Consider the following 111,534-nt stretch of genomic DNA (forward strand, 5'->3'; position numbering starts at 1 on the left):
GTTCCAGGCGTCACGGACCTCATCAAAGGACCATTGGGGCTCTGCCGGAACCAGCGGGTCTGCTTGACCGACAAAAACCCATTGCCCCGAAAGGGACAGCCGCCTCTCATCCGCGCGCGCAAGTCGGCTGAGCCAGTGGGGCACGGTTGTGTCATCATCATTTGTCAGGTGATTGAAGAGGGAATTGCCCCAGACATATGCGTTCACCCGATCCGCGCTCTGCGCATGTGCAACTGTCAATTGGAGCCCGAAAACAAGAGCTGCCACCATCAGGAAAAGAGATTTCACAGGTCTCGTCCTCACTTGGAAACACACGCGATACGCAATGCCAAGAGTATGGGGCAAAACTTTGGCCTTTGCACCCTGCCGCACGCATGTGCCGTCGCAATATGTGTAAATGAATTGCATTTTTTCAGACGGACCCCATTTTCTTAACAGGGGAGACACTTCAATGCAGTCAAAACGCACAGCATCCGAGACCGGACAGGGACAAAGCGACCAAGAGCAGGCAGGCTCGCAAGACGCAGCATCTCCGGCGCGCGCCTATTGCCCCGTCGAGCAAGAATGGGTCGCTGTTCACGACACTGCTCCGCAGAATTCCGAATTGAGCTTGCGCGCCTGGCGGTTGTCCGACGCGCCCGTTTTGCGCAGATTGCTGGATGATCCGGAGATGTGGCGCTTCTTGCCTGAACGGTTCCATGGCGTCATGAGTGATGCGGATGCCCGGGATCTGATCCGGCTGAAACACGCTACGGCGCATCATATCGTTCAGGCGATCAGTTCGGGCGACGAGATCGTCGGGCAGGTGCGGCTTGAGTTCGAACCCGGGCGTCCACAGCGCATAGGCGAGCTGTCCTATTGGATTGGCAAACGCTATTGGGGCAAAGGTCTGGCCAGTACGATACTGCCACGTTTTACCAGCGCGCTTTTCACGGATCTGCCGCATCTTCTGCAGATCGAAGCGCGGGTTCACCCCGACAATACAGCGTCAGCCCATGTGCTCCGAAAATCCGGCTTCGCCTATCAGGAGAAACGGGAGGACGCAGATGGCAGGCATGTCTACGCGCGCCGGAGGTAGCTAGCGGCAGGTCCCCCAGCCGCGCGCTTGCAAGTGGAAATGATCGGCATGCAGGGCGTTGTACTCCGGGCCCAGGGTCGTCTTGAACCAAATGCAAGCCGCGTCCCGGACCTGACGCAGGAAGATGCCCTCCGCGCCGTCCGATGACCAGTCAGACAAAAGCCGCAGGCGGCGCCCATCCACAAGGTCGAACCCACTGATATCAATGGCCTGCGCGGTCGCATGGGTGGACCAGCGCGTTGTGCTGCCGCGGATCGACCGGCAGTTGTAGCTTCCGATATGCCGGATCACTGACACCTCAGCCCCTAAAAGCGCCCGAGCCGCAGGTTGAATGCCGTGCCGCTCCCACATGGCTGTTCTCAGCGCTGTTGCGCATGTTGTCTCAACCGGATCGAGACGCGCGGTACCAAGCGCCGAGACGCGCACGCGGGGTGCGATCCCGCAGGTCTCGCTCGCCGTCAGATCAGGCAGGGTCTCGATCTGACCGGCTTCGGCCAAAACGGACAAACACAGCGCATCCTCCTGCGCCGCCCAATCAAGTTTCCATTGGGTCAGCGGCGTCACCGGCGCATCGATGTCCAAGGGTTCAAAGACGTTCCATTGCGGCGGCAGCGGTGATTGTGGATGTCGCAGTAAAGCCGTGGCGATCAACACGGCCGCGGCCAAAACGGCAAACGCCGCAAGCCTCTTGAAGGGCCTGCGGCGTTTGGGGGATTCATTCATGGGATCAGGACAAACCTGCGCGCCCGCGCCTTAGTAGCGGTAGTGCTCAGGCTTGAACGGGCCTTCGGGTTTCACACCGATGTAGGAGGCCTGATCGTCATTGAGTTTTGACAGCTTCACGCCGATGCGATCAAGGTGCAACCGCGCGACTTTTTCGTCCAGATGCTTGGGCAGGATATAGACCTCGTTCTTGTACTCATCCCCACGCTGCCACAGCTCCATCTGCGCCAGAACCTGGTTTGTAAACGAGGCAGACATCACGAAAGAGGGATGCCCCGTCGCGTTGCCGAGGTTCAGAAGACGGCCCTCAGAGAGCAGGATGATCCGGTTGCCCGAAGGCATCTCGATCATGTCCACCTGATCCTTGATGTTGGTCCATTTGTGGTTCTTGAGGTTGGCGACCTGGATTTCGTTGTCGAAGTGACCGATGTTACCGACAATCGCCATATCCTTCATCGCGCGCATGTGCTCGATGCGGATCACATCCTTGTTGCCTGTCGTGGTGATGAAGACATCTGCTGTCTCCACAGCATCCTCAAGCGTCACCACTTCAAAGCCGTCCATCGCGGCTTGCAACGCACAGATCGGGTCCACTTCCGTGACTTTGACCCGCGCACCGGCGCCAGCGAGAGACGCCGCAGAGCCCTTGCCCACATCGCCGTACCCACAGACAACCGCGACCTTGCCTGCCATCATCGTATCGGTCGCGCGGCGGATGCCGTCCACGAGGCTCTCTTTGCAGCCGTATTTGTTGTCGAACTTCGATTTCGTGACGGAATCGTTCACGTTGATGGCCGGGAAAGGCAGCTGACCGCTCTTGTGCAGTTCATAGAGACGGTGCACGCCGGTTGTCGTTTCCTCGGAAACGCCAATGATCTGATCACGCGTTTTGGTGAACCAGCCCGGCGATGCAGCCATGCGTTTCTTGATCTGCGCCTTGATCACCTCTTCCTCTTCAGAGGCGGGCACGGGAATGATGTCTTCACCCGCTTCCGCGCGGGCGCCCAGCAAGACGTAAAGCGTTGCGTCGCCGCCATCGTCGAGGATCAGGTTTGGTCCATCGTCAAACATGAAGGATTTGTCGAGGTAGTCCCAATGCTCTTCGAGCGACTGCCCCTTGATCGCAAAGACGGGAACGCCCGCTTCAGCAATCGCAGCCGCCGCATGATCTTGCGTGGAGAAGATGTTGCACGAGGCCCAGCGGACATCGGCGCCCAGTGACGTCAGGGTCTCGATCAATACAGCTGTCTGGATCGTCATGTGCAGCGACCCCACAATGCGCGCGCCCTTGAGCGGCTGGCTCTCGCCATATTCCTCGCGCAGCGACATCAGGCCCGGCATTTCTGTCTCAGCAATATCGAGCTCTTTGCGGCCAAATTCCGCAAGCGCGATGTCTTTCACGATATAGTCTTTTGCCATGGCATCCGGCCTTTCAAATGATATCTCTTTGCCAGCCAGATAGCATTGGCATGGCTGCGGAACAATGCGAGATTGCCGCACCTGCCAAGAGCCGCTACACCGGCTATTCCAGTGGAGAAGAGCCATGCCCGCAAAACCGACCCGCGCCTGGCAGCGTATGTTGTCCGGCAGACGTCTGGACCTGCTTGATCCAACTCCCATGGATATCGAAATCGAGGATATCGCCCACGGCCTGGCCTTTGTCGCGCGGTGGAACGGGCAGACCAAAGGCGATTATGCCTATTCGGTCGCGGAGCATTCCCTCCTCGTTGAACAGATCTACAGCAGGCTTGTCGCCAAACCGGAGCCGCGCTGGCAATTGGCCGCCCTGCTGCACGACGCGCCGGAATACGTCATTGGCGACATGATCAGCCCGGTCAAAGCCTCGGTGGGCGACGGCTACGGCGCGCTGGATGATCGTTTGACGGCAGCCATTCACCTGCGGTTTGGCCTGCCCGCCGCCATTCCCAAGCCGGTCAAAACCATGATCAAGAAAGCCGACAAGATCAGCGCGTGGATGGAGGCCACCCAAATCGCCGGGTTTGATCCGCGCGAAGCCGACAAATTTTTCGGAAAACCCGATGGCGCTGTCACTGATGGGCTCTCGATAACTCTGCGCGCGCCCAAAGACGTGCGGGATGATTTCACACGGCGCCATGCGGCGCTGTTGGAGCTGTGCTGATGTCCGCAACGATCCGACGCGGCTCCCGATTGGACATGCGCGACACGGCCGCGCTGCTCAATGAGATTATCTCCGTGGGCGGGACAACCGCCTTGACCGAGCCGCTGACAGAACAGGCTTTGTCGGACTGGCTGAGTGCTGACGCGGATCGTTCGGCCTGGCATGTGGCTGAAGCTGGAGGTCGCGTTGTGGGCTTTCAGTGGATCGGCCCCTTTCCCAACCTCCCGCCTGAGGCCTGCGAGATCGGGACGTTCGTGAAGACAGGTCAGACGGGCCTTGGCATCGGCTCCCGGCTTTTTGATGCGACGCGCAAAGAGGCGCGACGTCTGGGCTATTCCTGGATCAACGCAAATATCCGCGCGGACAATGAAGGCGGTTTGATATTTTACCAAAGTCGCGGCTTTCGCGATTATGGGCGCCTCGAGGATGTTGCGCTGGAAAGCGGCGCCCTCGTTGACAAGATACTCAAGCGCTTTGATCTGGACTGACGCAGCGTTGCGTCGATCAATCATGCTGACTTTTGCAACATCACCCGTTAGCCCTGTATCCGACAGACGCAACGGAGGGTGCCATGGCTGATGATATCGTAATTCTTGGAGGTGCACGCACCGCGATCGGGACTTTCGGCGGCGCTTTGGCCCAAACAGCTCCCATCGATCTCGGCACCGTCGCGTCAAAAGCTGCGCTGGAGCGCGCAGGTGTTGACGGTGCTCAGATTGGACACGTGGCCTTTGGGCATATCATCAACACAGAGCCACGTGACATGTACTTGTCCCGCGTCGCATCCATGGATGCGGGCGTGCCCGATTCGGTGCCTGCGATGAACGTGAACCGTCTGTGCGGCTCTGGCGTGCAGGCGATCATATCGGTGGCGCAATCGCTCATGCTCGGGGATGCGGACTTCGGCCTGGCTGGCGGTGCGGAATGCATGAGCCGTTCGCCCTACATCATTCCCGGCCAGCGCTGGGGCACCAAGATGGGCGACACCAACACCCAGGACATGATGCTCGGCGCGTTGAATTGCCCCTTTGGCACAGGACATATGGGCGTCACGGCTGAGAACGTCGCCGCTGAGCATGGCGTGGATCGCGCCGCACAAGACGCTTTCGCCCTGCAAAGCCAGGAGCGCGCGGCCCATGCCATCGCTGAGGGGCGCTTTGCTGAACAGATCGTGCCTGTCATGGTGCGCAAACGCCGCGAGGAAGTTGCCTTCGAGGTTGACGAACACCCCAAGGCCACGACCATGGACGCGTTGGGCAGCCTGCGCACCGTCTTTCAAAAAGACGGCACCGTGACCGCTGGGAACGCCTCAGGCATCAACGATGGCGCAGCGGCACTTGTGCTGGCGCGTGCGTCGGCGGCTGAAGCTGCGGGGCTGACGCCGCGCGCCCGCATCCTCGGCTATGCCCACGCCGGCGTGCGCCCCGAAGTGATGGGGATCGGCCCGGTCCCGGCCGTTGAAGCCCTTCTGGAACGGACCGGACTTTCGGTCGGTGATTTCGACGTCATCGAGTCCAATGAAGCCTTTGCCGCACAAGCTCTCGCTGTCACGCATGCTCTGGGTTTTGATCCCGCGCGGGTGAACCCGAATGGCGGGGCGATTGCCCTTGGTCACCCTGTCGGTGCAACTGGTGCCATCATAACCGTGAAAGCCCTCTATGAGTTGGAGCGGATTGGCGGGCGAAAGGCTCTGATCACGATGTGCATCGGCGGCGGGCAAGGCATCGCATTGGCTATTGAACGCATCTGATACGCACGTTGTGCCTGCTGAAAAGTCGTTCATACCTGTTCTCAGGGTATCGTTTTGGGCGAATTCAGCCCGGCTTTAAGGTCTTTTTCACACTGCTTTGCGACACACTGCCTGATCCATTGGGTTGTCTCGGAGCGGCATATGAACCTGGCCAGCAAATTGCGAGAAGAACGACGCGCGCGCCTCGCAGCGGAACGCTTGCTTGAGCTCAAACAGGCGGAACTGGTCGCAGCCAACCGGAAACTCGGGCGCCACGCGCAGGCGCTCACATCTGAAATCGAAGAAACGCGCGAGGAAGTCTTAAGCGTCAAATCCGAGAACGAGCGGGTTCTGCTGGATTTGAATGTGGCCACTGAGCAGGCTGCTGTCGCTGAGCGACGCTTATGGCGATCGGTCCAGGCGCTGCCGGATGGGTTTGCAATCTTCGATGCTGACAATTGTCTGCTGGCCGCGAATGACGCTTACATGGCTGTGTTTGAAGGCCTGGCCGAGGTCCAGCCTGGCATCACCTATGTCCGTATTCTTCAGCTTTTGACGGAAGAGGGCATCGTTGACATTGGCCATGAAACGCCTGCGGACTGGCGCGCGTCCATGCTGCGCCGCTGGCAAAGCGCAACACCTGATCCCAAAGTGGTCAAGCTGTGGAACGGCGCATCCATCAAACTTCTGGATCAGCGCGGCCCGGATGGAGACGTTGTCAGCCTCGCACTGAATATCACAGAAACTGTCGCCTACGAACGCAGACTGAAGATCGCCAAGCGCAAGGCAGAAGCGGCCAACCGCGCCAAATCAGCCTTCCTCGCCAATATGAGCCACGAGATCAGAACACCCATGAACGGTGTCATCGGTATGGCGGATCTGCTCACGGACACGGAACTCACCGAAGAACAGCAGCTCTACGTCAGCACGATGAAAAACTCTGGCGAAGCGTTGCTGGTAATCATCAATGATGTTCTGGATTACTCCAAGATCGAAGCCGACAAGCTCGAACTGCATCCGGAGGCCTTTGATCTGGAGCGCGCGATCCATGAGATCGTCATGCTTTTGCAACCAACGGCCCGGGACAAAGGGATTGACCTGCTTGTCGACTACGACATGTTCCTGCCCACGGAATTCGTTGGCGATCCCGGGCGTATTCGCCAGGTTCTGACCAACATCATTGGCAATGCGGTGAAATTCACACTGGAAGGCCATGTTTTGGTACGCATCGTCGGCGTGCCTCGTGAAGACGGCTCGTCTACGGTTCACGTCACCGTCGAAGACACCGGAATCGGGATCCCTGAGGACAAGGTCAAACACGTATTTGGCGAATTCAATCAGGTTGAAGATGATCGCAATCGCAAATTTGAAGGCACGGGCCTCGGGCTCGCCATCTCCAAACGTCTGATCGAAATGATGGGCGGCCGGATTTGGGTCGACAGTGAGATCGGACGTGGGTCTTCCTTCGGGTTCCAGATGACGCTCCCCTCGCCAAGTGGAGAATTCGCAGCCCCTCCGAAATTGCCAAGTTTCCTCAAGCGTGTCCTCATCGTGGATGATCAACCGGTCAATGCCCTAATCCTCGAGAAACAGCTATCGGTTCTCAATATCAAGACGGAGACGTGCAAAAACGGTTTGGAAGCTCTTGAGTTGCTGAAACAAGGGAGCGTTTTCGATCTCGTACTGACCGACCACAACATGCCGGAGATGGACGGTCTGGAGCTAGTTGGCGAAATGCATCAAGCAGGGATCCAAACACCCACGATCATGCTGAGTTCGAACACAGCCTTCGTCGAGAGCGACCCATCGTCCAAGCTATTGAGCGCCGTATTGCAAAAACCGATTCCGCGGCGGTTCCTTTTTGAGAAGCTCATGGCGCTTGATCCATCAAGGGCCTCAGCTGATATCGATAGCGTAGCCGTTCTGCCGCAACCCGAAGAAGAGGACGAAGACCCCAACCGCGGCCCCGCCATCCGCGTTCTGACCGCAGAAGACAACAAAACGAACCAACTCGTGTTCAAGAAAATGACAAAGTCCATGAACATCGAACTGGAGTTTGCGGACAATGGTCTCGACGCGGTGGAACTGCATCAGAGCTTTCAGCCGGATATCATCTTTATGGACATTTCCATGCCCAAACTTGACGGCAAGGCCGCTACAGCCAAAATCCGCCAAGCCGAACGTGGATCAGGAAAACACACGCCAATCATTGCCTGTACAGCACATGCGATGGCCGGCGACAAAGACAGTATTCTGGACGCAGGACTTGATGACTATTTGACCAAGCCGCTCAAACGCGCGGATATCGAAAGGATGATCAGCCTGTATTCAACCGCAGCGTCTGAGGACGTCCCTGCGTTCCGGTCAGCGAAGGGCTGACACGAAAGGCAACAGCCTGCGGACCGACATTCGAAATCACATGGATCGCGCAATCAAAGCACTTCGCGAAAACCCTGGATCACCAAAACACTGCCAAGCAACTGCTTTCTGGTGATTTTCGTGATGCGCGATGTATCAGATTTCCATCAAAGTACTTTCGTCGGTCAGGCGCAATTAAGCTTGTGCTTCGCGCAAAAAGACGGGCTTTTCTGGGCTCGAAAGGGCTTCATCGAACACGTAGCCGTCACGATCAAATGACAAGATGTCCTTCGGTTCTGTCAATTTGTTTTCAACAAGGAAGCGCGCCATCGCACCGCGTGCGCGTTTCGCAAAGAAACTCACGATTTTTGGGGTCCCGCCTTTGAGTTCCATGAATTGTGGCGTGATAACGTCGAGGTCGAGCCTCTCCAAATCAACCGCACCGAAATACTCTTGGCTCGCACAATTCACGAGTGTCGAGGTTCCCATGTCGCGCGCCTGAGCATTCAGCGCTTTTGACAAAGCATCTCCCCAATACTGATAGAGATTCGTGCCACGACGCGTCTTGAGACGGCTGCCCATTTCCAGCCGATAGGGCTGGATACCGTCCATCGGCGTCAAAACACCGTACAGCCCAGACAAAATGCGCAAGCGATCCTGCGCCCATGCCAGCGCCTCGGCATCCATCGTCCGGGCATCCAACCCCTGATATGTGTCTCCGGCAAACGCGAATATGGCCGGACGCGTTGTGTTGAGGTCCGGCTCTGCTTCAAAGCTGCGGAAGCGATCTCGGTTCAGGCGAGCCAGATCATCGGATAAATCCATCAAGCCTTTCAAATCACGCAAGGTAAGGTTGCGCGCCGTCTTTGACAGACGCACCGCGTCGGCCTGCATCGCTGGTTGCGATGGTGTATGATCGACCGGATCCCAATCCAGTCGCTTGGCCGGAGAAATAACGACAAGCATTCCGCATCCCTTTACTGATTTAGCCTGATCTAGGACGCCTCACGCAGCACGTCCAGAAAAGCAGCCCCAAATCTCTCGGCGCGCCGATCACCCAAAATGCGTGTCATGCGCCCCAAGTCATCCGGACGCGCCTCAGCGAGCTTTGCAAGTTGCGATGCAGAGCAGGACATGGGCTTTTGCGTGCCGCAATCCCCGCGCGACAATTGCGTTTGCACCTCTAGCAAACGATCATACAGCCCGCCCGCATCCTTGCCTGCAAGTTTGCGGCGCGCCGGATGAACCTCTGCAACCTCACCCGAAATAACGGCAAGGAAGTCGCGCCCATAGCGCTCAAGTTTTTTGGCTCCAACGCCGCTGATGCCCGCCATGTCATCAAGCGTTGAAGGGCGCGCTTCCGCCATTTCGCCCAACGTCCGATCGTTAAAAATGATGTAGGCTGGCACAGCCGCCGCCTCCGCCAATGCCCGGCGCTTGGCCTTCAGAGCCGACAAGAGCGGCGCATCTTCTTCGGACACCAGAGTTTTGACAGTGGGTCTGCGCGTGGCTGATGCCTTCGAGATCGTGTCGCGCCGCAATTTGATGGTGGTCTCATCACGCAAAAGCGGTCGTGCGGCCTCTGTCATCCGCAGCGCGCCATGACGTTCGGGATCCGGGCGCAAAAGATCATGGCCCATCATCTGCCGAAACACCGCCTGCCAAGCCCGGCGATCAAACTCGCGCCCCACCCCAAACGTCGGCAAGTCATCATGCCCGCGCGCGCGCACCTTCTCCGTCGCACTACCGAGCAGAATGTCGATCAGATGACCGGCTCCAAACCACTCTCCAGTGCGCAGGGCCGCCGAAAGCGCCTTGCGAACGGCTTGTGTGCCATCAAAAGTCTCGACCGGAGCATCGCAGAGATCGCAATACCCACATGGCGAGCCGCTCTCGCCGAAATAGCTCAGCAAGGTTTGCCGCCGACACGTCAGCGCCTCGGCCAGGCCAAGCAGCGCATTCAGCCTGCCATGATCGGCATCCCGTCGCTCCGCCGGGGCCAGGCTTTCATCAATCTGTGAACGGCGCAGGCGAATATCATCGGGGCCAAACAACGTCATGGTCTCAGCAGGCGCACCATCCCGGCCGGCGCGACCGATCTCCTGATAGTAGGCCTCAATGCTCTTGGGCAGATCCGCATGTGCCACCCAGCGAATGTCCGGCTTGTCGACACCCATCCCGAAGGCCACTGTCGCAACAACAATCAGGCCATCTTCTCGCGCGAACCGGCTTTCGACACTACGGCGATCATCGGCCTCCATACCCCCGTGGTAATGGCAGGCGTTGTGCCCTTCCTCGCGCAGCGCCGATGCGAGGCTCTCCGTCTTGGCCCGTGTGCCGCAATAGACAATGCCGGATTGGCCCTTTCTGGCGGCCGCAAAGCTCAAAATCTGAGCCCGCGGGCGATCTTTCGGCTGAAACGCCAAATGGATATTGGGGCGATCAAAACCGCGCAGAAACGTCTCAGGCGGATTGCCATCAAAAAGCCGGTCCACGATTTCCTGACGGGTCTCGGAATCCGCCGTTGCCGTGAACGCGGCCACCGGAACGCCCAATGCGCGGCGCAACTCACCTATGCGCAGGTAATCCGGCCTGAAATCATGGCCCCACTGGCTGACGCAATGGGCCTCGTCCACAGCGATAAACGAAACACCTGCGCGCCGCAGGGTTTGTATGATGCCCCCGCTCGCCAATCGCTCTGGCGCAAGATAGAGGAGCTTGAGCCGACCCTCATCCAGCGCCGACCAGACTGCATCCGTCTCCTCCGGCGTATTGCCTGAGGTCAGCGCGCCCGCTTCGACGCCCGCCTCGCGCAAGCCACGGACTTGATCTCGCATCAGCGCGATCAGCGGAGATATGACGATGGTGAGCCCCGGTCGCATCAGGGCAGGCAATTGGAAACAAAGCGATTTGCCGCCGCCCGTGGGCATGATGGCCAAGACATTCTTGCCATCGTGCACGGCTTCTACAATCTCTCCCTGACCTGGGCGAAATCCGTCGAAGCCAAAAATATCCCGCAAAAGCGTGGCAGCGCTGTCCATGGGTCCTGTCGCGTTTTTGTGATCTGCTCTTTTGAGAAGTGTCTCATATCAAGACTGCGCGAACAAGTCCGCGACAGGCGGATCACGCGCGGATTTAGCTCACGAAAAGCCCGACGTTGTTGGCCAGAATGATACGCGCGGCATAGACCGCGATGAGGGCCACCAGAGGCGCGAGATCCAGCCCTCCCATATTCGGCAAAAACCGCCGAATGGGCCCGTAGATCGGTTCCACCAGCCGGTTCAGCCCATACCAAATCTGCGCCACCACTTGCTGGTGCAGATTGAGCACCTGAAAGTTGATCAACCACGACATGATCACATGGGCAATAATGAAGAACCACACCACATCCAGAAGCAGCATGAGGATTTGGAAAAGCGATTGCACGGCGAGGCCTCCTTGTTTGCCCTTACCTATGGTGGCAGGCGCGCGGCGGCAAGTGCCGCAAGGTCGTCCTTGATGCGGATTGGGGCAAATGCTGATTGGGCGAAAAGGAGCAATGCGCCATGTACCCATTTATCCGCATGACGAAAGAGCTGATCAAGGCTCGGTCCCAACCGCCGCTCGATGTCTGGGACACCCACGTCTCGCATCACATCTGCTGGCCATGGGATATCGATCTCTGGATGGAGCTCAACAATGGGCGCACGCTGACCATTTATGACCTGGGACGGATCCCCTTGGCCCATCGCACGGGTTTGATCGGGCTGCTCAAAAAAGAACGGTGGAGCCTGACCATGGCGGGCGCGTCTGTGCGCTGGCGTCGTCGGGTGCGGCCGTTCGAGAAGGTCGAGATGCGCTCGCGCGCCCTGGGCTTTGATCACCGGTTTTTCTACCTTGAACAAAGCATGTGGAACACATCGGGCGAGTGCGCCAATCATGCGCTCTATCGCTCTGCCGTCACAGATCGCAATGGCATCGTTTCGCCGGACCGCATTGTGGAAGCCTTTGGTGCACAAATCGTCTCGCCGGCCCTGCCCGATTGGGTTGTCGCCTGGACAGACGCGGATGCAAAGCGCCCATGGCCGCCGATGCAGACACCCTAGGTTCCTCTTGCTCCGCCCTGCGTCTCGGGCTTAGCTGGATCAAACGGGGGAGAGCATGACAGACAAGCGCAAACGAATTTGGGGCTGGTTCTTCTTCGACTGGGCCAGCCAGCCTTACAACACGCTCCTCGTGACGTTCATTTTTGCCCCCTACATCAAGGAATTGATGGAAGATGGCGCCGCCGCGCAGGCCGCATGGGGGTTCGGCATTGGGCTTGCGGGGCTTGTCATGGCCATCTTGGCGCCTGTTCTGGGCGCATTGGCGGACACATCAGGCCATCGGATGCGCTACATCTGGATATTCTCGATCATGTATGTGATCGGATCCGCCGCGCTCTGGATAGCCGCTCCGGGAGATTTCAACCTGATCCTCGTTCTGTTCTTTTTTGCCGTTGGTATGATCGGCATGGAATTTGCAACGATTTTTACCAATTCGATGTTGCCCGATCTGGGCACAAAAGAAGAGATCGGCCGCATCTCCGGGAATGGCTGGGCCTTTGGCTATGTGGGCGGGCTGGTGACCCTTGTCATCATGCTGGTGTTTTTTGCAGAGAGTGCGGATACCGGGAAGACTTTCGTGGGCCTGGCGCCGCCCTTTGGTCTGGACAGCGCGGCGCGTGAGGGCACACGGTTCGTCGGGCCGCTGACGGCGCTCTGGTTCATCGTCTTCATGATCCCCTTTTTCCTCTGGGTTCGCGATCCTCGTCCACCCGCACGGCAGCCGGATGCGCTCAAGCGCGCCCTCAAAGGTCTGGGTCAGACCCTGCGTCGCCTGCCTGAAACACCTTCACTTCTGGCTTATCTGACCTCGTCAATGTTCTACCGTGATGCGTTGAACGGGATGTATACGTTTGGCGGGATTTACGCCGCCGGTGTCCTCGGGTGGTCTGTGGTCAATGTCGGGATTTTTGGCATTCTCGCAATCATCACGGGCGCGATTTTCGCCTGGCTGGGAGGGCGCGCTGACAGTCGGTTCGGGCCGCGGCCCGTCATCACGGCCTCGATCCTTGCGCTCACACTTGCCGCGATCAGCACTGTGCTCGTGTCCCGCGACACTGTCTTTGGCATGGCGGTCGGCGAAGGCTCCAGCCTGCCCGACATTGTGTTCTACGTTATCGGAGCGGTGATCGGGGCCGCTGGCGGCACGCTGCAATCTGCATCGCGGACCATGATGGTCCGGCAGGCAGATCCCGGTCGGATGACCGAAGCCTTTGGTCTTTATGCCTTAGCGGGCAAGGCCACATCCTTCATTGCGCCTCTGCTCATCGGCACGGTCACGGCGCTAACCGGCTCACAACAGCTTGGGGTTTCCCCTCTCATCGGTCTTTTCTTGATCGGCCTGATCCTGTTACGTTGGGTCAAGGACGAGGGAGATCAGAAAGCATGAAGAGCAGTCTCAAAATCGCACTTGCGGGCCTGGTTTGTCTGAGCCTCGCCAGTTGCCGCGACACCTCGCAGCCAAACGCCTCCCTTAACGCGCAACCGACCATTGGCGACAGTATGGGCGTCCTCTCGACCAAAGAAGCCAAGCAACTCTTCGGCGCGAAAGAGACGCCCTCGACACAACAGGCCGCAGCCTTCGGCAGCTATGCCAAGGGCTGTATGTCCGGCGCGGTCGAATTGCCGGAATCGGGCCCGACATGGCAAGCGATGCGGCTCTCGCGCAACCGCAACTGGGGCCACCCCGAATTGATCGATTTCGTCAAGGATCTCTCGCGAAAAGCAGCGGCGCAGCCGGGCTGGTCCGGGATCTACGTGGGCGATCTCAGCCAACCGCGCGGCGGGCCGATGCTGACCGGGCACCGGAGCCATCAGATCGGCCTTGATGCTGATATCTGGATGCGCCCGGCCAATGATCTGCGCCTGACACGCTCGGATCGCGAAGCAATCTCATCGGTCTCCATGTGGCGCAATCGGGGAGCATTCGTGAATGAGAAATGGACGCCCGCGCATCACGCTGTTCTGAAAGCCGCCGCGAAGGACCCGCGCGTTGCCAGGATATTCGTCTTCCCCGGCGCCAAGGTCCAGATGTGCAAGGATGAGACGGGAAATCGCGATTACTTGCGTAAAATCCGCCCCTGGTGGGGGCATCACTATCATTTCCATGTGCGTCTGAACTGCCCGGCGGGATCGACCGGCTGCGTCAATCAGGCCCCGCCTCCCAGCGGCGATGGATGTGCAGACGCCCAAAGCTGGGTCAACAACATTCTCAACCCCCCGCCGCCTGATCCCAACGCGCCCAAAGCCAAACCGCGCCGGGAACTACAGATGGCTGATTTACCCGCTCAATGCGCCACTGTCTTGCAATCGCCCTGAGCCTTTGGGCGCAATCCGCGCTCTGTGATCAAGCCAAATTCCTGCAAAGTCTGACATGGTCAGAGCCCGGTGCCCACTTTGGCGGCTGGTCCGCGATCGACTTTCTCGACGAAGGACAGCACTTTGTCGCCATCACGGACCGGCGGCATATGGTCGACGTTGACGTTGCGCGGGACGCGCAAGGCAGGATCGTCGGCCTCCAATCAACAGAGCCGCGAGCCCTCCGATTTGGGCGACACCCGGAGACTGGCAAGCAATTGCGCGACACCGAGGGCCTCGCCATTGGCGCCGATGGCATGCGATTCGTCTCTCTGGAGCAAATCAATCGGGTTTTCGATGCCACAACGCAGGATCTTGATACGTCGCTGCCGATGCATTCTGATTTTGCGCAGTTTCATTCGAACGGCGGTTTGGAAGCGCTGGCTATCGATCAAGAGGGCAGACTTTTCACGTTGCCAGAGCGGTCCGGCACGATCACAACCGACTTCCCGCTCTATGGCCTGTTTGACGGTGCGTGGCGTCATATCGCGGATGTCCCCCGCTCATCCGGCTTTCAACCCGTGGGCGCAGATTTCGGCCCCGATGGCCGATTTTACCTTTTGGAACGGGCCTTTTCGGGCTTTGGCTTCCAAACCCGATTGAGCCGCTTCCGGGTTGCGGACGGCGGGATTGAAGACCGCGAGGTCTTGCTCGTCAGCGCCACAGGCCGTCACGGCAACCTCGAAGGGTTAGCCATCTGGCAATCCGATGACGGGATACGGGCCACGATGATTGCCGATGATAATTTCAGCAGGTTCCAAGAAACCGAGATCGTTGAGTATTTGCTGCCGGATTGACAAATTGCCGCAGATCAGGCTTGTCTATGGCGTGGGCAGCCATTAAAGGCGGGGCTGCTTGCCGGGTCGGGAGCCCCGGGGAGCCAAGTCGCCGAAACCTTGTCAAAACGGGCACCACAAATGCAACGTGAACATATCCCCGGCATTATCGCCATGGCCGCCATCGTGGTGGCTTCCAATATTCTGGTCCAGCATCTGTTCGGCCAATGGCTGACATGGGGGGCCTTCACCTACCCGCTTGCTTTCCTTGTGACCGACCTCATGAACCGCCTGTATGGCGCAGGCCCGGCGCGGCAAGTCGTGTTCGCGGGATTTGTCGTAGGCGTTTTCTGTTCGCTTGTCGGAACGAATATCCAGGGCGAATTCGGCCCGCTGGTCACCTTCCGGATCGCGCTTGGTTCCGGCCTCGCCTTCCTGACGGCGCAGCTCATGGATGTGGCTGTGTTCAACAGGTTCCGCGAAGGCGTCTGGTGGAAAGCGCCCTTGGCCTCGACGATTGTGGGCTCATCTGTCGACACTGCCATTTTCTTTACCATTGCCTTCTCCGGGGCACTGACAATGCTCGAACCGGGCAATGACGTAAGCTGGGCAAACGAACCCGTCCCGGTTCTGGGTGTTGGACCGCTTGCGCCCTTGTGGGTCTCGCTCGCGATCGCGGACTGGTTCGTCAAATTGAGCTTGGCGCTTATCGCGCTTGCTCCTTTTCGCGCCATTGTTGCGCGGCATGCGCAAGATCGATCACTCGTTTGAAAAAACCTTTTGGCGATTGCGGCAACTCGTGCCAATCTGATGGGAGTTGAAACAATCGAAAGGAGGTGATCCAGTGTCTAGAGAGATATTGGAGAAAGGTGTCGGGACAGATCGGGAGGCGCGCCTCTGAGGCAACCCTTTGGGCGCTCGCGCCCCTGATTTGGCGATAGGCCTAGACCGGCCCCGCCTCCGAAAATTCTCGAAGGGTCGCTCGCAGAGCGGCCCTTTTCGCTTATCCATCTGCTTTCCCAGGTGTTGCACATGAGCCTACGCATTACAGAAGATATCATTCTCGCGGATTGGGAGCTCAGCGAGAGCTTCATGCGCGCGTCAGGGCCCGGGGGGCAGAATGTCAACAAGGTCGCGACAGCGGTAGAGCTTCGGTTCGAAGCCGCCAGATCACCCGCACTAAGCCCGGCCGTCAAAGCTCGACTGAAACGTTTGGCGGGCCGACGGTGGACGCAAGACGGAGCACTCGTCTTGCAAGTCGACACCACGCGTTCGCAAGCCCGCAATCGCGAGATTGCCCGCGAGCGTTTGGCCGCCCTCATTACTCAGGCGCTCAAAGCCCCGAAACGTCGCATCGCAACCAAACCAACACGGGCCTCGCAACGGCGTCGTGTTGAAGGAAAAAAAGCGCGTGGCGCGGTCAAGGCCATGCGTGGGCGTGTGTCCGACACCGACTAGACCTGCAGGTCAATCCGTTCTTGATGTCCGACTTGAAAAACCCGTTTGTATCGCTCGATCTGCTGCGCGGGACCCATTGCTTTATTGGGATTATCCGACAGCTTAACCGTTGGCCGCCCGTTCGCCTTGATGGCCTTGCACACGAGAGAAAACGCATCCAGCGATCCATCCTGTGTCAAACCCCTGAAATCATTTGTCAGGTTTGTGCCCCAACCAAACGAGACCCGCACCCGTCCGCGGAATTGCGATTGCAACTGCTGGATTGTGTCGACATCCAGGCCGTCTGAGAAAATGATGAGCTTCTCCGCCGGATCTTCACCGCGGGAGCGCCACCATGCTATCGCGGCCTCCGCACCGTTGGCTGGATCACCACTGTCGATGCGTATGCCTGTCCACTTGGCGAGCCAGTCCGGGGCATGCGCGAGGAAACCCTCGGTGCCATAGGTGTCTGGAAGAATAATCCTCAGATTGCCGTCGTGCTCGTCATGCCAATCCGCCAACACATCATAGGGCGCGCGGGCCAAAGCTTCGTCTGTCTCGGCCAAGGCGGCGTATACCATGGGCAACTCGTGTGCGTTGGTGCCAATCGCTTCAAGATCCCGGTTTTTGGCGATCAGGCAATTGGACGTACCGACAAATTTGTCGCCCAGACCTTCCAACATCGCCTGAACACACCAATCCTGCCACAGGAACCCATGGCGGCGGCGGGTTCCGAAATCTGCGATGCGCAAATCGTCGACAGTCCGCAGTTTCTCGACTTTTTCCCAAAGTTTGGTCATCGCGCGGGCATAGAGGACTTGAAGTTCAAACCGCCCCATGTGTTTGAGTACGGCGCGGCTGCGCAATTCCATGAGCACCGCCAGCGCAGGAATTTCCCAAAGCATGACTTCCGGCCATGATCCCTTAAAGGTCAGTTCGTATTGGCCGTCTCTCTTTTCAAGATGATAATCCGGCAGGCGCAGCGCTTCGAACCACTCCATGAAATCGGACCGGAACATCTGGCGTTTGCCGTAAAAGGTATTGCCGCGCAGCCAGGTACTCTCTCCACGAGACAGCTTGAGTGAACGGATATGATCAAGTTGTTCACGCAACTCGCCCTCATCGATCAGATCAGCCAGCCGGATGGAGGTACTACGGTTGATGAGGGAAAATGTAACATCCGTGTCACGCCGGTTGCGAAAGACCGATTGGCACATCAATAGCTTGTAAAAATCCGTATCAATCAATGATCTCACGATCGGATCGATACGCCATTTATGGTTCCAAACGCGCGTCGCGATGTCCAAGGACTGTCCTCCAAGCATGCAGTGTCTTTGGAGTGATACGCCTATGAGATCATCATAAAAACCAGAAATTATCCAAACTTGCGCGTGACAGGTTGCTCGTCCAATCGTTTGCGCGCCCGCAACAAAGCAGAAACCAGTTCTGCGCGGCGCACGGGTTTGCTGAGAAAGTCATCCATTCCAGCTGCCAGGCAAGCCGCTTTGTCTGAGGAAAACGCATTCGCGGTGAGCGCGACGATTTGTGGGCCCTGTCCGAATTGCTCTCGGATCTTGCGCGTTGCGGCGATGCCATCCATTCGTGGCATCGACATGTCCATCAGCACGACGTCAAATTCCCGTCGACCCACTGCTTGGACCGCATCGACGCCGTTGGACACTGCCTCCAACTCGATCTGATATTTCGCCAATAACCGCTCAACAAGCATGCGGTTGGTCGCATTGTCTTCCGCCAGCAAGACCCGTAATCCAAGCAGGTTTTCCGGCGTTTCAATAGCTTCATCGTCTTTCGCGACAGGGACGTGTTCCTGAGCCGCCTCCATTTCCACGATTAGCGTAAATGTCGATCCTTCGCCCTCAACGGAGTGCACTTTGATTTCGCCCCCCATTTGTCGCGCCAGCAATCGAGAAATGGACAGCCCCAGACCCGTGCCGCCAAACTCACGGGTCGTGGCCGCATCCGCCTGTGAAAAGTGATCGAAGACATGACCGAGCTGGTCTTTTGCTATGCCAATCCCCGTATCCCGAACATCTATGGAAAGTTTGAACTTCCTTCCCGTTTTTTGATGGCTGACATCGACGGTGACACCGCCCGTCTTCGTGAATTTGATCGCATTGCCGATCAGATTGATCAGGATTTGACGCAGCCTGCCGTCGTCCCCACGGAGCCAAGCGGGAAGACGCGTGTTGAAGTTTGTATCCAGATAGAGATCCTTCGCGGACGCCTTTTGGCGCAGAAGATCGATGACATCGAGGATGCAGGGCCCGGGCGCAAAATCAACCGGGTCAATCTCAAGCTTTCCTGCATCCAGTTTTGAGAAATCGAGAATGTCATCAATGATCTTGAGCAACGAATCTGCAGAATTTCGGATCGTTTTCACGTATTGGCTTTGCTCGGCATTCAACGCGCTCTCACCGATCAATTCCGCCATGCCGATGACGCCATTCATGGGCGTGCGTATTTCATGGCTCATCGTCGCAAGAAACGCCGACTTCGTCCTGCTACCTTCTTCTGCCTTTTGCCGCGCGATTGCCAATTCTTCAGCGTGCTTCTTCGTTGCCGTGATGTCGCGCTCAATGGCCACAAACATCTCGATATCGCCATCATCAGAATGCACGGGAACGATGTTTGTCTCGATCCAGATTTCTCGCCCATCCTTGGTCACATTGAGAATTTCCCCTCGCGCCGCTTCAAAGGCCTCAATCCTCGCCTGGATCGCCTCGATGGTCCGCACATCTGTATTCGGAGAATTGAACAACTCCGCTGGCGTACGGCCCATTGCCTCTTCCAGCGTATAGCCTGTGATGCGTGTAAAGCTGTCATTGACCCAAAAGATGCGCCTGTCCTTGTCGGACAGGAAAATGGAGTCATTTGCATGGCGCGCCACCATCGACAGCATTCTGAGCTCTTTTTGTTGCTCTCGCAAAGCGATGCCGCGACGTTCAATCAGGCTTTGACGACGCAACAGATCACGAGCCGCCTGCCTATGGCGCCGAAAATTGACCGTCCCCGCTTTGATAAAGACAAAAACCACATAAGCCATCAGCAAAGCGCCGATGGCCTCGAAGGTTCTTTGGGTGATGTCACCCCGCGCAAAAAGAAAATCCCCGATCATGCATGTCGCACCAGTCACTGCCATCATGTTGATGCGTACCAATGCTGCGGAACGGTGATATTCCTTGCTCAGGCCAGCATTCATGGCAACCGAGACAAGGAATGCAACACAGCAAAAGGTCGTTTGGCCGGGCTCCGCGCCGTACCATGCAATTACACAACCAATGGCAAGACCGAGGGCATGAAAAAAAGCGGATCGCGTCGTCCATGCGAGAACTCGTTTGATGTCTTCGCCTGCGTCCAAGCGCTTGAGGCAATAGCGCAGGAAAGCGACATCGAGCGCATCCGAGAGACTAAAAAGCACACCTACGCAGGCCCCAAGCGCTGGCGTTGTAAGAAAAGCGATCGTTATTGCGGCAAAGGTACTGAGCACCAGGCGTTCTGGCATTCCTTTGCTCCGACCGCGCGCATACCTGCGGAACAGACCAGCAGATTGAAAACTCGTCTGGAGCCGCGCAATCGCGTTGTCGGAATGGAGCAAACTGTTTTCCATGGGTCACTTAAGCCGCTTTGGTTCGGTGTATCGACCAGCCCTTAAGAAACCGAAAACGGCCCTCAGCTCAGCTGCACACCGGCCTTTGCCATCTCTTCCAGTGCTGCGCCCAACGAACCATCAAGGTCAATGGCACGGCATAGATCCTGCACGACGGCTGCCCGAAAGCCCAGTCGCGCAGCGTCCTGCGCGGAATAAGCGACGCAAAAATCCGTGGCCAACCCGACAAGTTCTACCTCGTTGACACCGCGCGTACGCAAATACCCTTCCAGACCCGTTGGTGTTTTTCGATCATTCTCAAAAAACGCCGAATAGCTGTCTATCTCCCGCCGGAAACCCTTGCGAATGATCATGTCCGCGTGGTCAGTGCGGAGCTTGGGGTGGAACGCGGCGCCCGGAGATCCTTGCTGACAGTGATCTGGCCAGAGCACCTGAGGGCCATAGGGCATCTCGGTCAGGTCAAAGGGCGCTTTACCCTCGTGTTGCGAGGCGAATGACAGATGATCGGCCGGGTGCCAATCCTGCGTCAGGACGACAACATCGGCCGCCGCCATGCGATGATTGATCCCCTCGACAATGGCATCTCCCTCCGCGACAGCCAGCGCGCCGCCGGGGCAAAAGTCATTCTGGACGTCAATCACGAGAAGCGCTTTGGTCATGGTCATCCCTTCCTTTGGATCCGATCTTGCGCCGCCAGTCGCCCGCGTCAACCCGGCACTTGCCAGCCAGAGGCCAATCGTCCTAAAGCGCGCGCATGTACATTGTTGCCGCACTCTATCACTTCACGCCTTTCCCGGATCCCGCAGAACTTAAGGCTCCGTTGGCAAAACTGTGCTGTTCCAAAGGTGTAACAGGCACCTTGCTCCTCGCACAGGAAGGGATCAACGGGACCATTGCCGGAGAGCGGGCGGCCATCGACGCAGTACTCGCACATATTCGCGCCCTGCCCGGTTGCTCTGATCTTGAACACAAAGAAAGCAGCGCGGCAGATCAACCGTTCGCACATATGAAAGTCCGTCTCAAGAAAGAGATCGTGACCATGGGCCAGCCGAATGTCGAGCCGCGCGTCAGCGTCGGGGATTACATTGCTCCGGAAGACTGGAACGCGCTGATCCAAAGCCCTGATGTCGCCGTCATTGACACCCGGAATGACTACGAAGTGGCAATCGGGACGTTTGAAGGCGCCATCGATCCCCAGACCGCTTCTTTTCGGGAGTTCCCGGCTTGGTGGGAGGCCAACAAGGAGCGGTTTCACAATAAGCGCATCGCCATGTTTTGCACGGGCGGTATTCGCTGCGAGAAGTCGACAAATTGGTTAAAACAACAAGGTGTTGAGGAAGTCTATCACCTCAAGGGAGGTATTCTGAAGTATCTCGAAGAGGTGCCCGAAGAAGACAGCACGTGGCAGGGAGATTGCTTCGTGTTTGATGGGCGTGTTTCCGTGGGGCACGGGCTGGTGGAAGGGCCGCATGTCCTGTGTCACGCATGCCGCCGCCCGATCCTGCCGGAGGATCGAGAGCGTCCGGAATATGAACATGGCGTGGCCTGTCATCTCTGCGTCGAGGAAACGAGCGCGGATGACAAGATGCGTTTCCGGGAGCGGCAAAAGCAGATCGAACTGGCCCGCGCACGCGGCGAACGCCATATGGGCGGTCATCGCAACGTTTGACGGGACGGCTTGTCAGACCCAATGCTCTCTGTCATATTCAAATAATGTAATTTGATGGGAGGTGGGGTTTTGACGATTTCACGACGCAGCGCATTGGCAGGTCTCGGCGCGAGTATGCTGACCAGCCTCGGACAGCCTCTTTGGTCCGGAACGACGCTGGGCACCATGCAAATCGATACGCTCAGCGATGGCACCTTGACGCTGCCCGGCGATTTCATCTTTGGCCCCATGCCCCAAGACGAGCTGGCGCCCATCCTGAAAGACTATGGCCAGGATCGCGACGCGCTGACGCCTGAGTGCAACCTCACTTTGGTCCGGCAGGAGGACAGGGTCATTCTGTTTGATGTTGGCTCTGGCGCGGATTTCATGCCGACGGCCGGCAAGCTGCTGGACGCGCTCGATGCAAAAGGCCTCGCTCCCGAAGATATCACACATGTTGTGTTCACGCATGGCCACCCAGACCACATATGGGGCTTGCTCGATGAATTCGATGATCCAATGTTCTACGAAGCCGAGGTACTGATCGGGCAAACAGAATTCGACTATTGGATGAATGACGATACCGTCACTACGATCGGCGAGGCGCGCGCGGCTTTCGCAGTGGGGGCCAAAAGACGGCTCGAAGCCATCGCTGACCAAGTCACTCTGATCCAGCCGGATCGCGAGATTTTGCCCGGCATTTATGCCCATGCCTCTCCCGGTCACACGCCGGGGCATATGGCCTATGAGCTGCGCGACAGCGGAAAATCCCTGATGGTTGTGGGGGATGCAATTGGCAATCACCACATTGCCTTTGCGCGGCCCGGCTGGGAAAGCGGGTCGGATCAAGATCCTGCTATGGCTGCTCAAACGCGCCAACGGCTTTTCGATCAAATCACCACTGATGATATGGGCCTGATCGGTTTTCACCTGCCCAATGGCGGTATGGGGCAGGTCGTTACGGCTTCTGGCGCCTACCGGTTCGAGGAGTGGGACAGATGAAGCACTCCTATCTGACGCTCCTGTTGCTGCCCGGCGCCCTTTGGGCGAGCGAAGATATCGCGGATCAATATCCGCAAAGCCCGCTCTATCAAAAGCCCGTTGAAGTGATCCCGCACGTGTGGTCCGCCATCGGCGCCACGGCCCCGCCAACTTACGAAAATACCGGCCATAACAATAACTTGAGCTTCATCGTGACGGGGGAAGGTGTTGTCGTGGTCAACGGCGGAGCGGCCTATGTTCTGGCCGAAGCCCTGCATGGCGAGATCAAACAGATCACCGATCAGCCCGTTGTCGCCGTCTTCAATGAAAACGGTCAAGGCCACGCGATGCTCGGCAACACGTACTGGGCCGAACAGGGCGTTCCCATACTGGCCCATGAAGACGCCGCGGCGGAATTCACGGAATACGGAGCGCAGATTCTCGCGGGCATGCAGCGCTACAACAGGGACAAATCAGAGCGCACTGAGATTACTCCCCCGACAGAGACCTTCTCGGACGAATATATCCTCGAACTCGGTGATTTTCGCATTGAAGCCAAGTACTTGGGCCCGGCCCACTCACCCGGAGATATCTCGATCTGGTTGCCAAACCAAAGCCTTGTGATCGCGGGTGACATGGCCTTTCACGAGCGGATGCTGCCCCTTTTCGAGGATACCATAACACTGGATTGGCTCGAAACCTGGGACACCGCCTTTGAGCCGCTCGGAGCGACATATGTCATCCCCGGCCATGGCCATCCCACGAATATGGCGCAGGTCCGGCGGTATACAAAAGGCTATCTGGAATATCTGCGCGGCCAAATCGGCGCGCATATCGAGAACGGCGGGGATCTGTCTGACGCCTACTACGTCGATCAATCGCCCTATGCCCATCTCGATACATTCGAAGAGCTCGCGACGCGCAATGCCGGCCGTGTCTTTGAGCAAATGGAATGGGAATAAGCCTGATCGCGTAGGGGGGAATTTGTGCGATTTACCCCTCAAATCGTACAAATTCCCCCCCAGCGCACAGTGCGGAGCGCGCGCTGCATTAAGCCAAGCTCAAGGCCTGCCTGTATCGGCGCATCCCCAACTCCGTCGCGACCGCGCCGACCCACATCGCAAAGACCGCGACCCAGGCGGTTATCGCGAAAATAGCACCGCCTGTGACGCCCGCGCCGACCGCGCATCCCCCGGCCAGCATCGAGCCAAAGCCCATCAAGGCCGCGCCCAGCAGGTAGCGCTCCATGGGCGTATCCGAGCCAAACCGCTCAATCCGAAACTCGCCTTTCGGGACAGACATCAGGAATGACCCCAAGAACACGCCGGGGATCAAACCGAGCCCGAAGGACAGAGGCAATTCCGTTGTATTGACGAGCCCCATCAAAGTATCCGTCGATGGGCCGGTGAAGGTGACCGATGAGATGGCAATGACCTCAAAGGAGGTCTGCGCGAGCGCAAAGGTCAACACCCAGCCCGCCGCAACTGCAAGACCCACGAAACACGCCGCGACCAGCTGGCTCGCGCGCAGACCTTCCCTCGCCGCCAGCCATAATCCGACAGCCAAACCCAAGCCCGCCAGGACAGCCGCGGGCCCGTGTCCAAGCCCCAACTGGGTCAGCAAAGACCGCGCCTCACCGCCCGGCACAACCCACATCGCGCCCAACGCCTCCCGCACGGGGGACAACACCCCCCGCAACGACGCCTGCGCAACCAGAGTTAAAACGAGGCCTGTCACGATCGCGCGCAGATTCCCTGTTGCCGACAAAACCAGCAATCGCGACGCACAGCCGCGCGCCAGGATCATTCCGGAGCCGAACATCAATCCACCAAGGATTGCGCCAGACATGGAGCCCGTTGCAGCCAACTGCCGCGCCTCGACGGGGTCAAACACCTCCGCCAGAATGGCCAATTGGACCGCGCAGACCGCTGCACAAAAGGCGATAAGCCAGATGCCCAGCTTTGGCCCGGCCCGAAGGTCCGCGACCTCCACGGTCGCTGCGCGCAAACAAAAGCGCGAATGCTGAGCCGAGGCTCCAAACAAGAGCCCAACCAACGCTCCGATCAGAACCAGAACGCCGCTATCCCCGAATGTGTCAATTGCCCATTCCATAGAGTCTCAGTAGCCCGGAAGGCGCGCCTACGCCTTGATACAGCGCAAAAACCTCTGTTTTCAAAGTGTGCTCGAAGGGATCAGAGCCGAGCGCGCCACAAGACAGAACGCCTTTCGAGACTTCGCGTCAGAGCGCAACACGGAACGCATCACGCGCATTAATACCGGTCAAAACGCCAGAGCGTCCTGAACCAAAACTTCCAGAAACGCCTCTACCTTGTCCATTGGGCCGGGGGGATAGGTGCGATAGCCTATTTCAACGAGGCCAGTGCGATCGGTGATGAAGATCGAATAGGGGCAGAACGCCACAAGCGCTGGATCCTCTTCCATCACCTCCCGGGACAACTGCGCCGAACAGAACAGGAAGACGTCAGCCCCTGCAAACAATGTCTCACCGCCCATATCCGCGCGCGTACGCTCCAGCATGTCGCCGGTATGCGCGTGGTGATCGATCACCAGACCGGCATCCAGAATGGCGTTCTCTACCGAGAAGACCGCATCCTCAAAAGTACCATCATAGGGATGGGTGATTGCGAAATCCTCAGCCGCAAGGGACGTCGCACTGAGCAAGGCGCAGGCCAGAAAAATAGGTTTCATCGGCCTGCGCCCTTTGCGTTAGCTGAACATGTCAGCCGTGATGCCGTCGTACCAGCCGAGGCTTTCGACATAGGTTGCCTCGCGGACATCCGGGGTTTCGCCCGTTGCGGAGATAAACCCGTCGACCTTGGCAATCTTCTCCTCGGTTGCCTCATAGGTCGCGCCCACCTTGACGCCGTCCTTGGCATCAATGAGAGACCAGCATGTATTGGCAAACTTGGCCGGGAACACACGGCTGCCCGTCAGCGCCCCGCGCACGGCATTGGCGCAGACCTTGGCCTGGCTGTTGGCTGAGAACCCGGATTTTGGCATATCGCCCTGCTGGCTTGCATCGCCCAGCACATACACGTCCGGATCGGCTTTCGTTGACATGTCGGCGGCGTTGACCGGCGCCCAATTGCCATCTGTCACACCGGCAAGCTCGGCAATCCGGCCTGCTTTCATCGCAGGGATCACATTGGCGGCGTCAACCTTGGTGACCTCACCGTCGATTGTGACGGTCATGGCGGCGGGATCAACGCTGACATTGTCGCCCCCGAAATCGCTCCCGATCCAGTCGATCATGCCCGCGTAATGCTTGTTCCAGCCTTCTTCGAAGAGCCCCTGCTTGGAGAACTTGCCCTTGGGATCCGCCACGATGATTTTCGCCGTGGGATTGGTGTTCTTCAGCAGATGCGCCACCATGGAAATCCGCTCATAGGGCCCGGGAGGGCAGCGGTAAGGGTTCGGGGGCGCGACCATGGCAAAGGTCCCGCCTTCGGGCATTGCCATGATCTGGGCTTTGAGCAATTCCGCCTGCGTCCCGCCCTTGTAGGCGTGGGGCATGACATCCTGATCGGCCACAGACCAACCCTCCACCGCGCCATCGACGAAATCGATACCCGGCGACAGGATCAGCTTGTCGTAAGGCAGTGTGTGTCCGCCAGCGGTCGTGACTGTCTTTGCGCCGCGATCCACGCCGACGGCCCAATCGTGCAAGACATTGACGCCGTGGTTTGTCGCCAAACCGGCATAGCCGTGTCCCAGGCTGTCCATCTCGCGGAAACCGCCGATATAGAGATTGGAGAAGAAGCATGTGTAGTATTGGCGCGAGGGCTCGATGAGTGTGACATCCACCTCGCCCTTACTGTCTTTCGCGATGTAGCGGGCAGCCGTTGCGCCACCGGCTCCGCCGCCCACGACAATGACCCTTGGCTTGCCATGTCCAGCCGCGCGCACCATGGGCGCGCTGAGTGTTGCGGCCGTGGCCGCCAGGAATGTTCTTCGCTTCATTTGCATTGGCAGTTCCTCCCTGAACTCCTGCGTAGCGGCGCCAGACCTTTACGGTTCGAGTGCGCCAAAATATGCGGCGAGGGCCGCGATTTCCTCTGCATTCAACCGTCCGGCAATCATTTGCATGACGGGATGCGGTCGGACCTTGTCTTTGTAGGCGTGCATTGCGATTACAAAATCTTCCTGCGCCCACAACGTGATTGACGGAATGCCATTTGCCGCGCCCGAGGCCTGGTGGCAGGTTGTGCATTCCGAACTCAGATATTCACCGTATTCAGAATCGCCCACCAAAGCGAGGATTTCCGGATCAACCGCGTGATCCGTGCCCCGTGCGGTCGGGTCGGCTTCCGGAATGTCGGCGGGATTGTCGGAATAGACGCGCAGATACGCCAGAAGATCAGCCCGCGCCTGCGGATCTTTCAAACCGCGAAAGGACATCCGGGTCCCCGAGACAAGCGCGCGCGGGTTCTCGATATAGGCGTCCAGCGTGTCGGCATGCCATTCCAGCCCGTTGGTCGCCGCGCGCTGCATGCCTTTGGAATAACGATACTTCTCATGGGCGGCGGCTTTGCGCCCGAAGAGGCCGTTCAGATGGGGCCCGATGCGATCCCGCGAGCCCTGCCCCACCATGTGACAGCCCTTGCACTGGTCAAAGACCACTCTCCCGGCATCGGGGTCTCCCAAAGGCTCCGCGAGCGCGGCGCCCGAAAGGAGCACCGCGCTCAAAGCCGCAATCGCACTACGCATCCGCATCATTGAGAGGCAGCTTTCAGATATTCCACGATCGCGTCAAGGTCGCCGTCCTTTCGCAGGCCGGCGAACGACATCTTCGTGCCGCGCATGTAGTCCTTGGGTTTGGCGAGAAAGGCCTTCAGCTCCTCTTCGGACCAGACCAAGCCCTCCTCTCCCGCCGCAGCCATGACCTTGGAATAGCGGAAGTTCTCTGCGGCCCCGGCGGGCGCACCGACGATCCCCGTCAGAACGGGGCCCGACTTGTTCTTCGCGCCGTCACCGATCTGGTGGCAGGATTTACACTTGCGGAAAACCTTCTCTCCCACGGCGGCCAATTCGGCATCAATGGCGGGCGCTTCGGGCTCTGCCGCCTCAGCCGCCACTTCGACCACGTCAGGCGCTGCGGCTTGCATCGCGGCCTCTTTCGCCTCTTTCGAATGGTCCTGCCCAGGCGTCACATTCAGATCAGTTGCGCGTTTGGTGATCTGCACAGCGCCGGATTTGCAGTTCTCCATGCAGGGCTCGCCGCGCCAGATCGTGTATTCCGTCTCGGCGCGATCATCGATGATGAAACCGTCGGCGTTGTACATCTCAACATCCGCGAAGGTCTCGTGGCTGAGCACGAAATCCTCGTCTACCAACTGGTTGGAATAGAGAATGTAGGCCACGATGGCATAGGTCTCATCGGCGGTCAGCGTGCCTGCGGCGCCAAAGGGCATCGAGCGATGCACGTAGTCCCACACGGTCGAGAGATAGGGCCAATAAGAGCCCACGGTCTTGACCGGGTCCTCATCGGCCAGCGTATCCCAGCCGCCCGCAAGCACGGGCCAATTGCCCACGCCTTCAGCAAAATCGCCATGACACACGGCACAATACTCGCCAAAGACTTCGTCCCCCGTCCAGACATCGCCAGAGCCTTCCGGCAAGCCGCGCCCATCTGGCAGGACATCCACATCCCAAGCGGCGATCTCTTCGGGCAGCGCCTCACGGCCCAACCCATATCCTTCGGCAAAGGCGGGGCCGCTTACCAGAAGTATCGCGAGTGAGGTTTTAAGAAACTTCGACATTTTCAGTCACTCCTTCCGGGGTCACATGCCAGGTCTGGATGCAATTGTTGTGGTAGATCGAGTTGAGCCCGCGCACCTCGCGCAGCTGCTCTTTCGTGGGCTGGATATAGCCCGTCTCATCCATGGCGCGGGATTGCAGGAGCATCTCTTCGCCCTGCCAATCGATGTCGAGATAGAAGCGCGTGAGCGCCTTGTCGGTGCCCGGTGCGGCAAGCCGCGCGGTCTCCCACGTCACACCGCCATCGCGGGAGACGTCCACCCGCGTGATCTTACCTTGGCCCGACCATGCCAGCCCGGTGATCACGAGCGGCCCGTGGCCATGGGTGATGGGTGCCTGCGGGGAGGGCGAGGTGATGACGGATTTGGCATCCATCACCCAGGTCCATTTCCGCGCCGTGCCGTCTTCGAGCACATCGGTGTATTTCGAGGTCTCTTCGCGGCTCTGCACAGCCATGTCCGTCACCTCAATGCGGCGGAGCCATTTGACCCACATGTTGCCTTCCCAACCGGGCACGACCAAACGGACGGGATAGCCATGCTCCATCCGCAGCGCTTCGCCGTTGGCCTTGAAGGCGACGAGCACATCGTCGAGCGCCTTTTCCATCGGGATCGAACGGCCGTTGGAGGAGGCATCCGCCCCTTCGACATAGACCCATTTATCGCCAAGGTCTCCGGCGGCATCGAGCCCGGCCTCCTCAAGGAGAGTGCGCAGCGACACGCCGGTATATTCCATATTGTGGATCATGCCGTGGGTGTATTGCGCGCCATTGAGCTGCGCGCCGGCCCACTCCATGCCGGTATTGGCGGCACATTCGCAGAAATAGACATGTTGTTCGCGCGGAAAGCGCTCCAGATCAGCGTAGGAGAAGACAAGCGGGCGATCCACGAGGCCGTTGATCATCAGCCGATAATCTTCCTTGCGCAGCTCGATGGCGCCAGAATGGTGCCGCTCAAAGGCGCAGCCCTGGGGCGTGATCGTGCCATCGAGCGCATGGATCGGCGTGAAGTTGATCGACGAGATCGGATCGGCGGTCAACCACGGGACGGTGCGGCGCACGACGTCTTTCTCGAATTCAATCGGCATGCCGTAGGGCGTGGCGTCCACGCCGTCACCCAGACCAGAGGTCCAGTCCTGCAACTCGGTGATGAGCGGATCGGGCGTGCCCGCGCTTGCGGCGGCACCCAGCGTACCGGCGGCTGCGGCGGCAGAGCCCCGCAGAAACGCGCGGCGGGAGGGTTTTTGGAGGTCAGACATGAGGACTCCTTTGATTGGAATGGACAAGCCGGGCAAAACCAGCCCCTGGGATTGCGATTGGTGCGTTGGGTCCATGGCGCTTTATGTCGGCCACTGGCGCGCTTCGGAAACCTGGCATCGTGTGGTCAGACAAAAATCCATCCCCGGACAGGGGCTGGCTTTGCCCGGCGCCTGCGGCGCTGTTTCGGGCAGAATGCACTGCATGCGCCAAGATCATATCCCCACGATCTCGACGCTGTTGTTCTCGGACAGGCTCACGGTGCCCTGTTTGCGAATGTGGTTTTCCACCACGTCCCAGATCTGCGGGCCTTCGGTGCCTTCATTCACGCTGGCCCATCCGGCCACGACATAGGAGCGCGATGGATCAATGGGCTCGCCTGTGGACAGAAGCGTCATCTCGGAGATGCGCTCGCCCTGAGGCTTGGAGACGTCAACGCGGTAGCCAAGCCCCCCGGTGCGGACCATATCGCCGCCTTGCTGGTAATAGGGATCGGGGTTGAAGATATTGTCGGCCACGTCTTCGAGCACGACCTTGAGGAACTCGCCCGTCATTTCCGTCCGATAGGCCTCGCCATAGGTCATGGAGGTGACGTTCCAGATGTCCTCGCGGGTGATGTCCTGTCCGGGCAGGACCGATGGGCCCCAGCGCACACCGGGCGAGAGCGCGATTTCGGCCTCGCGTTCGGAGAGCAGCGCGTCGCAAATCAGATCGTCCCACGTGCCGTTGAAATTGCCGCGGCGGTAGAGGAGCGTATCGGTCTGGCCGATGACTTCTTCGAGCTGGGCCTTGTAGGGCGCGCGCTCGGCCTCGATGGCGGCGGCAACCTCGGGATCAGGCGCGATCACATCGGAGAAGACCGGGATCAGCTTGGTGCGGTAGCCCATCATCCGCCCGTCGCGCACATCGAGATCGACGCGGGAGACAAATTTGCCGTTGGAGCCGGACGCGATCAGAAGCGTCTCGCCCACGAGCACCGGTTCGGGCAGGGCATCGTGGGTATGGCCTGTGAGGATCACGTCGATGCCTTTGACCTTGGAGGCCATGCTCTTGTCCACATCAAAGCCGTTGTGGCTGAGGCAGACCACCAGCTCGGCGCCCGCCGCGCGGACCTCATCGACCATCTCCTGCATCCGCCTGTCGCGGATACCGAAGGAGTATTCGGGGAACATCCAGCCCGGGTTGGCGATGGGCATATAGGGGAAGGCCTGACCGATTACGGCGATCTTGGTGCCGCCGCGCTCGAAGAATTTATAGGGCGGAAAGAGCTCGGTGGGCTCATCCCATTCGGCATCAAAGATATTTTGGCCGAGAGCGGCGAAGGGGAGGTCTTCAACAATCTCGGCCACGCGGTCAGAGCCCAGCGTGAATTCCCAGTGGAAGGTCATCGCGTCGGGCTTCAGCGCGTTCATCACATTGACCATGTCCTGGCCTTGCGTGTGATAGCAGGTGTAGGAGCCATGCCAGGTATCGCCGCCATCGAGCAGGAGCGCATCGGGGCGGTCAGCGCGGATGGCGTTGATGATCGTCGCGACACGGTCCAGCCCGCCGACACGGCCATAAGACTGCGCCAGCGCGGCAAAATCGCCCGACGAGAGCGCGTAATGGGCCGGGCTGCCATCGGCAATGCCGTAGAGCTTGCGAAAATCCGCCCCGGTCACATGGGGGACAGCGCCCTTGTTGTTGCCGACACCCAGGTTGATCGAAGGCTCGCGGAAGTAGATGGGCACCATCTGGGCGTGAATATCGGTGATGTGGATCAGGGAGACATTGCCAAAAGTATCAAATTCCAGAAGCTGATCCTGCGTCAGCGCCTGCTGCGCGCCAAGCCGCGCCCAATTGCCAAACCCCGACGCGCCCGTCAGAGCGGCGGCGGCCATGGAGACCTGAAGGAAATCCCGGCGGGACATCATGGGAGAGATCATCGGGCGGATCCTTTACTCGAAGTGCACACATGCGCATGTGTGAATTTAATTTCTGCGAAAAGCCCCGCCCGAATGAACGGGCGGGGTCCAGAAAGCTTAGTTGCGAACCGAGGGTCCTTCGACACTCAGACCATTGCCACGCGAGGCAACGTAAAGCTCAAGCGCGATGAACTCTGCGGAGCCCGGGCTATACGTTTCGGCACGGGTGTCGCGGACACAGCCTTTGAAACGGGCATGCACGGTATTGAGCTTGGCGTTCTTCAAACGGTAGGTCGGAAATCCGTTGATCTGGCCCTGGCTCAGGTGGTCCGCGCGGATATAGTTGCCGTAGTTCTCTTCATGGCAGGACGCGCAAGACAGCTCAAGCTGACCCGTGCGGGTGTAGTAGAGTTCCTTGCCCTGCTCCCAAACAGACTGCACCGGACCATCAATGGCCACATTGACAGGCATGCCACGGGATTGCACCGAAATCAGCGCTTCCATATTGGCCATCGCACCGGACGTGTATTTGTAAGGCTCGGCCCCCATATTCTCCGTGCGGCAGTGGTTGACCTGCATCGCAAGCGTACGGACTTCACCGGCCTCTTCATTGAACTTCGGATAAACCGCGCGCACGCCTTTCATCGACGTTTCGACGTTTTCATGGCAGGTGGCGCAGGATTTGTTCTCAGTGCCTTCGACGGCGTTCCACTGATCCATGCCCTGATCGACGAAGATCATGCCAGGATTGTCGAAATCATCCAGCTGGAGCGATTGCGTCTCGTCGGAGCGGAAGTGCCACCCCGAAATCAGCTCGCTGACACCGGTATCGGCCATGTGATCCGGCACAGCAGCCTTCGTCACCATTTCAAGTTCGTCATTGATGACCATTTTGTCGTCATCTGCGCCGCCGGCGAACGCCGCGCCCGCCAGGCCAATGGCTGTGACGATGGCTGTTGTTGTCTTTTTCATAATTTACGGTCCCTCCCTGATTGGCTTTGTATGCCAAGCCTCGCCCGGGAGATTACGTCCCGGGCGAGGACTTTATTCAGCCGATAGCCACTTTTTTCGCTGTCTCGTAGACAGAGCCATCGTCATCGTACCACGTGAATTTGAACTCACCGGCCTCTGGAACCATGGCTTCAAACTCGAAATACGGGTTGGTCGAAATCGCAGGCTCGAGCGTGACATCGATGACATTGGTGCCATTGAAATCAGCAGTGAAGCGATTGATGATCGAGCGCGGGATTACGTTTCCGTCTCCGTCCTTGCGCTGCCCGGACTCCATTTTATGGGAGATCAAGGTCTTGATTGTGATGGCCTCACCGGCGGCTGCCGTTTTAGGGACCTTCACGCGTGGTTTTACACCTTTTGCCATTGTAGTGGTCTCCTCTTGCTTAGCCGCCGCAGCCGCCGATTGTGACTTTCACGGTATTGGCCGCGCGCGCGAAGCTGCCGTCTGCCAATTGCGCAATCGCAACGACATCCTGCGTTCCGGCAAGGCGAATCCGCGTCGAGGCGGTCTGGCTGGCTGCCAGCTCACCAAACTTGAACGTGGCCACCGGGGGCGTCGGATTGCCCGCAGCGTAAACCGCGATGGCGACAGCACCGGGTGCAGACACCTCGATCGGAACGGTGTTGCCGTTTTCCGCGATTTCAGGTGTGGTGAGCTCGATACCGGCATCGCCAATATCCGCACCACCGGTGAATTCGGCGATCAGGTCGTCCAGCGCGGCATGCGCGCGCATCGGAAGGACCGTCATCAGCGCAGCACCGGCACCCAGTGCCAGCGTTTCGCGACGCGTGAATTCCATTTGGGTTCTCCTCGTCTCTGATTGAGTTACTTTAGCCGTCCTTGAGCGTCAGCAGATACGCGACGACATCTTCGACTTCCTGCGCTGTCAGAATTGGCGTCAGGTCTTCTTCTTTTGCGGCTTTGCCCGTGTAACCATTGCCGGGGCGAATAAACCCGCTGGTTTTGTAGAAACCGGGCATCACGGTACCATCGAACATCATCTTTGCGTTCACGACGATCCCGCGCAGCTCTTCCGCAGTGCGATACTCGCCCACGCCATCGAGTGACGGGCCCACTTCCCCATGGAAGGGGGCATGTTTGAGCGCTGTGACTTCATGGCAGGCGATGCAGTTGCCCTTGCCACGAATGGTCATGATCTCGGCGCCGTTCGCGGCATCACCCGGCGCACCGGTCAACGAGGCTGCAATCGTGCCATCTTCCGTAAATTCCACGTCGTTTGGCTTCATGGCTTCCGCCGACGCAAGCCCGGCCGCGCAAGCCATAATCGCAAAAATAGTGAGCGTTTTCTTCATTGTCCCTCCCGCAGCCACCTTGGCTCAGCCGCTTGGCTATCGTGGCTTATCGCATACCGTAGTGCACGAATATGGAATGACGCAACAACAAATTCACTTTTGTGAATTTTATCGCTTTGGAAGGGGTCTCAATCCGTCGATCCGTTGTCGCGCTCCTGGATCATCCGCGCGTGGTAGCGCTGAAAATCTTCATCCCCATCAAGGGCATAGCGCTTCTCAAACACCCAGGTGAACATATCCAACGTCGTGCCTGCCCCAAAGGCGCCAGGCATTTGCGCGACGGCAGCCTGCGGCGCAGTCAGGCCTTCTGCGACCTCTTCGTCAATGAACATCAACGTCGGCGTAAACAGAATCCCCCACTTGCGGGCCATGTCCTTTTCGCTGCGCGTATCGCCGTCAAAATCCGTGACCTCCACATCTCCGTGCAGGTTCAGTTGCACGACAAAGTAATTCTCCTCGATCATTGCGGTGATGTCTTCGCGTGGAAACACGTCCTCATGCATTTTGGTGCAGTAGATGCAGCCGCGTTGTTCGAAAAAGAGCACGAGGCGTTTGCCCTCGGATTTGGCCTCCTCGAGGTCTTCGCGCAGATCTTTGAACGTGTCGCGCATCCAAGCTGTTTTGTGCAGGCCATCGTCGCCGAGCTCTGCGGCGGCGAGGGGCAAAGCCATCATTGCGGCAAACAGAATTGCGATGAAACGGGTCATGTCTTTCTCCTGTGCTAGCCAATGGTCATGAAGATCGGAAAGGTCTCCAGGAGCCATTGCGCGATAATGCTGATGGAATTCGTCGCGATGAGTAGTCCGAATGTGATGAGCAAGAGGCCCATGAGTTTCTCGATCATCGGCAAATGGCGGCGGAAGCGGGCCATCCAGCGCATGAACGGGCCGATGAACATCGCAGCGACCACGAAAGGCGCCGTCATGCCGACACCGTAGACAAAGAGCAGCGAGGCACCACGCAACGCAGTGTCTTGCCCCGCAGCCGTAAACAGGATCGCCGCCAATACGGGACCCACACAAGGGGTCCAGCCGAAGGCGAACGCGAGACCAATCAGGTAAGCGCCCGCAAGGCTGAGATTGGATGTCTCGCCGGTATCTGCACGAAACTGTCGATACAAAAAGCCGATTTTGATCACGCCCAGAAAGTGCAGGCCCATGGCAATGATCAGCGCCGCCGCGGCCCAGCGCAGGATGTCGAAATACTCTCTGACCATCTGGCCAAAGATCGAAGCCGTCGCGCCCAGCGCCATAAAGACAGTGATCACGCCAAGCGCAAAAGCCATCGCGGCCAGAATCGCCCGGCGGCGGACACGCGGCGAGATCTCGGCATTGGCGCTGATCTGGTTCATGCCGACCCCACCGAGATAGCTCAGGTAAAACGGCACGATGGGCAGAATACAGGGGGACAAAAAGGACAAGAGCCCCGCCACGAGTGCGCCAAAGATGGTCACATCAAACATATCTGCCCCCCACGCGATGTGATCCGCGTTGTATAATTCACATATTCATATTACGTTGGATGAAACGGGGGCACCCCGTCAAGGAACCTGTCATGTTGAGATACCTAGCCCTCTTCGCAATGCTATCGGCACCGGTTGCGGCAGAGATGTCGCTTGTGATGGTGGAGCAGAACGGGTGTGTCTGGTGCGAGCGATGGGACGAGGAGATCGCGCCGATCTATCCAAAAACGGACGTTGGTGCTGAAGCGCCCCTCTCCCGGCTGGATATTTCAGAGGCCAACGCACAGCCGGATGTGTTTTCCGGGCGCGTCAGTTTCACGCCAACCTTCGTGCTTCTGCGCGATGGCGTCGAAGTAGATCGCCTGCAAGGCTATCCCGGAGAAGACTTTTTCTGGCCCGTGCTGGAGCAAATGGTGGAACGCGCGGCACGTTCGGAGGAACAGGGATGAAAGATACGGCCCTACCGGTCTTCGACGCACATACATGCGAAGAAGATCTCGAAAAGATGATGAACAGCGCGACGCGCGCTGCAAACTTTCTCAAGGCGCTTGGCCATGAAGGGCGGCTGATGATCTTGTGCCATCTGGCGACGGGTGAAAAATCCGTGACCGAGTTGGAAGATCTCCTGAGCGCGCGCCAGGCGGCTGTGTCGCAGCAATTGTCTCGTCTGCGCCTCGAAGGCCTCGTGACGCCGCGACGGGACGGCAAGACGATCTATTATTCATTGGCCGATGACAGGCCCAGGCAAATCATGGAAGTTGTCTACGACATGTTCTGTAAGCCTGACTGAGGCGCGGAAGGTCAGGCGCATCGGAGGGTCAGGGAGGGCACGCCGTATGCTGGAGTTGCTGGGAGAACACTGGACCGTTGCGTTTTTTGGCGCTTTGGGCGGAATGGCGCTCGGCTTGGCGGCGCGCTTGGGGCGCTTCTGCACGCTGGGCGCGATCGAAGACGTGATGTATTCCAGCTCATCTCTCAGATTGCGGATGTGGGGGCTGTCCATAGGCACTGCCATTCTCGCAAGTTTCTCCGCCATGGCCCTCGGCCTGTTTGACCCACAGGGTTCAATCTATCTCAGCCAGACATGGAATCCTCTCTCGACAATTATTGGGGGGCTTTTGTTTGGCTACGGTATGGCCATCGCCGGAAACTGCGGTTTTGGCGCACTGGCGCGGCTGGGGGGCGGCGATATCAGGGCCTTCGTGATTGTCCTTATCATCGGGGTGGCGGCCTACGTCATGTCGTCCGGTCCTCTCGCCTCGGCGCGCGTGTTTCTCTTTCCACCCATGGAAGCAGAGCAATCGCAAAGTCTGGTCTTCGCCCTATCTCGGTGGCTCCAGCTGGACGTTGCCCTGATTGGCATCGTGATCGGATTGATCCTGTGTCTGTCCTCATTATCCTCCAGCATCCTGCGCAGCTCGTGGAATGCCGTGCTCTGGAGTATCGTTGTCGGCCTGACGATCGCAGGCGGATGGATTGGCACACATTGGGTCGCCACCCATGGGTTTGAAGCAACGCCCATCGTTTCGCACACCTTCTCGACCCCTGTCGGGGACACGCTGATCTATGCAATGCTCTCGTCAGGTTTGACCGTCAGCTTTGGCATCGGATCTGTGTTTGGCGTCGTATTGGGGGCAGCGTTTGGATCCTTTGGCAAAGGACAGTTTCGCTGGGAAGCCTGTGATGACCCGCGCGAGTTGCGCCGCCAAATGACCGGCGCTTGGCTCATGGGATTCGGGGCGGTCCTGTCGCTGGGTTGCTCCGTCGGACAGGGCCTGTCTGCGATGTCTTTGCTGGCCTATTCCGCGCCGGTGGCCTTGTTGGCCATCTTTGCAGGAGCTTGGTTGGGCCTCAGACAAATGGTCGAAGGTTTCTCCCTGGGCAGCGCCCGCTAGAAATAGCTTCGCACGAGGCTTTCTGACAACAGGCTCCAGCCATCCGCGACAACGAAAAACGCGAGCTTGAAGGGCAGGGAAACGATTGCGGGGGGTACCATCATCATCCCCATCGACATCAAAACCGCCGCAACCACGAGATCAATAATCAAAAACGGCATGAAGATCAGGAAACCGATCTGAAAGGCCCGCGCGATCTCCGACAGCATGAAGCTTGGAACAAGAATACTGAGGGGGGCTTCTGGCGACAACGTCGGAGGATCTTCCGGAAACCGCAAGCTTGCCATGGATTGGAACGTGGTGTCATCCAAACGTCCCGCCATGAAACCCCTAAAAGGCTCCAAAGCCAGCTGGAAGCCCTCTTCAATCGGCAGAGTTTCGTTCAAAACCGGCGCAATACCAGCCTGCCATGCCTCGACAAAAACCGGCTCCATAATGAAGTACGTCAGAAACAGAGCGAGAGAGACAAGCAGCATATTGGGCGGCGATTGTTGCAGGCCCAAAGCCTGTCTCAGGATCGCAAAAACGGTGATCAAGAACGGGAAACAGGTGATCATGATGGCGATCCCTGGCGCAAGGCTCAGGACCGTGATCAACAAAAGAAGTTGAATTGACGTCGTCGTGAGCGACCCGTTTTCGCCCAACGACAGTGATAGCTCCTGCGCCGCGGCAGGCCCGGCCGCAACACATATGGCCGTCAGGAAAACAAGGAGCCTCAAGATCACGCAAGACCCCCGCGCAGCTCAACCACATCTGTAAGCCGAACCACGAGTTGACCATCCGGGCCGCCTTCAGATTCCTCGAGAACGCCACGCGCAATCAGCTTGTCACCCACATACAGTGAAACTGGGTCGTCAACCTGTGCATCCAGCGTCAAGACGGATTGGGGGCCCAGTGCCAAAAGCTCTGCAACTGTCGGGCGCGCCTTCCCCACGCTCACGGTTATTTCAATTGGAACGCCCGTGAACGGGTTGTTTTCGGTTGCAAGACCAGCGCCTTCAGACATGTCTCTGCTCCTTTTGTGGGGAATGGTTAAAGGCCTCAATGGCGTCGCGCAGCTCTTCCAGCAGGGCATCAAAATCAAGCGCCATCTCGCCATCGGCAAAACTGATTTGCACCTGTCCCGCCGTCAGAGACCTGTCTTCGACAACACTGACTTCAATGTCCTTAAGGCGGTCAGCCAAACGCTTCATGATTGCGATATTGTCCGGTGCGACCGAAAGGACGACCCGCATATCGTCCGCATTCAGCGGCAGCTTTTGGAGCTCCTCGGCAACCTTTGGCGCAATGGCGATGCGCGAGAGTTCTGGCAGAAACTGCGCAAACATTGCATCAAACACATTAGTCAACGAGCCGATTACGTGCGTGCAAGCCTCTTGATAGGTAAACGACATGTCGCGCAGATTTTGTGCGAGATCTGCTGCCACCTGCATCTGCTCGGCCTGATTGGCTCCGACAGCATCGTCCCAGCCAGCTTTGTATCCATCTTCATAGGCCTCTAGCCTCAAGACTTCGGTCGCTTCCTCAGAGGCTATCGGCGCGCTGACACTCGCCAGCTCAATGACATCTCCAAAGTCTTCCAACAAATGCGCTATACTCATCAGACCTTCTCCCCTTTCTCATCAAGCCACCCGCGAAGCACCTCGACAGTCTCTTCCTGGCGTTCGCTAATGAGTGTTCGCAGGCGTTCGACTGGATCCTCCGGTGGCGCGACGTCTTCTTCAAAGAGTGATGGCGACGCGACCGGCGCGAAACCGCCCGACCCGTCATCGATTTCCCCATCCAAGGCGAGGGTGTTTGCGCCCAGCGCTTCCGGCGCACCGTTCACATCAGACACAGGCCCGGCCAGTGCCGGCACGCTATCTGTATTTGCACCGCTTGTCAGAATTGGGCGCACCACGAAGAGCCCAAGGATAAGCGCAACCAAACCAGCAACCGCCATCTGGATCAAAGACATGATATCCAGCGACATCCCGTCCATCAGCCCTGTGCCTGCCGGCGTGCCCTCGGTTCCAATTGGTGTGAATGGCATGGACTTGATCGTCAGCGTATCACCACGTTCCGCATCAAGGCCAACGGCAGAAGATACGAGTTCCCGGAGGGCCTCTATTTCTGCGTCAGGCAATGGTTCGATAGTTGTTTGCCCTTGTGCGTCGGTCACTGGCGTACCGTTAACCAAAACAGCCACGCTGAGCTTGCGAACAGCACCCGGCGCCCGCACGATCTCGCGCTCCGTTTGCGAGACTTCGTAATTCACTCTCTCGCGTGTTTCGCTGTTTTGCGAATTGCTTCCACCGCCCGCAGCATCTCCATCCGGGAGGTTGGAGGCCACGGTGACATCTCCACCGCCAGCGTCTGAACTCGTATTGCTGCGTTCCTCGGTATCTGTACTGATGGCGACTCGACTTTCCGGATCAACAAGTCGCTCCCGGATCGACTCGGTTTCCGTGACCGTATCGACAGCCACCTCAACGACAGCGTTTCCATAGCCAACGCGCGCTTCAAGCAAACGCAGAACTTGCTCACGCAACTTTTGCGCGCGATCAGCACCGGCCAGCACTGGTGCATCGTCTGCTGCGGAAGTGACGAGCCCGCCGTTCCCATCAATCACTGCGACATCGTTGGGATCCAGCCCGGCAACAGCGGACGCCACCAGGAATTTGAACGCCTTTGCTTGACCCGCCCCAAGTTCAGCACCGCCAACGGTTGTCACGGAGATTGACGCGGACGGACGCAGGTCTCTTTGGAACGGATTGGAGGAGGCATTCGCGATGTGCACGCGAGCACTCCGAATCTGTGGGTTAGCGAGTATCGTTCTGGCCAGCTCGCCTTCTTTCGCACGCCAATAGGCAGCGTCAAACATTTGCGATGTCGTGCCAAAACCCGTCAATGAGTCGAGCAATTCATAGCCCTTGGACCCGTTGGCAGGCATGCCTTCGCTCGCCAGTGTCATGCGCAGTTCATCGCGCTGTTGGTGCGGGACGAAAATCGAACCGCCACGTACGTCAAAAGCAACGCCCCGCTGTTCCAGCGCCTGCACAACGTCTCCCGCCGGACCGCTTTCTAGCCCGGAATACAAAAGCGCCATGGATGGCTGCGACGCCATACGAAAAACTACAAATACCGCTGTGAGCATCGCAACAGCCGCCGCAACGACGGCGACTTGCTTGCTGGGAGACAAAGCGATCCAATTCTTGGCAATTTGCTGCACGTCCAACCTCCGATTCACCAAACGTTCTGCTTGGATATTCCGATCAATGGGCCATCAGGCTTAATAATCGGTTAGTCCCCACGCGATAAAACCGAAGCAGGCCAACTAAGGGTGATGAAATGACGGACGCCGTTGCCGAAGAAGAGCTTGAACCAAAAAAAACGTCGAAACTTCCGATGCTTATCGGACTCATTCTCGCTCTATTGGGCGGTGGAGGTGGTTTCTTCGCAGTGTATTCGGGAATGATTTTGGGTAGCGAATCGTCTGGCGACACGATGTCAGAGGAGACAGTGACGGTCGCGCCGTTGCCGGATCTGGCGTTTGTCGAAATCGAGCCTCTGATTATATCGATCGGGGCGCCAGCGCTGCGTCAGCATTTGCGTTTCCGCGCGCATCTTGAAGTCAACGAAGCCTACAAGAGTGATGTCGAGAAGCTTTTGCCCCGAGTCGTTGATGTCATGAACAGCTACTTGCGTGCTCTGGACATCGACGACCTCGAGGACTCGCTGGCACTCCATCGGCTTAGATCTCAATTGCTGAGGCGTGTGGAACTTGTGACCGGCGAAGGTCGCGTGAACGACATCCTGATTATGGAATTCGTGCTGAATTAAAGGAATGATCCATGGATCTGATAGCTGATATCTTACTGGTCTCTGGCGCACTGGGTGCTGGTCTGTATTGTTTCGTCCTGTCGCGCAAACTCGCCAAATTCAATGACTTGGAAAAAGGCGTTGGCGGCGCTGTCGCTGTGTTATCCGGCCAGGTCGATGATCTAACAAAAGCCCTCGAAAAAGCGAAGGGCAGCGCAACGGTAGAAACCCAGCGTTTAGAAGAGCTTACGAAACGAGCAGAAAACGCATCAAAGCATCTAGAGCTCATGATGGCCTCTATGCACGATCTGCCTGAACACCCCAAGCAACCGCAAGCGCCCAAAGTTAACGAAAAAGGCGATCCTGTATTTTCGAGTTTTGCACGGAGGACAGGGTAGTGGGACAGGCAAAGCAGTTAAAAAAACGCGGGAAAGGTACTTTGGCCGCCGTCGCAGCTCTATTGATCCTTTCTGCGCTCGTAAGGCTGGGAGATAGCGCGGGCCAGGCATTTGCGAGAGAAGGCGAGGTATCAACCTCCGAGGCTTCACAGTCCACTACTCCAGAACGCACGCTCGATGACATTTCTGCCGTTCTCGAAGCACTCAAAGAGCGCGAAGAGCGAGTCTTGGCCTCTGAGAAGAAAATCGATCGTAGGATGGCCGTTCTCGCGCAGGCCGATGCAGAGATCCAAGCAAGGCTAGAAGCTCTGGCTGCCGCGGAAGCATCACTCAAAGAGACTCTCGCCCTTGCGGATCAAGCGGCAGAGAAAGATCTCACACGTCTGACGGCAGTTTATGAAAACATGAAGCCGAAAGAGGCAGCGGCATTATTCGAGACAATGGATCCTAGCTTTGCTGCAGGCTTCTTGGGCCGGATGAAACCCACGGCCGCAGCCGGCATCATGGCAGGCTTGCAACCTGAAACAGCCTACTCAATATCAGTCGTACTTGCGGGGCGTAATTCTGAGGTCCCAACGCAATAGATTCACGAAGATCACTCCGGAACAACTCACACAATCTTAACTCGCATAGTTCACACATAGACTAAAGATTTGGGGATCGATATGATTGGTTTTGCTGGGATAGCTTGCGTATTTATCATGGTATTCGGTGGCTACATTCTAGCCGGCGGAAAAATGGGAATTATCATCAAGGCTCTGCCATTTGAGATGATAATGATTGGGGGCGCCGCCGTTGGTGCTTTTCTAATTTCGAACGATATGGCAGCCGTTAAGCATACAGTTAAGGACATCGGGAAGGTATTCAAAGGGCCCAAATGGAAGCCAAGTGATTACCAAGATTTGCTATGTTTGTTATTCGAATTAATCAGGCTTTCCAAGTCAAATCCAATTGGACTCGAAGAACACATTGAAGGCCCGAGCGATAGCGAAATCTTTGGGAGATATCCGAAAATCCAATCTGACAAAGAGGTCGTAAATCTCATTTGTGACACATTGAGATCGGCATCAATGAACTATGACGATCCGCATCAAGTTGAAGAGGTACTTGAAAAACGGATTGAGGCATCTCACCATCACGCGATGCATTCCAGTCATGCCTTGCAAACAGTAGCAGACGGCCTTCCGGCTCTTGGAATTGTTGCAGCTGTTTTGGGGATTATCAAGACAATGGGTAGCATTGATCAGCCACCAGAGATATTGGGGAAGATGATCGGTGGGGCTTTGGTTGGTACATTCCTAGGGGTCTTCTTGGCCTATGGATTTTTCGGACCATTCGCCGCGCGCGTTAAAGCTGTTACGGAAGAAGATGCACACTTCCCTAAACTTGTGAGAGAAGTTCTGATTGCCAATCTGCACTCTCATCCTACAAACATTTGCATTGAAGTTGGGCGTCAGAACACGCCAACACACATACGGCCAAATTTTGATGATCTTGAAGAAGCTATGAAATCCTTAAAACAGGACGCGGCATGAAAACGTTCATGGTCAGTTTTCTTTTTATTGCCTGGAGCACTATAGCAGCCAGCGACGTAAATGTTCGTTCGGGTGAGCATGAAGATTTCACTCGCCTGGTTTTTCAGATGCCTGAAACAAGGCAGTGGAAAGTCATTAATGACCAAGCCGGCCGATCGGCCCGAGTATTGGTCGCTCGATCCAAAATAGACTATAGCAGCGTTTTCGAGAGAGTGCCGAGAACCAGACTTTCTAGTATCTCAACGGTAGGCCCTGGCGAAATAATTCTTGAATTCGCCTGTAACTGCGAAGCAGAGTCCTTTACCTTTGGAGCAACAAGCTTCGTGATCGACATCAAGGAAAACGAAACCACTTCCACGCGAATTTCAGGGATTTTACCGCTAATCTCCGAAAACCGGCGCAAAACAAGTTTGATGCAATCAATAGACTTCAATCCACTCACAAATAAAGGCGACGCCAGAACGGTGGCAGAAAATTCGACTGAGATGGCTGATGCCAGAAAAAGCCTGCTTTCCGAACTCGGCCGTGCCGCCACGCAAGGCACTGTCTCTATTTCCTCTAATCGAAGTGTAGCGGATAGTTTCAGCGAACAACCAAATTTACCGAGTCAAGAGGCACGGGATGTTAAATCAGGAAACATCGGCATTTCTCCCACTACCGATAGAGTTAACTTTCGAATTGAATCAAGCATTGATGATGCATTGGCCTCAACGCTACGCGGTCAAACCTCGTCGTTGGCGGAGGCATGTTCTGTTGATCAATATTTGGATGCTTGGAATTGGTCTCCAGAAGGTGAATATATTGCTGATTTAGGTGTAATTCGTCGATCTTTGGTAAATGAAATGGGAGAGCTCGATCCTGAAGAATTGGTTAACTTAGCAAAGCTAAAGATCCACTATGGATTGGGTCACGAAGCCGTTGAGATTTTGAATGAATTTCCAATTCCTAGTGAACGCGACCGTACCTTGCAAGCTCTTGGAAGAATCATTGCTGATCAAGAAACCGTGAGCTATTTTAATGATTTAAAAGGGTGCAGTCCTGGAACTCTTTTCTGGGCGATTTTGTCTGGCGATGGTGGGATCTCCCCGTCTAGCTTAGATCAAAAATCACTTCTTTTGTATTTTGAAAAGCTACCAAAGACACTCAAGGTGGCCGTTGGTCCAAGGCTGGCAAACCGTTTGGAGACGGTCGGGCATGCTGAGACCGCTCAGCTCGCTCGATCAATTGCAAATAGAGGAACAGATTCTCTAGCATTACGAGTTCCTGGATTTCGCCAAGAGGCAGATGTCGTTTTAGAAGATTTAGAAGGTAGAATTGCGTCACTAAGAGAAATTGTTAATTCAAATTCAGAATATAGTACGAGCGCTTTAATAGAGATCATTGAAATTTCAGTGAAGAATGATCTTGAAGTTTTACAGCCCGATTTGGAATTGGCTAACTCGTTTGTCTTTGAACTTCAAGGATCTGATATTGAGCAACAGCTGATTGATGCTATTATTCTGGGATATTCTCATGGAAAGCTTTTTGACAAAGCCGCCGATGCGCTTTTGAATTTCGCGAAGCGCAATGCAATACCACACGCAACTGCTGATACATTTGCAGAAATGCTCACGAACACGTCTGATGACGCGGTCTTTTTGAGCTTGGTGTTCCGAATGGAAAACATATTCCGCTCCTTGGTAAGCCCATCAACAAAGGAAAAGATGGCAAATCGATTAGAAGAGCTTGGGCTATCGGGCGCTTCTAGTCGTATTTTTGGAGATTCGATTTCAGATCAATTGGCAAGCGTTACTTTGGTTGATCCAAGTGTAGAAGACTCCATTACTCCAGAAGAGCTTGCTGTCAGACCAGCGCCCTCGCTTATTGGCGCGCAAGGCGAGATTTCGATGTCAGAAGGTCGCTTTAACGAAATCACATCTGGGAGTGACAGTATGACTAGCGCCTCTGACTCTACCGATGGATCTAATAATGTCATTGATAGGCTCAAATCCCGCCGCGCTGGACTGTCGGAAGTTGATGGCTCTTTGGCGCAAGCAAATGAATTACTAGAGGAGGCTTCAGACGCTAGAATGTCGATATCTTCTCTTTTGAATTCAACAGATGTACTCTCACAATAATACTGAAGCTACCTTTTCCTTTGCATCCACACTCTTTTTCAATTGTTGAGTCTCTCTCTCTTAGGTTCGTTTGAAGTGCTTTCTCTTAGCCATTTGCTGGCGCACCATAGACCCGTCGAGAGAAAGACAGATACGAACTCTAAGCAGCGGTGGGCAGTCTAACTCAGTTCTTGAAATACGCCTACTAGAATAATCCAAACCTGCTGTGATGCTATGGAGACTAAATTGAATGAGCCGCCTAGACTACTCTACCTGACTGTTATCGATGCTACAACTCAACGACGGCTTACAGGGATACTGCTAAACAGGCATGTTGCGTTCTAGGTTTCCGATGAACAGTGCTGCGTTGCAATTTTCAACTGGTGGCAACCACACAAAGAAGCCAACACCGTGGTACCCTGCATCATAGGTTACATCGAAGCGAAATGCATAGTTACAGCTCGGGTTTTGCGCTCAAGGCCCAGTGCTCGAGTTGCGCTACCAAATGAATTTCTCTCCGATATCGAGGATGAGCCCATTTGATGACGTTGCTGATACAGTGTGTTGCGGTGACAATGGCATGCAATTCATGCCGGAAGACAATCCGTCGTTTCTCATGTCCACGATCCCTGTGTACCGTCGCGCAGCGCATCTATCAGCTACAGGTCCGGTTCAAATGCCACATAAATAAAACTCTTTGGTGGCTTCAATTTCGCTGCATCCAAGGACGACAGGTTTTTCCGCGCTTACCACAGACGCTTCGTGCGCCGTCGCTTTTGAGTAGTGGCAAAATTGTAGTGAAAATCTATGGCCGCAAGACGAAAGCTCAGTGTCGATGTTACGAAATGGAAGATGTCAAAGACGCTCAAACCTACCCTGTTTGACTAAGTACTTAAGGAAGCGCATGACTACTAACCATGACCGTTTGGCGGTCCATGCCAAAGGCAATGGCCCTCTACACGACATAAACTCAACTCAAGATCTCAACCTACGGCAACAGCACACCGATCCTGACGTCTTGAGAGCTCCAAGTGAATCTTTGACAAGAAGTTAATTCCCATCTTTGAATGCGGGACAGGTGCATCAATCGTAGGTCGCAGCCTGTCGCCAGAAAGTCGGAACAATCAGCGCAGAGCATCATCCTGCGCCGCAATATGTCTTGGATGCGCGCGCTCCCGTTCGGGCCATTGGCGCTTTAACCGTTTAGGGGCGACGCATAGCTCTGTCTTGGACAGATGCCGCCGCAGAATGGCACAACGATCTCCTAGCCCCGGCCTACCCCAGCTCCGGCACCGCGCTTGGTGGTATCCACCAGGATGCGATTGGTGTGGTACCAGGCATACCCCGACGCATCATGGGCACGCCGCCAAGCTGTCGTCGGGGCCGGATGACAACCAGTTGCTATCACCTTCCAGATTTGCTCCAAGGCAGGCGGATCGCGCCTAGCGCCTCATCCAAACAAAGTTCAGTCCGTCATGAACGATTGCCGACTCTGAACACCCTTTAAGAACCAAGGGACCACCAAAGCCACCGCAACAGGAGCATAACTCCGGAGCTCCATGTTTGCATCTGTTACACGCCTCTCTTTCACGACTTCCCATAGCAACCCCCGCCCAATGCAGCTTCGAAAGCGATGGGCGAATAGTCCAAGACAAGTGTTGACCTTCCAGTTACTGGATACTGCAAACTCTCATCGTGCAGGCCCGTGATCCACGTGTCTCGCGGATGCAGCCTGGGCGAGCGCATCTGCGAAAACTGGTACGCGCAATGCGATAAAACAAAAAAAGGACGCTTCCAGATGAACCATGGCCTGCTCGCATGTGCGCTTTTTCTGTGCCTGAATGGGGCAGCCCTGGCTCATTCCCAAAAGCAAGGTACCACGCCAGTGCACGGCGCACAGCTGTCCGAGGCACCAGAAATGATCCACATGGTATTCGATGATCCAATGCGCATAACGTTTGTGCGGCTGGTCAGCGCGGATGGTGCCGAAATTCCGATGCAGCGCGGGACCGGTCTGGAACTGTCGCTGGAATTCCATGCGGAACCGGGACCGTTGGCCCCCGGCAGCTATACCGTGGAGTGGCGAGGTCTCGCCTCCGACGGGCATGCCCTGCAAGGCAGTTTCTCGTTCGAGTTAATTGATTAGGACCTCATGCTGAGCACATTCCCTTCTGCTGATGCGATCACCTGGCTTTCGATCCTTGTGAAAGCGATAGCCTACGCCACCACGCTCCTTGCCATCGGTAGTGTGCTGGTGCTGTGCTTGTTGAAGGACCTGAGCGACAGTGGGCGCATCGCAGTGCAGCGCACAGCAGGCCTGTTTGCGCTGGCCGCAGCGATCTTCTCTCTGCTGAGACTGCCAATCCGCGCAAGCTTTCTGATGGGCGGCACCTGGGATGGAGCGTTGGACGCGTTGATCCTAGGCCTCGTTGCCGACAGCCCGCTGGGCACAAGCGTCGCAGTGCGGGTCGCCGGTCTGACGCTGATAGTGTTCGTACTCTGGAACCGGGCCGCAGGGCTGTGGCTCGCGCTCACGGGTGCGGTACTGGCCTCCACCTCCTTCGCGCTCAGGGGTCATGCGCTCGGGGATCTGCAGGTTTTGCTCGGCGGGCTGATCACGCTACACATTTTATGCCTTGGATTTTGGGTCGGCGCGTTTGGGCCGTTGATGCGCGCGGTGCGATCTGAAGAGCCCGCACACGCGGGCTGCTTGGCACAATCCTTTGGCGCGCAGGCGCTTTGGGCCATTGCTCTGCTGCTGGCAGCTGGCGGGGTCACGCTCATACTCTTTGGTGCGGCAAACCCCTCCTTTTTATCCAGCCCGTACGGTCAGATGTTTGCGATCAAACTCGGCCTTTTTGCCGGGGTGATGGCGCTTGCCGCCACAAACAAGCTCTCCTTGACACCTGCGCTGCTGGCCTCCAAGCCCGGGGCCGCCTCCCGTCTGCGCACCTCAATTGGGCTGGAGGCGACATTGGTGGCCGGCATCCTGATCACGACCGCAGCGCTCACAACGCTTTCTTCGCCTCCCTCGGGAACGGCGACAGACCAAATTTCCTTGCATGCGTTCCCCAAGGGGCGCACGCCAAACTACGTCGGAGACGCGTCATGACACGCCTGTCACGCAGGCACTTTCAACAATCACTTCTGGCGACCGCCGCAGCCACGATCCTACCCAGCGCCACGAAGGGGCAGTCTGCCCCGGTCCTTCACGCAAGGCAGGGCGCCGCGCGACTTGCCCCTTCTGACTATCCGGAAACCCAGATCTGGGGATATGACGGCTCCGTTCCGGGCCCCGTCTTGCGGGCGCGCCAGGGGGAGCGGTTCACGCGGCTCTTCCGCAACGATCTCCCGCAGGCCTCGTCGGTTCATTGGCACGGCATTCGCATCGAAAACGCCATGGATGGCGTCGTGGGGATGACGCAACCCGCTGTCGAGCCAGGCGCAGAGTTTCTCTACGACTTCGCGCTGCCAGACGCCGGCACCTACTGGTATCATCCGCACAATCGCACCTACGAACAAATGGCGCGCGGCCTTTACGGGGCTTTGATCGTCGAAGAGGCCGACGGCGCGCCGGTCGTCGATCTGGACGAAGTGCTTCTGATCGACGACTGGCGCCTCACGGACGACGCGCAGATCGCCGAGGGTTTTGGCAATATGCACGACTGGGCACATGGCGGGCGGATCGGCAATTGGATCACCGTGAACGGCGCGGGCAATTGGGCGCGTTCGGTCCCGCGTCATGCCCGGATGCGGTTGCGCCTCGTAAACACCGCAAATGCGCGGATCTTCCAACTCGAGGCACGCGGGTTGGAGGGCTGGGTCGTTGCGCTGGACGGTATGCCACTGGACGAGCCGCAGCCTTTGCGTGAGCTGACCCTTGCGCCGGCGCAAAGGGCTGACGTGTTCGTTGATGTCACTGGCGAGACCGGCATGGAGGCCTTGCTGGTCAGCATAGAGCGCGACGGTGGCTACGCCATTGCGGCCTTCTCCATTGGAGAAGCTAGGCGGCCAACCCGGTTGGGCGTCCCAGATGCACTACCACCGAATCCTGTGCCAGCCCTGGGACCGCTGGACACGGCCCATCGGGCGGAGCTCTTGATGGAGGGCGGCGCGATGGGGGGCATGCGCAGCGCCATGATGGGCGGAGAGATGAAGAGCATCCGCGACATGGCCGCCGAGGGAAAGGTTTGGGCCTTCAATGGCATGGCGGATATGAGTGATGCCCCACTGGTAGATGCGGCGTTGGGCGAAACCGTGCGAATTGCCATGACGAACGACACTGCATGGCCACACGGCATGCACCTGCACGGACACCACTTCCGACAGATCGGCTCGGATGGGACACTTGGCCCCCTGCGGGACACCGTCCTGATGAACCGAGGCGAAACGGTTGAGATCGCGTTTGTCGCCGACAATCCCGGCGACTGGCTTTTGCATTGCCACATGCTCGAACACGCGGCCGGTGGCATGATGACCTGGGTGCGTGTATCCTGAAGCGCAGCAATACATGAAACGTCGACAATTTAGCCTGACCGGCATCGCATCTGGCCTTGGCGCGACATCCCTTTCGCACCCGGCGCGCTCAACGCAGCCCATGCTGGAGGTTTACAAATCGCCAACCTGCGGCTGCTGCACCGCCTGAATCGACACAGGTGTTTGAGTGACACGCGTGAATGAGCGACTGTCCTCACATGAGGCGACGTCGCTGACATGTGGCGTGAAGCGCTGGGAACGGTCATCTGCTGGATTGGTGGGTAAGCAGTCGCTATGCGATCCTACCAAATGTCTCGGCGGCCTGCCCAGCGAGGATGGGATCAACGCCTTCGCTTTACGCATCTCAACCACCTGAGATACGCGGCAGCGGGTTATTGTTCAGCGGCATGAGAAAATCTGATGGTGCCCAGAAGAGGACTCGAACCTCCACGTCCATACGGACACTAGCACCTGAAGCTAGCGCGTCTACCAATTCCGCCATCTGGGCACGGTTTGGTGAGGACGGCTGATATAAGTGCGTTAGTGTGGTGTCAACGCCGAATCATTCAACTTAATCCAACGCGGCAACGTTACGCCTTGTTTGCCTCCCAGCCCGGGGATATGCACGAGGCGCACTTCGGCTATGGAGAGACTTACGATGTCCAAACTGGTCACCATCTACGGCGGTTCAGGATTTGTCGGACGCTATATTGCGCGGCGCATGGCGAAAGCCGGGTGGCGCGTGCGCGTTGCGGTGCGCAGACCCAATGAAGCGATGTTTGTGCGTCCCTACGGCGCTGTGGGCCAGGTTGAGCCTGTGTTGTGCAACATCCGGGATGACGCGAGCGTGCGCGAGGTGATGTCGGGTGCGGATGCGGTTGTAAACTGCGTGGGCGTGCTCAACGAAGTGGGCAAGAATACGTTCGGTGCCGTTCAGGCCGAGGGGGCAGAGCGCATTGCGAGGATCGCGGCCGAGACGGGCGTGAGCCGTATGGTGCAGATCTCAGCCATTGGAGCGGATGCCAATTCCGCGAGCGCCTATGCGCAAACCAAAGCCAAGGGTGAAGCTGCGGTTCTGGCACATATGCCGGATGCGATGATTCTCCGACCGTCCATCATTTTCGGACCGGAGGATCAGTTCTTCAACCGGTTCGCTGCAATGACCAAGTTTGGTCCGACCTTGCCGATTGTTGGCGCGGCAACACGGTTTCAGCCGGTATATGTGGACGACGTGGCGCAGGCGGCTGTGGAAGGTATTATCGGCGATGCGTCGGGCATCTACGAGCTTGGCGGGCCCGACGTGGAATCATTCCGCGCGCTGATGAAGCGCATGCTGGGCGTCATCCGTAAAAAACGGTTGATCGTGAACGTGCCCTTTTTTGCAGCGCGGATCATGGGCTGGTCCTTTGATATGCTGCAAACTGTCAGCCTTGGGCTCTTTACCAACGGTATGATTACCCGTGATCAGGTACGCAATCTGGCCAAAGACAACGTGGTCAGTGATGGTGCGAAAACACTGGCGGATCTTGGCATCACGCCGACGTCCATGGACGCTATTCTACCGGACTATCTGTGGCGTTTCCGGCCCGCCGGGCAATATGACGCCATCAAGGAATCAGCCCGTAACCTGCGGTCTGATCTGTGATTACTGCAATCTGAGCTGCCTAAGCTGTAAACGGTTTGGGCATTGCTCGGGCGGGGACGCGAGATTGGTGTTTTGCGCCATGATGTCTTGGCAGGACGAGGCATGGGGGCAGCCCCGGCACCTTGTGACCATGTTGGCGTAATCCGCAGGTTTCAGGCGCCCGTCGCGCAGCGCATCCCCAAGGTTCACGCCGATCATTCGAGCCATGCCGCGCGTCATGTAAAAGTGCAATGTTGGATCACCAAGCTGGGCCATGTCAGGACTCCTCGCATTCTGTTTGCGGCAATTGCGCGAAGGTCCGTTTGTTCAAGCAATAGTCCGGCGCGCTACGGTGTTCCGCCTCAAGCGCGGAGAGCCACTTCTTGCATTTTCCGACGTCTTGGCAGGTCCGGCAGGTTGCAACGATCTCGGACCATTGCGCATTATCGAGCGCACCTGCATCAAAAGCCGAGACAGCGTCTGCGCCGGTTTCATGCAACATGCGCTGCACGAGCCAGTAATGCGTATTGGGATCACCGAGATGTTGCGGATCACGCGCCATCTTGAAGCGTCTCGAACAACTTGGTGTTTCGGCAATAGCCCGGTGTGGTCGCTTGCAGGCCACGGCGTTCTGCCAGGTGCTGTGCGCAGGCCTCTGGATTGGTGCAATTCGTGCAGGACAGAACGGCATCCACCAATTCTGCCGGATCCAAATCGCCGCGCAGGACTTTTTCCTCGAGATCCACACCCATGGATTGCGCCATGTGGTCCACCAAAGCGGCATGCTTCTTGAACTGGTTTGTCGTCGCCATGAGATACTCTCCTCGATGTTGATCAAGGACAGGATGTCGCAATGTCGCTCAGGCTGCTTTGATCTGCGTCAACAGCTTCAATTCAGCTCGGAGGCCACCCGCGCGACAATCGCTTTGCGCGCGGCATTGGGCGGGTGCGTCCCCAGGAAGGCATTCCCGGGATCCGGGAGTTGGGTGAAGAATTGCGAACCGCGCACGGGGTCGTAGCCTGCGCGATGAGTGATGACGGTTCCCAGCGCATCGGCCTCAAGTTCGAATTCCTTGGAATAGCTGCGAGACCCCACCGCAGCGCCGATCTCTTGCCCCGCGCGAACAGCGCCGGCATCGCCCCCTGTGATCGCACCAATGACACCGCCAAAGACAGCCGCGCCAACTGTGGCGCTCTGCTGGCGGCGCTCCAGGTGATTGGCGATGTGATGGGCCGCTTCATGGCCGACCACAAAAGCCAACTCATCGGCATTTCTGACAGAGGTAATCAAAGCGAGATTGAAGGCCAGCACAGGGCGGCCGCGGCGGTCCACGGTTTGAAAGGCATTCGGAGGCAGCCCGACCCGATTGTCCACGACGATCTGAAAATCACAATTACCGGGTCGCTCTTCGCGACACATCTGCTCGGCAATCGGTTCCATCCGTTGAATAACAGAGACAAACTGATTGGCAGCCCGATCAGCTCGCGCGCGAATACTGGCGCGCTCCGATGCGCTTGGGCTGTTGGCCACTCGTTTTTCCTGGGGATGCGGGCGCGTTGGCCGCTCTTCCTGCACCTCGACGCTGCATCCCGCCAAGGCCAATGCCGCCACGATGATCCAAACCCGCATGCCGCCGACTCCACTTCAACTTGCTATGACATAACCGCGCAGACGCGGGCTTTCCAGAGTATAGCCCCTGTCCGGATGGCGCGCATTCACTAGGTGGTGAAGTGAAAGGAAGTCCGATGTCTGATCATGATCCGCTCGAAGTTGTCTATAATGATACATGCCCGATCTGTTCGCGGGAGGTGTCTATGTATAAATCTGCAACCGATGATGACGTCGTGTATCACGGGCTGTCCTCATGTGATCTTCAGCGATTTGGACTGAGCCCGGAGCAAGCGGCGCGCGAATTTCATGTGCTTCACAAAGGTGAATTGATCTCGGGCCTTGCGGCCTTTGCCTTGCTCTGGGAGCGCATGCCCCGAATGAAATGGCTGGCGCGTCTGGTGCGTATTCCGGTCCTCAGCATCGTGCTGGAGTGGATCTACACGCACATTCTGGCGCGCGCGCTTTTCGCAATGCATCAACGGCGCCAGGCACGGTTGCAATAGGATCAGGAGCGGGTAATCTCTCGATATGTTCAGCATAGAGCACGAGTTTGACGCCACAGTTGTGACCCTCGTCGATGAGGGCAGCGCGCCCTTGCAAGAGGATATCGTTGTTCATTCTTTCGAGGATTGCATCACTGTGGAGCAATACGATCCCCGCACGGACAGGACAAACAAGATCACCTTGTCCATGAGCCAGATGAAAGACCTCGCGGCAGCCATTTCGCTGCCTGAAGGCGTCTACTCCAGAAAAACCGACTAAAGCAAAACGACCAACTGCTTTTGGACAGATGGTCGTTTTGCTTGAAGATTATGGCGCGCGGTTAATTCAGCGCGGACTGCGCTTTGCGAGGATGCGCTGCAATGTGCGACGGTGCATGTTGAGCCTGCGGGCTGTCTCGGAGACATTACGATCACACAGCTCGTAAACGCGCTGGATATGCTCCCAGCGTACGCGGTCTGCACTCATCGGGTTTTCCGGAGGGGGCGGCAGATCATCGCCACGTGTCAACAACGCGTTCATGATGTCCGTGGCATCCGCCGGTTTCGACAGGTAGTCGGTCGCACCGATTTTGACCGCCGCAACGGCCGTTGCGATCGCGCCGTAGCCGGTCAGTACAACAACACGGCTCTCGGGCCGTTTGTCGCGAAGCACTTCCACGACATCAAGGCCGTTGCCGTCCTCCAGCCGCAGGTCGATGACCGCAAAGGCGGGCGGGCGGGCAGTTGCGATTGCCTTGCCTGCTGTCACGGACCCAGCCGTTTCAACAGAGAAGCCCCGCTTCTCCATTGCTTTTGCCAATCGTCTCAGAAAGGGTTCGTCGTCATCTACAAGAAGCAGCGATTTGTCTTCTATGTGATCGAGCGCATTATTTTCCGTCATGCATCCCTCCTCCGGCGCAAGACTTATAATTATCGCTCCGTTATCCCCGTTCAACTCGCCCCTGTCAAATAAGCGTTTCAAAAAGCGGTTATGCGTTCTCCACAAAGCATTGCACGGTATTGGCCATGGCTTCGGCGCTGGTATCGCGTCGGAAGAACTCCAAAAACCCGTGCTCGGGCGTCACAAAGTAGGTGAATGTCGAGTGATCCACGAGGTAATACTCATCGTCTGACGGCTGCACCTTGTAGTAGGTCCGGTATGCCTTGGACGCCGCGGCGACCTGCTCTTCCGTCCCGGTCAAGCCAATCATCTTTTCATGCACATTGTACGCGAAGTCTCCGACGGCTTCCGGGGTATCGCGCGCGGGATCAACAGAGATGAAGACCGGGGTCGCTGAAATGCCACGTTCCGCGAGGATGTCCACGGCCTCGGCGTTGCGGACTGTATCCAGCGGGCAGACATCGGGGCAAAAGGTGTAGCCGAAATAGACCAGTGTCGGCTCCGTGATCACATCGGTGTCGGTTACAACCTCTCCCGATGCATCAAGCAGCGAAAACGGCCCGCCGATGCTCCCGGCGCCGCCCGCAACATTGCTCGCGCGGCATTGCGCAAACGCGTCAGACGGGCCCGTTGCAAGATAGGTATATCCTCCGACGCCGCCGACGATGGCAACGAGCGCAGCAGCGGCGGCGATGGCAAAGTTCCGTTCCATGATCCTCTCCGGTCTCCGGTTTCTAGATTGATCGCATTGTTGTGCACACGTATCTATTCACAATCGCTCGACAAGGGACGAAAGCGCGCACATGTCAGACTCGCCCAGCGAATTCACGATGAACCGGCAACGCGGCAATTGGATTCGCCTGCGCACAATGATCTTGCTGAGGTGGGTCGCCATCGTCGGCCAGATGACCGCGCTCATCGTGGCCCAACGCTATTTCTCGCTGCAGCTTGAACTGGGGCTTTGCTACCTTGCGATTGGCGTCTCGGTTGTTGGCAATCTGATCGCCATCGCTGTCTTCCCGGAAAACAAGCGGTTGTCGGAGACGGAAAACACGCTCATGGCGCTGTTCGATCTTCTGCAATTGTCGTTTCTGATCTATTTGACAGGCGGGCTGAACAATCCTTTTTCCTTGCTGATCCTCGGGCCCGTCCTTGTCTCTGCGGCGGTCTTGACGACGGGGCCCACTGTGTTCCTCGCAGGCATCGCACTCATTCTGGTCACTCTTCTTACGCAGTTTCACCTGCCATTGCGGACCGAACAAGGTTTCATCCTGCGCATCCCGGACGTTTTCATCTTCGGCAAATGGATCGCGATTGTGATCGCGGTCGTGTTTCTCACGGCCTACAGCCGCAGGATCACCATCGAGATGCACTCTATGTCGGACGCGCTGAGTGCGACCCAAATGGCGCTGTCACGAGAACAGAAGCTTACCGATCTTGGCGGTGTCGTGGCTGCGGCCGCCCATGAGCTGGGCACGCCCCTCGCAACCATCAAGCTCACCTCATCAGAGCTGATCGACGATCTGTCTGACAGGCCCGAGCTGCGCGAGGATGTGGAGTTGATCCGCGATCAGGCGGATCGCTGCCGCGATATTCTCCAGTCGATGGGCCGTGCGGGCAAGGCAGACAAGCACGTGCAATCCGCCCCTCTGTCAGAGATCATTCAAATCGCCGCCGAGCCTCATGAAGGACGTGGCAAAATGCTCGTTTTCGACGGTCAGAGCGGCCATGACATCCCCACGATTGCCCGGGCGCCCGAGCTCATTCATGGCATCCGCAATCTGATCCAGAACGCCGTGGATTTCGCCCGTGCAAATGTCTGGATCGAAACCCGCTGGACGGAAGACACAATCTCGGTACGTATCCTCGATGATGGCATGGGATACCCGCCCCATCTCATCGGGCGAATTGGAGAACCCTTCGTGCGCAAGCGTCGGTCAGAAGCCGATCGCAAGGCCCGACCCGAGTACGAAGGCATGGGTTTGGGGTTGTTTATTGCCAAAACCTTGCTGGAGCGCTCAGGTGCCGAGCTCAGCTTTGCAAATGGATCCGACCCCTATGACAATGCGCATTCCCGGCCTGAGAAATGCGGGGCCATCGTTGAAGTCATCTGGCCGCGCGCCAGCATCGAGATGACGACTCCAGTCACTGGCGAGAACCAACAGATCACCATCTAGGCTTTAACAACCCTTAACGGTTTGTTAACCTCCAAATGCAACCATGCGTTGCGTCTCGGAGAAAGCCATGGGGAACATAGACCTAGACCCGATTCTTGTTCTTCTCGGTGCCCTCTTGGCAATCGGGTTTATCGCGTGCGCCTACATCACATCCACGACCCGCAAAGCCCCGAAAAACAGTCTGCCCGAGGCAGTGTCCGAGAGTGTTACGTTCCTCTTTGACGGAGATACGCTCGTCGATGTGAGCAAAGCGGCGCAAAGGCTGGCCGGTGGGTCCGGCGATTTTCGCGATATCGCGGAGAAGCTGGCGCATCGTTTTCCCGACCTGCCCCAATCCTTGAGCAACATCGCAAAGGACGTGCAAATCCTCTCACATTTGCCGGGGGATTCCGGGTACCTGCACATCAAAAGAAGCGCCAACCGCACAGCTCTAACCCTCCATGACCCGGACACCAATGCCTCGGATCGCCATAGCCTGCTGAGTGCAAGCTCACGGCTCGATCTTCTGGACAGCGTTGTGAAAGACGCCCCGGTAGCCATTTGGACAACCTCTGATCAAGGCCATGTCGTCGAACGAAATGCCTACTTCGGCACACTCGAAGAGCTCGCCGAAGGTCCGCCGTTTGATCTGGGTGAAAGCCCCTTTGATCTCGACAAGGGCCCGCGGCGCCTTTGGATCGAAGACAGCGAGAACAACACGCGCAAATGGTATGACATTACAACGCGCAAAACGGGCCCGGCCTCCTACACACACTACGCCATTAACGCTGATGCCATCGTCAACGCTGAAGTGGCCCAGCGCAATTTCGTCCAGACGCTGACCAAAACATTCGCCCAGCTCTCCATCGGTCTCGCCATCTTTGACCGGAAAAGGCAATTGGCGCTGTTCAATCCGGCTCTGATCGACCTGACAACTGTTCCCGCGGATTTCCTGAGCGCACGTCCTTCGCTCAACAGTTTCTTCGACCAATTGCGTGATCGGCAAATCATGCCGGAGCCGAGGAATTACAGAAACTGGCGCGATCAATTGTCGGACATGATAGCCGCCGCACAAGACGGGATCTATTGCGAGACATGGACCCTGCCCTCCGGTCTGACCTATCGGATCAGTGGCAAACCGCATCCCGACGGTGCTGTGGCCTTTCTGTTTGAAGACATCAGCGCGGAGATTTCCCTGACGCGGCGCTTCAGGGCCGAACTTGAGCTCAGTCAAAGCGTGATCGATTCACTGGACACGGCGCTGGCTGTTTTCTCGCGCAACGGCACGCTGACATTCTGCAACACGCGTTTTCGCGAACTTTGGAAATGCAGCCCGGACGAGAGTTTTATCGAGATGACGGTCTTTGATGCCTCGCGCATCTGGCAGGAACTTTGTGAAGCCAGCCCGGTTTGGGGAGAGCTTCGCAACTTTGTGACAACAGTGGATGAGCGAGCTGAGTGGGTCGATCAGGTGGTGCATATCCACGAAGGGCCTTTGTCGGTGGAAGCGGCCCCCCTGTCAGGTGGATCTTCCGTGGTGCGCTTCACCCTTCTGACCCCTTCAGCCAAGTCAAAAGCGCAGCAGAGTACTGTTCCGGATGACTCCTGAGCGATAGCGCTTTGCAAGCCTCTCGGCGCTTGGCTAGTGTCGGCCCATGCCAAGCACTGCGCCAACCTCCTTTCACTTAAATTCCCCTGAGGAGACCGAAGCCTTCGCCCGCCGCGTTGCGGCACTTGTCGACGGGCCAACGGTCCTTTTGCTGGAAGGGGAGATCGGCGCCGGGAAAAGCCATTTCTCCCGCGCCTTCATCCGGGCATGTGGTGCAACCGACCGAGACATTCCCTCGCCAACCTTCACTTTGGTGCAAACCTATGAAACGCCCTTGGGCGAAATCTGGCATTGCGACCTCTACCGCCTGACATCGCTGGATGAGATCGATGAGCTTGGCTTGTTCGCAGCCTTTGACACGGCGATTTGCCTTGTCGAATGGCCGGACCGTCTGGGCTCGGAAAGGCCGACCGATGCCTTGATCTTACAGTTCAAACATGGCGCAGCCGTCGAGGCGCGCGAGGTCACGCTGCGGTCGCAAGACGCACGCTGGGCGCCTTTGAGAGACGCGGTGACGTCATGAACCGCGGCCAGGACATCACCGTGTTTCTGGAGCAATCCGGTTGGCAGGATGCGGCGCAACTTCCGCTGGCCGGTGATGCATCATCGCGCCGATATCTGCGCCTCAAGCGAGGGTCACAGAGCCGCATAATGATGGATGCGCCGCCTCAGAGCTGTGGCAGTTCGCAAATGTTCATCACCATCGCGACACATCTGCGCAGCGCGGGTTTCAATGCACCCGAGATTTTCGACACGGATGTCCGTCAGGGCTTGATCCTGATGGAGGATTTCGGTGATGCCCTGATCGCAAATGTCCTTGCCGCCGATCCTGCCCGCGAACACGAGCTCTATGCTGCGGTCATTGACGTGCTGGCGCGCCTCAATACCTGCCCGTGGCCCGACCGCCTGACGCCAAAGTCGCCAGCCAAACTCGCGGAGATGGCCAGTCTCATCTTCGCGCATTATGCCCCGGATGTGCACGCCGAGGATCAACGCGCGGCGCTGGCGCTTCTCGAAAAGCACTTGAATGCAACGATGGATCTGCCGCCGGCCTTGGCGCTTAGGGATTTTCATGCCGAAAACCTGATCTGGTTGCCCGGTCAAACCCCTCGCATGCGGATTGGGCTGCTCGACTTTCAGGATGCAATCGTAACCCATCCCGCGTATGATCTCGTCTCCCTGCTCAAAGACGCGCGGCGCGATGTCAGCTCTGATGTTGAAGAGGCGATGATCACCCGTTTCATAGATCAGACAGGTCTGGATGAGGCGCGTCTGCGCCATGGCTATGCGGTCATGGGGTTGCAGCGGAACCTGCGCATTCTGGGTGTGTTTTGCAGGCTCGCCAGCGCGCGCGCCAAACCACACTACCTCAGCCTACTGCCGCGCGTTTGGGGCCATGTGCAAGACGCCCTCTCAACTCCGGCATTGATTGATCTCAAAGCGGCCTTTGCCTGCCTGCCCACACCGGAGGATCGCTGATGCCCGAGGCCGCGCTTTTCTTTGCTGCGGGGTTTGGCACGCGTATGCGCCCCTTGACGGATACCTGCCCCAAACCATTGATCCGCGTTGCAGGGCAAACCCTTCTGGATCACGCACTTGCCCTGGGCGAAGCGATCCCGCTCAAGCGGCGCGTCGTGAACACGCATTACCGCCATGAGCAGATTGAAGCGCATCTGGCAGGCCGCGACATCCTTCTGTCTCACGAGACGCCGGACATTCTGGAAACCGGCGGCGGTTTGAGACAGGCCTTGCCCCTCCTAGGAGAGGGTGCTGTCTTCACGTGCAACACCGATGCGATCTGGTCTGATGCAGCGGCCATGGCCCAATTGCGCGCCGCATGGGAGCCTGCGCAGATGGACGCGCTCTTGCTCTGCGTTCCTGCTGCTCGCGCCATTGGTCATGGCGGCGACGGGGATTTCAGCCTGTCGCCCGATGGGCAACTCACGCGCGGCGGGTCACTGATCTACACGGGCGTTCAGATCATCGACCCCAAAGGTCTCTCCGCCATCTCCGAGACCTCCTTTTCGCTCAATCTGCTCTGGACCGAGATGGCAGCCAAAGGGCGTCTGCACGGTATCGTCTATGGCGGGGCGTGGTGTGATGTTGGACAACCCGAGAGCATCCAGCTGGCAGAGGATATGCTGCGCCATGTTTGAGCCAACCGAGATACCACGTTTATTTGCCCTGCCCTGCGGCGTCGATTTCGGCGCCGAGGTCGTGCGCGGGCTGCAAGATCGCATGCGCCTGAGCCAACCGGAAGACATGGCCCGTGTGGAGCTGATTGTGAACACGTTGCGGATGCAGCGACGGATCACGGCGGCTTTTGACGCAAGCCCCGCAAGCTTCTTGCCCAAAATCCGGTTGATCACATCACTCGTTCCCGAGGAAGCTTCCGCGCAAGAACAGCCCTCGGCTCTCGCGCATCGTCTCGGATTGGTGGCGCTGGTGCGCCCGTTCCTCGAGGCCCAAAGGGATTTTGCGCCCTCCTCTTCGGCTTTTGATCTCGCCGATTCCGTTGCAGGGCTCATGGCGGAAATGGAGGAAGAGGGCGTCTCACTTGAAGCGCTCAGCAATCTGACTGTCTCTGAGCAATCCAAACATTGGGATCGCGCCTTGAGCTTCTTGCAAATCGTCTTGCAATACGCCGAGCAAAACAGCACCGGACCCACGGCCCGCGATACGATCGACACGCTCCTGCGCGATTGGGAAACCTCGCCGCCGCAGCATCCCATTATCATCGCAGGCTCCACCGGGTCCCGCAGCCCGGCCCACAGGTTGATGCAAGCTGTGGCCAGGCTTCCGCAAGGCGCTGTCATTCTGCCGGGTGTCGATACGGAAATGCCAAGACATGGATGGCGAGCGCTGGCGTCCTCCAAAATACAGGAGGATCACCCGCAGCATCGCATCCTCGCGCTTTCCCGGGATTTGGGTCTTGAGGTGACCGACTTGCCAACCTGGACCCACACCGCGGCACCGAGCCCTGCCCGCAATGCGCTCGCGTCCCTTGCGCTCAGGCCGGCCCCCGTCACGCACGCGTGGCTCAAGGAAGGGCCGCATCTGCAAGCTTTGGATCAAGCGCTCGAGGACGTTACACTTGTCGAAGCCCAGACATTGCGCGACGAAGCTCTGGCCATTGCATTGCGCCTACGCAAAGCCGCAGACGAGGGCACATCTACGGCGCTGATCTCCCCTGATCGGACGCTCACGCGGCTTGTAACGGCGATGCTGGATCAATGGGGTATCCTGCCCGACGACTCTGCTGGGATACCGCTGCACCTCACAGCGCCGGGGCGTTTCCTGCGCCATGTCGCTGATTTGCGTAGCGACAGGATCACCGCCGAAAAGCTGCTCATCGTTTTGAAACATCCGCTGTGTCATAGTGTTGCCGGGCGCAATGAGCATTTGCGTCATACCCGCGATCTGGAGCTGCACCTGCGCGCCGAAGGGCCGCCCTTCCCAGATGCGCGGATGATTCTTGAATTTTCCCAAGCCATCGGCGCGCCGGATTGGGGGGAGTGGCTGGTCGCCTGTCTCTTCGCCGATGCACCTGAAGACGGCGCACGTCCCCTCGCCCAGCAGCTGTTGGGACATCGCGGCGCAGCGGAGCGCCTGGCGGCCGGGATCGCGGCTGAAGGCACGGGCGGGCTCTGGGAGCAATTGCCCGGCATGGCCGCGCGCCGCGCCATGGATGGCTTTGCCGAGGCGGCTCCAAAAGGCCCGGACGTAACTGCGCAGGAGTATCTCGCGCTCTTTCAGGCCATTCTCTCTCGTGAGCAGCAGCGCGACAGAGATGCCGGCCATCCCCACATCCGCATTTGGGGCACCTTGGAAGCGCGGGTCATGGATGCCGAGCTTCTTATTTTGGGCGGGTTGAACGAAGGCAGTTGGCCGGAGGCCCCCGCGCCTGATCCTTGGCTCAACCGCGCCATGCGCAAGGAGGCGGGGCTGCTTTTGCCGGAACGCCGCATCGGCCTGTCGGCCCATGATTTCCAGCAAGCACTGGGCGCCAAGACCGTCTGGCTCACCCGGGCCTTGCGCAGCGATGGTGCAGAAACCGTGCCGTCACGCTGGCTCAACCGTCTGACCAATCTGTTGGGCGGACTGCCGGAAACAGGCGCGCCCGCTCTCAAAGCCGCGCGGCGGCGTGGCGCATACTGGATGGCTTTGGGCCAGCAATTTGAAGCGGTGGCGCGCATTGCGCCTGCCTATCGCCCCTCGCCGCGCCCACCGCTCGACGCTCGCCCCAAAAAGCTCAGTGTCACGCAGATCAAGACGTTGGTGCGCGATCCTTACGCGATTTACGCCCGCCAGACGCTTGGTTTGCGCCCGCTGGAGCCGCTCGCCAAAACGGCAGATGCGGCGATGCGCGGGATCACCGTTCACCGGGCGCTGGAGGCGTTCATTGAGGATGGGGAGATCAGCCAAGAGGCTTTCCTGCGGACCACCGCGGCGACGCTCGCGGAAGATGTTCCGTGGCCGGAAATGCGCGTTCTCTGGCAAGCGCGTCTGAAGCGGATCTCGGAGCAATTCATCGCCGATGAACGGCTTCGGCAGAGCGAAGGACACCCCGTTGAATTCGAGCCCGCAGGACGCTCCACGATCCCGCATCTCGATTTCACGCTCACGGCCAAAGCCGACCGAATTGACCTTCAAAGCGATGGGCGCATCGCGCTCTACGACTACAAAACCGGGCATGTGCCGACGCACGCCGAACAGAGGCGTTTTGACAAACAGCTGCAGCTGATGGCGGCGATGGCGGAAGCCGGAGCGTTTGAAAAGCTGCCTGCAACGCCTGTCGCCAAAGCAGAGTATCTTGGGCTGGGCCTGTCACCGAAGATTGTTTCCGCGCCTTTTGGTGATGGCGGGCCCGCGCAGACTTGGGCCGAACTCATGGATTTGATCGAAGCAATGCAATCGCCGGGGTTTGGCTTTACCTCGCGGCGCGCGATGCAGCGCGACAATGATCCCGGCACGTACGACCATCTGGCCCGCTTTGGCGAATGGGACACGACCCGCAACGTCACACCGGAAGATCTGACATGACCGGCCGCGACGAAGCCACCAGCGCACAGGTGCGCGCGGCCCGGCCCGATGCCTCGACCTGGCTCGCGGCCAATGCAGGTTCGGGCAAGACGCGCGTACTTACAGACCGTGTTGCGCGGTTGTTGCTCGATGGTGTGCCGCCGGAGCATATTCTCTGTCTGACCTATACCAAGGCGGCAGCCTCCGAGATGCAGAACAGGTTGTTCCAGCGTCTTGGTGAATGGGCCATGCTCGAAGATGTATCCTTGCGGTCCGCTCTGGGGGAACTGGGGCTGACCTCTACGATAGATGCCGACACGCTGGCCAATGCCCGCAGCCTCTTTGCCCGCGCCATCGAGACACCGGGCGGGCTGAAGATCCAGACGATCCACGCCTTTTGCTCCTCGATCCTCCGCCGCTTTCCTCTGGAAGCCGGCGTGTCTCCGCAGTTTCAGGAAATGGAGGACCGGTCCGGCCAGCTTCTGCGCGCGCGTATCCTGCAAGACATGGCCGATGGCCCGGAAGTGGATCTCGTGCACCGTTTGGCACAGCATCTCTCGGATGCGGACTTTGACACGATCACATCCGCCGTATCCCGCGCGCGCGAGCATTTTGAGGAGCCTTTGTCTGAAGCCGCGCTCTACGAGGCCTTTGGCGTGCCCGAGGGCGCAAGTGATACGTGGGTTTGGCAGGACGCCTTGGGTCCCAGCGACCGTGCGTTAATCGGACGCTTGGCAGAGGAGGCGGAGCAACAATCCGCAACCATGGTCACCATGGCGCAGTCTTTGCGCGTCGCCTTGAAGGCGCCCGATGACGCCTCTTGCGCGGCACATCTCGCGAAGGAGCTTCTGACCAAGGCGGGCACGCCCAACCAAAAGAAGCCCACAAAGAAAACCTGGGAGGCAATGGGCGGCGAAAAGCTTGCGCTGCGCGCCTTGATCGACAGGTTGTCCGATGCTTTTGATCGACCCCGACGACTGGCCGCCCTGGAACGCACCCGCGATTTGCATGCCTTCGCGCAGGCTTTTCTGCCGCGCTTTGCCGAGGCCAAAACCTTGCGGGGCTGGCTCGATTTTGACGATCTGATACTCAAGACGCGGGACTTGCTGTCCAACGACGAGGTCGCGCCTTGGGTGCTTTTTCGGCTTGATGGTGGCATCGACCATATCCTCGTCGATGAGGCGCAGGACACCAGCCCGGTGCAATGGGACGTGATTGATCGGCTGGCACAGGAGTTCACCTCCGGGCTCGGCGCGCGCGATGATGTGAACCGGACGATCTTTGTCGTCGGAGACAAAAAGCAATCGATCTATTCCTTTCAGGGCGCGGATCCGACCGGGTTTGACAGGATGCGGGAGCGGTTTCGGGACAAGTTGCGATCCATCGAAGCGGTCTTTCAGGATGCTGTGCTCGAATATTCCTTCCGGTCTGCGGAGGCGATCCTGTCGCTTGTGGATTGTACGTTCGAGAACCGGGAGGCGTCGGGCTTTCCAAAAGGTGCGCGGCACCGCGCCTTCAAGGCCGAGATGCCGGGCCGAGTCGATCTTTGGCCCGTGGTCGCTCCAACCGAGAAGCCTGCGGAGCGCGTCTGGACGGACACGGTCGACCGGGTCGATGATACCCATGAGACGGTTCGTCTGGCCCAGCATGTCGCCCACCAGATCGGCGAGATGCTGAGCGGCAACCATGTGCTGCCCGTGTTCGATGAAGACGCAAAACAATGGCGCGGACGCCGGATCGAGCCGCGCGATGTGCTGATCCTTGTGCAGCGACGCTCCGGCCTCTTCGAAGAGATCATCCGGGCTTGCAAGAACGCTGAGCTTCCCATTGCGGGCGCGGATCGCCTGAAGGTCGGTGCCGAGCTGGCAGTGCGCGATCTGGCGGCGCTTTTGTCCTGGCTGGCCCTGCCTGAGGATGATCTCTCGCTTGCCACAGCCCTCAAATCGCCTCTGTTTGGCTGGAGCGAGCAAGACCTGTTCACTCTCGCCCATGGGCGCGACAAGCAATTCCTCTGGCGCGTTCTTGAAGCGCGCAAGGAGACCCATGCCGAGACGTGGGCCATGCTGCAAGACCTGCGCGATGCCGCGGATTTTCTGCGCCCCTATGATCTGATCGAACGCATTCTCATTCGCCACAAGGGACGCTCGCGCCTGCTGGCGCGCCTCGGGCCGGAGGCGGAAGACGGCATCAATGCGCTTCTGGAGCAATCCATTGCCTATGAAAGCAGCGAGACACCGAGCCTGACGGGTTTTCTGATCTGGTTGGAAACGGACGATCTGGAAATAAAACGCCAGCCCGATGCCGCCTCAAACCAGATCCGCGTGATGACCGTACACGGCGCGAAGGGTCTCGAAGCGCCAATCGTCATTCTGCCCGATTGCGGCGCGCGTCAGAACAGCGTCAAGGACGACATCCTCACCGAACCCGGAACAGCTGTCTGGAAAACCAACGCCGATGCCATGCCCCAGCCCATGACGCCATGGATTGACGCTGTCAAACAGCGGCAGGCAGAGGAGCGCGACAGGCTGCTCTACGTTGCCATGACCCGCGCGGAGAATTGGCTGATCGTGGCGGCAGCCGGTAAACTCGAAGGCGAGCCCGAACCCTGGCACACGACTGTGGCCCGCGCCATGGATATGCAGGGCGCTGCGGAGCATGGATTTGAGGGCTTGGGTGGGGGCTTGAGATTGACCAATGGTGCCTGGCCCGAAGCCGCCGTAGAGGCCGCCTCTGCCGTGGACAGAACGCCCCTTGCCCCGCCCGACTGGATCACGCAGACCGCCCCGGAGCCAAACGTGCCGCTGCCTGTGTTGTCACCCTCCAACCTTGGCGGAGCGAAAGCCCTGGCGGGACAGGACGGCATGGATGAGGAGGCCGCGCTGGCGCACGGCACTGCTGTGCATCAATGGCTTGAGCGTCTTGCCGAGGGTCGCGCTATCCCATCAATGGATGCTATTCCCGAGGTCGCCAAACACGAGGCGCAGCGCGTTTTCTCAGACCCGGCGCTGGCCCATCTTTTTGCCCCTGGCACGTTGGGAGAGGTATCGCTTTCCGCCGATGTCCCTGAGCTGGGGCGGCGCCTGCATGGTATCATCGATCGGCTTGTCATTTCCGAGAAAGACGTCATCGCGGTGGATTTCAAAACCAATGCCACCGTGCCCGCAGATGTCGAACAGACCCCCGAGGGTCTGCTGCGGCAGATGGGGGCTTACGCGCATATGTTGGCGGAAATATATCCCGACAGGCAGATACGAACCGCACTTTTGTGGACGCGCACCGCAAGTCTTATGGAGTTACCCCACGATCTTGTGACGCAGGCGCTGATGCGCACGACATAGCCTTGACGCTGGCCCCTTGGCTTCTTAGGTTCCGCCCCCAAGCTAAGCCCGCGACTCGAGGAGAGAGACCATGGCTACAGTTGCCGTCACAGACGCGACTTTCGACGAAGTAGTAAAGAATTCAGATGTCCCCGTTGTGGTGGACTTCTGGGCCGAGTGGTGTGGCCCGTGCAAACAGATTGGCCCGGCTCTGGAAGAGCTTTCCGCCGAGTATGACGGCAAGGTCAAAATCGCCAAGGTCGATGTCGACAGCAATCCCAATTCCGCCGCTGCCATGGGCATCCGGGGCATTCCTGCGCTGTTCATCTTCAAGAACGGTGAAGTGATTTCGAACCGCTCCGGCGCGGCACCCAAGGCTGCGCTCCAGAGCTGGATTGACGAGTCGATCGCTTAATCTGACGATCAAGGTTATGCGAAAGGCCGCTCTTCCGGGCGGCCTTTTGTTTTTCAGATGAAGGATGCAGGGGACTTGTCATGTTGAGCAATACAGATGTCATGGAGCTCCGCGAGATAAGGCACGCGTTGCACCGGGCGCCGGAAATTTCCGGCGAGGAACGGGAGACAGCGCGCGCGATCGTGGCTTACCTGACGCCATTCGCGCCTGACAAGATCGTCACAGATCTCGGGGGCCACGGCGTTGCTGCGGTTTATGAGGGCGCGCAAGACGGTCCAACGCTTCTCTTTCGGTGTGAGCTTGATGCGCTGCCCATTCAGGAGACCCCGCGCGCCCACGAGAGCCAAACACCCGGCAAGGCCCATCTGTGTGGTCATGACGGGCATATGACCATCATGCTGGGTTTGGCGCGCCTGCTTCACCGCAAGGCGCCCGCGCGCGGCCGTGTCGTGTTGATGTTCCAGCCGGCAGAGGAAACAGGCGTGGGTGGGCCAGCGGTTGTCGCGGACCCACGATTTGCGCCGCTCAAACCTGATCTGTCTTTCTCGCTGCACAATTCCCCCGGCATGCCCTTGGGCCAGGTTGGCTTGACAACTGGGGCTGTCAGCGCCGCCTCACGCGGCATGGAAATCGTGCTCGCCGGGCATTCCTCCCACGCGGCAGAACCCGAGGAAGCCCTCAGCCCTCGGCTGGCCTTGGCGAAGCTGATGCAGGACCTGCCCAGCCTCGCGGGACCCCGCGCGGACGACTATGCCATGGTCACCATCACCCATGCCAATATGGGCGCGCCCACGTTCGGCATTACACCCGGCAATGGTACGCTCTTCGCCACGTTGCGCACGGGGCGCGACGAAACCATGGCCGCGCTCGTCGCCGATGCCGAGCAGATGGCGCATGCCGCAGCGACAGCCGATGGCCTTACTATCGAGATCAACTATCACGACGTCTTTGAACACACGGAAAACGCGCCGGAAGCCGTCGACATCCTGCGCATTGCCATGGATACGCTTGCGATCCCCCATGGCGAGGACGGCGGCGTGATCACACCCTCGGAAGACTTCAGCGCCTTCACCAAAATCGCGCCCGGCGCCATGCTGTTTCTCGGCGCGGGCGAAGACTGCACGGTTGTGCATCACCCCGATTATGACTTCCCCGATGATCTCATTCCCATTGGCGCGCATCTCTTTGAGCGGGTGGTGCGCGATCAGCTGGGCTAAGCCCCGCCCCTTGCACAGATCGCGCCCGCCTTCCATATAGTCGAAACGCGAGAAGGAGCCCTCCATGGCACAAGAATTTCCCGGCTGGCACGGCACAACGATCATCGGCGTCAAAAAAGGGGGCCGTGTTGTGATCGCAGGCGACGGCCAGGTCTCTCTTGGCCAGACCGTTATCAAGGGCACCGCACGCAAGGTGCGCCGGCTCTCGCCTGGCGGGCATGACGTGGTCTGTGGCTTTGCCGGATCGACGGCCGATGCCTTCACGCTGCTGGAGCGGTTGGAAGCCAAGCTGGAGGCCACACCCGGCCAGCTGGCCCGCGCCTCTGTCGAGCTCGCCAAGGATTGGCGCACGGACAAATACCTCCAGAAACTGGAAGCCATGCTGATCGTGACCGACGGCGCGCAGATGTTCGTCATCACCGGCGCGGGCGACGTGCTGGAGCCCGAACATGATGTGACGGCCATCGGGTCCGGCGGCAACTACGCGCTCGCCGCGGCACGCGGGCTGATGGAAGCCGATCTCGATGCCGAAGCCATCGCGCGCAAGGCCATGGCCATCGCATCTGACATTTGCGTCTACACCAACGGCAACCTGACGGTTGAGGAGATTTCCGCATGACCGACCTGACCCCCCGTGAGATTGTCTCCGAGCTTGACCGCTTCATCATTGGTCAGGCTGATGCCAAACGCGCCGTGGCCGTAGCTTTGCGCAATCGCTGGCGCCGCAAGCAACTCGCCGATGACCTGCGCGACGAGGTGTATCCAAAAAACATCCTGATGATCGGGCCCACTGGTGTCGGCAAGACGGAAATCTCCCGCAGGCTTGCCAAGCTTGCCCGCGCGCCTTTCCTCAAGGTCGAAGCCACCAAGTTTACCGAAGTGGGCTATGTGGGCCGCGACGTGGAACAGATCATTCGCGATCTCGTGGACGCCGCCATTTCCCAGACCCGCGACTTCATGCGCGAAGACGTCAAGGCGCGCGCCCATGAGGCTGCCGAAGAACGCGTCATCGAAGCCATCGCCGGGACCGATGCCCGCGAACAGACCCGCGAGATGTTCCGCAAGAAACTGCGCGACGGCCTACTCGATGATCAACTGATCGAGATCGAAGTTGCCGACACATCCAACCCCATGTCCATGTTCGAGATTCCGGGCCAGCCGGGGATGAACATGGGCGGCATGAACCTTGGTGATCTCTTCGGCAAGGCCATGGGCGGACGGACCCAGCGCCGCAAGATGCGCGTGGCTGACAGCTACGATGTGCTGATTGGCGAGGAGGCTGACAAGCTTCTGGACGACGAGACCGTGACCAAGACCGCCCTCGAAAGCGTCGAGCAAAACGGCATCGTCTTCCTTGATGAGATCGACAAGGTCGCCACACGGCAGGACGCGCGCGGCGGCGAGGTTTCCCGCGAAGGCGTACAACGCGACCTGCTGCCGCTGATCGAAGGCACAACGGTGTCGACGAAACATGGCCCCGTGAAGACAGACCACATCCTTTTCATCGCCTCCGGCGCCTTCCACATCGCCAAACCCTCGGATTTGCTGCCTGAACTGCAAGGCCGTCTGCCGATCCGGGTCAACCTGCGGGCTCTGACCGAAGAGGATTTCGTGCGCATCCTGACAGAGACGGACAACGCGCTGACACGCCAATATACCGCGCTGATGGGCACCGAGGATGTCACCGTGACCTTCACGGAAGATGGCATTGCTGCGCTCGCCAAGATTGCCGCAGACGTGAACGAGAGCGTTGAGAATATCGGCGCGCGGCGGCTCTATACGGTCATGGAGCGCGTGTTCGAGGAGCTCTCCTTCCACGCGCCTGACCGCGGCGGCGAGGAGGTCGAGGTCAACGCGGCCTTCGTGGAGCAACATCTGGGTGAGTTGACCCGCTCCACCGACGTGAGCCGCTACGTGCTTTGATCGCTAGAGGCGGATTGCGTCCCTAGCATTTGACCCTCAGCAGTGCTGCGCATGAAACGCTGCAGGTGCCAATTTGCGTCGCTCATTAGGCTGAATGACGGTTTCTAGCCCAGCGTGACCAAATGCTGCGCGCCGCGCAGATGTCTGCTTTCAGTCGCTCGCTGCTGTGAGTGATCTTACCTTGGGACAGACGAACACTGACAGGCGAGGGCGTCATATCGCGCCCCGCCATCTTACTCAGGGCAATCGCTCAACAAGTTCAACCCGACGATTTCGGGATTGTCCCGCATCGCTGACGTTTGAGAAAACCGGCGAAAGCGGACCGACGCCGTGGGCTGCGAGCCGGTCACGGGAAATACCATGACGCCTTTCTAGATACTCGACGACGGCAGCCGCTCTGGCCTCGGACAGATCACGATTATAGTCGAAGCTGCCGACACCGTCGGTATGGCCAACCACGAAAAAGCGCTGGTCTGGATTGGCTTGCATATGTGTTGCGACGGCCATAAGGGCCTCGGCTGAACTGTCGAGCAGGGTTGCACTGTCAAAGTCGAACTCGATCCCATCAAGCACAACGCGGCCCTTTTCGGCAAGGTCGCGCCCGATGGCTTCGGCATCGACCGAGACAAGCCCGATCTCGGCGGTTGAGAGTTCGACAATGTCGATCAGGACGCCGATGAAGTCTTCGGCATGCTGCTCGACGGTTGTGACGACGTAGGCTCTCCCGACCGCGCGGTCCACGGTCGCCACGAAGCTGCCCTGTCCGCCAGAAGACGACGTGCCCGCCGCCATGGTTGACGCCTCGCCCGGGGCGGTAAAAGGGTTCTCTCTAAGGTACACATCAAGCCATTGCCGACTGGCGACGTCTCGCCCGCTCCGATCATCCGAACTGCCCTCCGCGAGGATTTCAAACCCCGCCGCCTCGAAGGCTTGCCGGAAATTGAGGTAGACTTCGGTGAAGTCCCGATCAGCGCCCAAATACCGATAGAAACTGCGCGTGACCCGCCCTTCTGTGTCGATCCACTCGTCGATTGTGCGATAGCCGGTGACCGGACCGGTTGGGATGCGATACGGTCGGAAGGTTTCCACTGTCTGCCATGTCAGGTCGGTCCCCGGAAAGCGCGTTACCATTGGATGGTCTTTGGCACCTTCCATGTCTTGAGCTAAGGCGGGCGCGGCAAGCAAGAGCGCGACGATGCTGGCGCGGATAAAAGTCATCATTGTACAAAGGTCCTTCCAACAAACAGATTCAAGAGCGCCGTTAGTGTGGCCGAAGCGAAAGCCTGAAGCCATTCCTAAGTTGAGTCGCATCTTTTGAGCATTCTGCCCGGCACCCGGACACCGGATCCACGGGTCAGAAGCATGCGTCAGCTCGGTGCATGACGCCAATCCAGACCAACGAAAGCGCACGGACACACTCTTTGAGATCGAACTATGAGGTCGAAAAACCGTTTGCTGGTTGACTGACCAATAGCGGATTTTTGAGCCTGTTTAACGAAAGTCCGCTTCGTCCCGCAAAACCACCGTAACGCACAAAAAAGCGCCCTCCCCCAAATGCCTTTCGGGGAGGGCGCTTCTCTTATAATTCTTCAACGACGCGGCCGCGGCGGTGGGGGCAAACGACCCTCTAGGCCACCGCATGCGCAATTGCGCATTGCTTCCACAGATGGGACAGCGCGGCCACGAGGTGATCGATATCCGCATCGCTGTGCAGCGGTGACGGAGTGAAGCGCAAACGCTCCGTCCCTTTGGGCACGGTCGGGTAGTTGATCGGCTGCACGTAGATGCCCCATTCCGTCATCAGGTAATCCGAGAGCATCCGGCATTTCACCGGATCCTTGATCATCACCGGGATGATATGGCTCGGGTTGTCAATATGCGGAATGCCTGCCGCATCGAGCTTGGCGCGCAGCTGCGCCACCTGTTGCCGCTGGCCTTCGCGCTCAACGCTGGATTGCTTGAGATGCGCGATGGAGGCCTGCGCCGCCGCCGCGACCGCCGGAGGAAGCGCTGTTGTGAAAATGAACCCGCTGGCAAAAGAACGGATGAAGTCACACATGGCCGCAGAGCCCGTGATGTAGCCGCCCATAACGCCAAAGGCCTTGCCCAGCGTACCTTCGATCAGCGTGATGCGATCCATCAGGCCCAACTCTTCCGCAACACCGCCGCCACGCGGGCCATACATGCCAACGGCATGGACTTCGTCGAGATAGGTCATGGCGCCGTGCTTCTCGGCGACCTCGACGATCTCTTTGATCGGCGCAATATCCCCATCCATCGAATAGACGCTCTCAAAGGCCACGATCTTGGGCGCATTCGCAGGCAACATGGACAGCTGCCGATCAAGATCTTCGGGATCATTGTGCTTCCAGATGACCTTCTTGCACCGCGCATGGCGCATGCCTTCGATCATGGACGCATGGTTCAGCGCATCCGACAGGATGATCGCATCGGGCAAGCGCGCGCCAAGCGTGGAGAGCGCGGCCCAGTTGGAGACATAGCCCGAGGTGAAGAGCAACGCGGCTTCCTTGCCATGCAGATCGGCAAGCTCGCCTTCAAGGCAGAGATGCGCGTGGTTCGTCCCGGAGATATTCCGCGTCCCACCCGCGCCGGCGCCATAGCTGTCGATGGCTGTTTTCATGCGCTCGGTCACGATCGGGTTCTGGCCCATCCCGAGATAGTCATTCGAACACCAGACCGTCACATTGTCGGGCGCGTGATCATCATGGCACTTGGCCGTTGGAAACGCGCCACTGACACGTTCAAGTTCGGCAAAAATACGGTAATTGCCTTCATCTTTCAGCGCGTTGAGCTGAGTGGCAAAAAGGGCGTCAAAGTCCATGGGCGTCCTCGCTTCCTATCAATCTTGTTGTCTTTTTGGGGGCTGGTGCTGTGCTGGCGGGTTGGTCAGGCAGCATCCAGCGCCATAGTTTTTCGTCAGGCAAAGGCAGGACCATGAACCAATGCTCAAGGGTCGCCAAAGCGGTGATCGCTGTGAGCAAGGCAAAGCCCACAACACCGCCCGAGGACAAAACCTCCGAGGCGGAATAGAGCCGCTCGACCCAGCATGCTGTCGCAAAGGTCAAGGCGGTGATGGAGAAGGGAAAGAGCCAGTTGAGCGGCGCTGTCCGAAAATGGCTCTGCAGATGCGCAAGAGCCGATGGGATGAACTCGACATTGATCTTGGGCACCCCGAGATAGAGGTTCAGTTTCGCTGAGATCCGCGCGAAATAGAGGACGGAGAAGGTCCAGAGCGCGATGGAGTTCACAGCTCCGAAGCTGACAAAGACCAGCGTCAGCAGCGTCGCGGTCAGCAATATCTCATGATAGGCAACCGTCCCCCACGCGCGGATAAACCGCTCCCATTCAGGTACCCCTTCGGGAAGTGCCCGCGTGTTGGGGCCCGTGATCGCGCCGGTGAGAAATGCAAGTTCGATCCAGGCCCAAAGCGCCAAAGCAGCCAGGAACCCGTGATAGGCCGCGCCCGCATTGAGTTGGTCGAGACTTGTCAAAACGCCGTAAATCCCGGTCCCAAAGAGCGGCAGGGTCACAACCGTCAAGCCAAGCCGCGCAGCCGCGCCGCGCTTGTCTGCCCAGCGTACCGCCATAAGAATCGCGCCGGTGGAAAACCACCAGACGAACAAGGCCACAAGGCCTGCGATCCAAGGCGACATCAAGCTCACAGTAAAACGGTCCTCTTCATCTTGCCCCTAAACTCCGGGGGGTGCGGGGGGCTGGCCCCCCGCCCACGGCGACGCCGCAGGCGGCGCAATAAATGGCGTTCAAGCAGATCAATAGGCCGGCTCCAGCCGCGTGCTCGCAGGCACCTGATGCTTCTTGGCAGGGATCAGATATAGCGAGACAAAGGCCCGTCCCGCTTTTGCAGATCCAACCAGCTGGCGCAGCTTGCCGCCAATTCCGCCCTGAGCTTTGGCTTGAGCAATCTGGACATTGGCCGCCTGCAAAAGCTCCAGATTTTTTTGCCAGGCCGGATGATCGATATCCAACGTGATCGGGAAAATCTGCTCCGAAAGCTTCGATGTCTTGGTAAAGACCTCATAGGCATACCAATCGGGATCCACACCCAGCGCCTTGTGAAACGCCGGACGCTGGTGGTCGCGGACATACATCGTGGCATAGACCGCCGTGAGGAAGAACTTGATCCACAGGACGTTCTTGCCTTGCGTCAACTTCGGATCGGTCTTCATCAAGAGCGCGAAGGCTTCACCATGGCTGAACTCGTCGTTGCACCATTCCTCGAACCATTTGAAAATCGGATGGAAACGGTGCTCGGGGTTCGCCTCGAGATGGCGGAAGATCGTGATATAGCGCGCATAGCCGATCTTCTCGGACAGATATGTGGCGTAATAGATGAACTTGGGCCGGAAGTAGGTGTATTTCTTGGCCTGCGTCAGGAAGCCAAGATTGACCCGAAGCCCCGCCTCGCGCAGCGCATCATTGATAAAGCCCGCATGCCGCGCCTCATCGCGCGCCATCAGCTGGAAAAGCTGCACGACATCGGGATTGTTCCCGCGCCGCTTCATCTCCTTGTAGAGCACACAGCCGGAGAATTCCGCCGTGCAAGATGAGATCAGGAAGTCGATGAACTCCTTCTTGAGCCCTGGCTCCATGCCGTCCCAATCAACATGGTCCCAAAGCTCGTTTTTCTTGAAGTGGCCCTTATTGGGATCACTTTCCATTTGCGCGATAAGCTTGTCCCAGTCTTCACGCACGCTGGAGACATCCAGCGCATCCAGCTCGTCAAAATCAGTGGTATAAAAACGCGGCGTAAGCAGCGTGTTCATCATCGCTGTTTCCGTGGCAAAGTCGTCGTCGTACTTCGCCTGCTCTTCCTGAATGGCGAGGCCTTCTTCGACTGTTGTCGCGTCCGCCGTGTGCTTGCCGTCATAGGCGCCTTGGTTCTGGACGTTCATAGCGTCACCTCCTCAGAAAATGAAAACTCGCACAATTCCATGACCTCGAAGTCACCGGTCAGTCGTGTCCAAAGCCGCTCCAGTCTTGACGCGCGAATGATCGTGGCTTCGCGATCTTCCGAGACGACCTCGCCAAAGGGCGCCATAAGCTCTGGCCCATGCACCTTGACCTCGTCGCCGGGGTAGACCGTTGAGCCATCGTTGAAACGCACATGCGCATGCAGGCTCTCGAAGCAGTGGCTTATCTCGATCGTGCAGGGCACGCGTTCGAATTCTTTTGTCAGTAATCCCATCTCAGAAATCCTTTCCCAATTTCTCAGAGTGCAAACAGCCGGGCGAAGGCGCGTGCATTGTCCAGGCCGAAGCCCATTAGATCCGCTTCCCACCCTGTAGAGGGATCGCGGAGTGAATAGCGGCCATTTTCATGGCGCATGAGAAGCACAGGCCCGTCCTGTGCCACGCGGTGTTTCATACGCTCGCGTTCGATGACGCGGCCCACACCGGAAATGAAACCGCCTTCTTCCGGCGGCAGATCAGCCAGCAAGACGCCTTTTTCATCCATGACGCGCACCGCGCCAGACATGTTGGCCTCGAACGTAAACAGGCGCTCTTCCACCACCGTGCTCTGCGGCGCCATCGCGACCAAAGGCTGGTCCGTCAGTCGCGCCCAGGCCACGACAACCAGAGCAGAGACGAGCAGGCCAAGGAGGATCTTGCCCACAAAGGGCGGGATCAGTTCGGCTTCCGGCTTGTGGATTCGGGTGCTTTCGTGTTGCATCACGACCCCCTATTCCGCAGCCACGGGGGAGGCCGCGCGCTCAATCACAGGCATGCTGACCTGCGTATCGGCTGCATCGGCCAGAATAGCTGCCACACGCTCCGCGTTGGGGATGCAGCGCAGGGCAGGTTGCGTTCTGAATTTCCAAGGTCGGACGTGAGGCCAGGTCATCAGGTAGCTGAGCTGCACCTTGTCTTCGAGAAGCTCCATCGTGATCGTTCCCGTGCCGGAACGGCGCAGATCCAAATCAGCATTGGCAATACGGGTATAGGGCAGGTTCAACGTCACGGTGAGCGCCGCCCCGATGCGCATGGCAACCCGGCGATTGGTGATTGTGTACATTGTCGTCACGGACTGGACCCAGGCGATGAGCGCCAGAAGGCCACAAGCGACCAGACCCAAAATGATAAAGGGCAGCGAGGCCGTGAATGCCTGAACGAGAGGCACGCGATCACTCAGGACGATGAAGCGCCACATGGCGAGAAAAACGAAATACCCCATCACCCAGTAAAGGCAGAGGCTTTCCTTGGCCAGCGCCCACCAGTTCGGCTTGCCTTGCCACAGGATCTTCTCTCCTTCTGGCGGCAACTCGGGCAGGCCTTCGACGGGCTCTATCGTAATATCATGTGGCATGGCTTTGCCTTTCTTCATTCCCAAAGGGCTGGAGGTCCTCCGGGCCGGGGCGCATTTGGCTCCCCACCCCGGTCCGGAGGTCTTGCATCAGATTTGCGGTTCGAGACGACGCTCATCCGCATAGAGTTTGCCACCGGCGTAGTAGGCAGAGATCTTGTCTTCCTCGAGCAAGGTTACCTGGCGCGGGCTGGCGATCTTGGGCACGTTGTTGAAGTGCTTGCCGTAGATCGAGTGGATCTTGACCCGATCGGATTTGATCTTGGCCAGCGTCAGCGGAACCAGCCGCGTGCCTTCGCCGTAGGCCGGGTCCAGTGTCATCTCGAGATAGCGCACCATCTGTTCCGGCTCATCGATCCACAGATCGGAAATCGCACCAACGATCTCACCATCGCCGCCCTGCACGGGCAGGCCGCGCGGGTCTCTGCCTGCAGCCACGCTAAACGCTTCAATCGCCGACATGGGAACGATCTTGGGATGGCCCTTGGCATCCAGCTCCGGCACGTCGCGGCGATTCGCCCAGGACGCAGGCCCAACCCCGTCCACCATCGGATCGCCGGTGGGCTCAAAGGGGAAGCCATTGTTGACCGATGTCTGACGCAGGGCAATATCGTCACGATCGGGGCGCTGGCCCGAAGGCACTGTCAGCGAACCACGGCCGTGCTGCAATTCGAACGTCTTGTCGCTCGGGACAGGGAAAGGCCCCTGATTTGCGGATTCCGTACCATCGTCATTTTCGAGCGGATAGCCTTCGCGCATGTTTTCGCGCTGGATGTAGAAGATGAGTAAGGCAAAAAAGCCGTAGAAGAGCCAAAGCGTCAGGGACGCCAGGTCAAACTCTCCGAAAAACGTTGCAACCATGATGTATCCTCCTGTGGAGCCGTTCAGGTGGGGAAGTCGGCCAAACGCAGGCCGCCTTCGGTGGGTTTCAGTGTGAGCCCGCGGCGGACCAGAGGTCCGAGCGCCACGAGCGTGAAGAAGATCAGAGCAATTTCGATGTGGTAGACGACCGAGTAGCCAACGGAGGGATCCGCGAGGGCTTCTCCCAAAATGCCGCTGGCGCCGGCCTGATTGACGACGTCACGGATCGTCCCGCCCAGCGCGATGGACAGACCCGCCGCCGTGGCCTGTGCCGCACCCCAAGCGCCCAGCGCCAGACCGCGTCCAACAAGACCTTCGGCTGGCATGGACATGGCCGCCGTGAGGGTCGCAACCGAGAAGAGGCCCCCGCCAAAGCCGATGAGCCCTGCGCCTGCGAAGAACATTGCGCCCGACTGCATCGGTGCGGCAAAAATCACGACGGAGAAAGCCAGCAATCCCGCGACAAGCCCATTGCCTGCCATCCGGTATGGGTTGAGCCCTTTTGTCAGCTGGCGCGCCGCCAGTGCAAAACCCAGCAATGCGCCGCCCGCCCACATTGCCGTCAGCAAGGTTGTGGACGAAACAGACAGGCCCAGAACTTCGCCGCCGTAAGGTTCCAAAAGCACATCTTGCATGTTGAAGGCCATGGTGCCCATGAAGACAACCACAAGAAGACGACCCGCCGAGCCACCAGCCATGAAATCGGCCCAGGCATCGCGAAACTGCGGGCGGGGCGCCTCGCGCTCTTCGCGGCTCATGGGTCGGACGCTTTCCTGCTTCCACAGCGCAATGAGGTTGAGCACGATGCCCACAACCGCAGAGCCCTGCACCACGCGCACGAGCGTCAGGTTCGAGAAATCCGAGAGCAGCCAGCCAATCACGACCGACGCCACACCCATGCCCAAAAGGAACATGACATAGAGCAGCGCGACGACGCGCGGGCGCGTCTCGTCTGATGCACGATCCGCCGCCAGCGCAAGGCCCGCCGTCTGGGTCATATGCATGCCAAGACCTGTCATCAGGAAGGCAAGAGCAGCCAGAACTTCGCCCGCAAAGGGGATCTCATAAGCCACATCACCGCCCAGCACGAGCAAGGCGAAAGGCATGACAGCGAGACCGCCAAATTGCCAGAGCGACCCAAACCAGAGATATGGAATGCGCTTCCATCCAATAGCCGAACGATACGTGTCAGACCGGAAACCCAACAGCGCCCGAAACGGCGCAATCAGAACCGGCAGCGCGATCATCACCGCAACGATCATGGCCGGAACGGACAGCTCGACGATCATCACCCGGTTCAAAGTCCCCAGCAGCATGACAGACGCCATCCCGACCGAGACCTGAAACAGCGCAAGGCGCAGCAATTGACTCAGGGGCAAATCTTCCGAAGCCGCATCCGCAAAAGGCAACGCCTTCAGCGTCACCTGTTTGAGCACATTGGCACCAGTGGATTTACGCAATGGATTCATACGCGAAACTCCAGGGCCTGGCTGATGTAAAAGCCTTTGGACACTCGACCGAGATCTGCCAGCGTTCCGATATCCTCCAGCTCGCGGGACAGTGATTTTGGCGCGTGCGGTATCATCGTCGGAGAGCGATCTGCGCGGGGGAAGAGTTTGCCTGCGTTCCACATCATCATCAGAAGCGGCGTGCGCGGCGCAACGGTGAACACGATGTTCTCCTGCGTGCGTTCGCCCAGAACGGACAGGGCATTTCGAATGTCGTGAGCATGGTAGTAGATCAGTGAGTCCATGGCGAGGACATGATCAAACCGCCCCAGATCTGCGCTGAGCATGTCGCCTGCATGGAACGTCACACGTGCAGCAAGACCAGGCGTCAGGCGGCTGCGCGCGATCTCCACCAGCTGCGGGGAGATATCCACGGCAACAACCTCTGCGCCGCGCGCCGCCATGATTTCCGTCACCATCCCGGTGCCGCAGCCAGCATCCAGAATCCGGCGACCCGTCAGATCAGACGGGAGCCGCGCCAGCAAACGCTCACGCATCTGATCGCGGCCCTGCCTTACGGTTTCGCGGATCTTGGACACCGGTGCATCCGATGTCAGACGCTCCCATGTCTTGGTCGCTGTACGATCAAAGTAATCTTCTACGCGGCTGCGCGTTGCCTCATAGCGCATCAGTCAAATCCCAGAAGTTCAAAGATCGCACGGTCTTCCATGGGCTCCGGCGAAAGGGGATCCAGCCCATTGTAGAGGCTTTCAGCCAGCCGCAGATATTCCGCGCGGCATTGCACGATGTCTTCTTCATCGGGCATCTCGAAGAGTGTTTTCTTCTTCAAGCGCGAACGGCGGATCGCATCGACATCGGGCATATGGCCAATGCGCTTGAAGTTTACCTCGCGACAGAACCGATCGACTTCATCAGTCTCGCGAGACCGGTTGGCGATACAACCCGCAAGGCGCACTTTGTAATTGGCTGATTTCGCCTTCACCGCCGCGATAATCCGGTTCATCGCATAGATGCTGTCGAAGTCATTGGCCGTGACGATCACGGCGCTGTCGGCATGTTGTAGCGGAGCGGCGAAACCGCCGCAGACAACATCGCCCAATACATCGAAAATCACGACGTCAGTGTCATCCAGCAGATGGTGCTGTTTCAGCAATTTGACCGTCTGACCCACGACATAGCCGCCACACCCAGTCCCGGCGGGCGGGCCACCAGCTTCGATACACTGCACACCGTTGAACCCTTCGGTCACAAAGTCTTCAGGCCGCAGTTCCTCCGCGTGGAAATCCACCTCTTTCAGGATGTCGATCACCGTGGGCTGAAGCTGACCGGTTAGCGTGAATGTACTGTCATGCTTGGGGTCACACCCGATCTGCAACACCCTTTTGCCAAGCTTCGAGAAGGCCGCCGAGAGGTTGGACGAGGTTGTCGATTTCCCGATGCCCCCTTTGCCGTAGACCGAGAAGACCTTCGCGCCTTCGATCTTCATGGATGCATCCTGATGCACCTGAAGCGATCCCTCGCCGTCCTGCCCACGCTTGAGGCTGGGCACGGCAAGACCGCGCTCTTTCAGCCCGCGGGCCTCACGATCCGCCGCACGGGCAGCGGGCGGGTTCTTGATGTCCAATGGGCTCATGATGGTGCCCCTTCTTCTGGCTGAAAATACGCCGGGGGTGTGGGGGCTGGCCCCCACTGCGCCACCGGCAGATATGTGCGATTGGCTGTCATTCTGCGGCAATCCCTTCAAGACGATCCTCAAGCTGGTCCGCTGCCTCCTGCAGCGCGGCCAACGTCTCGGCATCGGGCTGCCAATAGGCGCGATCCGAGGCTTCGAGCAGGCGATTGGCCATACGGCTGGAGGCCGTTGGGTTCAGCTCCGCCAAACGCTCCCGCATCTCCGGATCAAGAACAAAGGTTTCCGAAATTCGCTGGTAAACCCAAGGATCAACCTGCCCCGTTGTGGCAGACCAACCCAGCGTATTGGTGACTTGCGCCTCGATCTGGCGGACACCCTCGGCGCCGTGCTTCAGCAACCCTTCAAACCATTTCGGGTTCAGGGAACGCGACCGCGTCTCGAGCGCGACCTGATCCTTGAGCGTCCGGATCTTGCCCGCGCCTCGTGTCTGATCAGAGATGTAGACCGCCGCTTCCTGACCGCCCCGCGCCCGTTTCACAGCACGGGAAATCCCGCCGAGCGTGTCGAAGTAATGATCAACCGTGGTGACACCAAGCTCAACGCTTTCCAGGTTCTGGTAAGCAACATCGACGGTCTTGAGCTGTGACTGCAAGAGATCGGCATTGGCCGTTGCCTTGCCGCTCACGCCATAGGCAAAGCTCTTGCGAGCCTCGTAGGCATCTGCCAGCTCGTCCTCTTCCCCAAAGGCTGAGCTGTCGACCAATGCGTTGACATTGGACCCATAGGCCCCTTCTGCATTGGAAAAGACACGCAAGGCCGCTGTCTCAAGATCGCAACCATGCTCTTCGACATATGCCAGGGCATGGGCGCGGATGAAGTTCATCTCCATAGGCTCGTCCGCAACAGCCGCTTTGTAGGAGGCTTCCGCCAGCATCCGCGTCTGGAGCGGGAGCAGATCGCGGAAAATGCCGGACAGTGTCATTACGACATCGATGCGCGGGCGTCCCAACTCTTCCAGCGGGATCAGATCCGCGCCCGACAGACGGCCAAAGCTGTCCATCCGCGGCCGCGCACCGATCAGGGCCAGCGCTTGCGCCAGAGGCGCGCCGTCGCTCTTGATATTGTCCGACCCCCAGAGCACCAGGGCGACCGTGCGCGGCAGCGTATCATGGGTCGCCAACAGAAGATCCGCCTGTTTCGCCCCATCGCGGCAGGCATACTCCGTGGGCATCCGGAAGGGATCAAACGCGTGGATGTTGCGCCCCGTCGGCAGCACATCTGTCGACCGGATCAGATCACCGCCCGGCACAGGCGCAATATAGCGCCCTTCAAGCGCCCGCATCAGCGCTGGCAGCTCCGCATCCTGCTGCAGCAACGCGTCAATATGAGCCCGTGTATCGTCATCCGCGCCTTCGATCAGGCGCAGATATTCGCCGCGCGCCGCATCACTGAAGGGCTGACCCACGACATGCAGACCCTCGGGGATAAGAGCATCTTCTGTCTCAAGCAGCTTGAGCCAAAGTTTGTCGGGATCGATATCTACCATGTCCACAGCACTGGCCTGCTCGGCAATCAATGCTTCCAGCTCACCGCGCTGCGCATCTCCGGCCTCCATCGCGCGCCAGCGCATCAGGCTATCTTTCAACTCCGTGAGGCCCTTGTAGAGGCCGGCCTGCGCGAGCGGAGGCGTAAGATGTGTGATCGTGACAGCGCCGGACCTGCGCTTGGCAAGCGACGCCTCGGATGGATTGTTGGACGCATACAGATAGACATTCGGCATCTCACCGATCAACCGATCGGGCCAATCCCGCGCGCCCAGCCCGGCTTGTTTGCCCGGCATGAATTCCAGTGCGCCATGCATGCCAAAATGCAAGACTACATCGGCTTCAAAGCTGTTCTTGAGCCACAGGTAGAACTGCGCGAAAGCATGGGTCGGCGCGAAGCCTTTCTCAAAGAGCAATCGCATCGGATCGCCCTCATAGCCAAAGGTCGGCTGAACGCCCACGAAGACATTGCCGAACTCACGGCCCAAAACAAAAACGCCGCGACCGTCCGACTGGATTTTGCCTGGCGCCGGGCCCCAAACGGCCTCGATCGCAGCCAGAGGCGGGGTATCGCGCACGATGTCATCGGCGCTGACATGGGCGGCAACATTTGCCTCCTGCCCATACTGCGCGGCATTACCCTTGAGCACAGCTTCACGCAGCTCTTCCAGACTTGCCGGAACATTGACCTGATAGCCGCGCGCTGCCATTGCATGCAACGTATTGTAAAGACTTTCAAAAACGCTGAGATAGGCCGCTGTACCAACAGCGCCCGCATTGGGCGGAAAGCCGAAGAGCACCACGGCAACCTTTTTGTCGGCATTGGCTTTCTGGCGCAAGGTCGCTGCCCGCAACGTCTTTTCTGCGAGACTGTCAATCCGCTCCAGACAGGGTGACATCTGCTTGGTCTCGGATTGGTTCGGGCAATTGTAATGACAGCCGTTGCAGCCTTCTTCGCCGTGCCGCCCGCCGAAAATCGTGGGGCAGGTCGCTCCATCCAGCTCCGGCAAAGCAATCAGCATCGTGGTCTCAATGGGGCCGAGGCCCTGATCCGATCCAGCCCATTGGCCAAGCGTCTGAAACTCGAGCGGGTGCGCCGCAATATAGGGCACATCCAGACCGGACAGGCTCTCAACTGCGGCTGCACTGTCGTTGTAGGCCGGTCCACCCACCAGGCTGAAGCCCGTGAGCGAGACCATGGCATCAATCTGGACACCAGCGTCCGTGTGAAAAAACGCGCGGATCGCGGGGCGCCCATCCAAACCACCAGCAAAGGCTGGCAAACACCGGATGCCCTTGGCTTCGAATGCCCGGATAACGGCGTCATAATGCGCGACGTCGTCAGACAGGACATAGGACCGCATCATCAGGAGCCCCACGGTGGCAACCGGACGATCCGGGCCGGGCACATCCGCAACATCCGTGGTTATGCGGCCGGGAAGATCAGGATGATACAGGCCAACATCGGGGTATTCGATGGGCGCGGCTGCTGCGCCGCCCAGCCATTCCGGACGGGTCTGCGCGTATTTGCCGAGCAAATACCGCACCATGGCTTCAATGTTGTCGTCAGAGCCACCGAGCCAATACTGCATGACCAGAAACCAAGAGCGCAGATCCTGCGCCTTGCCCGGGATCATCTTGAGCAGCTTGGGCAGCTTCTTGAGCTGCGCCATCCGCTTCTCGCCGGTCTCCACCGGGCTATCATCAGATTTTGGCTTGAGCTTCTTGAGAAGCTGCATCATCGGCGACGCGGGCTTGCTCATATCAAGCTTGCCGAGCTTTGTGAGCTTGATGATTTCTGCATCCGCAATGACACCGATCATGCCATCCACGCGATCCCGCACTGCGCGCAGATCATCCATGATGGGCGCAATGTGTTCTTCCAGAAACAGCAGATTGGCGACGATCATATCCGCTTGCGCGATCGCATCCTTGGCCGCACCCAACTCTTCGGGCGTCTCCGCCCAGGTGGCCGCCGCATGCACCGAGATATTGAGACCAGGGTAGTCCTGCACAAGCTTCACACCGGCCCGCGCAACAGGGCCAGCGGCGTGATGATCAAGCGTGATCACCACGATGTTGTACGGTTTCACCTGATCAAAATTATCGCGCATAATGGGCCTTTGCCTCATAGAGCGTATCGACGCTGATCTCGCTCACACCTTTTTCCGAAGCGAACTTTTCGGTGTTGCGCTTGGCCTTGCCGCGCACGAAGAATGGGATTTTCTTGAGCTCTTTTTCCGCCGCAGGAAGCCAGACGATCTCGAAGGAAGAGACTGTCTCCTCCTTCATCTTGCCAGACAAACTCCGGGGGGGGTCGCCCTCGGCGACGGGGGTCGCCATTGGAGCGCCATTGGTTCGAGAGACAATGGCGACGCCCCCCTCTTCGGCCTGAAGATCGCGCAGCGTTATCTTACCGCCGTGATGGCTGGCCCCATTGTCATCGTTGAACTCGAAATCCTCGCGGAACATCGTGAGCAGGTGCTCTTCGAGGCCCATCACAAGCGGATGCACCCAGGTGTCAAAGATCACGTTTGCGCCCTCAACGCCCATCTGGGGCGAGTAGCGGGCCGGGAAATCCTGCACGTGGACGGGCGCAGAAATGACGGCGCAGGGGATGCCCAGACGCTTTCCGATGTGGCGCTCCATCTGGGTGCCAAGGATCATCTCGGGCGCAAGCGCCTCGATGGTCTGCTCAACTTCCAGATAATCATCCGTGATCAGCGCCTCGACGCCAAATTCCTTGGCTGTTGTGCGGATCAGGCGGGCCTGCTCGCGGTTGTAGCACCCCATGCCGACGACCTCGAACCCCATCTCGTCGCGCGCGATGCGCGCGCAGGCCGCGACATGTGTGCCGTCGCCAAACAGGAAGACACGCTTGCCGGTCAGATATGTGCTGTCCACTGAAGAGGACCACCACGGCAGGCGCAGGCGGCTCTCGTCAAGATGCGCGGAAATACCCGTGATCTCAGCCACTTCCTTGACGAATTCGCGGGTCGCATTGACGCCAATAGGGATTGTCTTGGTGAAGGGGATCTTCAATTCCCGCTCCATCCAGCGACAGGCGCTTTCGCCGGTTTCCGGGTACATCAGGATGTTGATATGTGCCTGCCCGAGGCGCGTGATGTCCTGGGGCGTCGCGGGCATCGGCGCCACAACGTTCACTTCAATGCCCATATCGGCCAGCAGGCCCGTGAGCTCTTCGGTGTCGTCGCGGTGACGGAAGCCCAGCGCGGTCGGCCCAATCAGATTCGCGGTCACGCGTTCGGTCTTGTCCATCGGACGGGCCAGGGCGCGCACGATCTGGAAGAAGGTTTCATCGGCGCCAAAGTTCTCTTTGCGCTGGTACGATGGCAGTTCCAGCGGGATCACCGGCACGCCGAGATCCATGGTCTCCGACATGCCTCCGGGATCGTCCTGGATGAGCTCGGCTGTGCAGGACGCGCCGACGATAATCGCCTGCGGCTTGAACCGGTCAACAGCATCCTGACAGGCGCTCTTGAACAGATGCGCGGTGTCTTCACCGAGGTCGCGTGCCTGAAAGGTTGTGTAGGTCACCGGCGGGCGGTGGTTGCGGCGCTCGATCATGGTGAACAGCAGATCGGCATAGGTATCGCCCTGGGGGGCGTGCAGCACGTAGTGCAGGCCCTTCATACCAGTGGCAACGCGCATGGCGCCTACGTGAGGAGGGCCTTCATATGTCCAAACCGTCAGTTTCATGTCAGCCCCCTGGGGCTCTGCCCCAGACCCCGGAGTTTACTTGGCAAGATGAAAAAGCACATCATTGAGCGGCCTCCATCTTCAGAAGATTGCGGCGCCTGACGGGGCGGGAGAAGAGACCCGCCAAGTCGCCTGCCTGTTCGTAAAAATGCACAGGCGTGAAAACGAGTTCGATGGCCCATTTCGTAGTCAGCCCTTCGGCTTCCAGCGGATTGGCCAGACCGAGGCCACAAACCGTGAGGTCCGGGCGCGCGGCAAGGGCACGATCAAGCTGCAGGTCCACGTCCTGGCCCTCGGAAATCGTTGGGCCTTCGGACAGCAAGTCCAGATCCGGGCCTACGAGGCCTTTATGGATAAAGGGCGCGCCCACTTCGATAGCCTGCATGCCGCATTCACGGGTCAGGAAGCGCGCAAGCGGGATTTCCAACTGGCTGTCCGGGAAGAAGAAAACCGACTTTCCGTTCAAGGCTTCGGCCGCGTTTGCAATTGCCTTGCGCGCACGGGCGCGCGGGGCTGCGGTCACCTTGTCGAAGGTCTTTTGATCAACGCCGAACTCCTGCGCGATCGCTGCGAGCCAAGCGGTGGTCCCCTCTTCGCCAAAGGGGAACGGAGCCGCAAGATGGCGCGCGCCGCGCCGCACGAGCGCGTCGGCGGTGTCCCCCAGAAACGGCTGCGTTAGTGCAAAGACGCTATTGGGGCCAACGGCGAGATCGTTTTCCGCTCTGGGGGCAGGCAGGACCCGGAAGTTCTCGATGCCCATGGCGGACAACAGGCTCACCATTTGATCTTCGACAACATCGGGCAACGCGCCCACGAGCAGCAACTCGCGTGCGTCGGTCTCGGGCAAAACAGGCACCATGGCCGCAAGGCAGGCATCTTCACCTTGCGTGAAGGTCGTCTCGATGCCCGAACCGGAATAGGCCAGCACGCGCACATGCGGCGCATGCTCTGCGCTCAAACGCTCGGCTGCCTTGTTGAGATCAAGCTTGATCACCTCCGACGGGCAAGACCCCACGAGAAACAATTGTTTGATATCAGGGCGGCGCGACAGGAGGCGGCCCACTTCGCGATCAATTTCATCTTGCGCATCCGCCAGACCGGCAAGGTCGGTCTCTTCGAGGATGGCTGTGCCGAAACGGGGCTCGGCAAAGATCATGACGCCTGCAGCAGATTGCAGCAGATGCGCACAGGTACGCGAGCCGACAACAAGGAAAAAAGCATCCTGCATTTTTCGGTGCAGCCAGATGATTCCCGTCAGGCCGCAGAATACTTCGCGCTGACCGCGTTCTTTGAGGATGGGCGTGTGACCGCACCCCCGGCTCGGCGTCAGATCGTTCATACGACTATCTCCTGCTCGGATTGTTCGGTGCGTTCGCCTTCGAGGCGCGCCATGCGCAATTTCCACAGGAACTGAGCAGCGTTGAGGACGTAGGTCGCGTATGCCGCCAGCGCGAGCCACATGAGCTCTACAGGGGACAGTGCGCCTGAAAAGAGCGCCCAGAGATAAGCGGTGTGCAAAGCGATGACACCAAAGCTCACAACGTCTTCCCAAAAGAACGCATGGGCGAAGAGGTATTGGCCGAAGACAACCTTCTCCCAAATCGCGCCAGTGATCATGATGGCGTAGAGAAACCCGGTTTTGATCACGATGGACCAGGTGGCGGCTTCATAGCCCACACCCCAGAGAAGATACCGGCACACCAGAACCAGCGAGACCGCAAACACCACAAACTGCGCCGGTGCCAGAAGGCCCTGAATCAACGTCCAGACCGTTGCATCGCGCCTGGCGCGCTGCTCCGGTGTGTATAAGGCGCGTGATGCGCTTTGGTGGCTTGGGCGATATGCCATCGTCTTGCGACTCCCCTCGCGTAGTGCCCCAAGGGTAGGCTCTCTCCCAGATGTGTCAACTAAATCTTACATGTAACGCGTGCATTCGTTCCATTGCAGTGAAAATAGCACTGATTCGCGCTGACTTTGAGAAAACCCAATAATTATTGAGCTTATATTGCAGTGTATAAGGTCAGATTCGAGACCTTTACCCGAGGTTTGGAGAAATATGTCTATTTTCTTTGACATTCCTGCTGAATGCTTCATCCTACGAGTGCGGGTGAATAAGAGCCCGCAGCGAGAACGCGGGCCCAGGACAGCGAGGGTGCACGCAGATGGACCAGAGAACAAAAACAAAGGAGGCTGAAGGTTGGCCGACGGCACAAACCATTCAAGGTTTGGCCCGTGAAGTTGTGTCCCGCATGGGACAACAGGTGCAACCCTCAAGCGCGGTTCGTGTGAGCGTGTTGGACAAACTGGTAACTCAAATTCTAACCCGCGGCCTCTTTGACGCCGAGCGCATTGCAGCAATACTGCGGAGCCAGCGTCTGAGCGATCTGGAAACACTCCATCACTACATCCCGACCGCCGCACGCCGGCTTGGTCAGATGTGGAGCGAAGACATCATTGGTTTTGCGGAAGTGTCTATTGGCACGGCGCGCTTGCAAGCGCTTGCCCATGAAATTGCCAGCCATGGCACCATGGAAAGCGATCGCGCGGCGCCGCAAGACATCAGCATTCTCGTCGTGACAGATGAGGCCGAGGATCATTCCCTTGGCGCCGTGACATTGTGCACGCTTCTGAGGCGGCGCGGATACAACACCCATCTCAGGCTCGGAGTGAACAGCAACGCCCTAGTTGCAGAGTTCAAAAATACGCAGCATGATGTTGTCATGTTCTCGTGTTCACGCCCTGAGGGACTTGCATCTCTGGCGCGCACCATTAAAGACGTGCGCAGACGTGTTGGTAACGCTACCGTGCTGGCCGTTGGCGGTGTCGTTCTTGATCATGCATCCGATATTCAGGAGAAAACCGGAGCTGATCTCGTGACTCGTGACATGAACCAGGTTCTCAAACTTGCCATGTCGTTCCGCAAAGGCAGGATAAGTGTGGTCAGGTAAATGAACACGACAGGTTCAAAATTCTGGTCTAGCGGTGCAGTACCGCATATCGAGCCGGAAGAATTGCGGTCCATTCTTTCCGTGGCCTCCGACATTGCATTGGTAGTGTCGAAAGACGGGATCATTCATTCTGTTCTGATCAATGCGAATGACACATCTTACGGAAACCTGTCCCATTGGGAAGGACGCTCCATCGAAGAGTTCCTGACCAGCGACAGCTACCACAAGTGGCAACGCGCGGTGGATGCGTTCATTTCCGGGTATCAGCCGAGACCCGTCGAGATCAATCACACCGATAACGCCAATTGGGAGTTCCCAATTCGCTACACGTTCCACCAGGTTGGGTCCGAGGACACCATTCTGATGCTAGGCCGGGATCTGCGCCCAATAGCAGAGACCCAACAACAGCTGGTGCAGGCGCAAATGGCGCTGGAGCGCGGATATGAAGCGCGTCGTGAATTCGACAGTCGCTACCGGATGCTTCTCGCATCGACGCGTGAGCCAATCGTGTTTGTCTCGACCGGATCCGGTCGGGTGATCGATCTGAACGAGCCTGCGGCGTCTCTGCTGGGCGGGAACCGTGACGCGCTGACCGGCGTGACATTCGCCAATGAGTTCAAGGATAAACGCGGCTCGGAATTTATCGATAGCCTGGTACATCTGGCTGTGTCGGATAGTGGATCCGAGATGTCGACGACGACCCGCCAATCGAAGCGTCTGGTCCGTATTGAACCGGTTGTCTTCCGTGCAGCTGGCGACAGGGTCCTGCTGTGTCGTATCGAACCTGCTGAATCGCAGTCCGGGTCCACGGGTGATCACTTGATGCTGAACCTGTCAGCGCTCTACCAAAAGGGCGCGGACGCCATGCTGTTTACCGACGGCAACGGCACAATTGAAGCGGCGAATGACGCGTTTCTCGATCTGGCCGATGCGGCGCATCTCTCTGATGTGCGCGGCCGCCCGCTTTCGGATTTCCTCGCAAGAGGGCAAGTCGATCTTGCGGTTCTTCTGGATAATGCGAAGCGTGAAGGCCAGATGCGGATGTACGCGACGAAGCTGACCAACGATTTTGGTGCAGTCACGCCGATTGAGGCCGCCGCAACATGGCTCAGCGATCGCTCTCCGCCACAGGTGGCTTTCGTCATTCGAGATACCGGCCGCGCGGAGGCCATGCGTCGGTCCAGTGGTTCCATTGATGATCCCGCACAGTCAAATGTCGTCGATCTTGTGGGCACGTCTAGCCTCAAGGAAATCGTTGCCGAGACGACGGATGTCGTTGAAAAGATGTGCATCGAAGCGGCTGTCGAATTGACGAACAACAATCGTGTCGCCGCAGCTGAGATGTTGGGTTTGTCCCGTCAGAGTCTCTACGTGAAGCTGCGCAAATACGGTCTGCTCGCACGCGACAACTCAGACGGATAAGCGCTCAACGGTGCTGGTCGATCAGAATGGGCAGACCGTCCGGATCCATTACAACAAAACTGGCAGGCCCTGTCTCGCCACCCTGTTCCTGTAAGATCTCCAGCCCGGCAGCTTTGAGCTTTTCCTTGATTGTTCTGATATCTTCGAAGGGATCGACCGGTTTGGCGCCCTGATCCCACCCGGGATTGAATGTGAGCATCTGACCCTCGAACATCCCCTGAAACAAACCGATCAAGACATCGCCCTGCTTCATGATGAGATAGCCATGCGCATCCTCTCCCGCAAAAAGTGTAAACCCGAGCGTTTCATAAAACTGACGTGATGCCGACAGGTCCGAAACAGCGATTGAAACCGAAAAAGCGCCCAAAGACATGGTTTTCTCTCCAAAAAGCGGCTTGGGGCCCTGACTTTTTCCTTGCCCCGACTCGAGTCTTATATACATAGTTGACACATGAGTGTCAGCCAAAGTTTACACACACGCACTTACCCAGACCCGGCAGCAGCCTTGCAATTGATCAAACCGATCACGTGGTTTCCGCCGATGTGGGCCTATTTGTGCGGGGTCATTTCATCCGGTGAACCGATCTCCTCGGCGCCCTGGATGGTCATCCTTGGCGTTTTGCTCGCGGGCCCGATTGTCTGCGGCATGAGTCAGGCCGCGAATGATTGGTGCGATCGTCATGTCGACGCCATCAATGAGCCCAATCGCCCGATCCCGTCTGGCCGCATTCCCGGGCGTTGGGGCCTCTACATCGCTCTGATGATGTCGGGCCTGTCCCTCGCCGTTGGCGCGCTTTTGGGGCCATGGGGTTTCGCCGCGACCGTGGTTGGCGTTCTTGCTGCATGGGCCTATTCCGTCGAACCCATCCGCATGAAGCGCTCGGGCTGGTGGGGGCCCGGCCTCGTTGGCCTGTCTTACGAAAGCCTGCCCTGGTTCACCGGCGCCGCCGTCTTGGCACATGGCGCGCCGAGCGGACCAACCATCGTCATCGCCCTGCTCTACGGTATTGGCGCGCACGGCATTATGACGCTCAACGATTTCAAGGCCTTGGAAGGTGATCGCCAAATGGGCGTCAACTCCTTACCCGTCACCCTTGGCCCCGAACGCGCCGCACGCGTCGCCTGCTGGGTGATGGCGGTGCCGCAAGTGGCCGTCATTGCGCTTCTGACATATTGGGGCATGCTCTGGCATGCATGGGGCATCTTCGCGCTCCTGCTCGCACAATTCTTCTCCATGCGGGTCTTGCTCTCTGACCCCAAGGGCCGCGCGCCCTGGTACAATGGCGCGGGCGTGACGCTATACGTTTCCGGAATGATGGTCGCAGCCTTTGCTCTAAGATCCGTGGAGGCCTTGTGGTGAAGCTTTCGTGGTTTGACATCTTCCGCATGGGGCTGGTTCAGCTCTGTCTTGGCGCCGTCGTTGTCCTGACAACATCAACGCTCAATCGCCTGATGGTCGTGGAGCTTGCCCTGCCCGCCGTTTTGCCCGGCCTTCTCGTTGCCCTGCACTACAGCATTCAGATCACGCGGCCCAACTGGGGCTATCGCTCTGACACCGCAGGAAATCGCACGCGCTGGATCATTGGCGGTATGGCGGTTCTCTCCGCAGGAGCCTTTATGGCCTCTATCGGCGTGGTCGTCATGGAGACCCAAGCCAGTCTCGGCCTCGCGCTGTCCATTCTGGCCTATGCCTTGATCGGTGTTGGCGTAGGCGCCTCGGGCACGTCGCTCTTGGCGTTCCTTGCAACAGCGACAGCCGAACGTCGGCGCGCCGCTGCCGCCACGATCACATGGCTGATGATGATCTTTGGCATCGCAGTCACCGCCGGGACCGTAGGCGCATTTCTGGACCCCTATTCCCCGGCATTGCTCTTGAAAATCGTGGCGATCGTCACCCTCGGCGCCGTCGTGCTGACGTCACTGGCCATGTGGGGCGTTGAAGCGCGAGTTGACGCGCAGCCGGAGCGCAAGGACGAAACGCCATTCATGGTTGGTCTTCGCGAAGTCTGGGCGGAACGTGACGCGCGCGTCTTTACGCTGTTCATCTTCCTGTCGATGACCGCCTATTTCATGCAAGAGCTCATCCTTGAACCCTATGCGGGTTTGGTCTTCGCGTTTTCGCCCGGGCAATCGACCCAGCTGTCAGGCGCGCAAAATGGCGGCGTCTTTCTCGGCATGCTGGCGGTTGGTATTGCGGCCACAGGGCTGCGGATCGGGTCTCTCAAAGCCTGGGTGATTACCGGGTGTATCGGCTCATCCGCCAGCTTGCTCGCGATAATGGCGCTGGGGCAAAGCGGACCCGGTGCGCCACTGGTGCCTGCCGTCGTGACGCTGGGGCTTTTCAACGGCATGTTTGCTGTCGCGGCAATCGGCTCAATGATGGCTTTGGCCAGTCAGGGGCGCGACGCGCGCGAGGGCACACGAATGGGCATTTGGGGCGCGGCCCAAGCGATTGCCGCAGGCTTTGGCGGGCTGCTCGGCGCCGCCGCTGCGGATGTCCTGAGACGCGTTCTTTCAGATGATGCGACGGCTTTTGGAGCCGTTTTCACCGTCGAAGCGGGGCTTTTCCTCGTTGCGGCTTTCATGGCTTTGCGCGTGATGGGCGACAGGCCCGAACGCGCCGAATTGGTTCCGGGGGAATAGATCATGTTTGATGTTGTCGTAGTTGGAGGCGGTCCGAGCGGCGCGACTGCTGCCGAAGATCTGGCACGCTCGGGCCACAAGGTTGCGCTTTTGGACCGCGAAGGGCGGATCAAGCCCTGCGGCGGCGCGATCCCGCCAAGGCTGATGCAGGATTTCCACATTGGAGAGGATCAACTGCTGACCAAGGTCAACACCGCGCGCATGATCTCTCCGACGGGCCGCTCCGTGGATATTCCGATTGAAAACGGGTTCGTTGGCATGGTCGACCGGAAGGATTTCGACCCCTACCTGCGCCAACGCGCGCGCGACGCGGGTGCCGACTACCGGGTTGGCACATTTGTCAGAATTGATCGCACCGCCGATGAGACAGCCGTCATTTATCGCGACAAGGCCAGCGGGACGGAAATGCGCCTGCCCACAAAACTGGTGATTGGGGCGGATGGCGCAAAGTCAAAAGTGGGCCGGGCCGAGGTGCCTGATGCAGACAAGGTACCGCTTGTGTTTGCCTATCATGAGATCATCGCCGCGCCGCCCAAGAACGACGTCTATGATCCCAAACGCTGCGACGTGATCTATGATGGCGCGATCAGCCCAGACTTCTACGGCTGGGTCTTCCCCCATGGTGGAACGACCAGCGTTGGCATGGGTACGGAAAACCCATCGGTTGACCTGAAAGCCGCCACCGCTGCGCTGCGCAAAGCATCCGGCCTGGAAGAATGTGAGACCTTGCGCAAAGAAGGCGCGCCGATCCCGCTCAAACCGATGGATCGTTGGGACAACGGCAAGGATGTTGTGCTGGCGGGGGATGCCGCAGGCGTCGTGGCGCCCAGTTCTGGTGAAGGCATTTATTACGCCATGGTCGGCGGTCGCGTCGCGGCAACGGCGGCAGCGGCTTGCCTCGCATCCGGCCGCGTGAGCGATCTGCGGCTCGCGCGCAAGCTTTTCATGAAAGAGCATAAAACAGTCTTCCGTGTTCTTGCATCGATGCAAAACGCCTATTATCGCTCCGATGAGCGGCGTGAACGTTTTGTTTCCCTGTGCCATGATATCGATGTGCAGCGGCTGACGTTTGAGGCCTATATGAACAAGAAACTCGTCAAGGCCCGGCCCATGGCTCACCTCAAGATCGGCGTGAAAAACCTCGCACATCTGACGCGTCTCGTCTCCCCGGTATTCACGTGAGTATCCTGATCCCCGCCTGGGTCGACGGCAAACTCGAGCCCGTTGAAAAGCTGGACGTGCACAAACGCGGCCTGCGGCATAAAGCCGTGTCGGTTTTTGTTCTGCGGGATGAGCAAATCCTGCTGCAACAACGCGCTTTGGAAAAATATCATACGCCCGGCCTTTGGGCCAACACATGTTGCACACACCCCGATTGGGGCGAAAGCTCCGAAGCTTGCGCGATCCGGCGCTTGAAAGAAGAGCTGGGCATTACAGGCCAGGTGCCGCAATTTCGCCAGCGCGCGGAGTACCGTGCCGATGTTGGCAACGGCATGATCGAGCACGAACTCGTTGATATATTCATCGTCGATGCCACACGTGACATGGGCATTGAGCTGAACCCCGAAGAGGTCCGCGATACCCGATGGATCAGCTTCGCGGATCTGGCCCACGAGGTCGCCACACGCCCAGAAATCTTTACACCATGGCTGCGGATCTATCTGCAGGAGCACTCCGTGGCGATCTTTGGCCGGGCGGGGATTGCCGCTCAGTAACCCCGCGACCAGACTTCCCCTTTCCCTGTCCAGACCTTTGGCGTATCTGAGCGCATCGAAGACGCAGGTAGGGTCATGCGCAAAGCTCTCGTCACCGGTGCTGCCGGATTCATTGGATTTCACGTTTCAAAGCGGCTTCTTGCCGAAGGCTTTGAGGTCATCGGGCTCGATTCGATGTCTGATTACTATGACGTGTCTCTGAAGCAGGCCCGGCTCGATGACCTTCGCAGCGAGGCGTTTGAATTCGTCAAGGGACAGGTCGAAACTCCGGACCTTCTGAGATCGCTCTTCGAGACCCATCGGCCCGATCTTGTTGTTCATCTCGCAGCCCAAGCCGGGGTGCGTCATTCCATCGAGGCCCCTCGCGAGTACCTCGAGGCAAATATCGTTGGGACCTTCGAGCTTCTCGAAGCCGCGCGGGCCAATCCGCCGCAACACATGCTGCTGGCGTCGACCTCGTCGGCCTATGGGGCCAACACACAGATGCCCTATCGGGAGGATATGCGAACGGATCATCAGATGTCGTTTTACGCAGCCACCAAGAAGTCCACCGAAGCCATGGCGCACAGCTATGCGCATCTTTATGGTCTGCCGATCACGATGTTCCGCTTCTTCACAGTCTACGGTCCGTGGGGTCGCCCGGATATGGCGCTATTCAAGTTCACCAAGGCCGTGTTTTCAGACACGCCGATTGACGTCTACAATCACGGCGACATGAAGCGCGATTTCACCTATATCGACGATCTTGTCGATGGAATCTGGCACTTGGCGCACAGCATTCCAGATGCGGCCGCCGCACAGGACAACGACAGCTTGTCGCCCGTCGCGCCCTGGCGGGTGGTTAATCTGGGCCGGGGCACTCCCGTTCAACTGACCGACTTCATCGAAGCCATTGAGGCCGCGACCGGCCGCAAGGCGAAGCGCAATATGATGGATATGCAGCCTGGTGACGTTCCCGCCACATGGGCTGATACATCTTTGATGCAGGCCCTTGCAGGCCCCATGCAGAACACCGATGTTGCCACCGGCGTCGCCCGCTTTGTTGCTTGGTATCGCGACTTTTACAAAATTGAATAGAAAAAGAATAAGGGCCATCACCATGGAACGCGCAAAAATTGCCGTCGCGGGCATCGGATATGTCGGGCTGTCCAACGCTGTCTTGCTTTCTCAGCACAATGACGTCGTCGCGGTTGATCTTTCCAAAGATCGGGTCGACATGGTCAATGCGCGCCAATGTCCGATCGTCGACGCGGAAATGGAAGAATTTCTGAACAACCACAGCCTTTCGCTCAGCGCGACGACCAACGGGCCGGAGGCGTTTTCCGATGCAGAATACGTCATCGTGGCGACGCCAACCAACTATGACCCGGACACAAATTACTTCGATACATCCAGTGTCGAGGCCGTCATAAAGCAGGTCATTTCGGTGAACCAAGACGCCTGTATTGTCATCAAATCAACGATTCCCGTCGGTTTTACAGAGCGCGTCAGCGCGGACCTGGGGACAGATCAGGTCATCTTCAGCCCTGAATTTTTGCGCGAAGGCCAGGCGTTGAAGGACAACCTCTACCCCTCACGCATCGTGATTGGCGAAGACAGCCCGCGCGGCCATCGGTTTGCTGCGTTGCTGGCGCAGGGAGCTGTAAAGAAAGATATCCGGACCCTGTTTACCGGCGCTTCCGAAGCCGAGGCGATCAAGCTCTTCGCCAACACCTATCTTGCTATGCGGGTGGCCTATTTCAACGAGCTGGACAGCTACGCGCTAAGCTATGGTTTGAACCCGCGTGAAATCATCGACGGTGTCTCGCTCGACCCTCGCATCGGCGATCACTACAACAACCCGTCGTTTGGATATGGCGGGTATTGCCTCCCGAAGGACACCAAACAACTTTTAGCCAACTATTCCGCTGTGCCGCAAAACATCATGACCGCAATCGTAGAAGCCAACCGCACCCGGAAAGACTTCATTGCCGATCAAATCATCGCTCGCGCGCCAAAAATCGTTGGTGTGCATCGTCTTGTGATGAAGGCCGGATCGGACAATTTTAGGCAAAGCTCGGTTCAAGGCATTATGAAGCGGATCAAGGCGAAGGGCATCGAAGTGATCGTCTACGAGCCTGCGCTGGAGGACGACATGTTTTTCGGCTCCCGCGTGTTCCGCGATATTGATGCTTTCAAAAAGGAAGCGAACGTCATTGTCGCAAACAGGCTCACGGAAGAATTGGCAGACGTTGCGGGCAAAGTGTTTACGCGTGATCTGTTCGGCGAGAGCTAAAGCACAAACCGAAAAGAGCAGGACGCCTAAGCATCCTGCCGCGCGATTTCCGTAATCAATACATCTGATACCATGTCCCCAACGGCGTCCGTGGAGGCTTCCAGCAGAGCCCGTCGCAATACTTTTAGCGTATTGGAACTGGTGAATGCTCCATCAAATCCGCCGATATTGGCATGATCAAACAGGACTTGCAGAAAGGTATCCCGGAGCTTTGGCTCTCGTGAATAGACATCCTCTGCCGTGCCAGCATCTACCTCAACGCTGAGAGAAACGACAACCATTCCGCTCACTCGGTCTTCTGCAACCAAAGGAACAACAAATTGGTTGCTCAATTCAACGTATTCCTTCGTCAGATCCGCTTCAGGCTCCTTCACCTCAGCAAGATCTTCAGCTTTTTCAACGGGTACACAATGCTCCGCGGCATCAGCCATCTCTGCCGGGTCCGGGCGCAGGGCAAGCCCCGCGCCTACCCCGCCACCGATACCGATCAAAGCGAGCAAAATTGGCAAAATCTTTTTCATGGTACCCCTCAGAACGGCAAGACGGCATCGAGAATTTGCTGTCCGATTCGTGGTTGTTGAACATCCGTAATCTGGCCACGACCGCCGTAGGAAATGCGCGCCGATGCGATGTTGTCGTAGGTAATCTCATTTTGGCGGGAAATGTCTTCCGGCCGGACATAGCCAGAGACCAACAACTCCCTCAATTCGAAGTTAACGCGCACTTCTTGAGATCCCTCAATCGCCAACACACCATTCGGAAGCGTATCGACAACCGTAGCCGCGATCCGAAGCGTCAGCTTCTCACGGCGCTTGACAGAACCATCGCCCCCGGAGCTCGAGTCCGCCTGCAGGTCCACAGCATCGGCAAGCGTTGCGCCGGTCGGAAGATCAGGATCGACACGTTGTGGCAGCCCGAGGAGCTGCGGGATCGAGAGACTTTCAGAACTCGAACGCGATCTTTGCGACGAATTCGAGATTTCCGCTCGATCATCAATTTCAATCACCACGGTCAGAATGTCTCCGCGCTTTGCTGCGCGCTGATCTCCGAGTAGCGATCTCTGCCCAGCGCTCCAAAGGGACGACTGGCGCGCGGGGACTTGTGCAAAATAGGACGCGTCAGGTTCCGGGCTGCGCATGGCCACCACGTCAGATCCCGTTTGAGTCTCGCTCAAAGTCGGAGGTTTTCCGATATGATCGATGCGCGCACATCCGGCGGCCGCCAAGAGAACAAAAGACACCAAACATAAGCTACGCATTTACTGACCCACCTTGATACTGCCGTCGGCTTGAATAATTCCGAAAAGAGTTGTGCGCGACGCGAGATTCATGACGCGTACACTATCGCCCGCAGCGCCACGACCCAGAGCACGGCCATCCGCAAAAATCTCAAGACCGCCCTTTGAAAAAACCAGTTGAACGACCTCGTTTCGTTCAACCAAGGCCGGTGGCCCAATGTCTCCTGGATGGACAGGGCGTCCGGCATAAAGCGCGACGCGCGATTCCATGCCCTGCAGCTCACGAATGTCTCTAATGGCCCCCTTGATATCGCTTGGGTGCACCGCGAAATCTGAGGCGCTAAGCATCGTGTTGGGCCGGATTGTCCGCGTGGGCACGAGAATGTCAGCCAACAGGCTCGTGCCACAGAGGCATACGATGAGAGTAACCAAGATACGTTTCATCAGCGCACCTGCGTGGTTGCACCAAGCATTTGATCCGCCGCTGAAATCACTTTTGAGTTCAGCTCATACCCGCGCTGTGCTTCAATGAGTTCTGTGACCTCCCGGACAGCATCAACGGAGCTGTCTTCAAGATAACCCTGACGCAGTATTCCGAAACCATCTTGACCAGGCGTCGAAACGATAGCGGCGCCAGAGGCTTCTGTTTCGAGGAACAAATTGCCACCAATCGCCTCCAAACCTTTTGCATTGGCAAAACCGGCAATACTGATTTGACCCAACAGCTGCGCTTCGGCAGTGCCTTGAAAGTAGGCATAGACTTCGCCATCGGCGTTGATCGAAATAGACCGCGCGTCGTTGGGAATGACAATCTCCGGCGAAACTGGCAGGCCATCGGATGTCACGATGAGGCCTTCAGCATTGCGCTTGAGGGCACCGTCACGGGTGTATCCCGCTTGTCCGGACGGCAAAGTCACTTCCAAGTACCCACGACCATCGACGGCAACGTCAAGATCGCTGCCCGTCTGGGTCAAAGCGCCTTGCTGCAAGTTCACCGAGACCGCTGATGGCCTTACGCCGAGGCCCAGCTGAACGCCTGTTGGCAAGACGGTACCATCGGATGAATTTACAGTCCCTGCTCGGGCGTATTGCTGGTAGTGGAGGTCGGCGAATTCCGCGCGACGCGGATTATACCCCGTGGTCGACATGTTCGCGAGGTTGTTCGAGATCGTCTCGACGCGCATTTGCTGCGCCATCATGCCCGTGGCTGCGATTTTCAGTGCACGCATGTCTTATCCTCGTTTGATAAAGGTTTGAATTGCCGTCTTGATGCGCTCGTGCTCGGATTCCATGAAGCTTTGCCCCATTTCATAGGCACGCTGCACTTCGATCATCCGGGCAATTTGAGCCATCGGGTTTACGTTTGAATTCTCAACGAAACCCTGCACGATGCGTGACTCTGGATCGGCTTCAAAGCCTGCATCGGTACGGAACATTACGCCGTCCTCCCGGGACAAGTCAGTCATGTCTACGGGGCGAACAACACCAAGCTGTCCGATCAATCTACCATCAGCGCTCATGGTGCCATCAGCAGACACGGACAGGTCCGTCGCGTCCGGCGGTACAAACAGCGGTGCGCCTCCGGCATCGAGAACCGCAAAACCATCATGGGTCACGAGGTCACCCGCTGCGCTGAGCGAAAAACTCCCGGATCGCGTCAAACGCTCGCCAGCGGGGGTGTTGATCAGAAAAAAACCCTCGCCTTCAATCGCAAAATCAAGTTGGCCGCCCGTCTTGGTCAGCGCGCCTTGTTCCATGGATGTGTTTTTGACATTTGCAGAGGCCATGGAGAGCGATGCGCCGCCGTCTATGCGGTTTACGTGTTCGGAGAACATAATCCCTTCACTGCGAAAACCCGTCGTCGCAGAGTTCGCGATATTGTTGGCAACGACCTGCATCTCTCGCATCAAACCCGACTGGCGCGTCAGCGTTGTGTAACCTGCATTATCCATTCTTATCCTCCAATTATCATTGGCACGAGAACGTCCTGGAAATAGGACACCAGTGACTGCGTCATGAAGCTCATCGACACCCAGAAAACGGCAACAATTGCACCCAGTTTTGGTACAAAGGTCAGTGTCATTTCCTGTATCGATGTGAGAGCTTGGAAGAGGCCGATGGCGACGCCCGCAATCAAGGCTGCAGCAAGGATCGGGGTCGACATGACGACAGATATCCAAAGGCCTTGCCTGAGAGCGTCGAAAAAAGCGGCTTCACCCAGCATCGCTTACACCGGCATCCGCAGGATTTCCTGATACGCCTCAACCACTTTGTCTCGCACCGCAACGACTGTTTCAATCGCAAGCTCCGATTGCGACAGAGCCTGTACAAGTGCGTGCGGATCCGCGTCGCCTACCATTGCAGCTTTTGCTGTTTGTTCGCTGGTTTGAAGCGTTTCCGTGAAGTCTTTGGCCGCCGCGGCCAGGGTTTCACCCAGGCCGGGCTCCTTTGCACGGGCTTCAGTCGCGGGTTTGGCTGCGGCGTATTTCTGCGCCGCTATTGCTCGAACGTCCATTCTGGCATTCCTTTCAGTTTATCTGCGCAGCAATTCCATCAGGCTAGATGACATTTGCCGCGTTTGATCGAAGACCTTCAAATTGGCCTCGTAGCTACGCTGCGCTTCGCGCGCGTCAGCAATCTCGATGATGAGGTCCACATTAGATCCCTCGTAATTCCCGCTTTCATCAGCCAAGGGGTGCGACGGATCGTAAATCTGTGTCAGCTCCGCCCGATCAAGGCGGACGCGCCCAATCTCTACAGCGCCGGGGGTGCTGTCGCCTCCACCTGCAACTTCAAACGGAACCGTTTTTCGGCGAAACCCGGGCGTATCGGCGTTTGCGATATTCTCGGACACAAAGCGTAAGCGCTGGGCTTGCGCCTTCAAACCCGATGACGTGAGTGACAATGCATCTGAAAATCCAGACATAACGAAACTCCTTTGATCAAGAACGCCCAATGCTGGCGCGCAGCACGGTCATGGAGTGGCGATAAATTGCGAGTGCGCGATCATGCTGTCGTTTGACATCAACGGCGCGCAGCATTTCTTCTTCGACAGAAACACCATTTCCGTTTGGCGATGTTGCTGTGCTTTTCACGTCTGTGACTTGCGCCTGTACTCCGGTGCCGGCGGCGTTCAAGTGAGAGGCGCGTGTTGCACGCAACATCGCCTCACCACGAAAGGATTGTGAAAAACTCGATAAGTCCTTGGGCGTAAACCCAGGTGTATCCGAGTTCGCCATATTGCGTGCGACCAACGCCTGTCGTTCGCCTGCGTGACGCGCCATCGCATGTGAAATGCGAAAAAGTTCTAGATTTTCAAACATCGGGGCTTCTCCCTCGATTGGCTTCAATCAAGGTTTAACCCTGATTCCTTTAGAAACAGTTTTCAGAAGCTGAAGGAAGCGCACGATGGATGATACAAAACTGGACTCGATGCTTGCGGAACTGAAAATGATGCGATCCACGCGACCACAAGGCCGTGTTTGCGGAGTCCAACCAGACGGCATCATGGTGAGCGGACTTGGCCGATTTGCCCGTATTGGCGATAGAGTTGAAATCAATATCGCTGGCGGCGCGTGTCTTTCAGGCGAAATCGTCAGCTTGCGAGAAAGCCATTTGGTCGTGCTGCCAGATGGGCCCTCCGATGGCGTTTCATTAGGTGATGCGGCTTTGCTGAGCCCCGACCTAAAGATTTTTCCTTGCGACGCTTGGAAAGGCCGCGTCATTGATCCCAATGGAAAATCCATGGACAATCAACCGTTGCCTCGGGGATCCACTGGTCTCAGAGTGTACCGCGATCCGCCCAACGCCGTTTATCGAAAGCGTTTGGGGCAGCGTCTTGATACCAAAATGGCTGTGCTCAACACGCTGCTTCCTATTGTGGCAGGACAGCGGATTGGCTTGTTTGCGGGATCAGGTGTTGGGAAGACAAGTCTTCTAGGGCACTTGGCGGCTCACATGCAGGCGGATGTGGTTGTCATCGCGCTGATCGGCGAACGTGGTCGTGAAGTACGCGACTTTATTGATCGCACTTTGGGGCCGGAAGGAATGGCGCGATCAATCATTGTTGCAGCAACCTCGGACCAACCTGCTCTGACACGGCGCCAGTGCGCGTACACGGCAATGACCATTGCAGAGTATTTTCGAGATCTTGGATGCTCTGTGCTTTTTTTGGCGGACTCGATCACCCGTTTGGCGGAAGCGCATCGAGAGGTTGCCGTTTCTGCTGGAGAGCCTCCCTCGCTCCGCGGTTTTCCACCATCCATGACACACATGATCACGTCTCTTTGTGAGAGAGCTGGCCCAGGCGTGGATGGTTCTGGAGACATTACCGGCGTTTTTAGCGTCTTGGTCGCCGGATCAGACATGGACGAGCCAGTTGCCGATACTTTACGGGGTGTTCTGGATGGCCACATTATTTTGGACAGAAGCATTGCAGAGACAGGTAGGTATCCTGCGATCGATGTCGTTCGGTCGGTTTCTCGCAGCCTCCCACATGCAGCATCTGAAGACGAAAATTCGATGATACAGCGCGCACGAGCGCTGCTATCGTCGTATTCAAAGTCAGAAACGATGATCCGCGCTGGCCTATATTCAGAAGGTAATGATCCCACGCTTGATCAGGCCATGCGGGTCCACAAGGACTTCGAGGTTTTTTTAGCAAAACTGGAAGAACGAGGTATTCCCGCGTCGTTTCAAGCACTGCAATCAATCATCAGGTCCGCGGAAGCTTATGCACATGCTGCCAAAAGACCTAGCATACGTTGAGTTAGCCAGCGCCTTGTAGCAAAGTCAACGCCACGCTTGTCGATGAGAAGCTTGCTGAAAAGTCCGCAATTTGAGCTTGTAAGAGAAAGCGCTCCACAAAGCGTTCTGTCGTCTCCTCATTTTTGAAGTCGTTGATAGATTCAATGCCTAGTCTGCGCGACGAGAGATCCTTGATGGTTTCGAGCTGTTTTTCAATGTCAATTTGCCCAAAGCTCGTTGGCAACGCTAAAGCTTTTTCAAATACGGCTCTCAGAGGTGGGGTACCCAAGACCAAAAACCACTTTGTGTCTTCAGTAGAGTTTCGTGAGGCTATATCAGCAAGTTCACGCTTCGCGTTCAGCGCCAACCGCATTGACTCATCTTGGTCACCAACTGCAACTTCAAACTGTGAAGCACTGAAGCGCTCAACAATTTTTTGGGCAAAATCCGATTTACTCGTTTCTGCGCCAGTTATGTTGCCGAAACCAAACGCCCTCGCAAACTCTGTGTAGCGATCATCGGCTAGCCGGTTTGCCAACGATCGTGGATCATCTGTGCCACCTTCAAGAACCTTTTGGATGAAGGCTTTGCTATTAATGTCATCTTGCAAGCCAAAAGCGCCAAGCGCTACCCTTAGCAAGCGACGATCGGCTACTAATTCCTCGGCCGACTGTATTGATGAAATTTGTTTGCTGAAGTAATCCGTATCCCTTTGATTCAAAGGCGACGCCGTAAACGCGTCCAATTGCCTATCAATCGTTTGGTTGAGGTACCTCCAGCCGGTCAAACCTCCGGAAGGGATAATGGGCTGAAAAGTCATGGTTTTGAAACCGCCAGCAACCTGTCTTCTCTTGGAATGAGTAAACGCAAAAACTTCAAACACTGATAGTATTGTTCAGCCAAAAGTGCGTTTGTTGCCGCTGTGAGGGTCTTTCGACTATCTACGTCAGTGAAAATGCGGCTAAGCTCTTCAATACGACGCAGAAGCTGGTGCTTGGCCTCTTTCGGATTAGCGTCACCAGTCAAGATGAGTTGTGTCGCGTAGCAAACGCGTCTCACCGGTGTTTTCGCGTCTTCTGGATGTATCGCATCTTTTAAACGAAGAATATGCGCATTGGGCGAGACAACCGATATACGACTACGACGATCGCCATTCTCCAGAACAGCGCCATTAATTAGAACCCTTTCCTTTGGGCTCAGTTTCAACACGAGACCACTCATGGTGTGCTCCCCTCGTTTCTCAAACCACGCAGAATGGCTGTGTTTATCTCGAGCAGAGGCCTGATATCAGCAACGCCAGCTAGTACTTGTGCGGCGTGACGCTTGGAAAACTCTGCCAAATAAAAGATTTGCGCACGAACTTGGTTGGGAAGTTCGTTCGATTCATCAGCCACGTTCGCAGCAAGCGTTGTCCAAAGCCTATTGTTTCGATGGATTGCTTCAGCCAACCTTGCGAAGTTTTCCTTCTTCGATATTTCAGCGCTCCGCAACTCATGTGTGACGCGCGCCACAACATCGTACTCAACGGCGCGGGGCGTTTTGGTGGCCGTCGTAGGTGACGCGTAGGCGCGTTGCGCCAAAGCATGGGCGTTCATCGCGCATCCTTCCTAGGTATTTGGGGAAAATCGTAAGGTGAAGGGGTTAGGAGCGCGAACTTTCGCGCTCCTAACGTCAGTATTACCGGAAGAGCGACAGGAGCGACTGAGGAGCCTGGTTCGCAATCGACAGAGCCTGCACAGACAACTGCTGCTGAACCTGCAGGGCCTGAAGACGAGCCGAAGCTTCTTCCATATCGGCATCTACCAATGTGCCAATGCCAGACTTCAGAGCATCTGTCAGACCAGAGACGAAACTCTGCTGAGTTTCAATCCGACCTTGCGCAGAACCAAACTCAGCGGCGGCATTGATCGAAGTTTGGAGCAAGCCTTCAATGTCCAAAAGAGCAGCTTCAACACCATCATCAGTTGCAACCGAAATGTCGGCAAGATCTTCCAGACCACCACCGATTGTCGTACGTGCGGCATCATATTCGTATTCATTGTATGCTACACTGAAGTTGTCACCGGTGAAGTCAGCGCCCGTAATCGAGACCTGATTTCCATCTGAAGTTGCAGAAATCGTCCCTTCGTAGTCCAGGCCTTTGTCTTCACGGACATATTTGTTGAAGGCCTTAGCCAAACCAGCAGCGACGTCCGCGGCAGTATCACCATCCCGTGCAACATACACAATGTCATCGAGAGCCGACGTGTTGCTCAGGCTTCCATCAGGAGAGCCCGCACCTGTTGCTGACGCAGAGATAGCAATCGTAAAGGCCGTACCAACTTCAACAGCTTCACCAGCCGAACCGCCGATGGTTGTGTTTACTGTAGGAGCTGCGCCAGTGGCGCCTGTGACAGCACCTGCAGCCGCGTCACCAACGCCCGCAATGCTGTTGTTAGCGGCGCTGAGAGCCGTAGCACCGGCAGCCAAACCTGCAGCCTCCGTGCCAAGGTCTTGCTTGCCAATTCCAATGTCAGAAGCATCGACACCACTACCGCTTCGATCGAGAGAAGCCAAAACGTTAACGGTGCCAGAACCCGCTTCAGAGTCTTTGTTGGACAGAAGATTCAAGCCGTTGAATTGAGCAGCACCGACAACAGAATTGATCTGGTTGCGGAGCGCATCAATATCGGACTGGATTTTATCGCGATCAACGTTTTCTTCCTGTGCCGCAACAATCTTACCCTTCATCTGAGTAAGAAGATCTGTAACCGTTTCAGCACCTTGGCGTGCAACTGCGACTGTGGACTGTCCGAGCGAAAGGCTATCAGAGATACCCTTGAAGCTTTCGACGTCAGACTCCATGACTTTGGAGATTGCCCAAACCGCTGCATTGTCTTTGGCGCTCGACACCGACTTACCGGTTGAAATTGCGTTCTGGGTCTTCGCAAGATTTGCGTTAACGCCTTTCAGCGTTTGCAGTGCAACCATGGCACTATTGTTAGTCAGAATGCTGGACATACTTTTTCCTTTAGTAAGGGCGCTTTTGCACCATCAGTTTTTTGCCTTTATGGGCTCGAAGCGTCTTTCTGACAGATACTGACCGCAATTGCGGCAGTGCCACTCCACTAAGAGTGCCCGGCAAAGATGTCCGGTATTCGCTAATAGTTCCCTAACTTAGGATGGCATCAAACATCTGATTTTATTCAATTTCAATCAAGCCCGGCGCTCGATCGATTGCTTTGTTTTTTCAATGGTTTGCCGTTGTCCATGCGCATCATAGGTGTCGAGCTGCTGCTTTACCTTTTTCATCGCCGCAATACGATCCGCAACATTTTGAATGCCTTTCAGCGCTTCATTAAGCAATTCTTGGTTGCGTAAGGCACTCGTACGCAAGGAGGAAAGCTCCTTTTGAACAGCTGGCCCTGCGGCTAACAACTCGTTAGAAAGACTCTCTTTTTCTGGCAACAGCTCCTCTATCTCCAGAAGCGCCCCGCGCAGCAACGCGTCGTGTTCCTTGTCAAGCATTTCCTCGACACGTGCCACCAACTCGCGATTGTCCGATACTTTCGTCATTTTTCGAGTTTTCCTTTCATTGAATGGAAGAATGCCTCTGCGAGACCAATACCGCCGGCTTGCACCATATTTTTCGCCTGCGCTTCACGCAAAAAAGACGCAAACTGTTCCTCGCCCAACCCACCAGTGAAGTCACTGTTTCCAGTGCCTCCCAAGCCGGAGGATTTGAGCATTTCAGCCAGAAAACTTGCCTCAAGATCTTGGGCGGCTTGCCAAATCCTACGATCACCTGGACTGACGCTCTGCGCGATAATCGGGTTAATCTTTTCCATCCGGAGTAACTCCAATTTGAAGTGTTTCGTCGGTTATGCGCTGCTCAAGTTAAAAAAAAGGTAACCGTGTCATGTCATGGAGGAGCAGCGAAGAACTCGTGAGGCCATACATGACCATGAATTTTCTGAACGTAGAGGGCAGTACCAAAGCGCATGGCAAACATGCGTCTAGGGAAGTCTCGACTGACCCAGAGCAACTCGATGACGAAAATACTTTTTTTGCTTCCTTGGAATCCGAAGCAGGTCATTCGAAATACGAGGAGATGCTAAATCGTCGCAACAGCAACGAAGTGGTAGGTGTGGCATCTGGCGACGAAAGCCCAGATACTGGTGTTCCAAAAAGCGCCCCAGGATTTCTTGCTCCACAAGATAGTGTTAATACGTTGAAAGACGTCGAGGGTAGTAAAAACGCCCCTGAACCGACTGATGGCGAACCAACTTCCAAGAACGCAGACAATCAATTTGACACGGGAATAACAGTCGAATTCACTTCCAAGACATCAACCACGCTTGCTGAAACTATTATTTCAAATAAGACAGGCTTTTTGGCCCCCATAAAAGATTCCAGAGCTCAAGAGACAGGCCGTAATACAGCGACGTCATTTGATCCCGTTACTGCTGAAGGAATACCGACTAAGAAAGCAGTGGATTCAGCGGGGTCAATTACTGTTCCTCAAGTTACAATTAACAAACAAAACCGTCAAAGCTTGGTTGAGCACGTACATCTGCATGCGTTCCCCAAGAACGTCATTCGGCAGTCCGAAGCGCTAGCAGGCGATATCGATGAAACGAAACCGAGTTTGGAGATGCGGGTTGCATCACGCGAAAATGCAAACTTGGCAGCATCACTCGGCCAAGCATTGAGCCAAAGTATTATTGGGAATTCGCAGCCAAAAACGGAACAGTCGACATTTTCGTCGAAAGCGCTTCTCAACAGCGATACCGTTCCAGACCGAATTCTGACCAACGCCGAACTTGGTAGTGTTGGTGCGCCGAAGAATCCAACCTTGACTACACTACCCACATTTGTTGAGCGCGATACCGCATCGGCGACGCATGACTTCAAACCAATTCGTGATCACGGGAATTTTGCAAGCAGATCATCAGATTATCCCGCGGCAAGCCCTCCACCTGTTCAATCGATTATTGGTGGCAACTCAAGCGTGCCAACTCAGGCACAAATGAACACCATGGCAGCAGATACAACAACAAGTGTTATGCTTGAAGTAGACGAAGCTGGGTATGACAAAATGAGCCTCAAGACAGACTTGCCTGTCACGAGCTCCAGTATCCAGCGGGTCGAGCTTCATTCAGCGCTTGCAGGGCCTTTACAGGGAACACCCAGGACCGAAGTACTCCGCTCTATTTTTGTTCAGATAGCGCAGAATGGGTCAATAGGATCATCAGACACGATCGAGGTCCGTTTGTCTCCCGAAGAATTGGGATTGGTCAAATACCGCATTTCCGCGACTGAGACGGGAACGATCATTGTCGTTTCGGCAGACCGCCCCGATACGCTTGATCTACTCAGGCGCAACGCTGCCGATTTGATGGCAGAGTTTAATGCGATGGGACTGGATGCCTCTGATCTCAGCTTCCTCGACAGCGACGTTGACGGTGAAGACCACGGATCGGGTCAAAAAGCCCAAAACAACCAAACGAAAGATGACGTGATGGAAGACGGCGCAGCCGTCATCTCTCAGTCGATTGTTGGAACAAGCGGCCTCGATATCAGGCTTTAGGAGATAGTGATGGACATTCAAGCAGCCAGCCAAGCCGTGGCATCGCAAAACAGCGCAAAAGCGGGCGAAACGCGCACGAAGTTAACGTCGGACTATGAAATGTTTCTCAAAATGCTGACGACACAAATGACGAACCAAGACCCACTAAACCCTGTCGATTCCTCGGATTACGCTGTTCAGTTGGCGACCTTCTCATCGGTTGAACAACAGGTTTTGACCAACGAACTTTTATCGGACCTAACCGCGCGGTTTAACTCAGCAGGCTTGTCGGACCTGGGAAACTGGATTGGTCGAGAAGTAAAATCGGATGCTCCCGCATATTTTTCTGGCCAGCCGATAACCATTGCTCCGACGAGCCGACCCGATGCTGACACATCAAAGCTCATTGTGCGGGATCAAAATGGAGCAAATGTGCAAGAACTTGCACTCGGAGCTAATCCGGGGCTGCTTGAATGGGCCGGTGTAAGCGCTGACGGGTCCCCTCTTCCGTTTGGCCAATACACATTCCACGTCGCACACTTTCAAGGCGAAGAGCTTGTCTCTGAAGAGGCTATTGGAAGCTACGCGAGGGTCATGGAAGCCAGAACAGAAGCTGACGGCACACAACTCGTCCTGCCCGGCAATGTCCTTGTGTCACCAGATAGCATTACTGCCATTCGGTCGTGATGACCAAACGGCCCTGAGACCAATGGCAATATTTCCGATACAAAATACGCGCGCTCATTGAGTGAAATACAAGGTGCGCGTGATTTTCTAGGAAAAAGCCATCAGCAGCAACAAGACACTGACACCACCTGCTAAAGCCGCCGCTGCCAATGCGCCTAGCGGCGGCTTGGTAGCCTGGTTGGATCGATCATCATGTTCTGCCTGAGCAATCAGTGCCTTTTCTACCAGCCGCGGCAGCCGCGGCCCGAAACGCGCCATGACTTGAGCCGTCTTTGCAAGGTCAGACAATAGAGCCTGTGGTCCAACGCTGCGGCGAATGTAGTCTTCAACAATAGGTTGGGCGACCTCCCAAATGTTCATGTAAGGGTTCATGGACCGTGAAACCCCTTCAACAACAACCATCGTTCGTTGCAACAAAATGAGCTCAGTACGTGTTTCCATCCCAAACCGCTCAGTCACCTCAAAGAGGTAGCTCAACAGCCGCGCCATGGAAATGCGCGTCGCATCCATACCGAAGATGGGTTCGCCGACGGCCCGCAAAGCCCGTGCAAACTCCTCAACATCTCGGTCAGCCGGGACATACCCCGCCTCAAAGTGCACCTCGGCGACACGCTTGTAATCACGCCGAATGAATCCGAAGAGGATTTCGGCGTAGACGCGTCTCGTGTACTCGTCGATGTAGCCCATGATGCCAAAATCATACGCGATAATGTCGCCATTCGTGGACACCTTGAGATTGCCTTGGTGCATATCTGCGTGAAAGAAGCCGTCCCTCAAAGCGTGCTTCAGAAAGAGTTGGAGAACACGCTTCGAGAGTTCGACGCGATCCAAACCAGCGGCATCGATAGCATCATTATCCCCAAACGGAATACCTTCCGCCCATCCAAGCGTCATGACGCGTTTTCCGGACAGGTTCCACTTAACCTGGGGGAGCTGGAACCCTTCGTCATTCGCCGTATTCGCCGCAAATTCGGAAGCGGCCGCACTTTCGAGCCGCAGGTCAAGCTCTCCCATCACAACGCCTTCAAAATGCGTGATGACGTCAATCGGCCGCAGGCGTCGTGCGGAGGGCGCCAACAGCTCGATCATGCGCGCAGCAAGGTAGAACGCGTCGATGTCTTTTCGAAAAGCGCGCTCGATACCCGGGCGCAAAACCTTCACAGCCACAGTTTCGCCAGTGTCTGACAGCCTCGCCTTATGAACTTGAGCAATCGACGCGGCAGCCACCGGTTCGCTGAATTCCGAAAACAAACCTTCGACTGATATGCCCAGATCGGTTTCGATGCTCTTCTTGGCAACATCGAGAGAAAAGGGCGGCAGCTTGTCTTGAAGCACGCGGAGCTGGACGGCCAATTCATCACCGACCACGTCCGGGCGCGTCGACAGAACCTGTCCAAACTTAATGTAGGCGGGGCCCAAAGCGGTTAACGCGCGGGTCGCTGGCGGCATGGACGTATCACCTTTGTAACCCAGCCACTGGAACGGCCAACCCAAGATCTTGGCCACCACGCGCAACGCCGGTGGCGCTTGAAACGCATCCAGCACCACGTTCATCGCGCCCGTGCGCTCCAAGGTTGCGCCGGTTCGGATCAGGCGCAGAATGTTGTGGGGGCCACGCATCTGATCAAATCTTCCAAGCTGAGTGCAGGCACGCGACACCCATCGTGAGATTGCGATACTTCGCTTGTGCGAAGCCTGCTGCTTTTATCATCGAAAGGAAGGTTTCCTGATCCGGGAATTTGCGGATCGATTCGACGAGATATTGATAACTGTCGCGATCATTGGCAATCATCCGACCCATCTCTGGGATGACGTTGAATGAGTAGCGATCATACGCCCATTGCATGGCCGGATTGGGGATCTGGCTGAATTCCAGGATCATCAAACGCCCGCCAGGACGAAGAACGCGAAAGGCCTCTCCGAGCGCATCTTGCGGGCGCGTGACATTCCGGATGCCGAAGCTGATCGTGTAGACATCAAAGCTATTGTCATCAAACGGGAGCGCCATTGCGTCGCCAACAACCCAGCTGAGTTGATCCGTCAGGGTTTCGGCTTCCGCGCGCTTGCGACCCTCAACCAACATGGGCTCTGTCAAATCAAGCACCGTCGCATGGCCATAGCCCGCGCGTTTGAGAAATCTGAAAGACACATCACCCGTGCCACCGGCAACATCGAGAAGACGCTGGCCGGGACGCGGGGCCAGCCAATCCATCATTGCATCTTTCCAAACGCGATGAATGCCCATGGACATGACATCGTTCATCACATCGTAGCGCGATGCCACGGAATTGAAGACACCCTGCACCCGTCCGGCCTTTTCCATCTCCGGAACCGTTTCAAACCCGAAATGCGTTGTTTTTTCCGTGTCTTGCGTCATCAGCCTTGTCGTCCTTTCGCTTCACCCTTTCTTATAGGGCGGCGAGCCCGCGATACAATGCGGCATCAAGGAGAAGCCCGTGCCAGAACTTCCCGAAGTCGAAACAGTGCGTCGCGGCATGTCGCCTGCCATGGTGGGGGCCAAAATCGAAAGAGCCGACATCAATCGGCCTGACTTGAGATGGCCCTTTCCACCCAAAATGGCAGAACGGCTTCAGGGTCAA

At 57.6% G+C, this 111,534-nt stretch carries 117 protein-coding genes and 1 tRNA gene (2 of these 118 running past the window's edge); 52 read left to right on the forward strand and 66 right to left on the reverse strand.

The features are described 5' to 3' along the window. Positions 1–288: the start of a calcium-binding protein gene (locus ACP15S_RS12310; RefSeq protein ID WP_425039936.1), read on the reverse strand. It extends 2,658 nt beyond the left edge of the window; only the first 288 of its 2,946 coding nucleotides appear in the window; its start codon is at positions 286–288; the stop codon falls past the left edge of the window. Between the two features lie 163 nt (positions 289–451). Here ACP15S_RS12310 and ACP15S_RS12315 point away from each other — a divergent pair, with 163 nt between their 5' ends. Next, positions 452–1,078 (forward strand): GNAT family N-acetyltransferase, encoded by a 627-nt coding sequence (locus ACP15S_RS12315; protein ID WP_425039937.1) that lies wholly within the window; start codon positions 452–454, stop codon positions 1,076–1,078. Here ACP15S_RS12315 and ACP15S_RS12320 read toward each other — a convergent pair whose 3' ends face one another. Continuing rightward, positions 1,079–1,801, reverse strand: a complete 723-nt coding sequence (locus ACP15S_RS12320; protein WP_425039938.1) for an extensin family protein — start codon at positions 1,799–1,801, stop codon at positions 1,079–1,081. Positions 1,802–1,831: 30 nt separating this feature from the next. After that, on the reverse strand, positions 1,832–3,220 hold the full coding sequence (gene ahcY, locus ACP15S_RS12325) for an adenosylhomocysteinase (protein ID WP_425039939.1): 1,389 nt from the start codon (positions 3,218–3,220) through the stop codon (positions 1,832–1,834). A gap of 124 nt (positions 3,221–3,344) precedes the next feature. Here ahcY and ACP15S_RS12330 point away from each other — a divergent pair, with 124 nt between their 5' ends. The 4 genes from ACP15S_RS12330 (at position 3,345) to ACP15S_RS12345 (ending at position 8,049) form a co-directional block, all read left to right on the forward strand. Continuing rightward, positions 3,345–3,941 (forward strand): HD domain-containing protein, encoded by a 597-nt coding sequence (locus tag ACP15S_RS12330; protein ID WP_425039940.1) that lies wholly within the window; start codon positions 3,345–3,347, stop codon positions 3,939–3,941. Then, positions 3,941–4,429, forward strand: a complete 489-nt coding sequence (locus ACP15S_RS12335; protein WP_425039941.1) for an N-acetyltransferase family protein — start codon at positions 3,941–3,943, stop codon at positions 4,427–4,429. Before ACP15S_RS12330 ends, ACP15S_RS12335 begins: the two co-directional genes overlap by 1 nt. Positions 4,430–4,512: 83 nt before the next feature. Continuing rightward, complete coding sequence (locus ACP15S_RS12340) at positions 4,513–5,691, forward strand: acetyl-CoA C-acyltransferase family protein (RefSeq protein WP_425039942.1); 1,179 nt, start codon at positions 4,513–4,515, stop codon at positions 5,689–5,691. Between the two features lie 141 nt (positions 5,692–5,832). Further along, positions 5,833–8,049 carry a response regulator gene (locus tag ACP15S_RS12345; RefSeq protein WP_425039943.1) on the forward strand — a complete coding sequence of 739 codons (2,217 nt, stop codon included), beginning with the start codon at positions 5,833–5,835 and terminating at the stop codon, positions 8,047–8,049. Between the two features lie 174 nt (positions 8,050–8,223). Here ACP15S_RS12345 and yaaA read toward each other — a convergent pair whose 3' ends face one another. From yaaA to ACP15S_RS12360, 3 genes are all read right to left on the reverse strand, one after another. Then, entirely contained in the window at positions 8,224–8,994 is a 771-nt protein-coding gene (gene yaaA / locus ACP15S_RS12350; protein ID WP_425039944.1) for a peroxide stress protein YaaA, read from the reverse strand. A 29-nt stretch (positions 8,995–9,023) separates the two neighbouring features. Beyond that, on the reverse strand, positions 9,024–11,069 hold the full coding sequence (gene recQ / locus ACP15S_RS12355; RefSeq protein WP_425039945.1) for a DNA helicase RecQ: 2,046 nt from the start codon (positions 11,067–11,069) through the stop codon (positions 9,024–9,026). A 94-nt stretch (positions 11,070–11,163) separates the two neighbouring features. Further along, positions 11,164–11,454: a YggT family protein gene (locus ACP15S_RS12360; RefSeq protein WP_425039946.1), complete on the reverse strand. Its 291-nt coding sequence runs from the start codon at positions 11,452–11,454 to the stop codon at positions 11,164–11,166. Between the two features lie 119 nt (positions 11,455–11,573). Here ACP15S_RS12360 and ACP15S_RS12365 point away from each other — a divergent pair, with 119 nt between their 5' ends. The 6 genes from ACP15S_RS12365 (at position 11,574) to arfB (ending at position 16,702) form a co-directional block, all read left to right on the forward strand. Further along, complete coding sequence (locus ACP15S_RS12365) at positions 11,574–12,113, forward strand: acyl-CoA thioesterase (protein WP_425039947.1); 540 nt, start codon at positions 11,574–11,576, stop codon at positions 12,111–12,113. Positions 12,114–12,168: 55 nt separating this feature from the next. Beyond that, on the forward strand, positions 12,169–13,500 hold the full coding sequence (locus ACP15S_RS12370) for an MFS transporter (protein ID WP_425039948.1): 1,332 nt from the start codon (positions 12,169–12,171) through the stop codon (positions 13,498–13,500). Then, complete coding sequence (mepA, locus tag ACP15S_RS12375; RefSeq protein WP_425039949.1) at positions 13,497–14,429, forward strand: penicillin-insensitive murein endopeptidase; 933 nt, start codon at positions 13,497–13,499, stop codon at positions 14,427–14,429. The genes ACP15S_RS12370 and mepA overlap by 4 nt, the downstream gene beginning before the upstream one ends. Then, positions 14,402–15,265: an esterase-like activity of phytase family protein gene (locus ACP15S_RS12380; protein WP_425039950.1), complete on the forward strand. Its 864-nt coding sequence runs from the start codon at positions 14,402–14,404 to the stop codon at positions 15,263–15,265. The genes mepA and ACP15S_RS12380 overlap by 28 nt, the downstream gene beginning before the upstream one ends. Before the next feature lie 120 nt (positions 15,266–15,385). Next, a complete protein-coding gene (locus tag ACP15S_RS12385; protein WP_425039951.1) occupies positions 15,386–16,015 on the forward strand; it encodes a queuosine precursor transporter in 630 nt (209 codons plus the stop codon). A 261-nt stretch (positions 16,016–16,276) separates the two neighbouring features. Beyond that, on the forward strand, positions 16,277–16,702 hold the full coding sequence (arfB, locus tag ACP15S_RS12390; protein WP_425039952.1) for an alternative ribosome rescue aminoacyl-tRNA hydrolase ArfB: 426 nt from the start codon (positions 16,277–16,279) through the stop codon (positions 16,700–16,702). Here the strand turns inward: arfB and pncB are convergent. Both pncB and ACP15S_RS12400 read right to left on the reverse strand, forming a co-directional pair. Next, the gene (gene pncB / locus ACP15S_RS12395) at positions 16,699–18,006 is read right to left on the reverse strand and encodes a nicotinate phosphoribosyltransferase (RefSeq protein WP_425039953.1); all 1,308 of its coding nucleotides are present in this window, start codon (positions 18,004–18,006) and stop codon (positions 16,699–16,701) included. The two genes, arfB and pncB, sit on opposite strands and share 4 nt — an antisense overlap. 50 nt (positions 18,007–18,056) lie before the next feature. Then, the gene (locus ACP15S_RS12400; RefSeq protein ID WP_425039954.1) at positions 18,057–19,601 is read right to left on the reverse strand and encodes an ATP-binding protein; all 1,545 of its coding nucleotides are present in this window, start codon (positions 19,599–19,601) and stop codon (positions 18,057–18,059) included. Here ACP15S_RS12400 and ACP15S_RS12405 point away from each other — a divergent pair. Further along, entirely contained in the window at positions 19,578–20,354 is a 777-nt protein-coding gene (locus ACP15S_RS12405; protein WP_425039955.1) for a hypothetical protein, read from the forward strand. The genes ACP15S_RS12400 and ACP15S_RS12405 overlap by 24 nt on opposite strands. Before the next feature lie 17 nt (positions 20,355–20,371). Here the strand turns inward: ACP15S_RS12405 and pncA are convergent, their stop codons facing one another. Beyond that, positions 20,372–20,968, reverse strand: a complete 597-nt coding sequence (gene pncA / locus ACP15S_RS12410) for a bifunctional nicotinamidase/pyrazinamidase (protein ID WP_425039956.1) — start codon at positions 20,966–20,968, stop codon at positions 20,372–20,374. Positions 20,969–21,063: 95 nt separating this feature from the next. On the opposite strand from pncA, the gene ACP15S_RS12415 reads away from it, so the two are divergent. The 3 genes from ACP15S_RS12415 to ACP15S_RS12425 all read left to right on the forward strand — a co-directional run bounded on the left by ACP15S_RS12415 (position 21,064) and on the right by ACP15S_RS12425 (position 23,900). Next, positions 21,064–21,978, forward strand: a complete 915-nt coding sequence (locus ACP15S_RS12415; protein WP_425039957.1) for a rhodanese-related sulfurtransferase — start codon at positions 21,064–21,066, stop codon at positions 21,976–21,978. A 114-nt stretch (positions 21,979–22,092) separates the two neighbouring features. Then, a complete protein-coding gene (locus ACP15S_RS12420) occupies positions 22,093–22,959 on the forward strand; it encodes an MBL fold metallo-hydrolase (RefSeq protein ID WP_425039958.1) in 867 nt (288 codons plus the stop codon). Then, a complete protein-coding gene (locus tag ACP15S_RS12425; RefSeq protein ID WP_425039959.1) occupies positions 22,956–23,900 on the forward strand; it encodes an MBL fold metallo-hydrolase in 945 nt (314 codons plus the stop codon). The genes ACP15S_RS12420 and ACP15S_RS12425 overlap by 4 nt, the downstream gene beginning before the upstream one ends. An 88-nt stretch (positions 23,901–23,988) precedes the next feature. Here the strand turns inward: ACP15S_RS12425 and ACP15S_RS12430 are convergent, their stop codons facing one another. The 13 genes from ACP15S_RS12430 to ACP15S_RS12490 form a co-directional block, all read right to left on the reverse strand. Next, the gene (locus ACP15S_RS12430; protein WP_425039960.1) at positions 23,989–25,050 is read right to left on the reverse strand and encodes a YeeE/YedE family protein; all 1,062 of its coding nucleotides are present in this window, start codon (positions 25,048–25,050) and stop codon (positions 23,989–23,991) included. A gap of 168 nt (positions 25,051–25,218) precedes the next feature. Beyond that, entirely contained in the window at positions 25,219–25,647 is a 429-nt protein-coding gene (locus ACP15S_RS12435) for a DUF302 domain-containing protein (RefSeq protein WP_425039961.1), read from the reverse strand. Between the two features lie 18 nt (positions 25,648–25,665). Continuing rightward, positions 25,666–26,925, reverse strand: coding sequence for an FCSD flavin-binding domain-containing protein (locus ACP15S_RS12440; RefSeq protein WP_425039962.1), 1,260 nt, complete (start codon positions 26,923–26,925; stop codon positions 25,666–25,668). Between the two features lie 42 nt (positions 26,926–26,967). Further along, positions 26,968–27,672, reverse strand: coding sequence for a c-type cytochrome (locus ACP15S_RS12445; protein WP_425040893.1), 705 nt, complete (start codon positions 27,670–27,672; stop codon positions 26,968–26,970). Continuing rightward, the gene (locus ACP15S_RS12450; protein WP_425039963.1) at positions 27,672–28,718 is read right to left on the reverse strand and encodes a c-type cytochrome; all 1,047 of its coding nucleotides are present in this window, start codon (positions 28,716–28,718) and stop codon (positions 27,672–27,674) included. The genes ACP15S_RS12445 and ACP15S_RS12450 overlap by 1 nt, the downstream gene beginning before the upstream one ends. Further along, positions 28,702–29,973: a sulfite dehydrogenase gene (gene soxC, locus ACP15S_RS12455; RefSeq protein ID WP_425039964.1), complete on the reverse strand. Its 1,272-nt coding sequence runs from the start codon at positions 29,971–29,973 to the stop codon at positions 28,702–28,704. The genes ACP15S_RS12450 and soxC overlap by 17 nt, the downstream gene beginning before the upstream one ends. A gap of 213 nt (positions 29,974–30,186) precedes the next feature. Beyond that, positions 30,187–31,884: a thiosulfohydrolase SoxB gene (gene soxB, locus ACP15S_RS12460; protein ID WP_425040894.1), complete on the reverse strand. Its 1,698-nt coding sequence runs from the start codon at positions 31,882–31,884 to the stop codon at positions 30,187–30,189. A 108-nt stretch (positions 31,885–31,992) separates the two neighbouring features. Further along, positions 31,993–32,847, reverse strand: coding sequence for a sulfur oxidation c-type cytochrome SoxA (gene soxA / locus ACP15S_RS12465; protein WP_425039965.1), 855 nt, complete (start codon positions 32,845–32,847; stop codon positions 31,993–31,995). A 76-nt stretch (positions 32,848–32,923) separates the two neighbouring features. Then, entirely contained in the window at positions 32,924–33,253 is a 330-nt protein-coding gene (soxZ, locus tag ACP15S_RS12470) for a thiosulfate oxidation carrier complex protein SoxZ (RefSeq protein ID WP_425039966.1), read from the reverse strand. Positions 33,254–33,272: 19 nt separating this feature from the next. After that, positions 33,273–33,689, reverse strand: a complete 417-nt coding sequence (soxY, locus tag ACP15S_RS12475; RefSeq protein WP_425039967.1) for a thiosulfate oxidation carrier protein SoxY — start codon at positions 33,687–33,689, stop codon at positions 33,273–33,275. A gap of 31 nt (positions 33,690–33,720) precedes the next feature. Further along, positions 33,721–34,203 carry a sulfur oxidation c-type cytochrome SoxX gene (gene soxX / locus ACP15S_RS12480; RefSeq protein WP_425039968.1) on the reverse strand — a complete coding sequence of 161 codons (483 nt, stop codon included), beginning with the start codon at positions 34,201–34,203 and terminating at the stop codon, positions 33,721–33,723. A 128-nt stretch (positions 34,204–34,331) separates the two neighbouring features. After that, the gene (locus tag ACP15S_RS12485; RefSeq protein ID WP_425039969.1) at positions 34,332–34,910 is read right to left on the reverse strand and encodes a thioredoxin family protein; all 579 of its coding nucleotides are present in this window, start codon (positions 34,908–34,910) and stop codon (positions 34,332–34,334) included. Between the two features lie 14 nt (positions 34,911–34,924). Beyond that, entirely contained in the window at positions 34,925–35,665 is a 741-nt protein-coding gene (locus tag ACP15S_RS12490; RefSeq protein WP_425039970.1) for a cytochrome c biogenesis CcdA family protein, read from the reverse strand. A gap of 92 nt (positions 35,666–35,757) precedes the next feature. Here ACP15S_RS12490 and ACP15S_RS12495 point away from each other — a divergent pair, with 92 nt between their 5' ends. The 3 genes from ACP15S_RS12495 to ACP15S_RS12505 are packed head-to-tail and all read left to right on the forward strand — an operon-like array spanning position 35,758 to position 37,560. Continuing rightward, complete coding sequence (locus ACP15S_RS12495; protein WP_425039971.1) at positions 35,758–36,114, forward strand: hypothetical protein; 357 nt, start codon at positions 35,758–35,760, stop codon at positions 36,112–36,114. Next, positions 36,111–36,455 carry an ArsR/SmtB family transcription factor gene (locus ACP15S_RS12500; protein ID WP_425039972.1) on the forward strand — a complete coding sequence of 115 codons (345 nt, stop codon included), beginning with the start codon at positions 36,111–36,113 and terminating at the stop codon, positions 36,453–36,455. The genes ACP15S_RS12495 and ACP15S_RS12500 overlap by 4 nt, the downstream gene beginning before the upstream one ends. Positions 36,456–36,501: 46 nt before the next feature. Continuing rightward, entirely contained in the window at positions 36,502–37,560 is a 1,059-nt protein-coding gene (locus ACP15S_RS12505) for a YeeE/YedE family protein (RefSeq protein ID WP_425039973.1), read from the forward strand. Here the strand turns inward: ACP15S_RS12505 and fliP are convergent. Genes fliP through fliF form a run of 4 tightly spaced genes read right to left on the reverse strand, consistent with a single transcriptional unit; the run spans position 37,557 to position 40,789 of the window. Then, a complete protein-coding gene (fliP, locus tag ACP15S_RS12510; RefSeq protein ID WP_425040895.1) occupies positions 37,557–38,279 on the reverse strand; it encodes a flagellar type III secretion system pore protein FliP in 723 nt (240 codons plus the stop codon). The two genes, ACP15S_RS12505 and fliP, sit on opposite strands and share 4 nt — an antisense overlap. A gap of 2 nt (positions 38,280–38,281) precedes the next feature. Then, the gene (locus tag ACP15S_RS12515) at positions 38,282–38,566 is read right to left on the reverse strand and encodes a FliM/FliN family flagellar motor switch protein (protein WP_425039974.1); all 285 of its coding nucleotides are present in this window, start codon (positions 38,564–38,566) and stop codon (positions 38,282–38,284) included. Further along, positions 38,559–39,161, reverse strand: coding sequence for a FliH/SctL family protein (locus ACP15S_RS12520; RefSeq protein WP_425039975.1), 603 nt, complete (start codon positions 39,159–39,161; stop codon positions 38,559–38,561). The genes ACP15S_RS12515 and ACP15S_RS12520 overlap by 8 nt, the downstream gene beginning before the upstream one ends. Continuing rightward, entirely contained in the window at positions 39,161–40,789 is a 1,629-nt protein-coding gene (gene fliF / locus ACP15S_RS12525) for a flagellar basal-body MS-ring/collar protein FliF (RefSeq protein ID WP_425039976.1), read from the reverse strand. Before fliF ends, ACP15S_RS12520 begins: the two co-directional genes overlap by 1 nt. Before the next feature lie 101 nt (positions 40,790–40,890). Here fliF and ACP15S_RS12530 point away from each other — a divergent pair, with 101 nt between their 5' ends. The 8 genes from ACP15S_RS12530 to ACP15S_RS12565 all read left to right on the forward strand — a co-directional run bounded on the left by ACP15S_RS12530 (position 40,891) and on the right by ACP15S_RS12565 (position 49,887). After that, positions 40,891–41,382 (forward strand): flagellar basal body-associated FliL family protein, encoded by a 492-nt coding sequence (locus ACP15S_RS12530; protein ID WP_425039977.1) that lies wholly within the window; start codon positions 40,891–40,893, stop codon positions 41,380–41,382. 11 nt (positions 41,383–41,393) lie between these two features. Further along, positions 41,394–41,759: a hypothetical protein gene (locus tag ACP15S_RS12535; RefSeq protein WP_425039978.1), complete on the forward strand. Its 366-nt coding sequence runs from the start codon at positions 41,394–41,396 to the stop codon at positions 41,757–41,759. Beyond that, positions 41,759–42,343, forward strand: coding sequence for a MotE family protein (locus ACP15S_RS12540; RefSeq protein WP_425039979.1), 585 nt, complete (start codon positions 41,759–41,761; stop codon positions 42,341–42,343). Before ACP15S_RS12535 ends, ACP15S_RS12540 begins: the two co-directional genes overlap by 1 nt. Positions 42,344–42,424: 81 nt before the next feature. Then, on the forward strand, positions 42,425–43,294 hold the full coding sequence (gene motA / locus ACP15S_RS12545) for a flagellar motor stator protein MotA (RefSeq protein ID WP_425039980.1): 870 nt from the start codon (positions 42,425–42,427) through the stop codon (positions 43,292–43,294). Then, positions 43,291–45,411, forward strand: a complete 2,121-nt coding sequence (locus ACP15S_RS12550; protein WP_425039981.1) for a hypothetical protein — start codon at positions 43,291–43,293, stop codon at positions 45,409–45,411. Before motA ends, ACP15S_RS12550 begins: the two co-directional genes overlap by 4 nt. Before the next feature lie 1,777 nt (positions 45,412–47,188). After that, positions 47,189–47,536: a copper resistance CopC family protein gene (locus tag ACP15S_RS12555; protein ID WP_425039982.1), complete on the forward strand. Its 348-nt coding sequence runs from the start codon at positions 47,189–47,191 to the stop codon at positions 47,534–47,536. A gap of 6 nt (positions 47,537–47,542) precedes the next feature. Beyond that, positions 47,543–48,502, forward strand: coding sequence for a CopD family protein (locus tag ACP15S_RS12560; protein ID WP_425039983.1), 960 nt, complete (start codon positions 47,543–47,545; stop codon positions 48,500–48,502). Next, on the forward strand, positions 48,499–49,887 hold the full coding sequence (locus ACP15S_RS12565) for a multicopper oxidase family protein (RefSeq protein ID WP_425039984.1): 1,389 nt from the start codon (positions 48,499–48,501) through the stop codon (positions 49,885–49,887). The genes ACP15S_RS12560 and ACP15S_RS12565 overlap by 4 nt, the downstream gene beginning before the upstream one ends. Before the next feature lie 400 nt (positions 49,888–50,287). On the opposite strand, the gene ACP15S_RS12570 is transcribed toward ACP15S_RS12565, so the two are convergent. Then, positions 50,288–50,374 (reverse strand) — tRNA-Leu (locus tag ACP15S_RS12570). 150 nt (positions 50,375–50,524) lie between these two features. Between ACP15S_RS12570 and ACP15S_RS12575 the strand changes: the two genes are divergently transcribed. Further along, positions 50,525–51,511, forward strand: coding sequence for a complex I NDUFA9 subunit family protein (locus ACP15S_RS12575; RefSeq protein ID WP_425039985.1), 987 nt, complete (start codon positions 50,525–50,527; stop codon positions 51,509–51,511). On the opposite strand, the gene ACP15S_RS12580 is transcribed toward ACP15S_RS12575, so the two are convergent. From ACP15S_RS12580 to ACP15S_RS12595, 4 genes are all read right to left on the reverse strand, one after another. After that, on the reverse strand, positions 51,512–51,766 hold the full coding sequence (locus tag ACP15S_RS12580; RefSeq protein WP_425039986.1) for a DUF6455 family protein: 255 nt from the start codon (positions 51,764–51,766) through the stop codon (positions 51,512–51,514). A gap of 1 nt (position 51,767) precedes the next feature. Further along, positions 51,768–52,052, reverse strand: coding sequence for a DUF6455 family protein (locus ACP15S_RS12585; protein ID WP_425039987.1), 285 nt, complete (start codon positions 52,050–52,052; stop codon positions 51,768–51,770). Then, a complete protein-coding gene (locus ACP15S_RS12590) occupies positions 52,042–52,302 on the reverse strand; it encodes a DUF6455 family protein (RefSeq protein ID WP_425039988.1) in 261 nt (86 codons plus the stop codon). Before ACP15S_RS12590 ends, ACP15S_RS12585 begins: the two co-directional genes overlap by 11 nt. A gap of 77 nt (positions 52,303–52,379) precedes the next feature. After that, positions 52,380–53,120, reverse strand: a complete 741-nt coding sequence (locus ACP15S_RS12595) for a M48 family metallopeptidase (protein WP_425039989.1) — start codon at positions 53,118–53,120, stop codon at positions 52,380–52,382. Between the two features lie 116 nt (positions 53,121–53,236). Between ACP15S_RS12595 and ACP15S_RS12600 the strand changes: the two genes are divergently transcribed. Together ACP15S_RS12600 and ACP15S_RS12605 are read left to right on the forward strand one after the other, a co-directional pair. Continuing rightward, the gene (locus ACP15S_RS12600) at positions 53,237–53,605 is read left to right on the forward strand and encodes a thiol-disulfide oxidoreductase DCC family protein (protein WP_425039990.1); all 369 of its coding nucleotides are present in this window, start codon (positions 53,237–53,239) and stop codon (positions 53,603–53,605) included. Positions 53,606–53,630: 25 nt separating this feature from the next. After that, positions 53,631–53,864, forward strand: coding sequence for a hypothetical protein (locus ACP15S_RS12605; RefSeq protein ID WP_425039991.1), 234 nt, complete (start codon positions 53,631–53,633; stop codon positions 53,862–53,864). A 66-nt stretch (positions 53,865–53,930) separates the two neighbouring features. Here ACP15S_RS12605 and ACP15S_RS12610 read toward each other — a convergent pair whose 3' ends face one another. Then, positions 53,931–54,485: an ActR/PrrA/RegA family redox response regulator transcription factor gene (locus ACP15S_RS12610; protein WP_425039992.1), complete on the reverse strand. Its 555-nt coding sequence runs from the start codon at positions 54,483–54,485 to the stop codon at positions 53,931–53,933. 88 nt (positions 54,486–54,573) lie between these two features. Then, on the reverse strand, positions 54,574–55,197 hold the full coding sequence (locus ACP15S_RS12615; protein WP_425039993.1) for an SCO family protein: 624 nt from the start codon (positions 55,195–55,197) through the stop codon (positions 54,574–54,576). Positions 55,198–55,288: 91 nt separating this feature from the next. On the opposite strand from ACP15S_RS12615, the gene regB reads away from it, so the two are divergent. The 11 genes from regB (at position 55,289) to hslU (ending at position 70,144) form a co-directional block, all read left to right on the forward strand. Continuing rightward, complete coding sequence (regB, locus tag ACP15S_RS12620) at positions 55,289–56,662, forward strand: sensor histidine kinase RegB (protein WP_425039994.1); 1,374 nt, start codon at positions 55,289–55,291, stop codon at positions 56,660–56,662. Between the two features lie 67 nt (positions 56,663–56,729). After that, positions 56,730–58,250: a PAS-domain containing protein gene (locus ACP15S_RS12625; RefSeq protein WP_425039995.1), complete on the forward strand. Its 1,521-nt coding sequence runs from the start codon at positions 56,730–56,732 to the stop codon at positions 58,248–58,250. Positions 58,251–58,296: 46 nt separating this feature from the next. Continuing rightward, positions 58,297–58,773 carry a tRNA (adenosine(37)-N6)-threonylcarbamoyltransferase complex ATPase subunit type 1 TsaE gene (gene tsaE / locus ACP15S_RS12630; protein WP_425039996.1) on the forward strand — a complete coding sequence of 159 codons (477 nt, stop codon included), beginning with the start codon at positions 58,297–58,299 and terminating at the stop codon, positions 58,771–58,773. Next, a complete protein-coding gene (locus ACP15S_RS12635) occupies positions 58,770–59,729 on the forward strand; it encodes an aminoglycoside phosphotransferase family protein (RefSeq protein WP_425039997.1) in 960 nt (319 codons plus the stop codon). The genes tsaE and ACP15S_RS12635 overlap by 4 nt, the downstream gene beginning before the upstream one ends. Next, positions 59,729–60,406: a nucleotidyltransferase family protein gene (locus ACP15S_RS12640; RefSeq protein WP_425039998.1), complete on the forward strand. Its 678-nt coding sequence runs from the start codon at positions 59,729–59,731 to the stop codon at positions 60,404–60,406. The genes ACP15S_RS12635 and ACP15S_RS12640 overlap by 1 nt, the downstream gene beginning before the upstream one ends. After that, on the forward strand, positions 60,399–63,293 hold the full coding sequence (addB, locus tag ACP15S_RS12645) for a double-strand break repair protein AddB (RefSeq protein WP_425039999.1): 2,895 nt from the start codon (positions 60,399–60,401) through the stop codon (positions 63,291–63,293). Before ACP15S_RS12640 ends, addB begins: the two co-directional genes overlap by 8 nt. After that, a complete protein-coding gene (gene addA, locus ACP15S_RS12650) occupies positions 63,290–66,610 on the forward strand; it encodes a double-strand break repair helicase AddA (protein ID WP_425040000.1) in 3,321 nt (1,106 codons plus the stop codon). The genes addB and addA overlap by 4 nt, the downstream gene beginning before the upstream one ends. 70 nt (positions 66,611–66,680) lie before the next feature. After that, complete coding sequence (trxA, locus tag ACP15S_RS12655; RefSeq protein ID WP_425040001.1) at positions 66,681–67,004, forward strand: thioredoxin; 324 nt, start codon at positions 66,681–66,683, stop codon at positions 67,002–67,004. An 80-nt stretch (positions 67,005–67,084) separates the two neighbouring features. Next, a complete protein-coding gene (locus tag ACP15S_RS12660; protein ID WP_425040002.1) occupies positions 67,085–68,221 on the forward strand; it encodes an amidohydrolase in 1,137 nt (378 codons plus the stop codon). Between the two features lie 64 nt (positions 68,222–68,285). Beyond that, entirely contained in the window at positions 68,286–68,840 is a 555-nt protein-coding gene (hslV, locus tag ACP15S_RS12665; RefSeq protein ID WP_425040003.1) for an ATP-dependent protease subunit HslV, read from the forward strand. Continuing rightward, positions 68,837–70,144: an ATP-dependent protease ATPase subunit HslU gene (hslU, locus tag ACP15S_RS12670; RefSeq protein ID WP_425040004.1), complete on the forward strand. Its 1,308-nt coding sequence runs from the start codon at positions 68,837–68,839 to the stop codon at positions 70,142–70,144. Before hslV ends, hslU begins: the two co-directional genes overlap by 4 nt. Before the next feature lie 237 nt (positions 70,145–70,381). Here hslU and ACP15S_RS12675 read toward each other — a convergent pair whose 3' ends face one another. From ACP15S_RS12675 to bchF, 15 genes are all read right to left on the reverse strand, one after another. Continuing rightward, entirely contained in the window at positions 70,382–71,365 is a 984-nt protein-coding gene (locus ACP15S_RS12675; protein ID WP_425040005.1) for an OmpA family protein, read from the reverse strand. Positions 71,366–71,771: 406 nt separating this feature from the next. Continuing rightward, positions 71,772–72,986 (reverse strand): 5-aminolevulinate synthase, encoded by a 1,215-nt coding sequence (gene hemA, locus ACP15S_RS12680; RefSeq protein WP_425040006.1) that lies wholly within the window; start codon positions 72,984–72,986, stop codon positions 71,772–71,774. After that, a complete protein-coding gene (gene puhE / locus ACP15S_RS12685) occupies positions 72,976–73,818 on the reverse strand; it encodes a putative photosynthetic complex assembly protein PuhE (protein ID WP_425040896.1) in 843 nt (280 codons plus the stop codon). Before puhE ends, hemA begins: the two co-directional genes overlap by 11 nt. Before the next feature lie 117 nt (positions 73,819–73,935). Next, positions 73,936–75,078 carry a magnesium-protoporphyrin IX monomethyl ester (oxidative) cyclase gene (gene acsF / locus ACP15S_RS12690; protein WP_425040007.1) on the reverse strand — a complete coding sequence of 381 codons (1,143 nt, stop codon included), beginning with the start codon at positions 75,076–75,078 and terminating at the stop codon, positions 73,936–73,938. Further along, positions 75,075–75,371, reverse strand: coding sequence for a hypothetical protein (locus tag ACP15S_RS12695; RefSeq protein WP_425040008.1), 297 nt, complete (start codon positions 75,369–75,371; stop codon positions 75,075–75,077). Before ACP15S_RS12695 ends, acsF begins: the two co-directional genes overlap by 4 nt. Positions 75,372–75,394: 23 nt before the next feature. After that, entirely contained in the window at positions 75,395–75,856 is a 462-nt protein-coding gene (gene puhC, locus ACP15S_RS12700) for a photosynthetic complex assembly protein PuhC (protein WP_425040009.1), read from the reverse strand. A gap of 9 nt (positions 75,857–75,865) precedes the next feature. Next, on the reverse strand, positions 75,866–76,489 hold the full coding sequence (gene puhB, locus ACP15S_RS12705; protein ID WP_425040010.1) for a photosynthetic complex putative assembly protein PuhB: 624 nt from the start codon (positions 76,487–76,489) through the stop codon (positions 75,866–75,868). A gap of 87 nt (positions 76,490–76,576) precedes the next feature. Beyond that, on the reverse strand, positions 76,577–77,347 hold the full coding sequence (gene puhA / locus ACP15S_RS12710; RefSeq protein WP_425040011.1) for a photosynthetic reaction center subunit H: 771 nt from the start codon (positions 77,345–77,347) through the stop codon (positions 76,577–76,579). A gap of 23 nt (positions 77,348–77,370) precedes the next feature. Then, positions 77,371–78,816, reverse strand: coding sequence for a PucC family protein (locus ACP15S_RS12715; RefSeq protein WP_425040012.1), 1,446 nt, complete (start codon positions 78,814–78,816; stop codon positions 77,371–77,373). Further along, positions 78,813–79,484, reverse strand: a complete 672-nt coding sequence (gene bchM, locus ACP15S_RS12720; RefSeq protein WP_425040013.1) for a magnesium protoporphyrin IX methyltransferase — start codon at positions 79,482–79,484, stop codon at positions 78,813–78,815. The genes ACP15S_RS12715 and bchM overlap by 4 nt, the downstream gene beginning before the upstream one ends. Next, positions 79,484–80,302 (reverse strand): ferredoxin:protochlorophyllide reductase (ATP-dependent) iron-sulfur ATP-binding protein, encoded by an 819-nt coding sequence (bchL, locus tag ACP15S_RS12725; RefSeq protein WP_425040897.1) that lies wholly within the window; start codon positions 80,300–80,302, stop codon positions 79,484–79,486. Before bchL ends, bchM begins: the two co-directional genes overlap by 1 nt. A 235-nt stretch (positions 80,303–80,537) precedes the next feature. Then, on the reverse strand, positions 80,538–84,107 hold the full coding sequence (locus ACP15S_RS12730) for a magnesium chelatase subunit H (protein WP_425040014.1): 3,570 nt from the start codon (positions 84,105–84,107) through the stop codon (positions 80,538–80,540). Continuing rightward, a complete protein-coding gene (gene bchB, locus ACP15S_RS12735) occupies positions 84,097–85,713 on the reverse strand; it encodes a ferredoxin:protochlorophyllide reductase (ATP-dependent) subunit B (RefSeq protein WP_425040015.1) in 1,617 nt (538 codons plus the stop codon). Before bchB ends, ACP15S_RS12730 begins: the two co-directional genes overlap by 11 nt. Before the next feature lie 61 nt (positions 85,714–85,774). Further along, complete coding sequence (locus ACP15S_RS12740; RefSeq protein ID WP_425040016.1) at positions 85,775–87,052, reverse strand: ferredoxin:protochlorophyllide reductase (ATP-dependent) subunit N; 1,278 nt, start codon at positions 87,050–87,052, stop codon at positions 85,775–85,777. Then, positions 87,049–87,561, reverse strand: a complete 513-nt coding sequence (gene bchF / locus ACP15S_RS12745) for a 2-vinyl bacteriochlorophyllide hydratase (RefSeq protein ID WP_425040017.1) — start codon at positions 87,559–87,561, stop codon at positions 87,049–87,051. Before bchF ends, ACP15S_RS12740 begins: the two co-directional genes overlap by 4 nt. 314 nt (positions 87,562–87,875) lie before the next feature. Between bchF and ACP15S_RS12750 the strand changes: the two genes are divergently transcribed. Further along, on the forward strand, positions 87,876–88,661 hold the full coding sequence (locus ACP15S_RS12750) for a cobalamin B12-binding domain-containing protein (RefSeq protein WP_425040018.1): 786 nt from the start codon (positions 87,876–87,878) through the stop codon (positions 88,659–88,661). Continuing rightward, positions 88,662–90,083: a transcriptional regulator PpsR gene (gene ppsR, locus ACP15S_RS12755; RefSeq protein ID WP_425040019.1), complete on the forward strand. Its 1,422-nt coding sequence runs from the start codon at positions 88,662–88,664 to the stop codon at positions 90,081–90,083. It begins immediately after the preceding gene. Positions 90,084–90,087: 4 nt separating this feature from the next. Here the strand turns inward: ppsR and ACP15S_RS12760 are convergent, their stop codons facing one another. Further along, positions 90,088–90,456, reverse strand: coding sequence for a VOC family protein (locus ACP15S_RS12760; protein ID WP_425040020.1), 369 nt, complete (start codon positions 90,454–90,456; stop codon positions 90,088–90,090). A 78-nt stretch (positions 90,457–90,534) separates the two neighbouring features. On the opposite strand from ACP15S_RS12760, the gene chlG reads away from it, so the two are divergent. The 6 genes from chlG to ACP15S_RS12790 all read left to right on the forward strand — a co-directional run bounded on the left by chlG (position 90,535) and on the right by ACP15S_RS12790 (position 96,716). Beyond that, positions 90,535–91,443, forward strand: coding sequence for a chlorophyll synthase ChlG (gene chlG / locus ACP15S_RS12765; RefSeq protein ID WP_425040021.1), 909 nt, complete (start codon positions 90,535–90,537; stop codon positions 91,441–91,443). Then, positions 91,440–92,726, forward strand: coding sequence for a BCD family MFS transporter (locus tag ACP15S_RS12770; RefSeq protein ID WP_425040022.1), 1,287 nt, complete (start codon positions 91,440–91,442; stop codon positions 92,724–92,726). Before chlG ends, ACP15S_RS12770 begins: the two co-directional genes overlap by 4 nt. Positions 92,727–92,729: 3 nt before the next feature. Then, complete coding sequence (locus ACP15S_RS12775) at positions 92,730–93,908, forward strand: geranylgeranyl diphosphate reductase (protein ID WP_425040023.1); 1,179 nt, start codon at positions 92,730–92,732, stop codon at positions 93,906–93,908. Then, positions 93,905–94,441 (forward strand): isopentenyl-diphosphate Delta-isomerase, encoded by a 537-nt coding sequence (gene idi / locus ACP15S_RS12780; protein WP_425040024.1) that lies wholly within the window; start codon positions 93,905–93,907, stop codon positions 94,439–94,441. The genes ACP15S_RS12775 and idi overlap by 4 nt, the downstream gene beginning before the upstream one ends. A 75-nt stretch (positions 94,442–94,516) precedes the next feature. After that, positions 94,517–95,518: an SDR family NAD(P)-dependent oxidoreductase gene (locus tag ACP15S_RS12785; protein WP_425040025.1), complete on the forward strand. Its 1,002-nt coding sequence runs from the start codon at positions 94,517–94,519 to the stop codon at positions 95,516–95,518. Between the two features lie 22 nt (positions 95,519–95,540). Continuing rightward, positions 95,541–96,716: a nucleotide sugar dehydrogenase gene (locus ACP15S_RS12790; protein ID WP_425040898.1), complete on the forward strand. Its 1,176-nt coding sequence runs from the start codon at positions 95,541–95,543 to the stop codon at positions 96,714–96,716. A 26-nt stretch (positions 96,717–96,742) separates the two neighbouring features. Here the strand turns inward: ACP15S_RS12790 and ACP15S_RS12795 are convergent, their stop codons facing one another. The 9 genes from ACP15S_RS12795 to ACP15S_RS12835 are packed head-to-tail and all read right to left on the reverse strand — an operon-like array spanning position 96,743 to position 101,276. Continuing rightward, positions 96,743–97,237 carry a flagellar basal body-associated FliL family protein gene (locus tag ACP15S_RS12795; RefSeq protein WP_425040026.1) on the reverse strand — a complete coding sequence of 165 codons (495 nt, stop codon included), beginning with the start codon at positions 97,235–97,237 and terminating at the stop codon, positions 96,743–96,745. An 8-nt stretch (positions 97,238–97,245) separates the two neighbouring features. Continuing rightward, a complete protein-coding gene (gene flgH / locus ACP15S_RS12800; protein WP_425040027.1) occupies positions 97,246–97,974 on the reverse strand; it encodes a flagellar basal body L-ring protein FlgH in 729 nt (242 codons plus the stop codon). Next, a complete protein-coding gene (flgA, locus tag ACP15S_RS12805) occupies positions 97,975–98,397 on the reverse strand; it encodes a flagellar basal body P-ring formation chaperone FlgA (RefSeq protein ID WP_425040028.1) in 423 nt (140 codons plus the stop codon). Next, the gene (gene flgG, locus ACP15S_RS12810; protein ID WP_425040029.1) at positions 98,397–99,182 is read right to left on the reverse strand and encodes a flagellar basal-body rod protein FlgG; all 786 of its coding nucleotides are present in this window, start codon (positions 99,180–99,182) and stop codon (positions 98,397–98,399) included. The genes flgA and flgG overlap by 1 nt, the downstream gene beginning before the upstream one ends. 3 nt (positions 99,183–99,185) lie before the next feature. Continuing rightward, complete coding sequence (locus tag ACP15S_RS12815) at positions 99,186–99,905, reverse strand: flagellar hook-basal body complex protein (RefSeq protein ID WP_425040030.1); 720 nt, start codon at positions 99,903–99,905, stop codon at positions 99,186–99,188. Between the two features lie 2 nt (positions 99,906–99,907). Continuing rightward, entirely contained in the window at positions 99,908–100,177 is a 270-nt protein-coding gene (locus tag ACP15S_RS12820) for a flagellar biosynthetic protein FliQ (RefSeq protein ID WP_425040031.1), read from the reverse strand. A gap of 3 nt (positions 100,178–100,180) precedes the next feature. Beyond that, on the reverse strand, positions 100,181–100,468 hold the full coding sequence (gene fliE / locus ACP15S_RS12825; RefSeq protein WP_425040032.1) for a flagellar hook-basal body complex protein FliE: 288 nt from the start codon (positions 100,466–100,468) through the stop codon (positions 100,181–100,183). Between the two features lie 18 nt (positions 100,469–100,486). Then, positions 100,487–100,879 (reverse strand): flagellar basal body rod protein FlgC, encoded by a 393-nt coding sequence (flgC, locus tag ACP15S_RS12830; RefSeq protein ID WP_425040033.1) that lies wholly within the window; start codon positions 100,877–100,879, stop codon positions 100,487–100,489. A gap of 16 nt (positions 100,880–100,895) precedes the next feature. Continuing rightward, on the reverse strand, positions 100,896–101,276 hold the full coding sequence (locus tag ACP15S_RS12835) for a FlgB family protein (RefSeq protein ID WP_425040034.1): 381 nt from the start codon (positions 101,274–101,276) through the stop codon (positions 100,896–100,898). 85 nt (positions 101,277–101,361) lie between these two features. Between ACP15S_RS12835 and ACP15S_RS12840 the strand changes: the two genes are divergently transcribed. Beyond that, positions 101,362–102,720 carry a FliI/YscN family ATPase gene (locus tag ACP15S_RS12840; RefSeq protein WP_425040035.1) on the forward strand — a complete coding sequence of 453 codons (1,359 nt, stop codon included), beginning with the start codon at positions 101,362–101,364 and terminating at the stop codon, positions 102,718–102,720. Between the two features lies 1 nt (position 102,721). Here the strand turns inward: ACP15S_RS12840 and ACP15S_RS12845 are convergent, their stop codons facing one another. The 6 genes from ACP15S_RS12845 to ACP15S_RS12870 form a co-directional block, all read right to left on the reverse strand. After that, the gene (locus ACP15S_RS12845; protein ID WP_425040036.1) at positions 102,722–103,582 is read right to left on the reverse strand and encodes a DUF1217 domain-containing protein; all 861 of its coding nucleotides are present in this window, start codon (positions 103,580–103,582) and stop codon (positions 102,722–102,724) included. Further along, a complete protein-coding gene (gene flbT / locus ACP15S_RS12850) occupies positions 103,516–103,920 on the reverse strand; it encodes a flagellar biosynthesis repressor FlbT (RefSeq protein WP_425040037.1) in 405 nt (134 codons plus the stop codon). Before flbT ends, ACP15S_RS12845 begins: the two co-directional genes overlap by 67 nt. Next, entirely contained in the window at positions 103,917–104,294 is a 378-nt protein-coding gene (gene flaF, locus ACP15S_RS12855) for a flagellar biosynthesis regulator FlaF (protein ID WP_425040038.1), read from the reverse strand. The genes flbT and flaF overlap by 4 nt, the downstream gene beginning before the upstream one ends. 82 nt (positions 104,295–104,376) lie before the next feature. Continuing rightward, positions 104,377–105,699, reverse strand: a complete 1,323-nt coding sequence (locus ACP15S_RS12860; RefSeq protein ID WP_425040039.1) for a flagellin — start codon at positions 105,697–105,699, stop codon at positions 104,377–104,379. A gap of 195 nt (positions 105,700–105,894) precedes the next feature. Beyond that, on the reverse strand, positions 105,895–106,254 hold the full coding sequence (locus ACP15S_RS12865; RefSeq protein WP_425040040.1) for a flagellar biosynthesis protein FlgN: 360 nt from the start codon (positions 106,252–106,254) through the stop codon (positions 105,895–105,897). Continuing rightward, positions 106,251–106,526, reverse strand: coding sequence for a rod-binding protein (locus ACP15S_RS12870; RefSeq protein ID WP_425040041.1), 276 nt, complete (start codon positions 106,524–106,526; stop codon positions 106,251–106,253). Before ACP15S_RS12870 ends, ACP15S_RS12865 begins: the two co-directional genes overlap by 4 nt. A 110-nt stretch (positions 106,527–106,636) precedes the next feature. Between ACP15S_RS12870 and ACP15S_RS12875 the strand changes: the two genes are divergently transcribed. Next, a complete protein-coding gene (locus tag ACP15S_RS12875; protein WP_425040042.1) occupies positions 106,637–108,268 on the forward strand; it encodes a flagellar hook-length control protein FliK in 1,632 nt (543 codons plus the stop codon). 9 nt (positions 108,269–108,277) lie between these two features. Then, positions 108,278–108,934, forward strand: coding sequence for a flagellar hook capping FlgD N-terminal domain-containing protein (locus ACP15S_RS12880; protein WP_425040043.1), 657 nt, complete (start codon positions 108,278–108,280; stop codon positions 108,932–108,934). Positions 108,935–109,021: 87 nt separating this feature from the next. Here ACP15S_RS12880 and ubiB read toward each other — a convergent pair whose 3' ends face one another. Together ubiB and ubiE are read right to left on the reverse strand one after the other, a co-directional pair. After that, positions 109,022–110,554, reverse strand: coding sequence for a 2-polyprenylphenol 6-hydroxylase (gene ubiB / locus ACP15S_RS12885; protein WP_425040044.1), 1,533 nt, complete (start codon positions 110,552–110,554; stop codon positions 109,022–109,024). A gap of 4 nt (positions 110,555–110,558) precedes the next feature. Beyond that, the gene (ubiE, locus tag ACP15S_RS12890; protein ID WP_425040045.1) at positions 110,559–111,311 is read right to left on the reverse strand and encodes a bifunctional demethylmenaquinone methyltransferase/2-methoxy-6-polyprenyl-1,4-benzoquinol methylase UbiE; all 753 of its coding nucleotides are present in this window, start codon (positions 111,309–111,311) and stop codon (positions 110,559–110,561) included. Between the two features lie 79 nt (positions 111,312–111,390). Here ubiE and mutM point away from each other — a divergent pair, with 79 nt between their 5' ends. Continuing rightward, positions 111,391–111,534, forward strand: partial view of a bifunctional DNA-formamidopyrimidine glycosylase/DNA-(apurinic or apyrimidinic site) lyase gene (gene mutM, locus ACP15S_RS12895; RefSeq protein WP_425040046.1) — the start only. Its footprint extends 708 nt past the window's final position; only the first 144 of its 852 coding nucleotides appear in the window; it begins with the start codon at positions 111,391–111,393; its stop codon lies off the right edge, out of view.

Origin of the sequence: Primorskyibacter sp. S187A, assembly GCF_049800955.1 — a bacterium.
In the GTDB taxonomy this organism is placed as follows: Bacteria; Pseudomonadota; Alphaproteobacteria; order Rhodobacterales; family Rhodobacteraceae; genus JAKVBH01.

Coding starts and splice junctions, on each gene's coding strand:
- ACP15S_RS12315 (WP_425039937.1), top strand. CDS start 452: ATGCAGTCAAAACGCACAGCATCCGAGACCGGACAGGGACAAAGCGAC.
- ACP15S_RS12320 (WP_425039938.1), bottom strand. CDS start 1,801: ATGAATGAATCCCCCAAACGCCGCAGGCCCTTCAAGAGGCTTGCGGCG.
- ahcY (WP_425039939.1), bottom strand. CDS start 3,220: ATGGCAAAAGACTATATCGTGAAAGACATCGCGCTTGCGGAATTTGGC.
- ACP15S_RS12330 (WP_425039940.1), top strand. CDS start 3,345: ATGCCCGCAAAACCGACCCGCGCCTGGCAGCGTATGTTGTCCGGCAGA.
- ACP15S_RS12335 (WP_425039941.1), top strand. CDS start 3,941: ATGTCCGCAACGATCCGACGCGGCTCCCGATTGGACATGCGCGACACG.
- ACP15S_RS12340 (WP_425039942.1), top strand. CDS start 4,513: ATGGCTGATGATATCGTAATTCTTGGAGGTGCACGCACCGCGATCGGG.
- ACP15S_RS12345 (WP_425039943.1), top strand. CDS start 5,833: ATGAACCTGGCCAGCAAATTGCGAGAAGAACGACGCGCGCGCCTCGCA.
- yaaA (WP_425039944.1), bottom strand. CDS start 8,994: ATGCTTGTCGTTATTTCTCCGGCCAAGCGACTGGATTGGGATCCGGTC.
- recQ (WP_425039945.1), bottom strand. CDS start 11,069: ATGGACAGCGCTGCCACGCTTTTGCGGGATATTTTTGGCTTCGACGGA.
- ACP15S_RS12365 (WP_425039947.1), top strand. CDS start 11,574: ATGTACCCATTTATCCGCATGACGAAAGAGCTGATCAAGGCTCGGTCC.
- ACP15S_RS12370 (WP_425039948.1), top strand. CDS start 12,169: ATGACAGACAAGCGCAAACGAATTTGGGGCTGGTTCTTCTTCGACTGG.
- mepA (WP_425039949.1), top strand. CDS start 13,497: ATGAAGAGCAGTCTCAAAATCGCACTTGCGGGCCTGGTTTGTCTGAGC.
- ACP15S_RS12380 (WP_425039950.1), top strand. CDS start 14,402: ATGCGCCACTGTCTTGCAATCGCCCTGAGCCTTTGGGCGCAATCCGCG.
- ACP15S_RS12385 (WP_425039951.1), top strand. CDS start 15,386: ATGCAACGTGAACATATCCCCGGCATTATCGCCATGGCCGCCATCGTG.
- arfB (WP_425039952.1), top strand. CDS start 16,277: ATGAGCCTACGCATTACAGAAGATATCATTCTCGCGGATTGGGAGCTC.
- pncB (WP_425039953.1), bottom strand. CDS start 18,006: ATGCTTGGAGGACAGTCCTTGGACATCGCGACGCGCGTTTGGAACCAT.
- ACP15S_RS12405 (WP_425039955.1), top strand. CDS start 19,578: ATGGCGCGCCACCATCGACAGCATTCTGAGCTCTTTTTGTTGCTCTCG.
- ACP15S_RS12400 (WP_425039954.1), bottom strand. CDS start 19,601: ATGCTGTCGATGGTGGCGCGCCATGCAAATGACTCCATTTTCCTGTCC.
- pncA (WP_425039956.1), bottom strand. CDS start 20,968: ATGACCAAAGCGCTTCTCGTGATTGACGTCCAGAATGACTTTTGCCCC.
- ACP15S_RS12415 (WP_425039957.1), top strand. CDS start 21,064: ATGTACATTGTTGCCGCACTCTATCACTTCACGCCTTTCCCGGATCCC.
- ACP15S_RS12420 (WP_425039958.1), top strand. CDS start 22,093: ATGCTGACCAGCCTCGGACAGCCTCTTTGGTCCGGAACGACGCTGGGC.
- ACP15S_RS12425 (WP_425039959.1), top strand. CDS start 22,956: ATGAAGCACTCCTATCTGACGCTCCTGTTGCTGCCCGGCGCCCTTTGG.
- ACP15S_RS12430 (WP_425039960.1), bottom strand. CDS start 25,050: ATGGAATGGGCAATTGACACATTCGGGGATAGCGGCGTTCTGGTTCTG.
- ACP15S_RS12435 (WP_425039961.1), bottom strand. CDS start 25,647: ATGAAACCTATTTTTCTGGCCTGCGCCTTGCTCAGTGCGACGTCCCTT.
- ACP15S_RS12440 (WP_425039962.1), bottom strand. CDS start 26,925: ATGCAAATGAAGCGAAGAACATTCCTGGCGGCCACGGCCGCAACACTC.
- ACP15S_RS12445 (WP_425040893.1), bottom strand. CDS start 27,672: ATGCGGATGCGTAGTGCGATTGCGGCTTTGAGCGCGGTGCTCCTTTCG.
- ACP15S_RS12450 (WP_425039963.1), bottom strand. CDS start 28,718: ATGTCGAAGTTTCTTAAAACCTCACTCGCGATACTTCTGGTAAGCGGC.
- soxC (WP_425039964.1), bottom strand. CDS start 29,973: ATGTCTGACCTCCAAAAACCCTCCCGCCGCGCGTTTCTGCGGGGCTCT.
- soxB (WP_425040894.1), bottom strand. CDS start 31,884: ATGATGTCCCGCCGGGATTTCCTTCAGGTCTCCATGGCCGCCGCCGCT.
- soxA (WP_425039965.1), bottom strand. CDS start 32,847: ATGAAAAAGACAACAACAGCCATCGTCACAGCCATTGGCCTGGCGGGC.
- soxZ (WP_425039966.1), bottom strand. CDS start 33,253: ATGGCAAAAGGTGTAAAACCACGCGTGAAGGTCCCTAAAACGGCAGCC.
- soxY (WP_425039967.1), bottom strand. CDS start 33,689: ATGGAATTCACGCGTCGCGAAACGCTGGCACTGGGTGCCGGTGCTGCG.
- soxX (WP_425039968.1), bottom strand. CDS start 34,203: ATGAAGAAAACGCTCACTATTTTTGCGATTATGGCTTGCGCGGCCGGG.
- ACP15S_RS12485 (WP_425039969.1), bottom strand. CDS start 34,910: ATGACCCGTTTCATCGCAATTCTGTTTGCCGCAATGATGGCTTTGCCC.
- ACP15S_RS12490 (WP_425039970.1), bottom strand. CDS start 35,665: ATGTTTGATGTGACCATCTTTGGCGCACTCGTGGCGGGGCTCTTGTCC.
- ACP15S_RS12495 (WP_425039971.1), top strand. CDS start 35,758: ATGTTGAGATACCTAGCCCTCTTCGCAATGCTATCGGCACCGGTTGCG.
- ACP15S_RS12500 (WP_425039972.1), top strand. CDS start 36,111: ATGAAAGATACGGCCCTACCGGTCTTCGACGCACATACATGCGAAGAA.
- ACP15S_RS12505 (WP_425039973.1), top strand. CDS start 36,502: ATGCTGGAGTTGCTGGGAGAACACTGGACCGTTGCGTTTTTTGGCGCT.
- ACP15S_RS12515 (WP_425039974.1), bottom strand. CDS start 38,566: ATGTCTGAAGGCGCTGGTCTTGCAACCGAAAACAACCCGTTCACGGGC.
- ACP15S_RS12520 (WP_425039975.1), bottom strand. CDS start 39,161: ATGAGTATAGCGCATTTGTTGGAAGACTTTGGAGATGTCATTGAGCTG.
- ACP15S_RS12530 (WP_425039977.1), top strand. CDS start 40,891: ATGACGGACGCCGTTGCCGAAGAAGAGCTTGAACCAAAAAAAACGTCG.
- ACP15S_RS12535 (WP_425039978.1), top strand. CDS start 41,394: ATGGATCTGATAGCTGATATCTTACTGGTCTCTGGCGCACTGGGTGCT.
- motA (WP_425039980.1), top strand. CDS start 42,425: ATGATTGGTTTTGCTGGGATAGCTTGCGTATTTATCATGGTATTCGGT.
- ACP15S_RS12550 (WP_425039981.1), top strand. CDS start 43,291: ATGAAAACGTTCATGGTCAGTTTTCTTTTTATTGCCTGGAGCACTATA.
- ACP15S_RS12555 (WP_425039982.1), top strand. CDS start 47,189: ATGAACCATGGCCTGCTCGCATGTGCGCTTTTTCTGTGCCTGAATGGG.
- ACP15S_RS12560 (WP_425039983.1), top strand. CDS start 47,543: ATGCTGAGCACATTCCCTTCTGCTGATGCGATCACCTGGCTTTCGATC.
- ACP15S_RS12565 (WP_425039984.1), top strand. CDS start 48,499: ATGACACGCCTGTCACGCAGGCACTTTCAACAATCACTTCTGGCGACC.
- ACP15S_RS12575 (WP_425039985.1), top strand. CDS start 50,525: ATGTCCAAACTGGTCACCATCTACGGCGGTTCAGGATTTGTCGGACGC.
- ACP15S_RS12580 (WP_425039986.1), bottom strand. CDS start 51,766: ATGGCCCAGCTTGGTGATCCAACATTGCACTTTTACATGACGCGCGGC.
- ACP15S_RS12585 (WP_425039987.1), bottom strand. CDS start 52,052: ATGGCGCGTGATCCGCAACATCTCGGTGATCCCAATACGCATTACTGG.
- ACP15S_RS12590 (WP_425039988.1), bottom strand. CDS start 52,302: ATGGCGACGACAAACCAGTTCAAGAAGCATGCCGCTTTGGTGGACCAC.
- ACP15S_RS12595 (WP_425039989.1), bottom strand. CDS start 53,120: ATGCGGGTTTGGATCATCGTGGCGGCATTGGCCTTGGCGGGATGCAGC.
- ACP15S_RS12600 (WP_425039990.1), top strand. CDS start 53,237: ATGTCTGATCATGATCCGCTCGAAGTTGTCTATAATGATACATGCCCG.
- ACP15S_RS12605 (WP_425039991.1), top strand. CDS start 53,631: ATGTTCAGCATAGAGCACGAGTTTGACGCCACAGTTGTGACCCTCGTC.
- ACP15S_RS12610 (WP_425039992.1), bottom strand. CDS start 54,485: ATGACGGAAAATAATGCGCTCGATCACATAGAAGACAAATCGCTGCTT.
- ACP15S_RS12615 (WP_425039993.1), bottom strand. CDS start 55,197: ATGGAACGGAACTTTGCCATCGCCGCCGCTGCTGCGCTCGTTGCCATC.
- regB (WP_425039994.1), top strand. CDS start 55,289: ATGTCAGACTCGCCCAGCGAATTCACGATGAACCGGCAACGCGGCAAT.
- ACP15S_RS12625 (WP_425039995.1), top strand. CDS start 56,730: ATGGGGAACATAGACCTAGACCCGATTCTTGTTCTTCTCGGTGCCCTC.
- tsaE (WP_425039996.1), top strand. CDS start 58,297: ATGCCAAGCACTGCGCCAACCTCCTTTCACTTAAATTCCCCTGAGGAG.
- ACP15S_RS12635 (WP_425039997.1), top strand. CDS start 58,770: ATGAACCGCGGCCAGGACATCACCGTGTTTCTGGAGCAATCCGGTTGG.
- ACP15S_RS12640 (WP_425039998.1), top strand. CDS start 59,729: ATGCCCGAGGCCGCGCTTTTCTTTGCTGCGGGGTTTGGCACGCGTATG.
- addB (WP_425039999.1), top strand. CDS start 60,399: ATGTTTGAGCCAACCGAGATACCACGTTTATTTGCCCTGCCCTGCGGC.
- addA (WP_425040000.1), top strand. CDS start 63,290: ATGACCGGCCGCGACGAAGCCACCAGCGCACAGGTGCGCGCGGCCCGG.
- trxA (WP_425040001.1), top strand. CDS start 66,681: ATGGCTACAGTTGCCGTCACAGACGCGACTTTCGACGAAGTAGTAAAG.
- ACP15S_RS12660 (WP_425040002.1), top strand. CDS start 67,085: ATGTTGAGCAATACAGATGTCATGGAGCTCCGCGAGATAAGGCACGCG.
- hslV (WP_425040003.1), top strand. CDS start 68,286: ATGGCACAAGAATTTCCCGGCTGGCACGGCACAACGATCATCGGCGTC.
- hslU (WP_425040004.1), top strand. CDS start 68,837: ATGACCGACCTGACCCCCCGTGAGATTGTCTCCGAGCTTGACCGCTTC.
- ACP15S_RS12675 (WP_425040005.1), bottom strand. CDS start 71,365: ATGATGACTTTTATCCGCGCCAGCATCGTCGCGCTCTTGCTTGCCGCG.
- hemA (WP_425040006.1), bottom strand. CDS start 72,986: ATGGACTTTGACGCCCTTTTTGCCACTCAGCTCAACGCGCTGAAAGAT.
- puhE (WP_425040896.1), bottom strand. CDS start 73,818: ATGTCGCCTTGGATCGCAGGCCTTGTGGCCTTGTTCGTCTGGTGGTTT.
- acsF (WP_425040007.1), bottom strand. CDS start 75,078: ATGAACGTCCAGAACCAAGGCGCCTATGACGGCAAGCACACGGCGGAC.
- ACP15S_RS12695 (WP_425040008.1), bottom strand. CDS start 75,371: ATGGGATTACTGACAAAAGAATTCGAACGCGTGCCCTGCACGATCGAG.
- puhC (WP_425040009.1), bottom strand. CDS start 75,856: ATGCAACACGAAAGCACCCGAATCCACAAGCCGGAAGCCGAACTGATC.
- puhB (WP_425040010.1), bottom strand. CDS start 76,489: ATGCCACATGATATTACGATAGAGCCCGTCGAAGGCCTGCCCGAGTTG.
- puhA (WP_425040011.1), bottom strand. CDS start 77,347: ATGGTTGCAACGTTTTTCGGAGAGTTTGACCTGGCGTCCCTGACGCTT.
- ACP15S_RS12715 (WP_425040012.1), bottom strand. CDS start 78,816: ATGAATCCATTGCGTAAATCCACTGGTGCCAATGTGCTCAAACAGGTG.
- bchM (WP_425040013.1), bottom strand. CDS start 79,484: ATGCGCTATGAGGCAACGCGCAGCCGCGTAGAAGATTACTTTGATCGT.
- bchL (WP_425040897.1), bottom strand. CDS start 80,302: ATGAAGATCGAAGGCGCGAAGGTCTTCTCGGTCTACGGCAAAGGGGGC.
- ACP15S_RS12730 (WP_425040014.1), bottom strand. CDS start 84,107: ATGCGCGATAATTTTGATCAGGTGAAACCGTACAACATCGTGGTGATC.
- bchB (WP_425040015.1), bottom strand. CDS start 85,713: ATGAAACTGACGGTTTGGACATATGAAGGCCCTCCTCACGTAGGCGCC.
- ACP15S_RS12740 (WP_425040016.1), bottom strand. CDS start 87,052: ATGAACGATCTGACGCCGAGCCGGGGGTGCGGTCACACGCCCATCCTC.
- bchF (WP_425040017.1), bottom strand. CDS start 87,561: ATGGCATATCGCCCAAGCCACCAAAGCGCATCACGCGCCTTATACACA.
- ACP15S_RS12750 (WP_425040018.1), top strand. CDS start 87,876: ATGGACCAGAGAACAAAAACAAAGGAGGCTGAAGGTTGGCCGACGGCA.
- ppsR (WP_425040019.1), top strand. CDS start 88,662: ATGAACACGACAGGTTCAAAATTCTGGTCTAGCGGTGCAGTACCGCAT.
- ACP15S_RS12760 (WP_425040020.1), bottom strand. CDS start 90,456: ATGTCTTTGGGCGCTTTTTCGGTTTCAATCGCTGTTTCGGACCTGTCG.
- chlG (WP_425040021.1), top strand. CDS start 90,535: ATGAGTGTCAGCCAAAGTTTACACACACGCACTTACCCAGACCCGGCA.
- ACP15S_RS12775 (WP_425040023.1), top strand. CDS start 92,730: ATGTTTGATGTTGTCGTAGTTGGAGGCGGTCCGAGCGGCGCGACTGCT.
- ACP15S_RS12785 (WP_425040025.1), top strand. CDS start 94,517: ATGCGCAAAGCTCTCGTCACCGGTGCTGCCGGATTCATTGGATTTCAC.
- ACP15S_RS12790 (WP_425040898.1), top strand. CDS start 95,541: ATGGAACGCGCAAAAATTGCCGTCGCGGGCATCGGATATGTCGGGCTG.
- ACP15S_RS12795 (WP_425040026.1), bottom strand. CDS start 97,237: ATGAAAAAGATTTTGCCAATTTTGCTCGCTTTGATCGGTATCGGTGGC.
- flgH (WP_425040027.1), bottom strand. CDS start 97,974: ATGCGTAGCTTATGTTTGGTGTCTTTTGTTCTCTTGGCGGCCGCCGGA.
- flgA (WP_425040028.1), bottom strand. CDS start 98,397: ATGAAACGTATCTTGGTTACTCTCATCGTATGCCTCTGTGGCACGAGC.
- flgG (WP_425040029.1), bottom strand. CDS start 99,182: ATGCGTGCACTGAAAATCGCAGCCACGGGCATGATGGCGCAGCAAATG.
- ACP15S_RS12815 (WP_425040030.1), bottom strand. CDS start 99,905: ATGGATAATGCAGGTTACACAACGCTGACGCGCCAGTCGGGTTTGATG.
- ACP15S_RS12820 (WP_425040031.1), bottom strand. CDS start 100,177: ATGCTGGGTGAAGCCGCTTTTTTCGACGCTCTCAGGCAAGGCCTTTGG.
- fliE (WP_425040032.1), bottom strand. CDS start 100,468: ATGGACGTTCGAGCAATAGCGGCGCAGAAATACGCCGCAGCCAAACCC.
- flgC (WP_425040033.1), bottom strand. CDS start 100,879: ATGTCTGGATTTTCAGATGCATTGTCACTCACGTCATCGGGTTTGAAG.
- ACP15S_RS12835 (WP_425040034.1), bottom strand. CDS start 101,276: ATGTTTGAAAATCTAGAACTTTTTCGCATTTCACATGCGATGGCGCGT.
- ACP15S_RS12840 (WP_425040035.1), top strand. CDS start 101,362: ATGGATGATACAAAACTGGACTCGATGCTTGCGGAACTGAAAATGATG.
- flbT (WP_425040037.1), bottom strand. CDS start 103,920: ATGAGTGGTCTCGTGTTGAAACTGAGCCCAAAGGAAAGGGTTCTAATT.
- flaF (WP_425040038.1), bottom strand. CDS start 104,294: ATGAACGCCCATGCTTTGGCGCAACGCGCCTACGCGTCACCTACGACG.
- ACP15S_RS12860 (WP_425040039.1), bottom strand. CDS start 105,699: ATGTCCAGCATTCTGACTAACAATAGTGCCATGGTTGCACTGCAAACG.
- ACP15S_RS12865 (WP_425040040.1), bottom strand. CDS start 106,254: ATGACGAAAGTATCGGACAATCGCGAGTTGGTGGCACGTGTCGAGGAA.
- ACP15S_RS12870 (WP_425040041.1), bottom strand. CDS start 106,526: ATGGAAAAGATTAACCCGATTATCGCGCAGAGCGTCAGTCCAGGTGAT.
- ACP15S_RS12875 (WP_425040042.1), top strand. CDS start 106,637: ATGACCATGAATTTTCTGAACGTAGAGGGCAGTACCAAAGCGCATGGC.
- ACP15S_RS12880 (WP_425040043.1), top strand. CDS start 108,278: ATGGACATTCAAGCAGCCAGCCAAGCCGTGGCATCGCAAAACAGCGCA.
- ubiB (WP_425040044.1), bottom strand. CDS start 110,554: ATGCGTGGCCCCCACAACATTCTGCGCCTGATCCGAACCGGCGCAACC.
- ubiE (WP_425040045.1), bottom strand. CDS start 111,311: ATGACGCAAGACACGGAAAAAACAACGCATTTCGGGTTTGAAACGGTT.